We start from the raw sequence: 115,343 nt of genomic DNA, 5'->3' as shown, positions 1-115,343 counted from the left end.
ACCGCGACGACCGTTGCTATCAGGGACCCGCGCTTCATCTCAGGCCGCTCCCCCGGAGGCGACAGCCCAGACGACGAGCGCGACGGCGACCACGACGACCGCGCTCGTGACGATCCACGGCCACGCCCGCCGAGAGGTGTGCACGGACGGGGCGGAGATATCGGTGTCTTCGTCGCGCGCGGTCAAGGGAGCCACGGCGGGGGCACGACGGCGCGCATCGTGAGCCACCGACGAGATGACGGGGCCGCGGGCCGCGGCATCCCGCACATCCACCGTCGAGTCGCCGGGAACCCACTCGTCCACGGCGACCTCGAGCGGCGACGGCGGAAAGCCGACGGCATGCTGCACGTCGCGCAGCGCCTGCGCGAAGGCGAGCGCGGACGGGTAGCGGTCCTGCGGGTCGCGCGCCATCGCCACCTGGAGCACCTCGAGCACTTGGGCGGGCACGTCGGGCCGACGCATCGTCGGGAACGACGCGCGCTGAATGCGGCGGCGCAGCTGGTCGCGGGAGTTCTGCCCGGCCTCAGGGCGCTCGAACGGGCTGTGCCCGGCCAGCAGCGAGTACACGGTCGCGCCCAGTCCCCAGACCTCGCTGGCGACGGTACCCGCCGTCTGCTCGGCGATGACTTCGGGCGCGCTCCACGGCACACTCATCGCGAGCACCTCGCCGCCGCCGGTCGGCGCGAGCGAAGACGAGATGCCGAAGTCGGCCAGCACGGGAGAGCCGAAGGTCGTGATGAGGATGTTGCTGGGCTTGATGTCACGGTGCACGAGGCCGGCGCGGTGCGCGGTCTCGACGGCGCTGGCCATCTTGACGCCGATCGTCAGCACTTCGTCGAGCGGCAGGCGCTCGAGCCGGTAGCGCTGTGCGAGTGAGCCCGGGCAGAACTCCATGACGATGTAGGGGCGTCCGTCGGCCGAGATGCCGGCCTGGTAGACCGTGACGATCGAGGGATGCGCCGACAGGTGCGCGAGGATGTCCGCCTCGGCGTTGAACATCCGCAGCAGCTCGGCGTCGTGGATACCGGCGGGCAGAACCTTGACGGCGACCTGGCGGCGCGGCATGTCTTGCGCGTAGAGGAACACGTCGGCGAAGCCGCCCGAGCCGAGCGGGCGCACATAGGTGAGCCCGGGCAGCACCGGCGGCTCGGACGGCAGGCGCTTGGGCATAGCGGTCCCCTCCTGGTTGCCGGGTGTGCGAGCAGAGCGAAAGCACCGTCCGTGGTGCGCGCAGACAGCGGTCGGGCCCGGTCATCGTAGCAAATCGAACTGGACCCGCGCGCGGTGCCCGGTCGCGCGGCGTCGCAGGCAACCCGCCCTTCCCCTACGGCAAATTCATATGGAACTGTCGCGCGCACATCAAACCGCCGGCGGTTCGATGTGCATGGGACAAACTCATATGAATTCGCCGGGTGGATCGGCGGGGTGCGGGGCGAGTCAGTCGGTCGGGTCGAACGGGGCGTCGAGCGACCGTGTCAGCTCTTCGAGGAGGGCGGCGACCTGCGGCTCCACGAACTCGGCGATCGCGGTCTGGATGCGCAGCCGATGTCCCAGCAGGATCGAGCACACCTCGCGCCCGACCATGTTCGCGTACTCGTCAGCCAACCCCACCTCCTGGCGCAACGCGGCCTTGGCCTCTTCGCTCAGCGGCGGCAGCGCAGGCACCTCGGAATCGGCCTGGTCGGCCATGCCCGCGAGCGTGAACAGGAACGGAGCCCCGGGCTGCGGGTCGGGATCCAGCGGCATCCCCTCGAATTCGGGGTCCAGCCCCTCTCCCGGCCGATAGCTGCGAGCGCGGTTGCGCTCGGCCTGCTGGTCGAGCTCGGTCTGCAGCATCGGCAGATTGCGCGCTGTGTATTCGGCCACCGCGTGGTCGACGATCGTCTTGATGCGAGTGGAGAGTCCGTGCTGGACGCCGTGCGGCACGTCCGCCCCCAGCCCCGCCGCCGACAGCACCGGCGACCCGAAGCAGCGGCGGCACACCGCGACCCTCCCGCGATGCGTGGCCGGTTCCCAGCGCGGCAGCCACCGCAGCCAGGCGTCGACTGCCTGGCTGACCTGGGTTTCCAGGGAGCGCTCCACGTCTCCACCGTAACGCGCGAGGCCGCTCACGGCTCGTCGTGACCCTCCCACGGCCATCGCGGGCGTCCGCCGCGGGCGCGCATGAGCAGAATCCCGCCCCAGCCGGCGACGAGCCCGGCCCCGGCGACCACCAGGGCGAAGCCGCCGGTGACCAGCCCTCCGGCGACGGATGCCGCGAGCACGATGTCGCTGGTGTGCACGGCGCCGCCCAGCCACACGGTCACCAGGTACACGAGGAATGCGGCCAGCCCCGTGCCGACGGCGCCCCACAGTGACGGGCGCGGCCGGCGCAGCAGCATCCACAGCACCACCGCGAACGCGACCGCCGCGAGGATGGCGGCGACGGTGCCCACCAGGCCGCCGAAGTCGGGCACCGGGATGACGTCGCGGCCGGTGGCCAGGCTGACCAGGCCGAGACCGGCGACCATGAGCGCCACGAACAGCACCGTGGCGAACGCCCATGCGACGACCGGGCGGACCGGCCCGCCTTTGGCAGAGCCCGGTCCGCCCGGTGCATTCGTCATGTGATCAGCGTGCCAGCTGCGGGCCCGCCTCGAGCGTGCGCTCGTATTCACGGCGCGCCTCGACGTTGAGCGCCGTGACGCGCCTGCCGCGCGCGGCGACCCATGCACCGAACCAGATCGTCAGCTCACGGCCGATGATGAAGGCGGCGATCGCGAGCGGCGCGAACAGCTGCTGGTTGACGATATCGGCGCCCTCCGACGCGGTGACGTTCCAGAACGGCGCCTCGAACAGCTGACCGAGCAGATGCCCGCCCCAGGCCGCGACGCCCACGAGCAGACCGATGATCACCCACGCGCCCCAGCGGCCGCGGTTGATGATCGCGCCCAGCAGCCAGAACGCGATGAAGAACACGATCGTGGGCACCCACAGGGCCCACGACGAGAGCGCGTCGACCAGCCAGTCGGTCAGGCCGTCGTTCGTGATGCTGCCGTCGACCAGGCCGATGACCAGGCCCGACGCGAGGTACAGCACGGCGAAGCAGACGGCCGCGATGAGGCCGATTCCGCCGGCCGCACCGCGATTGCCGCGCGGGTGCGGCTCTTCGGGCGCCTGCACGAAGATCGGCTGCGGAGCCGCCGGTTCGGCGATGGATGCCGCGGCCGCCGCGCCGGCACCGGCTTCGGCCGGGTACGCATCGGTGGCGGGAGCCGGGCGTGACGCGTCGTACGCCTCGGTGGCGGCGGCATCGGCGTTCTCGCCGTACGTGCCGTGCACCTCGTTCAGTGCCGGCGTCGAGAAGACGGGCTCGTCGGCGTCGGCGGATGCGGCTGTGACGACGTCGGGTTCGGCAGATGCTGCGGCTCCGTCGGGTTCGGCAGCCGCGGCGTCATCGGGTTCGCCAGACGCGGCGGCTGCGGGTTCGTCGGCGGGAGGGGTGGATGCCGCGGCCGCGGACTCGTCGGTCGCATCGCGTCCGGCGGCTTCGGCTTCGGCGAGGCCCTCGTGCGCCCGGCCCACGACGTCGTCGACGGATGTCGACTCCTCGATCGGCTCGCCGACGGGCTCCTGGGGATCACTCATCAGCAGGACTCCTCACACGGGGACGGTCCCCACTCTGCGAGGGTACCGCCGGGCTCCGCGGGCGTCGCGGAGGCGTGCCGACGCGTGTCGGACGGGACGGCGGGGCCGCTCCTTCTACAGTGAGGGGATGCGCCGGATCCCCTCTGCGGCCGCGGTCGCGGCATCCCTCCTCCTGCTCACGGCGCTCACGGCGTGCGCCCCCGATCCGGCGCCCGAGACGTCCGCGGCGACATCGTCGGCGGTCGCCGAGCAGACCGCCACCCCCGGCCCGACACCCACGGCCACCGTCGCTCCTGCCGTGGCGCTGCCCACCGACTGTCGCGCCATCGTGTCGGCCGCGGTGCTCGCTCAGCTGCAGGACCAGCCGCTCAACGACAAGGCGTTCGCGCCGACCGGCGTGCAGTCCGACGGTTCGCTCATCTGCGTGTGGGGCTCGCCCAGCGCCGACACGACGAATCTGACCACGACGATCTCTCACATGAACCGCGGGCCCGCGCTCGACGCGATGAACGCCTTCCGCGACAAAGGCGCGACGTGCTACACGCCCGACGAGGGCACACGCTGCGAACGCACCTGGCAGAACAAGCAGTACCCCGTCACCGATGGACGCACGATGTTCTGGCGCGACGGGGTCATGATCGACACGCAGTACTCGAACCTCGCCCCGGAGGGGTACACCTCGAGCGTCGTCGCGCATGTCTTCGGGTGACGGGGCGCGCAGGGCGGAGTTCTGCGCCGACGGCGCCTCAGCCTGCGGCCAGCACGGTGTGCACGAGCGTACGCACACCGACCGGGATCGCCCGTTCATCGGCGCGGAAGGCCGAGGAGTGCAGGTCGACCTGGGGCTCGAGGCCGTCCCATACGCCCAGGCGAGCGAGCGCCCCGGGCGCGTGATCGAGCAGCACGGCGAAGTCTTCGGCGCCTGCCGACTGCTCGGCCTCGACGACCGCGTCCGTGCCGATGCCGGCCGTCACGGCGCTCTGCAGCAGCGCGACGGATGCGGTGTCGTTGACCACCGGCGGCACGCCGCGGATGTAGGTGAGCCGATGCTCGGCGCCGCTGGGCGCGAGCAGCTGCTCGACGAGCTCGGTGACGACGGGCTCGGCGAGCTCCCACGCGGCGCGGTCCATGACGCGCAGCGTGCCGCCGAGCGTCCCCTGCCGCGGAATGACATTGGATGCCGCGCCCGCCTGGATCGCGCCCCACACCAGCACCGCGCCTGATCGGGGATCCAGTCGCCGGTTCACGAGCAGCGGCAGCCGCGTCGCGACCGTGGCGAGGGCTCCCACGACGTCCACCGTCAAATGCGGACGCGATGTGTGCCCGCCGGGCCCGGTGACCTCGAGCTCGATCATGTCGCATGCCGAGGTGATCGGCCCCACGCGCAGACCCACCTGACCCACGGGGACCCGCGGATCACAGTGCAGGGCGAACAGACGGCCGACGCCGTCGAGCGCGCCCGAGGCCACGAGCTGGTGCGACCCGCCGGGCATCCTCTCCTCGGCGGGCTGAAACAGCAGTCGCACCCGCCCGACGAACACCGGGGCCGCGTGCAGGGCGAGCGCCGTGCCCACGAGCACCGTCGTGTGCACGTCGTGCCCGCAGGCGTGCGCGACGCCGGCCACGGTCGAGGCGAACGGCAGGCCGCTGCCCTCGGTCACCGGCAGGGCGTCGATGTCGGCGCGCAGGCCGATGACCGGGCCGGGCGCGCCGCCGTCGATCTCGGCGACCAAGCCGGTGCCGCCGGGCAGCACCTGCGCGGGGATGCCCGCGGCGGCCAGAACGTCGTGCAGCAGCGCGGTCGTCGCGTTCTCCTGCCAGGAGAGCTCGGGATGCGCGTGCAGGTGTCGCCGCAGGCGCACGAGCCGTGGCAGCTCGGCACGCAACGCGGTGTCGAGCCAGTCCGGGCCGCGCCCCGCGCCCGGGTCTGCCGTGCCCGCCGGTGCCGGCGCGGGCTCGTCGGATGCGTCATCCACTGTCGTCTCTCCCTTCGTCGTCCCAGCGTAGACGCGACAGCGCGGCCGGGATGTGCCATGCTCTTCGCCATGGGAGACGACATCTCCTCGCTCGAATTCACGCGCGAGCAGCGCACCGCGTACCGCGCCAAGGTGCAGCGGTGCCTCGACGTGTTCGAGCAGATGCTGCGCGAGCAGGTCTTCGAGCTGGAGCGACCGCTCACGGGACTCGAGATCGAGCTCAACCTCGTCGACGACGAGGGCCAGCCGAAGATGGCGAACGCCGAGGTGCTCGGGGCCATCGCAGATCCCGCTTTCCAGACCGAGCTGGGTCGCTACAACATCGAGCTCAACGTGCCGCCGCGCCCCCTGCCCGGCGACTCTGCTATCGACCTCGAAGAGCTTCTGCGCTGGTCGATGGACCGCGCCGACGAGCGGGCGCGCGAAGCAGGTGCGCGGATCGTGATGGTCGGCATCCTCCCCACCCTTCGCGCTGAGCAGCTGGAGGGCGAGTGGATGAGCGCCAATCCGCGCTACGCCGCCCTCGACGAGGCGATCTTCGCCGCGCGCCGCGAAGACCTCGAGTTGAACATCGTGGGCACCGAGTCGCTGCGCATGTACTCGCCGACGATCGCGCCCGAGTCGGCGTGCACGTCGGTGCAGCTGCACCTGCAGGTGGCGCCGTCGTCGTTCGCCGCGCACTGGAACGCCGCACAGATCCTCGCCGGCCCGCAACTCGCGCTGGGCGCGAACTCGCCGTATCTGTTCGGAAAGCAGCTGTGGGCCGAGACCCGCACCGAACTGTTCCTGCAGGCCACCGACACGCGCTCGCCCGAGCTGCGCAATCAGGGGGTGCGTCCGCCCGTCTTCTTCGGTGAGCGGTGGGTGACGAGCATCTTCGACCTGTTCGAGGAGAACGTGCGCTACTTCCCCGCGCTGCTGCCCGAGACAACCGATGAAGACCCCGAGGCCGAACTGCGCGCCGGGCGTGCTCCCCTGCTGCAAGAGCTGCGACTGCACAACGGCACCGTCTACCGGTGGAACCGCCCGGTGTACGACGTCGTCGACGGCACGCCGCACCTGCGCGTCGAGAACCGCGTGCTGCCCGCGGGCCCCACCGTCGCCGACATCATGGCCAACGCGGCGTTCTACTACGGGGTGGTGCGCATGCTCGCCGAGCAGGACCGCCCGATGTGGACGAAGATGAGCTTCGACGCCGCCCGTGCGAACTTCGCCGAAGGCGCGCGGCGCGGTGTGGAGTCGACGTTCTACTGGCCGGGCATCGGGGCGGTGCCGTGGGACGAGCTCGTGCTGCGCCGGTTGCTTCCGCTCGCGCACGAGGGACTGGAGCGGTGGGATGTCTCGGCCGCCGTCCGCGACCGGTATCTGTCGATCATCGAGGAGCGCTGCCGGGAACGCGTCAACGGGGCGTCGTGGCAGGTGGCTGCCGTGCATGCGTTCGAAGACCGGGGCCTCGACCGCGAGGCGGCCCTGGCCGAGATGCTGAAGCTCTACATGGAGGGCATGAACGCTAACGCGCCCGTGCACACGTGGGAGGTGCCCGGCCCGAAGCGGTGAGTTGCCGGGACGGATGGGTGGCCGGGCCGGGCGTGGTCGGGCGCCTGTGGTCGGGCCGACGGGTGGATGAGCGCGCGTGGTCGGGCCCACGGATGAGCGCGTGTGGTCGGGCCGACGGGCGGATGAGCGCGTGTCGGGACCATGACGACCCACCCGAAAAGCTCATTGAACTTCCTGTTCACACACACCGAGGCCGGGCCGCGGGAGGCCGGGGCCGCGGGATGCCGGGCCCCGGATGCCGGGGAGAGGGATGCCGCGACACTGCGGATGCCGCGAGAGGTGCGGACGCCGCGAGACGCGCGATGCCTCGACACGGCCATGAAGCCTCGAGCCCTGCTACTGCGGCCAGAGGTGCTGCACGAGTCGGTCGGTGTAGCCCTCGGGGTGCCACCCGTCCTCGGTGGTGACGAGCCAGAGGTCGCCGGCGACGATGTCGTCCTCGTCGAAGGTGCCGGTGCTGTGCGTGCACCGCACGCCCGCGGCCAGCGGAGCGCAGGCGAACCCCGCGCCGGTGAACGCGTCGCGCGCGATCGCGGCGGCGGCGGCATCCACCCGCGACAGCGTCGTCGTGACGGTCTGGCCATCACCTGTGCGCCAGGCACAGGTCATCAGAACGTCGGGCGAGAGGGCGTCGCGCACCGACTCCGCCGAGGTGCTCGGCGCGTCTTGCGACTGGCTGAGGACCCGGTCGCGAGCCCACGTCAGCTCCGTCCAGAGGTCGCTGGGGTACAGCTCACGGCAGTCGTCGCCCGCCGCGAGCGTGACGACCGGATCGGGCGAATGCGCCGGCTCTTCGAGCTGCGCGCTCCCCGAGCGCAGCACATCGCCCGCGAACTGCACGGCCGACGGCACGCCCGGCGCGGCCAGCCAGACGAGTCCGCCCACCACGCCGACGCAGACGATACCGACCGGCCAGGCGATCCAGCCGTTGCGTCCCCCGATCATCGTTCCCTCCCCCGCCTCCACGCTACGCGGCGGCGGGCCGAAAACGAGGAAGGCCCCCGGCGCGTGCCGGGGGCCTTCCTGTGCGTTTCGCCTCGGCGCCTGCGGCGCCGCGCTCAACGAGCGGGGTACGTCAGTTGTACGTACCCGGGGTGTAGTCGTCCGTCGAGAAGCTGTCGAAGTCGACGTAGCTCAGGTCGGCGTCGCTGTACGCACCGTCCGACGCGAAGATGCGGTTGGGGTACCGCTCGCTCTTCGCCTCTTCGGTGGCCTCCACGACGACGTTCCGGTACTTCGTCAGTCCGGTGCCGGCGGGGATCAGCTTTCCGATGATCACGTTCTCCTTCAGGCCCATGAGCGGGTCGCTCTTGCCCTCCATCGCGGCCTGCGTCAGCACGCGCGTCGTCTCCTGGAACGACGCGGCCGACAGCCACGACTCGGTCGCGAGCGACGCCTTCGTGATACCCATCAGCTCTGGGCGGCCCGACGCCGGGCGCTTGCCCTCGCCGACCGACGCACGGTTGATGTCGATGAAGCGACGCGAGTCGACCATCTCACCGGGCAGCAGCGTGGTCTCGCCGTGGTCGACGACGGTGACCTTGCGCAGCATCTGGCGGACGATGACCTCGATGTGCTTGTCGTGGATCGGCACACCCTGGGAGCGGTACACGCCCTGCACGCCGTTGACGAGGTATTTCTGCACCTCGCGGGCGCCCTGAACGCGCATGATCTCCTTGGGGTCGAGCGTGCCCACCTGCAGCGGCTGGCCGACCGACACGTGCTGGCCGTCCTCCACGAGCAGCGTGGCGCGCTTGAGGACCGGGTACACGTGCGGCTCGTCGCCGTTGTCAGGAGTCACGATGACCTTGCGGGTCTTCTCCGTCTCGTCGATCGTCACGCGACCGTCGGACTCGGCGATCGGCGACGCGCCCTTGGGTGTGCGCGCCTCGAACAGCTCGGTGACACGGGGCAGACCCTGGGTGATGTCGTCCGCCGACGCCGAACCACCGGTGTGGAAGGTGCGCATCGTCAGCTGCGTGCCGGGCTCACCGATCGACTGGGCCGCGATGATGCCGACGGCCTCGCCGATGTCGACGAGCTTGCCGGTGGCAAGCGATCGCCCATAGCACTTCGCGCAGACACCGACGGCCGAGTCACAGGTGAGCACGGAGCGCACCTTGATCGTCTCGATGCCGGACTCCACGAGGCGGTTGATCAGCACGTCGCCGACGTCGGAGCCGGCCTCGGCCAGCACCTCGCCCGCCTCGGACACGACGTCCGCGGCCAGGGTGCGGGCGAACACCGAGTTCTCGACGTTCGCGTCGCGGACGAGCGTGCCGTCCACGCCGGGCGCGGCGATCGGCAGCTCGAGGCCCTTGGTGGTCGCGCAGTCCTCTTCGCGGATGATGACGTCCTGCGAGACATCCACCAGACGACGGGTCAGGTAACCCGAGTCGGCGGTACGCAGAGCGGTGTCGGCCAGACCCTTACGGGCACCGTGCGTGGCGATGAAGTACTCGGCCACACTCAGCCCCTCGCGGTACGAGGAGATGATCGGGCGCGGGATGATCTCACCCTTCGGGTTGTTCACCAGACCACGCATACCGGCGATGTTCCGGATCTGCAGCCAGTTACCACGGGCACCCGACGACACCATGCGGTTGATGGTGTTGTCCTCCGGGAAGTTGTCGCGCATCGCCTTCTGGACCTCGTCGGTCGCCTCGGTCCAGATCTTGATGAGCTCCTGACGACGCTCGGCGTCGGTGGTCAGACCCTTCTCGTACTGGCTCTGCACCTTCGCGGCACGCTTCTCGTGCTCGCCGATGATCGCAGCCTTGGCCGGCGGGGTGAGGATGTCGCTCATGGCGACGGTCACGCCCGAACGGGTGGCCCAGTAGAAACCGGCGTCCTTGATCGCGTCGAGGGCAGCGGCCACGGTGACCTTCGGGTACTCCTCGGCCAGCTTGTTCACGATCTGGCTGAGCTTGCCCTTGTCTGCCTGCTCGCGCACGAACGGGTAGCCCTTGGGCAGCGTGTCGTTGAAGATAGCCTGCCCCAGCGAAGTGTCGACCAGGCCGTGGTTCTCGTACCCCTCGGGCGACTCCCCCTCGAGGAAGGCGAGACCCGGAATGCGGATGCGCACCTTGGCCTGCAGGTCGAGCGTGCCCTCGTCGCGAGCGAGGATGGCCTCGCCGACCGAGCCGAACACACGACCCTCGCCGCTGGCGCCTTCCTTGAGCGTGGTCAGGAAGTGCAGACCGATGATCATGTCCTGCGAGGGCAGGGTCACCGGACGGCCGTCCGACGGCTTCAGGATGTTGTTCGATGCCAGCATGAGGATGCGGGCCTCGGCCTGCGCCTCGACCGACAGCGGCAGGTGCACGGCCATCTGGTCACCGTCGAAGTCGGCGTTGAACGCCGCACACACGAGCGGGTGGAGCTGGATGGCCTTGCCCTCCACGAGCTGCGGCTCGAACGCCTGGATGCCCAGACGGTGCAGCGTGGGCGCACGGTTCAGCAGCACGGGGCGCTCGCGGATGATCTCCTCGAGCACGTCCCACACCTCGGGCCGGGTGCGCTCGACGGCGCGCTTGGCGGCCTTGATGTTCTGCGAGTGACCCAGGTCGATGAGGCGCTTGATCACGAACGGCTTGAACAGCTCGAGCGCCATCTGCTTGGGCAGACCGCACTGGTGCAGCTTCAGCGTCGGGCCGACGATGATGACCGAACGGCCCGAGTAGTCCACGCGCTTGCCGAGCAGGTTCTGGCGGAACCGGCCCTGCTTGCCCTTGAGCATGTCGGACAGCGACTTGAGCGCACGGTTACCGGTACCGGTGACCGGGCGACCGCGGCGGCCGTTGTCGAACAGCGCGTCGACGGCCTCCTGCAGCATCCGCTTCTCGTTGTTCACGATGATCTCGGGCGCGCCGAGGTCGATGAGACGGCGGAGGCGGTTGTTGCGGTTGATCACGCGACGGTACAGGTCGTTGAGGTCACTGGTCGCGAAGCGGCCACCATCCAGCTGGACCATCGGGCGCAGCTCCGGCGGGATCACCGGGACGACGTCGAGAACCATGGATGCCGGGCTCATGCCCGTGGACAGGAACGAGTTCACGACCTTGAGGCGCTTGATCGCACGGATCTTGCGCTGGCCCTTGCCCTCGGAGATCTGCAGCCGCAGGTTGTCGGCTTCGGCAGCCAGGTCGAAGGCCTGCAGGCGACGCTGGATCGACTCCGCGCCCATGTAGGCCTCGAAGTACTGACCGAAGCGGTCCTGCAGCTCGTGGAACACGTCGTCCTCGGGCTTGAGGGCGCCGACCTCGAGGGTGCGGAAGTCCTCCCAGACGCGCTCGAGGCGGGCGATCTGCTCGTCCGCGTTCTTGCGCATGGATGCCATCTCCTTCTCGGCGGCATCCTTCGTCTTCTTCTTCTGGTCGGCCTTGGCACCTTCCGCCTCGAGGGCGGCGAGGTCTTCCTCGAGCTTGGCCAGACGGGCCGCGACGCGCGCGTCACGACGGTCGGCGATGGTCTTCATCTCCAGGCGGAGGTTGCTCTCGTGCGTGGGGAGGTCGCGGTGGCGGGCCTCCTCGTCGACCGAGATGACCATGTACGCGGCGAAGTAGATGACCTTCTCGAGGTCCTTCGGCGCCATGTCGAGCAGGTACCCGAGGCGCGACGGGACGCCCTTGAAGTACCAGATGTGCGTGACCGGGGCGGCCAGCTCGATGTGGCCCATCCGCTCGCGGCGGACGGAGGACTTGGTGACCTCCACGCCGCAGCGCTCGCAGACGATGCCCTTGAAGCGGACCCGCTTGTACTTGCCGCAGGCGCACTCCCAGTCGCGGCTGGGCCCGAAGATCTGCTCACCGAACAGACCGTCCTTCTCGGGCTTGAGCGTGCGGTAGTTGATGGTCTCGGGCTTCTTGACCTCACCGTACGACCAACGACGGATGTCGTCGGCGGTGGCCAGACCGATGCGAAGCTCATCGAAAGTAGTTGCGTCGAGCACTATTTCTCCTGTGTGGGAATTCTCTAGATATCGGCCGGGCCGGATCAGATCTCGTCGATCGACGAGGTCTCGAAGCGGCTGGAGATGTTGATGCCGAGCTCTTCCGCAGCGCGGAACGCCTCGTCGTCGGTGTCGCGGAGGTTGACCGCCGTGCCGTCGGCCGAGAGCACCTCGACGTTCAGGCAGAGCGACTGCATCTCCTTCATGAGCACCTTGAACGACTCGGGCGTGCCGGGCTCGGGGATGTTCTCGCCCTTGACGATGGCCTCGTACACCTTGACGCGGCCGAGGATGTCGTCCGACTTGACCGTCAGAAGCTCCTGAAGAGCGTAGGCGGCACCGTAGGCCTCGAGGGCCCACACCTCCATCTCACCGAAGCGCTGGCCGCCGAACTGCGCCTTGCCACCCAGCGGCTGCTGAGTGATCATCGAGTACGGACCGGTCGAGCGGGCGTGGATCTTGTCGTCCACCAGGTGGTGCAGCTTCAGGATGTACATGTAGCCGACCGAGATGGGAGCCGGGAAGGGCTCGCCGCTGCGGCCGTCGTACAGCGTGGTCTTGCCGCTGGAGTCGATCAGGCGGTCGCCGTCGCGCGTGGGGAGCGTCGAGTCGAGCAGACCCGCGATCTCCTCCTCGTGCGCACCGTCGAACACCGGGGTCGCGACCTTCGTGCCGGGGGCTGCCTCACGGGCGTTCTCCGGCAGCTCCTTGGCCCATTCCGGCTCGCCGTCGACCTTCCAGCCGGTCTTGGCGATCCACCCGAGGTGGGTCTCCAGGACCTGGCCGAAGTTCATGCGACCGGGGATGCCGAGCGGGTTCAGGATGACATCGACCGGCGTGCCGTCGGCGAGGAACGGCATGTCCTCGACCGGCAGGATGCGCGAGATGACGCCCTTGTTGCCGTGGCGGCCGGCGAGCTTGTCGCCCGCGGTGATCTTGCGCTTCTGGGCGATGTAGACCACGACGCGGCGGTTCACGCCGTTGCCGAGCTCGTCGTCGCCCTCTTCGGCGTTGAACTCCTTGACCGCGATGATCGTGCCCTCTTCACCGTGGGGCACCTTCAGCGACGTGTCGCGCACTTCGCGGCTCTTCTCGTTGAAGATCGCGCGGAGCAGGCGCTCCTCGGCCGACAGCTCGGTCTCGCCCTTCGGGGTGACCTTGCCGACGAGGATGTCGCCGGGACGCACCTCGGCGCCGATGCGCACGATGCCGCGCTCATCGAGGTCCTTGAGCAGGTCGGGGCTGACGTTGGGCAGGTCGCGGGTGATCTCCTCCTTGCCGAGCTTGGTGTCACGGGCGTCCACCTCGTACTCCTCGATGTGGATCGAGGAGAGGGTGTCGTCCTTCACCAGGTTCTGGCTGAGGATGATCGCGTCCTCGTAGTTGTAGCCCTCCCACGTCATGAACGCGACGAGCAGGTTCTTGCCGAGCGCGAGCTCACCGTTCTCGGTGGCGGGGCCGTCGGCGATGACCTCGCCGACCTCGACGCGGTCCCCTGCCGAGACGACCACGCGCTGGTTGTAGCAGGTGCCCTGGTTCGAGCGGTCGAACTTGCGCAGGTAGTACTCCTGGATGCCGCCCTCGTCGAGCTGCACCGTGACCTTGTCGGCCGAGACCTCGGCGACCACACCGGCACTCTGCGCGGTGATCACGTCACCGGCGTCGATGGCGATGTAGCCCTCCATACCGGTGCCGACCACGGGCGACTCGCTGCGCAGCAGCGGCACAGCCTGCTTCTGCATGTTCGCACCCATGAGGGCACGGTTCGCGTCGTCGTGCTCGAGGAACGGGATGATCGACGTGCCGACCGACACCATCTGGCGCGGCGAGACGTCCATGTACCCGATCTCGTCGGCGTGGACCAGGTCGACCTCGCCGCCCTTCTGGCGTGCCAGGACCCGGTCTTCAGCGAAGCGACCATCGGCCTTGAGGGGCGCGTTGGCCTGCGCGACGATGAAGTCCTCTTCCTCGGTCGCGGTCAGGTAGTCGATCTGGTCGGTGACCTTGCCCTCGACGACGCGGCGGTACGGCGTCTCGATGAAGCCGAACGAGTTGATCCGCGCGAAGGTCGCAAGACGGCCGATAAGACCGATGTTCGGGCCTTCCGGCGTCTCGATCGGGCACATGCGGCCGTAGTGCGAGGGGTGCACGTCACGGACCTCGACGCCGGCGCGCTCACGCGACAGACCACCGGGGCCCAGCGCCGACAGCGTGCGCTTGTGGGTCAGGCCCGCGAGCGGGTTGTTCTGGTCCATGAACTGCGACAGCTGCGAGGTGCCGAAGAACTCCTTGATCGCGGCGACGACGGGTCGTACGTTGATCAGGGTCTGCGGGGTGATCGCCTCGATGTCCTGCGTGGTCATGCGCTCGCGAACGACGCGCTCCATGCGCGACAGGCCCGTGCGGACCTGGTTCTGGATGAGCTCGCCGACCGCGCGGATGCGACGGTTGCCGAAGTTGTCGATGTCGTCGGTGTCCATGCGGATCTCGACGTCCTTGCCGCCGCGACGGCCGGTGAAGGTCGCGTCGCCGCGGTGCAGGCGGACGAGGTACTTGATCGTCTCGACGATGTCGGTGACGCTCAGCGTCGAGTCCGACAGCGGCGCCTCGACACCCAGCTTCTGGTTGATCTTGAACCGGCCGACCTTGGCGAGGTCGTAGCGCTTCGGGTTGAAGTAGTAGTTGTCGAGCAGGCTGCGGGCGGCCTCGGCGGCCACCTGCTCACCCGGACGCAGCTTGCGGTAGATGTCGCGCAGCGCCTCCTCCTGGGTGAGGATGGTGTCCTTGCTCAGGGTGTCTTCGATCGACGTGAAGCCGGCGAACTCGCTCAGGATGTCGTCGCTGGACAGACCGAGCGCCTTCAGAAACACCGTGACCGACTGCTTGCGCTTGCGGTCGATGCGCACGCCGACCTGGTCGCGCTTGTCGACCTCGAACTCGAGCCACGCACCGCGGCTCGGGATGACGCGCGCCGAGACGATGTCCTTGTCGCTCGTCTTGTCGGGCGTCTTGTCGAAGTAGACACCGGGCGAACGGACGAGCTGCGACACGACGACGCGCTCGGTGCCGTTGATGATGAACGTGCCCTTGTCGGTCATGAGCGGGAAGTCGCCCATGAAGACCGTCTGAGTCTTGATCTCACCGGTCTGGTGGTTCATGAACTCGGCCTCGACGTACAGCGGGGCGGCGTAGGTCTTGCCGCGCTCCTTGCACTCCTCGATCGAGTACTTCTCCGGCTCGAGGTACGGGTTCGTGAAGCTCAGCTGCATCGTCTCGCTGAGGTCTTCGATGGGCGAGATCTCCTCGAAGATTTCCTCCAGACCGCTGTGCTCAGGCGTGTCGGCGCGGCCGGCGGCCTTCGACTCGGCGGAGCGCGCCTTCCACGCGTCGCTGCCGATCAGCCAGTCGAACGACTCCGTCTGCAGTGCGAGCAGATCGGGGACAGTCAGCGTGTCGGAGATCTTGGCGAACGAGAGGCGGGATGCTCCGCGGCCGTTCTTGGTGGTGGTGGTGTTGGATGCGTTGGGCGCAGCAGCCAAGGGGATAACCTCCATGAGCCCGGTGCGGGCTTCGGTTCCTTGTCGACAGGTGGCGCGCTCTCATCCCCGAACCCTGCGCGCCTCGCAACGCCGCCCATCGGATGCTCTGTCGAGTCCATCGGGAACCAGCGGGGGCACACAGGCCTACCACGCGCCCACTCCACTCGCCGCTTACGCGTCGAGCGGAGCCTCCGGGCGCGCGGATCCCGCCGACCACCATATGAAGGCAGGGAGAACCAGAGCGCAACTACCTACTATAGGCGTTGCGACGCGCCATGTCCAGCCGGATTCTTGACGAGGTTCAGATCCTGCGGTATAACCCCGACGCCGGCCCGATCAGGAGCGGACGAGGGCGATGGCCTGCGCCCGATCACGCACACTCAGCTTGGCGAAGATCGCGTTCACGTGCGTCTTCACCGTCGCCATCCCGATGAACAACGCTGCCGCGATCTCGGCGTTTCCATGACCGTCCGCCATCAGCGCGAGCACGTCCGCCTCGCGCGGCGTGAGCTGCGGAAAGCGGCGTGCGAGCGCGGCGGAGGGCGTGGCGGGGATGGATGCCGCAGCCGCCGCCGTGACGGCTCCGATGACCTTGACGCCGATGTCTGCGCCGAACGTCGATTGTCCGGCCGCCGTGGCGCGCACCGCGGCGGCGAGTTCCGCCCGGCCGGCATCCTTCGTCAGGTAGCCCTTCGCGCCGGTGCGAAGAGCCGCCGAGATCGACACATCGTCGGCGTAGGTGGTCAGCACCAGGACGGCGGCGGTCGGCACATCGGCGGCGATCCGCGCGGTCGCGGCCGCACCATCCAAGCGCGGCATCCGCAAGTCCATCAGGACGACGTCCGGCTTCTGCGATACGGCGAGGGCGACGGCTTCCTCGCCGTCGGCCGCGGCGCCGACGACGTCGACATCCGGAAGCAGGCCGAGCACCGTGACCAGTCCGTCGCGCACGATGGCCTGGTCGTCGGCGACCAGCACCCGGATCGGACCGTCACCCATCCTCGTGCTCCCCTCTCGTGCCCTCAGAAGCGGGCGGCACCTCGGCATATGCGGTCACGGTGAACATCCCGTCGTGTGCGCCGGCGTCCACGCCGCCCGGTGCGGGCAGCCCGGCGAAGCGCTCGCGCATCCCGACGATGCCATATCCGGCGCCGGCCACCGTCCCCGCGACGAGTGGGTTGCGCACCGTCAGGCGCACCTGCCCGTCGTTCCAGCGCAGTTGTGCGTCGACGGGTGTGCCCGGCGCATGCCGGCGCGCGTTGCTCAGCGCCTCTTGCAGCGCGTGCGTCAGGGCGGCCGCGGTGGCGGTCGAAACGGTCGCACCGCGCCCGGCCTCCTGCCACGACGCCTGCCCGCCGAGCGACACGTGGGTGCGCATGAGCTCGGCCAGGGCCGCCGCCAGCCGCTCTGGCGGCACGGGCGCTTCACTCGGAGTGCGCGGTTCGCGCAGCGCCCCGACCGCACGCCGCGCTTCGTCGAGGCCTGCTGCGGCGAGGTCACGGGCCGAGACGACCCGCGAGCGGGCGGCCGCGGCATCCCCCGCCTCCAACAGTGCGTCGACGGCGTCGAGCTGGATGACCAGACCGCCCAGGCTGTGGGCGAGTACGTCGTGGAGATCGCGGGCTATCGCGATCCGACCGGATTCCTCCCGCGCAGCGACCTCCTGCTCGTGCAGCAGGCGCGCCTGAGTCGCAGCCACCTGGGCCTGGCGCCGGCCGAGCCCTCCGAGACAGCAGATCACGAGCACGCCGAAGATGGTCAGCACGACCGGCAGCTCCACCGGGGCGAGCACGACGCCGACGGCCGCCACGCCGATCGCAGCCACCGTCGCGCCGACCGCGGCCAGCGGCGAGCACCTCTCATCGCCGACGAGAGCGAGCAGACACACCGCCGCAGGAATCACCGAGGTGCCCTCGGTCGGCGCCGCCGCCAGTGCGCCCGCAGCGACCGCCAGCGCGGTCAGCACGACGGCCGTACGCGGCGCGCCGGCGAAGGCGCAGACAGCCCGGGCACCCCAGGCCAGCACGGCGATGCCGGCCACGGTCGCCGCCCAGCCGGCCAGATCGTCACGGGCGATCCCGAACAGCCACCAGGCGACAAGCACCGCGCCGACGAGGTTCAGGGCCAGCGACAGCGCTCCGCCACGCGCGTTCATGACTCCATCCTCACGCATCTCGAGTGACGCAGTCGGGCTCATGCCCTGACGCGGTGCGGCTCATGCCGCCACGAGGCGCAGCCGCTCGACCCGATGGGCGATCATCGCGGTGCGCGCGGCCCGGTTCGCGGCCAGCAGCAACAGGATCACCCCGGCGGTCGTCGCCACGCGGGCACCGATCGCGGTGGCGGCGACATCCATCCCCACGCGCACCGCGATCAGCGACAGCCACAGCAGCAGGCCCCACCAGCCGGTGCGCGACTCGTGATCGGCGACCGTGCCGCGGCGCCCGACAGACACCGGCGGATCGAGCCGGCGAAATCGCGCCAGCGCGCCGATCCACGCCCCGATCGCGAGCGAGATGACCAGTTCGGCCACGAGCACGGCCAGGTCGAGCCCGTTCATCGCCGCCAGCGACGACGCGCCGAGCACCACGCCGACCACCGCGAGGATCAGACTCATCCGGTACATCGAACCGGTCGAGACCGGGCGCCACGTGGTCTGCCGGTAGCCGATCCAGCAGATGATGGCGATGCCCAGCACAATGTCGATGAAGGTCTCCAGGTCCATACTCGAAAGTCTCGGCGCCCCGCCGCCGGCGTCCCCCCACCCCGAGGTGGAGACGCGGGTGGAGATTCCGGACGACGGGTGGATGCCGCGGGCCGCGGCATCCGGCACCGACCGCCACTCTGCGGCGAGCGCCATGGCCCGCCCGCTACCCTGGGCGCGTGGGCCGGAACCGACAGCGCGACGACGATGCGCCGCAGACACGTCTGTCGGACGGCACCCTCGCCCGGGTCGTGCCGAGCCCCTACACGACGGGCTTCGAGCTCATGGTCGGCGAGACGCCGCAGTCGCACGTCGACCTTGACGACCCGACCCACCTGCACTTCGAGTACGTCGCGCGCATGGGCGCGGTCATCGATCAGCTGCGCCTGCCCGGCCAGCCTCTGACCGCCGTGCACCTCGGGGCGGGGGCGCTGACGATCCCCCGCTACATCGCCCAGACCCGCCCGGGGTCGCGCCAGCAGGTCATCGAGCTCGAGCCGGCGCTGTGGGACCTCGTGCGCGAGCACCTGCCGCTGCCGAAGAACGCCGGCATCCGCGTGCGCATCGGCGACGCCCGTGAGGGCCTGACTCGGCTGCCTCCGGCGCTGACCGGCGCCGTCGACCTCGTCGTGTCGGACGTCTACGCCGGCGCCCAGACGCCCGCGCATCTGACGACCGTGGAGTTCTACCGGGCGGCATCCACTCTGCTGAACGCCGAGGGTGTGCTGCTGGTGAACGTCGCCGACGGCGCCGGGCTCGCCTTCGCGCGCCAGCAGGTCGCGACCGTGCGCGCCGTGCTCGAGCATGTCATCGTGCTCGCCGAGGTGCAGACGCTCAAAGGGCGCCGCTTCGGCAACCTCGTGATCGCGGCGTCGGCGGCGCCGTTGCCCACGCAGTGGCTGCCGCGGCTGATGGCCGCGGGCCCGCACCCCGCGAAGGTGGCGCAGGGGCGCGAGATCGACGAGTTCGCGGGATCGCTGGGGCCGGTGCTGGATGCCGCGGCCCGCCCCTCCCCGAAACCCAGCACGACCCTGTTCGAGCGGTAGGGCGTCGGCTCGCGAAAGGTGACGACAGCGCACGACAGCGCCACGACAGCGGCGTGAAAGCGGGGTCGCCGACGCTTGTCGCATGACAAGTTCCACCGAATGGGCCGTTGAGGCCGACTCCCTCGTGAAGGTGTTCGGGACCAACCGCGCGGTCGACGGCGTCGACCTGCGGGTGAAGTCCGGCACCGTCTACGGAGTGCTCGGCCCCAACGGCGCCGGAAAGACCACCACCATCAACATGCTCGCCACTCTCTTGCGCCCGGACGCGGGCTCGGCCCGCGTCTTCGGCCACGACGTCGTGCGCGCTCCCCAGATCGTCCGCCAGCTCATCGGCGTCACCGGCCAGTTCGCGTCGGTCGACGAGATGCTCTCGGCCACCGAGAACCTCGTGATCTTCGGCCGCCTGCTCGGGCTGTCGCGCAGCGACGCCCGAGCGAAGTCGGCCGACCTGCTCGAGCGCTTCGGCCTGGCCGAAGCGGCCCGCCGCCCCCTGAAGAAGTTCTCTGGCGGCATGCGCCGGCGCCTCGACCTGGCGGCATCCCTCATCGCCCAGCCGCCGCTCATCTTCCTCGACGAGCCGACCACGGGCCTGGACCCCCGCACCCGCGGGCAGATGTGGGACACCGTGCGCGAGCTCGTCGCCACCGGATCGACGGTCGTGCTGACCACCCAGTACCTCGACGAAGCCGATCAGCTCGCCGACCGCATCGCGGTCATCGACCGCGGCAAGGTGGTCGCCGAGGGCACCGCCGACGACCTGAAGTCTTCGGTCGGCACCTCGAGCCTCGTCCTGCGGCTGGTCGACGACGCCGACACCGACGACGCCGTGCGCGCTGTCGAGCGGGTGCTGGGCGTCACCGCGACACTCTCGCCTGAGGCATCGCGGATCACCGCGCCCATGGCCGACGTCGACCGCGTCGCCGAACTGCTGATCACGCTGCGCGACGCCGGCATCCACCTCGACGAGATGAGCATGCAGAAGCCGACGCTCGACGAGGTGTTTCTCACCATCACCGGACACGACGCCGCCGACCAGGCCGCCGTCGCACAGAAAGAGGAGGTCCAGGCATGAGCATCATCACCGCCAGCCCGATCGTCCCGGCGTCCGAGCGGCGCCTTTCCAACCACACGAGTCTGGTGCAGAGCATCCAGAACACCCTCACGATGGCCTATCGCGGTCTCGTCAAGATCCGCCGCACGCCCGAGCAGCTCGTCGATGTGACGGTGCAGCCGATCATCTTCACCCTGATGTTCGCGTTCCTGTTCGGCGGTGCTATCGCCGGCGACGTGCAGAGCTATCTGCCCGCACTGATCCCGGGCGTCCTCGTGCAGACGGTCATCACGACCTCGGTCGTCACCGGCACACAGCTGCGTGAAGACATGGACAAGGGCGTGTTCGACCGGTTCCGCTCGCTGCCCATCGCGCGTATAGCACCGCTGTCGGGAGCACTGCTGGCCGACACGGTGCGCTACGCGATCGCGACGACGCTGACCTTCGTCATGGGCTTCTTCATGGGCTACCACCCCGCCGGCGGCTTCGGCAACGTCGTGCTCGCCGCGATCCTCGTCATCGTCTGCTCGTGGGCGATCAGCTGGATCTTCGCGTTCTTCGGGGTCATCGCCCGCACCGCCGGCAGCGTGCAGGGCATCTCGATGATTGTGCTCTTCCCGCTCACGTTCTTCTCGAACGCGTTCGTCGATCCCTCGACGATGCCCGGCTGGCTGCAGTGGTTCGTGCACATCAACCCGGTCTCGCACCTGGTCACGGCCGTCCGCGAGATCGCCAACAACGGTGCGATCACCGGAGATGTGTGGATGTCGCTGCTCGGCGCCGCCGTCATCGTCGCGGTCTTCGCCCCGCTCACCGTGCGCGCGTACATGCGCAAGGCCTGAGCGCAGGACCCTGAGCGGGAACCCGAGTCCCTGAGCGAATGCCCAGCCCGCGGCATCCATTCTTCAGTCGTCACGGATTACCGTTTTGCGGCGACAGAATGGTCATCTGTGACGACCGAACGATGGCCCGATTTTCAGTCGTCACGGATTACCGTTTTATCGCGCGAGAACCGTCATCTGTGACGACCGAACGTGTGGGCCGGGCCGGGTTGGCCGACCAGCGATCACCGGCCGTTCGTCTCGCTCCGCTCACGCGCCGGGCGCCACCGGGGCACGCAGCACGGCCAGCGCCCGTGCGAACAGCTCATCACGGTCGAGGGCGGATGCCGCCTCCTGCGCTGCGGCGAGGCGCTCGGGTCCGACCAGCTCGGCGGCGCGGGCCTCGTGCTCGATCCAGCTCAGGCTGTGCATGTCCTGCCGGGCGCCCAGCGCCTGGCCGAGGGCCAGCGCCTCAAGCCCGCGGTCGGTGTCTGCGGCATCCCGCATCATCCACGCCGACCAGCCCACGAGCACCGAGCCCAGCGCCGGACGGTCGGTGGCATTGCTGCGCAGTCGCATGGTGACGAGGGTACGGCTGCGCAGCCGCCTCGCCCAGTCGCGTCGCTGCGCGACGGTCATCAGCCCGTCGAACACCACCGCCGACAACGCCCCGGCCCGCGCCATGAGATGCCACGGCGAGACGCGCTCCAGCGCGGCATCCAACATCGTCAGCGCACGCTCGAAGCCGGCGGCCTCGGCTTCACGGTCGCCGTCGAGCCGGGCGATCTCGGCCACGCCGTACACACCGATCGCGGCGATCTCGGCGCCGTCCTCCGCGTGCTCGCTCGTGCCGGCCAGCTCCGTGTAGAGCGCACGGGCCGCAGCGACGTCGCCGAGGGCCGCGAGGTTCGAGGCGCGCAGCCAGACGAGCTGCCGCTGCTGCTCGACGGCGCCGAATCGGTCGTAACCCTCATCGGCGCGATCGAGCCACTCGAGCGCGAGCGCGGGCTGCCCGGTCTGGCTGGCGAGCGCCGCGACCGACGCCGCCGCCATCGCCGCGAACCACTCGGCGCCCGTCTCGTCGGCGAGCTCTTCGACGCGCAGCGCGGCCTGCAGCGCGACGTCGGGGCGCCCGTCGTTCTCGGCCAGCTGCGCGACGAGCGACTCGCCGACCAGCCTCGTTGCCGGGTTGGCATCGGTGCGCATGCTCTCGAGCGCCACCTCGATCCGGTCGGTCTGGCGGGCGGCCCACGCCGCGAAGACCCGGACGACCGCGTCGGCCAGGGCCCCGATCATCGGCTGCAGGTCGGGATGCCGGCGACGCAGCGCACGCACGCGCGCAAGCGAGCGCAGGGCGACAGGTCCAGGTGCGAACTGCCCCAGCAGCGTGCCCACGATCAGGACGATGATCAGCGCGTCCGCCGACACGCGCCCATCGGGTGTGCGGATAGCGGCGGCCACGGCATCCTCGGTGAACGACATCATCTCGGTGAGCGCGCCCTGCACCATCCAGGCCTGCGCGAGCAGTGCGAACAACGGGATCGTCGTGTCGTCGTCGCCGCGGTCGATAGCGCGGCGCAACACCGCGATGAGGTTGTCGTGCTCGGCACGCACCTTCGTGTGCGAGGCCAGCTCGAAGGCGTGACCGAGCTGCTCGATGCTGAACGTCCGCGCCCAGTCGGCCGCAGCATCCCACGCCTTCTCGACGCCGTCCGGATCGTCGGCCAGCCGCGCCAGCGCGTATTCGCGGATCGTCTCGAGCATGCGAAAACGCAGGCCCGCGGGCCGTTCCGCAGCGATGAGCAGCGACTGCGAGACGAGCCGCTCGATCACATCGTCGGCGGGCGCGCACAGCACGGCCGCGGCGGTGTCGGCGCTGAACCCGGCGGGCAGCACCGAGAGCACAGCCATCGCGCGGTGCGAATGGTCGTCGAGCAGTTCCCAGCTCCAGCCGATCACCGCTTCGAGGGTCCGGTGTCGCTCGGGGGCCGCGCGGTCGCCGGTGGTCAGCAGCGCGAACCTGTCTTGCAGGCGCTGCTCGATCTGCTCGGGCGTCATCGTGCGCACCCGCGCCGCGGCCAGCTCGATCGCCAGCGGCAGGCCGTCGAGGTGACTGCACAATCGGGTGACGACGGCGAGGGAGAGGGATGCCGCGGGCCGCACCGCCCGCGCCCGCTCGAGGAAGAGTCGCACGGCGGGGGCATCGGCGTGCTCGAGTGCGAGGGGCGCGAGCGGGTAGACGACCTCGCCCGCGATGGCCAGCGGCGTGCGGCTGGTGGTGAGCACCCGCAGCGTCGGCACCGCGGCGAGAGCGTCGGCCGTCCAGCGCGCGACACCGTCGATGACCTGCTCGCAGTTGTCGAGCACGAGCAGGGTCTGCTGCTCGGCGAGCTGCGCGAGCATGCGCGCACGCAGAGCCGGGGCCAGACGGAGGTCGGGGAGCGTGCCTCCGCCCGACGCCTCGCTGATGCCCAGAGCGCCGGCGATCGCCGGGACGACATCGCCGTCGTCGCGCACGCCGGCCAGAGGCACGACCACGACGGCGGGAGAGGGGGATGCCGCCGCCACCGCCTGGGCGAGGCGCGTCTTGCCGAGGCCGCCGGTGCCCAGGATCGTCACGACGCGCGACTGCGTGAGCAGGCGCTCGATAGCGGCGAGGTCATCGGAACGGCCCAGCAGCGCGTTGGGGGCGGCCTGCAGGCCGATGCGCAGGCGCGTCGTGGTCTTCGGCGACTCGCCGCGCAGCAGCGTCGCGTTGACGCGCGTGATCTCCTCGCCAGGATCGGCGCCCAGGTCGTCGCGCAGGCGCACGCGCAGGGACGCGAAGACGCGCAACGCCTCTGCCGCACGGCCTGCGTCGGCCAGGGCGCGCATCAGCTGGAGGTGCGCGGTCTCGTCGTACGGGTGCGCATCCGCGCGGGCCTGGAGCGCCTCGACGGCCTCGTCGAGCCGGCCGGCCGCGCGCAGCGCTTCGGCCCGCGCGGCGTCGAGGCGGGCGCGGAGGGATGCTGCGGCATCCCGCACCGCCGCCGCGACCGGGGCGGGCTCGAGATCCGCGCCCGGCTCGCCCCGCCAGAGCGCGTGCGCGGCGTCGAGGGCGGCGAGGGGGTCGCGGATGTGGGCTTGGGCGGTGTGCGGGTCTTGGTCGCGGGCGCTGGCGTCGGCGCGGGAGCGCACGGTGTTGTCGAGCAGGCTCGCTGCCTCGTCCAGGTCGGTCGACGCATCGCCGAGCGCGTAGCCGCCCGGCATGCTGCGCACCGCGTCGGCGCCGGCAGCCGCCCGCACACGCGAGACGAGGGTCTGGAGAGCTGCCCGCGGATTCTTCGGCGGATCATCGCCCCAGATGTCGTCGGCGAGCGCGTCGGCGCTGCGGGCGGTGCGCGGCGCCAGCGCGAGCGCGGCCACCAGTGCCCGCGTGTTGGCGCCGGCGAGGTCGATGCGTGCGCCCTCGGCCTCGACCGTCACTGGGCCGAGCACCGCCACCCGCAGACCGTCGGAACTCACAGAGCGAGCCTAGTCAGGCGCGGGTTCCGCGCGGGATGCGGCGCGGCTGCGGTCGACATCGCTCGCGCTGTCGTTTTTCACGCTCGCGCATGCGAATCGCAGCGGCAAACGCATATCTCTCCAGCGCCGGTCTCGGAGAGAAGTGGATGCTGTGGGCCGCGGCATCCTGCCTGTGGATAACTCCGGCGGCCCGGACCCTCGAATCGCTACGGTGGGCTTGTGTCTTCTCGTCTCGGGCTCGCCGCCGTCCTCGTGTGCGCCACCGCACTGATTGCCGGATGCGCCCCGCAGCCCGACCCGACACCCACGCAGACCGCCGCTTTTGCCAGCGAAGACGAAGCATTCGCAGCGGCCGAGGAGACCTATCGGGCCTACGTGGACGCCGGGAACAGCATCGATTTCAGTGACCCCGCCACCTTCGAGGAGGTCTACAAATGGGAAACCTCGAATGCGCTCGCGAGCGACAAGAAAGTGTTCACTTCGTACCATGCCCAGGGAGTGACGATGACTGGGGACTCGGTGATCACTCTTCTATCGCCGCAGTCGGCCACGACCGACCTCTCGGAGGTGAAGCTGAGCGCCTGTTTGGATGTGTCGGACGTTGAGTTGATTGACGGATCCGGAAATTCCCTGGTTTCAGCCGATCGGGGTGACGTACACAGCGTAACGATCCGCCTCGTCACGACGGCTGGCTCAGACACGCAACTCGCTGTCGCCGGAATCGCGAGCCGAGATGGTGACCCTGCATGCGCCTAAGCGCCTGCATCTTGCTGGCCACGCTCCTAATGACCGGTGTTGGCTCAGATGACCAACCGCCGCCGCCCGAAGGCGGCTTCGGTGTGGGCCTCGGTAATTCCTATGAAGCATCGAACAACGGCACCTCCCTCGATGTTTCGGCGTCCCAGACGACGCCGGGTGATCGGGAGTCGACGCACCGCGCGGGCGCGGGCAATACCAACACTGCGAACGGCACCGGGCAGCACGTGTCGGTCCCGGATCCTCCCGAGGTTCCCGATGCGACAGCGGTGGACTGTGAGTCACCCGTCATCCCCTGCACCCTCAACCCGACCCCCGCTCCCGAGACCGACGAGCCGGGCACCGTGCGCAGCATCCCGACCGTCACGCTCAGCGACCTGGCCTCCTTCCGCCCCGACACCCCGCAGCTTGTCAGCGAGCCCGACCAGGTCGGGATCGTCGGGCTTCCCACCAACCTGGTCGCCGCCACCGGCACCCAGACCCTCCACGGCACCCTCCTGGGCTTCCCCGTCGCGGTACGGTTCACCCCGCACCACTACACGTTCACCCCCGGCGACGGCACCCACACCACCACCCGCACCCCCGGCGAAAGCTGGCAGACCACCGGCGACCCACAGTTCACCCCCACCGCCACCAGCCACGCCTACGCACACCGCGGCCGCTACACCGCCTCGGTGACCGTCGCCTACACACCCGCCGTCAACTTCGGCGACGGGACCTGGCGACCCGTCCCCGGCTACATCACCGCGACAAGCCCCACCCAGACCATCCACATCTACCAAGCCCACACCGCCCTGGTCGCCCACACCTGCACCGAAGACCCCCACGGACAAGGATGCTGAACACACACCCCAGCCGCAGCATCCACCACTCCACCCGATCAGGGGTCCGACGCTAGCCGCGTCCCGTCGGACACGCGGCGCCCCTGAGCGCCCACACAGGCGGTGTCGGGCACACTGGAGACACCGTGCGTGAAGGGAGTCATCCGTGAGCTACATCGAGGGTTATGACCCCGACACCCTCCGCGAGATCGTGGACCCGAGCGGGTGCCGCGAGCGCCTTGAAGAGATCGGCGGGCAACGCAGTCTGCCGGCGCTGCTCGAGCGCGTGTGGCTGCTCAAGGTGCTCGACGAGCTCGACGAGGCCCTCACCGTCGCCAAGGCCGCAGTGCGCCAGGCGCGCATGGCCGGCACCCGCAAAGACCTGCTGCGCGCCCGCCTTCTGTACGGCACGATCCTGCAGTTCCGCGGCTCCTACGACGCCGCGATCGCCGAGATGACTCCGTGCGCCGAAGAGGCCGAAGGCCAGGGCTGGCCCTCGATCGCCGCGTTCGCATACCAGCACCGCGGCAAGGTCTCCTTCGATGCCGGCGACTTCGACGCGGCGCGCGCCGATTTCAAGCGCGCGTTGTTCCTCCGCCAGCAGGCGGGGGCTCCCGAGGACCAGCTCCAGTCCACTTTGTTGGCGGTGGATGCCGCGGAGCGGCGTGCGGCCGCGGCATCGATCGCCGTCTGACACGTGAGTGTCGTAGGTACGTTCTAGCGTGTGATCATGTCGGATCTTCAGCGAGTGCGCGCCTGGGCAGACGCGCTGATAAGCCTCCACCTCGACGAATCGTGGACGTTCGGCTTCGACAACGCCAAACGCCGCGCTGGGCAGTGCGACTACACGCGAAAACGCATCACGCTGTCGCGATATCTGGCCGCGCGCCACGAAGACGACGACAACCACCAGACGCTGCTGCACGAGGTCGCGCACGCGCTCGCTGGGCACGCGGCCGGGCACGGCCCGGCGTGGAAGAAGACGGCGCTCGAGCTCGGTTACGTCGGCGGCACCACGCACCGGCTCGAGACCGCCACCGAACTCGCGCCCTGGGTCGGACGATGCCCGGCCGGGCACGTCGTGTACCGGCACCGGCGTCCGGCGCACGAGATGTCGTGCGCCAGGTGCTGCCGTAGCTTCGACCGGCGCTTCCTTCTCCGCTGGACGCGCCGCGAGATCTCTGCCGCCACACGCCGCGCCGCGACGACGCCGCGCTGAGGCGGAGGAGTGGATGCCGCGGCTCAGCGCCCCCACGGTCACCGGCCCCGCACGGCCCGCGGACGGTCACCGGCCCCGCACGGTCAGCGAAGGCCCTTTGCCTCGCCCCCTCACCCAGGGGCCGGGCCCCGCGCGGTCAGAACAGCGTCCTCACGACTGATCACACCGGGGCGAAGGCCCCGTCGCGCAGAACCGGCACGGCGTCTGACGCGTCGAGCTCGGCCGCGTGCACGACGTCGTCGCGCAGTCCGCGTTCGATGAGCTCTTGGCCCGAGCCGCTGGCCGTCAGCAGGTGCCGCACCGCACCGCGCAGCGCGCGGAACGACTCGCAGGCGACGGCAGCCTCGGGCGAAATGTGGTCGATGCCGAGATCGGCGAGCGCCGCGATGATCGCGCCGGCACCCAGCTGGTCTTCGATCGCGAAACGGATCGTGTCGGCGGCGTCCTTGGCTCGCTCCCCCGCGGGCAGCACGGCCACGGTCACGCGGCCGCCGAGCCGATGCTGCTCGGCCATGATCGCGCGTGCCACCGCGCCCGCGTTGCGCAGGCTGCCGGCCAGCACGAGCGCGCCGGTCGCCGCGGCCGCCAAGGGCGCGCCGTTGACCGAGCCGCTGTGGTCGAGTGCGAACGATTCGCCGCGAGCCGCCGCATCCGTCGCCGCTGTCGTGAAACGTAGCACGTCGACTACGACGACGACATCGGCCGGTGCGAGGCGCGCCAGGCCGTCGATGCCCCACTCGAGGCGGACCTGATAAAACGACTGATCGAAGACCGGCACCTCGACAGCCTACGGTCGACGTGGGCGCCATCGTGGGAGAGACTTCCCGTATGCGGGTCTTCCTCAGGTTCACGATCGATTGCGATGTGGATGCCGCGTGGCGGGCGCTCCACTCGCCGGCGGCGCTCGCGCAGCTCGACGGGCCGTTCGTGACCATGACGTCCCTCGACGATCTGCCGACGTCGTGGACGCCCGGCGACGATGCGATCATCGGCCTCGCGGTGGGACCCGTTCCGCTGGGCACTCAGCTCATCGACGTCAGTGAGAGCGAGCGCGAGCACCGCGGCCAACGAGTCCGGATCCTGCGGGACAGCGGCATCCCCCTCACCGGTCCACTGTCGACGCTCGACGTCTGGGACCACCAGATGGCGGTGAGCCCCGCGCCCGACGACCCGACGCGCACGCTGTGGCGCGAGCGGCTCGTGATCGGCGGCCGCACCGCGCCTGCGCTGTGGCCTGCGCTCTGGACGGTGTGGCAGTGGCGCGAGGCGCGTATCCGTGCGCTCGCCCCGACCTGGGCGCACGACCCCGCACCCGCAGCCACGCCTGACGACCCGACCGGCCACGTCCTGCGCGCACGAAACGAGGAGATCTCACCGGATGAGTAGCGAATCGCCCCTTCCCGTACTCGTCTGGTGAGATCTCCTCGGCTCGGCGCCGGGCGCCGTCGCGGCGCGGCGCATCGTCGCGCAGGGCAGCTTGCCCGGCGTGTCAACCGCCTGGCCCGACGCTGGCACGCCGCGCCGCGGCATCCCGCCACTCCGCGCCCGGCGAGGGCGGGTACGACCTTGCGAAACCACGTACGACCTCGCGAAACCACGTACGACCTCGCGAAACCACGTACGACCTCGCGAAAATACGTACGACCTCGCGGGCGCAGGGCCGCTCAGGCGGCGGCGAGCGCCTCCACCGGCGAGACCCGGGTCGCCAGTCGCGTCGGCACGACGGCGGCGACGAGCGTGAGCACGGCGGTGGCGGCCACGATGAGCACCACCACCGGCACCGGGATCGCCGGCCAGACGAGGCCCGCCTTCTCGTGGTTCGGGTTCGCAGCCACCGCCCCCAGCAGCGACTGCGCCCCGGCCCAGCCGTAGGCGACCCCGAGCACGACGCCGGTCACGACGGCCGTGATCGTGACATGTGCGGCCTCCAGCAGCACGACGCGGCGCACCTGCCCGGTCGACAGCCCGAGAGCACGCAGCAGCCCGAGCTCGCGCTGGCGCTGCACCACCCCGAGCGTCAGCAGGTTGACCAGGCCGACCGCGGCGATGACGGCCGAGACGCCCACCAACGCCATCATGATGCCCGCGAACGCGTCGAGCGGCGTGGCGAGCTCGGGCGGCAGGGTGCCACCGGCGGCCTTGGTGAAGACGACCTTCGCCGACTCCATCGCGACCGCGAACATCGTCACGAGCGTCACGCCGATCACGACGCCGATCGCCATGCGGCTCGAGCGCTCGGGGTACCGCAGCGCGTTCTCCGACGCGAGGCGGGCCACGGCGGAGCGGCCGAACATCCGCCCCGTGGCCCGCAGGAGCGGCGGCATGAACAGCGCGGCCCCCACCGCGATGCCCGTGAACGAGAGCACTCCTCCGAAGAAGGCCACAGCCACCCCGAGCGGGCTGATCAGCCCGAGCGCAATGCCCCCGGCCAGCAGCCCGACGCCGATCGCCACCAGCACGACCGCGGTCACATTGCGTCCGGTGCGCTGCACGACCTCTTCGCGGCTCGACTCGTTCGACGAGCCCAGCGCCTGCAGCGGCGTCACAGTCAGCACCCGCCGCGAGCCCGCCCATGCCGCGGCCCAGGTCGTGAGCGCCACGATCACCGCGGGCGCGAGCAGCGCCGGCTGCAGCACCTCATAGCCCACGCCCTGAATACCCAGCAGCCGCGCGAGCACCGCGATGCCGGCGACCGAGCCGAGGACGCCCGCTACCAGCCCGATGCCGGCGCCGATCGCACCGACGACGAGCCCCTGCCGCGCCACGGCCGCCCGTTGCGACCTCGCCGAGGCGCCGATCAGGCGCAGCAGCGCTATCTGTCGGGTCCGGCCGGCGACGACGGTCGCGAATGTGTTCGCCGTCACGATCGCGGCGACGTACACCGCCAGCCCGACGAGCACGAAGGTGATGAAGCTCATCACGAACGCGAGCGTGCCGCTGTCGCCCAGGGCCGGGTCGGCCTTCAGCATCGCACCGATGTATCCCGTCGCCGAGATGAGCACCACGCCGAACGCGGTCGATATGGCGGAGACGAGGATGCTGGCGCCCATCCCCCGCTTGCGGAGCCAGTGCCGTGCATTCATGCCGTCACCCCGGCATCCCGCGCCACGTCCTGCTCGGCGGCCAGCATGTACGTCGAGATCTGCTCGGCGCTCTGCCGCGGCTTGTCGGCGACGATGCGCCCGTCACCGAGGAACAGCACCCGATCGGCGTGCGAGGCGGCGATCGGGTCGTGCGTGACCATGGCGATCGACTGGCCGTGCTCGGCGCTGGCCGCGCGCAGCAGCGCGAGCACCTCGCGGCTCGTGCGCGAGTCGAGGTTGCCGGTCGGCTCATCGGCGAACACCAGATCGGGCGCCGTGGCCAGCGCGCGGGCGATCGCGACGCGCTGCTGCTGCCCGCCCGACAGCTCATGGGGGCGGTGCCGCAGCCGATCGCCGAGCCCGAGCGAGGCGATCAGGCCGTCGATCCGCGACCGCTCGAGCACGGTCGGCTGCCGACCGTCGAGGTCGAACGGCAGCAGGATGTTGCCCATCACGTCCAGCGTGGGCACGAGATTGAACGCCTGGAAGACGAAGCCCACGCGGCGCCGCCGCAGCACGGTCAGTTCGAGGTCGCTGAGCCCCGTGATCTCGGTGTCGCCGATCCACACGTGGCCGGCGGTCGGGGCATCCAGCCCCGCGAAGATGTGCATCAGGGTCGACTTGCCCGAACCCGACGGCCCCATGATCGCGGTGAACTCGCCGCGGCGGATTCCGACGGTCACGCCGTCGAGGGCGCGCACCGCCCCCTCGCCCGCGCCGTAGGTCTTGGTGAGTTGCTGCACCCGGGCAGCAAGCCCCAGGTCGGTCGATGTGATCTCCATGTCATCGACGGTACGGAGCGGCATCCACCCCTCACATCGCCCGCAAGTCGCGTCCGGTGTACATCCCGAGGATGATTCGGGATGCCGCATCCGCCCTCATCACCGGGTGAGCATGCAGCGGGTGGACGAGAGAGAGGGAAGCAACCGCTTCCTCGTCGACCAGCTGCACCCTCCGGGTCGCTGCACGGGCCGGCCCGGGTTACGCACGGCCGAAGGCAACCGAGAGGGCTCCCAAGACTGATAATCTGCGATGCAGGGACAAGAGGTGAGGTCATGGAGCCACGAGCAGGTGCGGCAGCGGGAATCACGGCCGGTCAGGTGATGACCGCACCGGTGGTGACGGTCACCCCCGACACTCCGGTCACGCGCATCGCCGACACACTCACGTCGTCGCGCATCAGTGCGGTGCCCGTCGTCGACGCGTCGGGTGCGGTGCTGGGACTGGTCAGCGAACTCGACATGCTCACGCGCGGCGGACGCACGGCGCAGGACGTCATGACGACCGCCGTGATCAGCGTCACGACCGACACCGATATCGAGCAGGTGCGACGGATCCTCGTGGGTTCGGGCATCCGCCGTGTCCCGGTTCTTTCCTCCGGCCGTCTGGTCGGAATACTCAGCCGGCACGACCTGGTCGGCCGAGTGCTGGAATGGGCGTGCGGCGTCTGCGGAGAAACCGTCCGCGGCGCGCACCCGCCGCTGGTGTGCCCGAAATGCGGCGGAAGCGAGGATCGGTTCGGGCTGCAGGAGCAACCCCCCGGTCCCTGACGAGGCACGCGGTCACAAACCGCGTTGTTCGGTGAAAGGGATTCGACAATGGCCGGACGAACGCAGGATCCGCAGCGCGAGAAGAAGGCCGCCTCAAGCGGCTCCGCGCGCGCGGACAGCGCGAAGACGACGACAGGAAGGACGAAGGCACCCGCCAAGAAGACGACGGGCGCGAAGACATCCCCTGCAGAGAAGAGCACGGGGGTGGATGCCGCAACCCGCGTCGACTACTACCGTGAGATGGCGCTCATCCGCGAGTTCGAGCAGCGCGCGGGCGAGATGTACCAGCGTGCGAAGATCGGCGGCTACTGCCACCTGAACCTCGGCGAGGAGCCGACGGTCGTGGGGCTGATGACCGCGCTGCGCTCCAACGACTACCTGTTCACGAACTACCGTGACCATGGCTACGCGATCGCCCGCGGAATGGGCGCCGACCGTGTGATGGCCGAGCTCTTTGGCCGCACCGACGGCGTCTCGAAGGGCCTGGGCGGCTCGATGCACATGTACGACGCGTCCAAGCGCATGCTCGGCGGCTACGGCATCGTCGGCGGGCAGATCCCTCCGGCGACGGGCGCCGCCCTCGCGATCACACTGCAGCAGAAGCCGGGGTCCGACTCCGACGCTGTGATGTGCCAGATGGGCGACGGCACCACGAACATCGGCGCATTCCACGAGGCGCTGAACATCGCGGCGATCTGGAAGCTGCCGATCGTGTACGTGATCATCAACAACGGTCTGGGCATGGCCACGACCGTCGAGGCCGCATCGGGTGAGCCCGAGCTCTACAAGCGCGGCTGCTCGTATCGCATCCCCGGTCGCCGCGTCGACGGCAGCGACCCCGAGGTCGTCCGTCAGGCCGCCGAGGAGATGCTGAACGACGCCCGCGAGAACCGCCAGCCCGGCATCCTCGAGGTCATGTCGTACCGCCTGCGCGGCCACTCCGTGGTCGACCCGGCGCGGTACCGCACCAAGGAAGAGGTCGCCGAGCTCAAGGAGCACGACCCGCTGCCGCCGTACCGCGAGCAGCTGATCGCCGACGGCGTGCTCGACGAGAAGGCCGCCGAGAAGATCGAGGGCGACGCCGCGAAGGAGGTCGCCGACGCCATAGCGTTCGCCGACGCCAGCCCTGAGCCGGCCACCTCGACGCTGTTCGACTTCACGTATGCGACCGACGTCCCCAACGCGTCGCGGCTCATGCCGGGTGACCCGGTACTGCCGGTCGGGTGGGATAAAGAGCCGGTCGGCGCAGGAAAGGAGGCGTGACGCCCATGGCTGAGAACGCAGACAAGCAGGCGGCATCCGCCCCCGAGATCACCTACCGTCAGGCGCTGCACGACACGCTGCGCAGCGAGATGCTGCGCGACGAGAACGTCTTTCTGCTCGGCGAGGAGATCGGCAAGTTCGAGGGGTCGTACAAGATCACCGCGGGCATGCTCAAGGAGTTCGGCCCCGAGCGGGTGCGCGACACCCCCATCGCCGAAGAGGGCTTCGTGGGAGCTGCGATCGGCGCGGCCATGCTGGGCATGCGCCCGGTCGTCGAGATCATGACCCTGAACTTCTCGCTGATAGCGATCGACCAGATCGTCAACCACGCGGCGAAGATCTACGGCATGTTCGGCGGTCAGACGTCGGTGCCGATGGTGATCCGCACGCCCGGCGGCGGCGGCCAGCAGCTGGCGGCGACGCACTCGCAGAACATCGAGGCCTGGTACGCGAGCGTGCCGGGGCTCAAGGTGCTGGCGCCCTCGACGCCCGCCGACGCCAAGGCCATGCTGACCGCGGCGATCCGCGACGACGACCCGGTGCTGCTGCTCGAGAACCTGTCGCTGTACAACACCAAGGGTGTCGTGCCCGAGGGCGAACAGGTCGCCGAGTTCGGCAAGGCGAAGGTCATCGTGCCCGGCACCGACATCACTGTCGTCAGCTACTCGCGTGCGGCGGTCATCGCCGCCGACGTCGCGCAGCGCTTGAAGCCGCAGGGCATCTCGGTCGAGGTCGTCGACCTGTGCAGCCTGCGGCCGCTCGACCGCGAGACGGTGTGCCGCTCGGTCATGAAGACCGGCAAGGCCGTCGTGCTCGAAGACGACTGGCTCACCTACGGGATCGGTGCGGAGATCGCCGCGTCGATCCAGGAGGGGGCGTTCGACTACCTTGACGCTCCAGTGCGTCGCGTGGCCGCCGCGGAGATTCCGCTGCCCTACGCGAAGTCGCTGGAGAAGATCGCTCTGCCGGACGCCGACGCGCTCATCCGCGTCATCAACGAACAGCTCGATGCGACGCGGTTCGCGCGCTAGAAGGGGGACCGTGGACCATGACTGACGTGTTCATGCCGCGCCTGTCGGACACCATGACCGAGGGCGCCATCGCCCAGTGGCTCAAGTCCGAAGGCGACACCGTGAAGCGCGGTGACGTGATCGCCGAGATCGAGACCGACAAGGCCGTGATGGACCTTGAGGCCTACGAGGGCGGCGTGCTGGAGAAGATCCTGGTGCAGCCGGGCGAGAACGTCGCCATCGGCGCCCCGATCGCCGTGATCGGCGACGGGTCGGGCGCGGGTTCGTCGGACGGAGCGGGGGATGCCGCGGCCGCGCCGTCGGCAGAGCCCGAGGCCGCACCAGCCGAGGCGGCCGACGAGGAGGCCCCGACCGGCGAAGCCGCTGCGCCTGCCGAAGCCGCGGAGGCCGGGGAAGCGCCCGCCGAGACCGCCCAGGCGAAGCCGGCCGAGACGGCACAGACGCCCGCCGACGAGAGCGAAGCGCCCGCGGCATCCGGATCGAAGATCAAGGCCACGCCGCTCGTGCGCTCGCTTGCGCGGACGCACGGCATCGACCTGGCGACGGTGACCGGATCGGGCCCCAGCGGCCGGATCGTGCGCGCCGACATCGAACAGCTGATCGGCTCGGGCTCCAAGCCCGCCGCCGCACCGGCCGCGCCCACCGCGCCCGAGCCGCAGGCGGCCCCGGCCGCGGCATCCGCCGCTCCCGTCGGCACCCCGCAGCCCGATGACGAAGTCGTGCCGATGTCGCAGATCCGCAAGGTGACCGCGCGCCGGCTGACCGAGGCGGCGCTGGTTCCGGTGTTCCAGCTGACCAGCGTGGTCGACGCGTCGCGGCTGACCGAGGTGCGCCGCGACATCAACACGCGCCTGGCCGATGCGGGCGTGAAGGTGAGCGTGAACGACCTGATCGTGCGTGCGGTGGCCGTTGCTCTCGCGCTGCACCCCGAGGCGAACGCCTCGTTCGGCGGCGATGCGATCCTGCAGCACAAGCACGTGAACGTCGGTGTGGCCGTCGCCCTCGACGACGGGCTGGTCGTGCCGGTCGTGAAGGATGCCGACAAGAAGTCGGTCACGGCGATCGGTGCCGAGGTGAAGGACCTTGCCACCCGCGCCCGTGCCGGTCGACTCAAGCTCGATGAGATGAGCGGCGGCACGATCTCGGTGTCGAACCTCGGCATGTTCGGGGTCGACCAGTTCACCGCGGTCATCAACCCGCCCGAGGCCATCATCGTGGCCGTGGGCGGCACCGCTGACGAGGCGGTCGTCGTCGACGGCGAGGTGAAGATCCGCCCGCGCACACGGCTGACCATCACGGTCGACCACCGGGTGCTCGACGGAGCCGGGGCCGCTGCCTTCCTCAAGGATCTGACCGACCTGCTCACCGAGCCCCTGCGGATCCTGGTGTGAGCGAGAAGCTCGAGATGACGGGGGCGTCCGGTGCACTGCGCCGGGCGCTCCCGTTCTTCGTGGCGGCGGCGGTCTACGTGATCGCGGGTGGCGTGCTGGCCGCGGCCACCGCATACGTCACCACGCAGAAGACCGCCTGGGCGACCGCGTACATCGTGCTGGTCGGCGGCGTCGCGCAGGCTGTGCTGGGCGCCGCGCTGGGCTGGCTCGCGCAGCACGCGCGGACGGCCCTGGTCTGGCCCGCGTTCGTGCTGTTCAACGTCGGCAGCCTCGGCGTGCTCGCCGGACAGCTGACGGGTGTGCTCGCCCTCACCTTCACCGGCGGAGCGCTGCTGGTCATCGCGCTCGTGCTCATCATCATCGCGACCCGACGAGGAGCGCCCGCGCATCCGGTGCTGCTGTGGGGGTTCCGGGCTGTCGCGGTGATCCTGGCCGTCAGCATCCCGACCGGCCTCGTCCTGGCCGCCGTCGGCGCCTGAGCCCGCAGCATCCCGCCCCACGGACCCTCCCCCTGAACCCGTGAGGGTGCAGCGGGTGGACGAGGAAGCGGTTGCTTCCCTATCTCTCGTCCACCAGTTGCACTCTCACCGCCCGCGGTGGCCCGCGAGCGGGGCGCGCTGCGTCAGCGCACGGTCAGGTCCACCGAGACCGGCAGCGCGTCGGCCGACGGGCCGGCCGCGAGGCGGTACGTGCCGGGCTGTACGCGCAGCGCGCCGGCGTGCAGCCCGTCATCAACCGCTCCCGAAACCCGCGCAGCGTCGTCCCACACGGCGAGCCGCTCGACGGCGAACCGCAGCGACACGTCACGGGCCTCACCGGGCTCGAGCCGCACGCGCTCGTAGGCGACGAGCAGGCGCCGCGGGGTCGGGATGCCGAAGCCCGAGGACACCGAGTAGAGCTGCACGAGCTCCTCGGCCGCGCGCGACCCCGTGTTCCGCAGGCGCACGGTCGCGGTGACCACCTGCTCGTCGCCCCGCGGCGCGAACAGGGGATGCCGCAGCGTCGGCGCGGGCGCATCGACGGACGCGGCATCCACCGTCACCGACTCGTATTCCACGGTCGTATATCCCAGCCCGTGCCCGAACGCGAAGGCGTACGGCGCGGGCTGGTGCCGGTAGGTGGCCTGCTGGCGCAGCGTGTCGTAGTCGAACAGGTCGCCGGCCTGGGCGGGGTCGGCCGGCCACGACTGGGCCAAACGCCCCTCGGGCTCGCGGTCGCCGCTGAGCACGTCGGCGACGCCGTGGCCGAGCTCCTGCCCACCGTGGCTTGTCCACACGACGGTCTCGGCTTCGGCGACGCCGGGGCCGAGCACGTACGGAAAACTCGAGACGATCGTCAGCACGCTGCGCGGGTTGGCCTCGCGCGCCGCCCGCCACACACTCACCGCCGACGCCGGCAGATACAGGTGCGGGCGGTCTTCGGTCTCGCGGCCCGACAGGTGCGGGTCGTTGCCGACAGCGACGATCACGGCGTCGGCTGCGGCCGCGGCATCCGCCACCGCCTGCGCGCCCGAGCGCACCACGCGCACGCCGAAGCGGGTGGCGTCGGCGACCGTACGCGCCTCGGCCAGCAGCAGCCCGCCGCCGAGGGCCACCCGCACCCAACGCCCCGAGCCGATGTGCAGCAGCGACCAGCTGCCGTCGGTGTGCACGTGGGCGCGGAAGCTCTCCTGCACGACCCAGCCGCCGACGCGGTCGGCATCGGCGTGCATCGGCCAGGTGCCCCCGGTGAGCAGCTTGTCGCTCGCCTGTGAACGGAGGGTCAGGATGCCGTCGCCCCAGTCCGTGACGTCCCAGAGGGAAGCGGCATCCGCTGTGGTCCCCGAGGTGTCGACGACCGAGCCGTCGGCGTTCGCGGCGACGTAGCCGCCGTCGGGCGCCGTCAGCACGACGGTGTCGGCACCGGTCACCGTGGTCACCTGCGCGTGCGGATACCGGTCGGCGAAGCCCTGCGCGATGCCGACGGAGTACGGCGGGGTGCCCGCGTACCAGTCGGTGAGCACGGCGTCGGCCATGGGTCCCACCACCGCGACACGCGTGGGCTCGGCCAGCGGCAGCACCGCGGCGTCGTTGCGCAGCACGACGACCGAGCGGGCGACGGCCTCGCGGGCCAGGTCGCGGGCTCCGGGCGCGTCGATCGCGTCGGCACCGATCGTGCCGAAGGGGTCGTCGGCCCCGTCGAACTCGCCCGTGCGCAGCCGCAGCTCGAGCAGGCGCAGCACGGCCTGGTCGATGTCGTCGGTCGTCAGCAGCCCCTGCTCGAGCGCCTCGCGCACGTGTGTGATCGTCGGGTTCGCGTCGGCGTCGTGGTCGGTGAACGAGTCCATCCCGCCACGGATGAGCGCAGCCGCGCCGTGCGCGTGGTCGGGCTGCGCGTGCTGCAGCGACACGACGAAGGTCGGCGCCCCGGCATCCGACACGACGGCGATCGACTCGTCACTCCACGTGCGCGCCTCGCCCACCAGTTCGGGCTGGGTGTGGGCGGGGATGCCGTTGACCCGGTTGTACGCGAGCATGATCGCGCCTGCGGCCTGCGTCTCGAGCGGCTCGCGGAAGGCTGCCAGCTCTTCTTCGTGCAGGGTGCGCAGCGACATCTCGGACGACGTGGTCGACCGGTCGGTCTCGTTGTCGTAGGCGAGGAAGTGCTTGAGCGTCGGCACGGTCTTCCACACCCGCTCGTGGTCGCCGCGCATGCCGCGCGCGTAGGCCGCGCCGAAGTGCGCGGTGACGTGCGGGTCTTCGCTGTAGCCCTCTTCGTTGCGGCCCCATCCCGGGTGACGCAGCGTGTTGACCACCGGCGCCCACACGTTCAGGCTCACCAGCGGGTTCTCGGCGTGCTTGGCGCGCACCTCGGTGCCGGTCACATCGCCGATGCGACGCAGCAGTTCGGTGTTCCAGGTCGCGGCCATGCCGACCGGCTGCGGGAACACGGTGGCGCGGCCGAGCCAGGCGACGCCGTGCAGCGCCTCACAGCCGGTGTGGAACTCGGCCATGCCGAGCCGTTCGATCGCTGGCTGCCTCTGGTGCAGCATGGCGATGCGCTCGTCAGGCGAGAGCCTGCCCAACAGGTCGCGGGCACGGTCGGGCAGCGGGGCGTGGATGTCGCGGAACAGTTCGTCGGTCATCGGGCGCTCTCCTGGATCGTGATCGTCAGTTCGCCGGCGACGGGGGCCGACACGGTCTTCTCGCCGACCTGCAGCGACCAGGCGGCGCGCGCATCGTCGGTGGTGGCGGTGATGGTCTCGCCGGTGCGGCACACGCGGAAGGTGGTCGCCGGGCCTTCGTACCCGGGCACGGTGATCGTCTGATCGAACCCGTCGGGCAGCGCGAAGCAGCGCAGCGTGACGCCGTCGGCCCACTCATAGTCGGGCCGGTCGTCGACCGCACCCCACGGCAGCACCGTACCGGGGCGTACCCGCAGCGGGAGGGAGTCGTAGCCGTGCGTCTCAGTCAGCCAGCGGCATCCACTCGCCACATCGCCGTGCAGGAGCGACGCCCACTCACCCTCGGGCACGTAGTACTCGGCGTGACCGTCGGCGTCGAAGACAGGAGCCACCAGCAGCGCGTCGCCGAGCATGTACTGCGTGTCGGCGTCGAAGCCCGAGCGGTCGTCCGGGAACTCCAGCACCATCGGTCGCATCATCGGGATGCCGTCGGTGTGCGCCTCTTCGGCGACCCGGGCCAGGTACGGCATGAGGCGGAGCTTCAGGTTCGTGAACAGGCGGGTGACCTCGACGGCCTCCTCGTCGAACTCCCACGGCACACGCAGTGATGACGAGCCGTGCAGGCGCGAGTGCGAAGAAAGCAGTCCGAATGCCACCCAGCGCTTGAACAGGCCCGCATCGGGGGTGCCCTCGAAGCCGCCGATGTCGTGGCTCCAATAGCCGAAGCCGCTCATCGCCAGCGACAGGCCGCCGCGCAGGGTCTCGGCCATCGACAGGAAGGTCGAGTCGCTGTCGCCGCCCCAGTGCACGGGGAACTGCTGCGTGCCGGCGGTCGCCGACCGGGCGAAGACGACCGCGTCACCGGCGCCCCGACGACGCTCGAGCGCGCGGAACACGGTCTCGTTGTACAGCCACGGATAGTAGTTGTGCATGCGCTCGGGGTCTGAGCCGTCGTGCCAGGCCACGCCCTCGACGGGGATGCGCTCACCGAAGTCGGTCTTGAAGCTGTCGACGCCCTGCTCCATGAGCCGTTCGAGGTGCGCGACGTACCAGTCGGCCGCCTCGGGGTTGGTGAAGTCGACGATGCCCATGCCGGCCTGCCACATGTCCCACTGCCAGACGCTGCCGTCGGTGCGGCGCAGCAGGTAGCCCTTCGAGGCCGCCTCGGCGAACAGCGGCGAGCGCTGCGCGATGTAGGGGTTGATCCAGGCCGAGACCTTGAGCCCGCGTTCGTGCAGGCGGCGCAGCTGCCCGTCGGGGTCGGGGAACGCCCGCTCGTCCCAGGTGAAGTCGACCCACTGGTACTCGCGCATCCAGAAGCAGTCGAAGTGGAACACGCTCAGCGGCAGGTGGCGCTCGGCCATGCCCTCGATGAAGCCGGTGACGGTCTTCTCGTCATAGCTCGCGGTGAATGAGGTCGTAAGCCACAGGCCGAACGACCACGCCGGCACGCGCGCGGGGCGCCCGGTCAGCGCGGTGTAGCGGCGCAGCACGTCTTTGGGCTCGGGCCCGGCGATGACGTAGTAGTCGAGCTCCTCCCCCGGCACCGAGAACTGCACGCGCGAGTTGACTTCGCTGCCGACCTCGAACGAGACGCGCCCCGGGTCGTCGACGAACACGCCGTAGCCGCGGCTGGAGACGTAGAACGGCACGTTCTTGTACGACTGCTCGCTGGAGGTGCCGCCGTCTTCGTTCCAGCTGTCGACGGTCTGCCCGTTCTTCACGAAGGCACCGAACCGCTCACCGAGCCCGTAGATGCGCTCGCCGGGCTCGATGCTCAGCTGCTGATGCACCCACGTCGGGGCGATGGGGGTGCGCAGCTCACCTGTTCCGGTCATGTGGCCGATCGACCGCGGCAGCGAGCGGGTGAGCACCCGACCGCCCTCCTCGACGAAGTCGACCTGCCACGCGCCCGAGCGCGCCACCCGCACGCTGAGCGGCCCCGCCTCGAGCACGCCGTATTCGTCGTCCACGCGCAGCGTCGGGCGGTATCCGGGCTCGTCGTGCACGGTGAAGTCGGGACCGGGATGCACGCCGCCGGCGTGATGGTCGAGGTGAACCTTGACCACCCCGGGCGCGGGCGACGAGAACTGCACGGTCAGCATCGGGCGGTTCAGCGTGTCGCCCCGGTCGCGGATCTTCGCGGTGGGCGCGTACACGGTCAAGGTGCCCGCGGTCTCGTCGATGCGGATGTCATCGACCTCGACCGCGTACAGCGGTGTGAGGGTCGGCTTGGTCAGCCAGTAGCCATCGGTGAACTTCACCGGTCCTGCCTTTCGATCAGCACTCGTGCATCGTCGGGCGCGACGGCCACGACGGATTCGGTCTCTTCGCCGGTGAGCAGGTCCACCAGGCCCGGCGGCACCGGCACCTGCACGGCCTGCTCGCCGTGGTTGAGGAGGAAGAGGGCGTCGCCGCGGCGCACGGCCTCGACCCCTGTGGGCAGCGTGCTCACGCCGGGAACGGGACGCGGGAGGGATGCCGCGGCCTCGCCGAGCACGGCATCCAGGGTCACATCGTCCACGACGGCTCCCAGATACCACGCCGCCCCCGTGCCGCGAGCGTTGCGGGTGACGGCGGGCAGACCGGCCAGGGGCCCCGACGCATACGTCGCACGCACTTCGGCGCCGTCGCTGCGCAGCCGCTCGCCGAGCGTCGAGGCGGTGGCGTCGGAGTAGCCGTCGAGACGCACATCACCGATCGCGCACCACTCCTCGCCGCTCGCGCCGATCAGCTCGCGCAGCAGCGCGGGTGAGCGTCCGGTGCGCACGTGCCCGTTGTCGTCGGACACACCGCTGAACGTGCCGATCACCACCTGCGCACCGGCGTTGGCCGCGGCGGTGAGGGCTGCTGCGGCATCCGGCTCGATCACATACGCGTGCGGCACGAGCACCAGCGGGTATGCCGACACGTCGGCGCCCGGCGCCACGAGGTCGGCCGCGAGCCCGCGACGCCACAGTGCGCGGTACCAGCGGGTGATCTCGGCGACGGTGTCGTGCCGCTCGGTGGGCAGCGCGGGCTCGGATGAGGCCCACCACGACGCCCAGTCGAAGACGATGGCGACCGGCGCGTCGATCCGGGCGCCCACGACCGGGCGCAGCCGGGCCAGGTCGGCGCCCTGGCGCACGACGCCGCGGAACACCTCGGTGTCGGCACCTGCATGCGGGAGCATCGCCGAGTGGAAGCGCTCGGCGCCGGCCCGCGACTGCCGCCACTGGAAGAAGCAGATGCCGTCGGCGCCGCGCGCCACCGCCTGCAGCGAGTCGAGGCGGGCGCGCGCCGGAGACTTGGGCGGGTTGTGCGGGCGCCACGAGACGGCGCTGACCGCCTGCTCCATGAGCAGCCAGGGCCGTCCGCCGCCCAGGGACCGCATGAGGTCTTGCACGAGCGCGATGTCGGCGGGCGAGGTCGGCGATGCCGGATCGGGGTACTGGTCGTCGGCGATCACGTCGACGTCATCGGCCCACGAGCGGTAATCGGCGTGGGGGAAGAAGCCCATGAAGTTCGTCGTGATCGGCTGCGTCGCCCCCGCCGCGCGGATAGCGTCGCGCAGCTCGCGATAGCAGGCGCGCAGCTGGTCGGACGTGTAGCGGCGAAAGTCGACGGCCTGCGTCGGATTGACGACGTAGGGCATGCGACGCGGCGGGGTGATCTCGTCGAAGTCGCTGTAGTGCTGCGACCAGAACGTGGTGCCCCACGCCTCGTTGAGCGTCTCGATCGTGCCGTAGCGCGCACGCAGCCAGAGCCGGAACTCGCGCTCGGCCTCGGGGCCGTAGTCAAGCTGCCCGTACTCGTTGCCCACGTGCCACATGCGCACAGCGGGGTGTTGCGCGTACCGCGCCGCGAGGTCGCGGGTGATCGCCAGCGCGTGCTCGCGGTACACGCGCGAGGCCGGGGTGAACTGGTTGCGGGAGCCCGGCACGAGCCGCACGCCGTCGCGGTCGACGGGGAGGGTGTCGGGATGCTGCGCGCCCAGCCACGGCGGCGGGGAGGCGGTGGGAGTGGCGAGGTCGACGGAGATGCCGGCGTCGTGGAGCAGGCCGAGGATCTCGTCGAGCCAGCCGAACTCGCGCGCACCCGGCTCGGGCTCGATCACGGCCCAGCTGAACACGCCCACCGTGACGAGGTTGACGCCGGCCGCGCGCATGAGCGCGACGTCTTCGGCCCACACCTCGCGGGGCCACTGCTCGGGGTTGTAATCACCGCCGAAGCAGATGCCGAGCTCCGCGGTGAGTGCGGCGAAACGGGCGGGATCGCGCGTCGTCGATGACATGGGCTCCAGCTCTGGGTCGAGGGTGGTCGTCGGCAGTGTTCCGTAACTGTCGAAGCGTTTCAACAACCAGACCATATACTAGCTTTTGTGCCGCTGTCCACGCCGAGCCGTGATGCTCTCTTCGCCGTCCGCTACGCGCGTGCTGCACACACCTGGACCGATGCCCTTCCCGTCGGCAACGGCACCCGCGCAGCCATGTGCGGCGGGCGCCCCGGCGGCTTGCGTCTCTGGCTGAACGACATCACCGCGTGGTCGGGACCCGCCTCCGCCGACCCGCTCGCGGGCGTGCAGGATGCCGGCCCCGAAGCCCTCGCTGCCGGGCGCGACGCGATAGCGCGCGACGACCTCGCCGAAGCCGAACGTCTGCTGCAGCGGCAGCAGACCTCGTGGGTGCAGGCGTATCTGCCGCTGGCGCACCTCGACATCGAGGTCGCCGGCGCCGCTGCCCGGGAATGCCGCCGCGAGCTCGATCTGCGAACCGGCATCGCGACCCTCGCATACACGGCGGCCGGGGCATCCATCGTTCACGAGACCTGGGCCGACGTGCCCTCGGGCACCCTCGTGCACCGCATCACCGCCGATGCCGCGGTCGCCGTGACCGTGACGATCGACAGCCTGCTGCGGGCCGCGCGCGCCCCGCGCGAGGTCGGCGGCGACGTGGTCGCCGAATGGATGCTGCCGGTCGACGTCGCACCGGGACACGAGCACCCCACCGAGCCCGTGCGATACGACCCCGCGCACGGACGGACCGGCGCGGTGGCGATCCGCGCGCAGTCGGGCCCCGTCGCACTCACGCCCCACAGCACCGGCGCATCCGTGCCGGAGGCAGACGGGCGCCTCGTCGACGATCGCCTGCAGCTGCCGCCGGCGCGCACGCATCTGATCGTGATCGGCACGGCGACCTCGCCGTCTCTGCCCGGCGGGCCGGACGACGGGCGGGATGCCGCCACCCGCGCCCGCGCCGTGCTCGACGCCTTCACCCCCGCCGCCCCCGCGACTGCACACGAGCCGCACGCCGCGGCGCACGCCGCCCTCATGGACCGCTGCGCTCTCGACTTGCCCTCCCCCGCCGACGCCGCCGAGATCGACACCGACGAGCGCGTCGCGCGTGCGCTGGAGCGCCCTGATCCCGGGCTTGCGGCCCTCGTCTTCCACTACGGGCGATATCTGCTGGCGGCATCCACGCGCGACAGTCCCCTACCGCTGACGCTGCAGGGCCTGTGGAATGCCGAACTGCCCGGTCCGTGGTCGTGTGCCTACACCACGAACATCAACCTGCAGATGGCGTACTGGCCGGCCGAGACGACGGCACTGCCCGAGTGTCACGAGCCGCTGCTGCGTTTCGTCGAGCGCGTCGCGGCCACGACCGGTGCCGACGTCGCCCGACGACTGCACGGGGTGGACGGCTGGGTGCTGCACCACAACACCGACCCGTGGGGGCATGCGGCGCCGGTGGGCGCAGGCCACGGCGACGTCTCGTGGGCGTTCTGGCCGATGGGGGGCGTCTGGCTGGCGCTGCACCTCTGGGACCGATTCGCATTCGGCGGCGACCTCGACGCGCTGCGCACCCGCGCCTGGCCCGTGCTCGAGGCGACCGCGCGCTTCGCGCTGTCGTGGATCCAGACGGACGGCACCCGCGCGTGGACGAGCCCGTCGACTTCACCGGAGAACCGCTTCGTCGAGAACGGCGCGGTGTATGGCGTCGGCACGACCTCGACCATGGACGTCGCCCTGTTCCGCGAGCTGGCGTCGGTGTGCCGGGATGCCGCGGCCGCCCTCGGCCGCGACGACGTCTGGGTCGACGAGCTGACGCGCGTGGTGGCGCTGCTGCCCACCCCCGCCGTCGGCGACGCCGGGCGCCTGCAGGAGTGGAACCCGCCCCGCGCCGACGAGGACCCGCACCACCGGCACCTCTCGCACCTGGTCGGGCTGTTCCCGTTCGCGCAGATCACGCCCGAGCGCACACCCGAGCTGGCCGAAGCCGCCGCGGCGACGATCATCGCGCGCGGTCGCGAGTCCAGTGGTTGGGCCCTGGCATGGCGGGCTGCGATGTGGGCCCGGCTCGGCGACGGCGAACACTTCGCCGAACAGCTCGCCCTGTCACTGCGTCCCTCCTCCGGCCCCGCCGAGAACGGTGACAGCGGTCACCGCGGCGGCTTGTATCCGAATCTGTTCAGCGCGCACCCGCCGTTCCAGATCGACGGCAATCTGGGCGTGACCGCCGCGATCGCCGAAGCCCTCGTGCAGTCGCACGACGGGACGCTGCACATTCTGCCCGCGCTGCCGGCCGCCTGGCCCTCCGGGTCGGTGCGGGGGCTGCGCGCCCGCGGCGGGGTGACGGTCGACGTCGACTGGGCTGGCAGCCGGGCTCGTCGGGTCCGCCTCTCAGCCGCCCGACCCATCACAATGGAGGTGCGGGTTCCGGGCTGGGGCCACCGCCGTCTGACGCTTGCGCCGGGCGACCCGCTGACCATCGATTCGAGGGAGACCGCATGGTGACCATCGCGGACGTCGCGCGGGCCGCCGGCGTCTCCATTTCGACCGTGTCGTACGTGATGAGCGGCAAGCGCACCATCTCGCAAGAGACACGCGACCGCGTCGCCGAAGCTATTGCCGATCTGGAATACAGCCCGCACGCGAGCGCCCGCTCACTCGCCTCGCGGTCGACCAACGTCATCGGCCTGCAGGCGCCACTGCGCGCCGGGGTCGACGTGCACGTGGTGATGCAGATCGTGGCGGGCATCGTCACCGAGGCGCGGTCGCTGCAGTACGACATCCTGCTGTTGACCAGTGACGATGCATCGGGCCTGAGCCACGCCGCGCGCGCCTCGATGGTCGACGCGCTGCTGGTGATGGATGTCGAATCCGACGACCCCCGCATCAAGACGCTCGAGGGGCTCGACGTGCCGAGCGTGCTCATCGGGCTGCCGGCCGGTGCCGATGGTCTGGTCTGCGTGGACTTCGACTTCGAAGCCGCGGGGCGGCTGGCCGCCCACCGGCTCGCCGAGCTCGGTCACCGCCGCGTCGCGTTGTTCGGCGCACCCGCCGAGGTGCTCGAGCGTCACACCTCCTACGCCGACCGCCTCGTGCGCGGATTCCTGTCGGCGTGCGACGAGCTCGCCCTCGTCGGCAGCGTGCACGCCTGTCCGACCGGGGCCGAGTCGACCCAGGTCGTCGACGCGGTGCTCGCCGCCGAACCGAGCCTCAGCGGCATCCTGATCCACAACGAGGGCGCGCTGCCGCACATCGCCGCGCACCTGGCCTCGAGCGCGCACGAGCTCGGCGTGATCGCGCTGTGCCCGGCCGAGATCGCGCAGACCGTGTCGGGCCTCGCCGACAGTATCGCGATCCCCGCCGAGGGCATCGGCGCGGCCGCCGCCGACGCGCTGCGCGGCCTGCTCGCAGGCGAGCAACGCGAGAAGGTCGTGCTGCTGCCGCCGGTGCTGGCGTCAGCGGGGGCGTAATCGTGCCGATCGATCCGGGCGGCAAGACCGCGCAGGGGGTTACGACGTTCCTCGCGTTCGTCGCCCTCAATCTGCTGTACCTGGTCACCTGCCTGCCGGTGGTGACGATCGGTGCGGCGACCTCCGCCCTGTATGAGGTGACGATCCGCTTCGCCGACGACGAGAGCGGCCATCCGCTGAAGGACTATCTGCCCGCCTTCGGCCGCAACTTCGCGCGTGCGTCGCTGGCTTCGCTGTGCCTGCTGCTGCCGGCACTGCTGCTGGCCTACAGCGTCGTGTTCTGGTGGGCGAACCCCGGTGCGCTCAGCGGCATCGCCGCCGTCATCGCGGCCATCGCGGCGCTCTACCTGTTCATCGCATGGATGTACGCGATGGCCCTGGTCGCCTGGTTCACGACGCCGCTGAAACAGACCCTCAAGAACGCGCTGCTGCTGCCCGGTGCCGAACCTTCGCGCACCTTCGGGCTCATCCTCATCCCGGTCGCGCTGGTGTGCATCACGCTGCTGTTCCATCCGTTCGTGTTCATCCTGCTCACCGTCGGGTTCTCGGTGGGTGCCTACGCCACGGCGTTCCTGTTCCGATCGGTGTTCTCCCGCCACCTTTCGTGAGGTGGATGCCGCGGCTTGCGGCATCCCGCATCGTTACTGTCCCCCCTCCCTTCTCTCCCCTCTCCCCTGCTCCACCTCGGCGGGCCCACGCGCGGGCCGCCACCTGCGTGCACAGCGTCGGACCGCACGCACGACGAAGGGCCCGGAGCGCCTGCGCGCTCCGGGCCCCCGTGTCGGCGGTCAGCCGAGCTTCTTGGCGACGTCCACGCGGGCCGTGTTCTGGGCCTTCGCGTTGTCCATGTCGACCTTGAGCACCTTGTCGAAGCCCAGACCGTTCGCCTTGGAGATGAGCTCCTTCTGCAGCGAGTCGAACTGGGCGTCGTTCTTGGCGAACGACATCTTCCACGAGTACTGGACGATGACGGCCTTGATCTGGTTGCGCAGCGTCTGGATCTCAGAGCTGTCGGTCGGCGCCGTGTAGCTGGCACCGGGCGCAACCAGGAGCTGGTCGTTCTTCTTCAGGTAGTCCATCGTCGAGGTGGCGTCGTCCATGTGCGAGGACCAGTCCTTGCTCAGTGCAGTGGACGTGAGCTTCTGGTACGACGGCCAGAACTGATAGTTGTACGGGTAGCCCGTCTTCTCGTCGACGTCGTTGGGCAGCACGAGGCTGACGTTCAGCGTCGAGACGCCGTCGGTGTAGTCTCCACCGCCCCACTCCGCAGGGACCGTGCCCTTGCCATCGATGAAGACCTGCTTGCCGAAGTCGGTGAGCGCCGGCTTGCCGTCGCTGGCGACATCCCAGGTCAGGCCCTGCGGGCCCGCAGCGGCGCCGGTCTGGCTGCCGTTGGAGTACGTGCCCTCCTGCGAATACAGCCAGTTGATGAAGGCGGCGATGCGCTCCGGGTCCTCGGCCTTCGAGCCGATCGACAGCACCTGCTTGCCGCCGTAGGCGGACGCACCGTACGAGAACACGTCCATGTCCTTCAACGGGGCGATCTCGAAGCCGCGCCCGGCGGTCGTGTTCGCCTCGGTGTTGTAAGCCGACTGGCCGAGCCAGGGCCACCACGAGAACAGGACCTGGCCGTTCTGGTACTTCGAGAACAGCGTGTCGTAGTTCTGCGTCGTCGACTCGGGGTCGACCAGGCCCATCTTGTTGGCGTCGTAGAAGAACTTCAGCGTGCGCATGTACTGGCCGTTGGGGTCGATGATGCTCTGGTAGTCCGATCCGTCGGCCTTTGCCAGCACGAAGCCGAGCTCGTCGTACCCGTAGTACGTCGTGGGCTGCTTCGCGTTGTTCATCATGTTGCCGTCCCAGTCCTTGAACAGGGAGAGGGCGTAGACCTTCTTGCCGTTGGGCGCGGTGGGCTCAAGGTCCTGCATCTGCTTGAGCACCGGCAGCAGGTCTTCGAGGGTGTTCACCTGCGGGTAGCCGAGCTTCTTGTACAGGTCCCAGCGCAGGTACGGACCGAACGTCGGGTCGAGGCCCTCCGACGACTGCGTCGGCTTGATCGACGAGACCTGGGTGGGCAGGGCGTACACGCCGTCCTTGCCCTTGTTGACGTAGTCGACCGCCGCCTGGTATTTCGAGACGTTCTTCATCGCCGGGTAGTACTTCGAGAGGTCCTGCACGAGCCCGCCCTGGACGAGGTCATCGAGCTTCTCACCCTGATCGGTGATGATCAGGTCGCCCAGGTCGCCCGCGGCCACACGCGTGTTGTAGAGCGTGTCGCCACCGCCGGCGACGTTCGGGGCGATGATGTTCAACTTCATGTTGAACTTGTCTTTGACGATCTTCGCGAACCACCCCTTCTGCATGCCCATGTAGTTCGCGAGCCCGTCGAAGACGTCGATCGTGATCTCCTTGTCCCACTTCGCGGGGAAAGAGCTCACTGCCTTTGTGTCACCCGTGGACGACCCGCCTCCGCTGCAGGAGGAGAGGAGTCCGGCGGCGAGGAGCGCGACGGCCGCGAAGGCCACCTTCCTCTTCAGCTTCATTGCATTCCTTTCTGGTGGGACCGGCCGCAGTCAACCCTTGACGGCGCCCAGCATGATGCCCTTCACGAAGAAGCGCTGGAACAGGGGGTAGATGAAGATGATCGGCAGCACGACGATCACCGAGACCGTCATCCGGATGGACGTCGGGGTCTGCGAGGTGGCGGCCGAGATGATCGACGACAGGTCGCCCCCGGAGTTCTGTGCCGCCTGGGCGAGGCTGTTGGCCTGGTTGATGAACATGTACAGCAGGTACTGGAGCGTGTACAGGCTCTGGTCGGTGATGTAGATCAGCGTGTCCTGGAAGCTGTTCCACTGCGCGACGGCCGCGAAGATGGCGACGGTCGCCAGGATCGGCGTCATATTCGGCAGGTACACGCGGAAGAAGATCTGCACGATGTTCGCGCCGTCGACCTCGGCGGCTTCCTGGAGCGACTCGGGCATCGATTCGACGTAGGTCTTCACCAGGATGATGAAGAACGGCTGCACGATGAACGGCAGCACGTACACCCAGAAGTTGTTGGTCAGGCCCAGCGTCTTCATGATGATGAACACCGGGATCAGGCCCGCGCTGAAGTACATCGTGACGATGATGAAGCGGTACCAGAACTGTCGAGCCCACATCTTGCTCTGGGTGAACATGAAGCCCAGGAACGCCGACGCCAGCACGGTGGCGGCGGTGCCGATGACGGTACGGCCGAGGCTGACCACTGCCGCGAGCGGCAGGCCCTGCAGGTGGAACACCTCTTTGTAGTTGCCCAGGTGGAAGCCGACCGGCCACCAGCGCACATCGCCCAGCGCGGACACGTCGTTGGCGCTGACCGAGTTGATGATCAGGTAATAGAAGGGGTAGGCGCACAGGAAGACCAGCAGCAGGAAGACCCCGTAGTTGATGATCGTGAAGATCATGTCGCCGGCCCGGCGATTGCGTACCCCGGCAGAGACGGTGCTCATCGTTCGCGACTCCTCAGACGATCGATGCGCCGCGAACGCGCTTGGCGATCGCATTGACGGTGAACAGGAGGATGACCGAGATGACGCTCTTGAGCATGCCGATCGCGGTCGCCATCGACAGGCTGTTGCCGGTGATGCCGATGTTGTAGACGTACAGGTCGAGCACCTGGATGTGTTCCTTGTTGAACGCGTTCTGGAACACGAAGTACTGCTCCATGCCGTTGTTCAGCAGGTTGGCGACCGACAGCAGCAGCAGCACGAGGTAGGTCGGCATGAGCTGGGGGATCGTGATGTACCACATCGTCTGGAAGCGGCCGGCGCCGTCGATGCGCGCCGACTCGTACAGCGACTGGTCGATGCCCGAGATAGCGGCGAGGTAGATGATCGCTCCCCAGCCCAGGCCCTTCCAGATGCTCCAGAGGGTCATCGTGAGCCAGATGTGCTGGTCGGTGTCGAGGAATTTGATCGGGGTCGAGATGAGGCCCCAGTCGTTGAGCACGCTGTTGACCAGGCCCGTGCTCGAGAACAGCGAGAAGGCGATCATGTAGACGAGCACCCACGAGATGAAGTTCGGCAGGGTGGTCAACGTCTGGACGGCATTACGGAACCACGGGGTGCGCACCTCGTTGAGGAACACCGCGAAGCCCAGCGGAAGGATGGACGTCGCGATCCCGAGGAAGCTGATGGCCAGGGTGTTCAGCAGCACCTGGCCGATCTCGGCGAGCTGCGTCGGCGAGCTGACCAGCATCCGGAACCACTGCAGCCCGACGAACTCGCTGCCCGACAGACCCAGCGCCGGCTTGTAGTCGAAGAGCGCGTAGATCCAGCCGTACAGGGGGAAGTACGAGAACAGGAACACCAGGACCAGGAACGGGACGATGCACAGGAACATCCCGATCGACTTGCGCGACGGCCTGCCGCGCCGGCGGGTGGGCTTTGCGCCCGTCGGCTCGATGCCGGCCGCGGCCACCTCTTGGACCATGGCCGTCTGAACCGTCATCGGGCGATCACCCGCCCATCGCCTCGAGGGCTCACTACTCGCATCTCACTCCTTCGTGCGTTCGGGATCGTGCCGCCGGGCATCGGTCCGCAGCCGTGTCCGACAGTCTCGGGAGAGCTGACTGTCGAACCGCTTCGATTACGGCTTGGAATAAAGAAACCACGCGCCCGGCGATTCGTCAACTCTTGGCGCGTAACGCCGTCATAACGATAGAGAGCGCTCCCATAACGTGCCATCAGCTCGGCACCTCCGGCGCGTAGCGCGCCTCGGTGAACCGCACTGGGCCGCCCTCGGTGCGCAGACCGATGACGCGACCGACGAATCCCCCGGCGACCTCCGTAGACAGGTAACGTCCGTCGAGGCGTACGAGGGGGTGGATGCCGTCGGCATCGGCCACCTCGAAGACCAGGTCGTCCGGACCGCCGGTGGTGGCGGCATCCGCCCGCACCCGCAACTCGATCGCGCCGTGCGCCACCAGCGGCATGTCGGCCGCGAACTCCTGCGACACCGACCCGATCCGCGCGTGCACGACCGGCCGCCCGCCGGTCAGCCGCAGCTCGTACCAATGGCGCTCGTCCATCCGCACACGCAGGGCCGCGCCGTCGCGGGCTTCGGTGACAGCGGCGAAGCGCCAGTACGGATCGCGAGCGCGCACGCCGAGCAACGCCGGCGCACCGCCAGGCGTCTCGACGGCCCGCAGCGTCACACCGTCGCCGACGGTCGCGATGTCAGCGGGGGCGGCACCGGGAGAGATCCAGCGCGGATGCAGCGTCTCGAACCGGTCGACGAACGCCGTGGGCGCCGCGGGGATCTCGTACCGGTCCGTGACCACGACCGGCCAGTCGTCGACCCAATCGACACCCGCGAGGAATGTCTCACGCCCGTTGACGTGGAACAGCGGCGTCGCCCCGCGCGGACGCACCCCGAGGTAGACCATCGCCCAGGTGCCGTCAGCGAGCTCCACCACGTCGGAGTGGCCGGTGTTCTGCACAGGAAAGGTGGTGCTGCGCCGGGTGAGGATCGGGTTCGCGGGACAGAGTTCGAAGGGGCCGGATGCCGCGGGCCCTCGCGCCACGCTCACGCAGTGCCCGCGCTCGGTCCCGCCTTCGGCGAACAGCAGATACCACCACGCACCGCGACGGAAGACGTGGGGACCCTCGGGGTAGGCCAGGCCGGTGCCGGGCATGATCGAGCGCGGGGGCCCGATCACCACACCCTGCTCGAGGTCGACGGGCACCTGACCGATGCCGGGCACCTCGGGCGTGTTCGAGCTGTAACTGATCAGGCAGGTGCCGTCGTCATCCCACGCCAGATCGGGGTCGATGCCCGGGATGCCGGTGATGACGCGCGCCGGCTCCCACGGCCCCTCGATCTCGGGCGCCGAGGTGACGAGCTGCCCGGGTGCGCCCGACACGTTGGTCGTGATCATCCAGAAGCGCCCATCATGGTGGCGCAGTGTGGGCGCGTACACGCCGCCGCCGGCCGCGGCATCCCCCGCTGTGAAAGCCGGGTCGCCGTCGAGCGCGTGCCCGGCCTCGCGCCAGGTGACCAGATCGCCGCTGCGCCAGAGCGGCACACCCGGCGAGTACTCGAAGGATGAGTTCGCGAGGTACAGGGTGTCGCCTGCGCGACAGACGCTCGGGTCGGGAAAGAAGCCCGGGATGATCGGCGTCGTCGCCGCATCGCGCAGACCCATCGCCGTCACTCCGGGATGACGCCGGTGGTGGCCAGTCCCCGGAACCAGTGCCCGGAGTCCTTGACCGTACGGGTCTGGTCATCGAAGTCGACACGCACCACGCCGAAGCGCTTGGCGTAGCCATAGCCCCACTCGAAGTTGTCGAGCAGCGACCAGACGAAGTACCCGCGCAGGTCGACGCCGTCTTCGATCGCACGGTGCGCGGCGGTGAGGTGCCGGCGCAGGTAGTCGACCCGCTCGGCGTCGTGCACGCCGCCGTCGCCCGAGACCGCGTCCTCGAACGCGGCGCCGTTCTCGGTGATCATCAGCGGCTGCTCGGGGAACCGGTCGCGCAGCGTGTGCAGCAGTTCGAGCAGTCCGTCGGGCGCGATGTTCCAGTCCATGGCCGTGTGCGGGCCCGGCTGCGGCAAGAACTCGACGACGTCGTCGCTGCCGGGCCATGCCGTGCCGCCGTCGGCGGGCTTGTGGCCGTCGTTGCTCTGCCGCGGGGCGTCGCCGCTCCACAGCCGCACGGTGTTGGTGGAGTAGTAGTTCACGCCCAGCACGTCGATCGGCTGGTGAATCTCGGCGAGGTCGCCGTCGCGCACGAACGACCAGTCGGTGAGCGCCGCGGTGTCGGCGATGAGGTCGTCGTCGTAGACGCCGCGCAGCATGGGGCTCGTGAAGACGCGGTTGCCGACGGCGTCGATGCGGCGCACGGCCTCGGCCTCGCCGCGCGCGACGTGCAGGTTGAGCGTGACCGAGTACTCGGGCGAGCCGGTCGAGGTCGCGCGCAGCGCCTGCAGCGCACGACCGTGCGCGAGGTTGAGGTGGTGGGCGGCGGCCAGCGATGCGGCGGGCTCGCGCCGGCCCGGCGCGTGGCCGCCCTGGCCGTAGCCGAGGTAGGCCGTGCACCACGGCTCGTTGAGGGTCGTCCAGGTGTGCACGCGGTCGCCGAGCGCGGCGCCCAGCACCGACGCATACTCCGCGAAGGCATCGGCGGTCTCGCGCGCCGGCCAGCCCCCGGCATCCTCCAACGTCTGCGGCAGGTCCCAGTGGTACAGCGTCGCGACGGGGCGGATGCCGCGCGCGAGCAGGCCGTCGACCAGACGCGAGTAGAAGTCGATGCCCGCCTGGTTGACTGCGCCACGGCCGGTGGGGATGATGCGTGGCCAGGCTATCGAGAAGCGGTAGGCACCCAGACCGAGATCGGCCATCAGGTCGAGGTCGGACTCCCAGCGGTGGTAGTGATCGCACGCGACGTCACCGGTGTCGCCGTTCCAGACCTTGCCGGGCGTGCGGCTGAACGTGTCCCAGATCGAGGGGCCGCGGCCGTCCTCGTTCGCGGCACCCTCGACCTGGTACGAGGCCGTGGCCGAGCCGAAGGTGAAGCCTGTCGGAAAGCGCAGGCCGCTGTCTCGGAAATCCGCACTGCGGATCTGGGGCGAAGCGTCGGTGCTCACTGGTCTCCCGTTCGTCACGTCGATGTCCGCGTTCTTCCGGGTCCTCTGCGGCACCGTGAGTCGAAACGCTTCGACTTAGATTAGGGCCTCCCCGCCCGTCGCGCAAGCGCCCGCCCCTCCCGATCGTCGGGCGCCGGGACGCCGGGCGCCTCAACGCCGGGATGCCGCGGCACGGCGCCCGTGCAGAGACCCGTGCCCGCATCGTGTACGTTGGCGGTCGTGCCGTTGACAGATCTTCCGCTCGCAGACCTCCGCACCTACCGGCCCGACGTGGCCGAGCCCGATGACTTCGACGCGTTCTGGCGTCGCACTCTGGAGGAGGCCCGGGCCGCGGCATCCGATCCGGTCGTCGTTCCGGTCGATTCACCGGTCACCCAGTTGCTCATCGAAGACCTCACGTTCAGCGGCTTCGGCGGCGACCCGATCCGCGCGTGGATCACCCGGCCGCGCACCGACGAGCCGCTCCCGGCGGTCGTCGAGTACATCGGCTACAACGGCGGGCGCGGCGTGCCCGGCGAGCGTCTGCAGTGGGCGGCGGCCGGTTACGTGCACATCCTCATGGACACCCGTGGGCAGGGCAGCGGCTGGGGCACCGGCGGCGACACCCCCGACCCGCACGGCTCGGACGGCGCCGTTCCCGGGTTCATGACGCGGGGCATCCGGCAGCCCGACACGTACTTCTACCGCCGTGTGTTCACCGACGCGGTGCGCCTGATCGACACCGCCGCGGCGCTGCCGTTCGTCGACGCCACCCGCATCAGCGTCTCCGGCGGCAGCCAGGGCGGCGGCATCACGCTGGCCGCGGCGGCGCTGCATCCGGCCGTGAACGCCGCGATGCCCGATGTGCCGTTCCTGTGCCACTTCCGCCGCTCGGTGGAGATGACGCCCGACCACCCGTTCCTGGAGATCGAGCGCTACCTCGCGGTGCACCGCGCCGAGATCGCGCAGGTGTTCGAGACGCTCTCGTACTTCGACGGCGTGAACTTCGCGCGACGCATCGCGGCCCCGGCGCTGTTCTCGGTCGGACTCATGGACGGCATCGTGCTGCCCTCGAGCGTCTTCGCGGCCTTCAACCACTGCGGCTCGCCCGACAAGCAGATCGAGGTCTACGAGTTCAACGGCCACGAGGGCGGCCAGACCGAGCAGTGGCTGCGCCAGGCCCGCTGGCTCGCCGAGCGGGTCTGACCCGCGGCATCCCCTCCCCCGCCTCCCACCGGTGAGAGTGCAACTGGTCGCCGAAAGATAGGGAAGCAACCGCTTCTTCGTCCACCAGCTGCACTCTCACCGTTCGGGAGGAGCCGCGGGAGCGACGGGATGCCGCGGCGCGGCGCGTCAGGCCAGGCCGTGCTCGAACGCGAACACGACCAGCTGCACGCGGTCGCGCAGCGCGAGCTTGGTGAGGATCCGGCTGATGTGCGTCTTCACCGTCGCCTCGGAGAGGTACTCGCGCGCCGCGATCTCCGCATTCGAGAGCCCGCGCGCCGCGAGCGCGAAGATCTGCTTCTCGCGCTCGGTGAGGTCGTCGAACGACGGCGGCACCGGCTTGGTCGCGGCATCCATCGTCTGTGCGAACAGCTCGCGGGTGGCGGATGCCGCGATCACGGCCGAGCCCGCATGCACGGTGCGGATCGCCGCCAGGAGGAACTCGGGGTCGGCGTCCTTGAGCAGAAAGCCGCTCGCCCCCTGGCGGATCGCCCGCGCGGCCGCCTCGTCGAGGTCGAAAGTGGTGAGCATGACGATGCGCGGCGCGTCGTCGTCGCGCAGCAGCTCGGCGGTGGCGGTGAGGCCGTCCATCGTGGGCATGCGGATGTCCATGAGCACCACGTCGGGCTGCGTCGCGCGCACGACGTCGACCGCCTCGCGCCCATCGGCCGCCTCGCCGACGACCTCGAGGTCGGGCTGAGAATCGATCACCATCCGAATGCCGGCACGAAACAACGCCTGGTCGTCGGCCAGCACCACGCGGATCATCAGGCTCCTCCGATCGGGATGCCCGCACGCACCACGAATGCGCCGGCTTCGGCTCCGGCATCCAGTGTGCCACCCACCAGCAGCGCGCGCTCGCGCATTCCGATGAGCCCGTGCCCGTGCGAGCCGGTGCCGGGTGCGCCCGGCGCCGCAGGAGCGGCCAGAGCGTTGCGCACGATGACATCGACGCGGGCGGGATGCCACGCCAGGCCGACGTCGACGGGTCCGGGGGCGCCGTGGCGCAGCGCGTTGGTGAGGGCCTCCTGCAGAATGCGGTAGACCGCCAGCTGCACGGCCGCGGGCACGTCGCCGCGCGGCGCCGGATCGACCGTGACCCGGATGTCGAGCCCCGCGGCTCTGATCTGACCGAAGAGCTCGTCGAGGTCGGCGATCGTGGGCTGCGGGCCGTCTTCCTGGCTGTGGCGCAGCTGCCCGAGCAGCAGACGCACATCGGCGAGCGCAGAGCGCGCGGTGGACGAGATGGTGCCCAGGGCCGCCGACTGGGCGGCGGGGTCGGATGCCGCGGCATACCGCGCACCGTCGGCTTGGGCGATCACCACCGCGAGGGAATGCGCGACGACGTCGTGCATGTCTCGCGCGATACGGGTGCGCTCCTGCTCCGCGATCGCCTCGGCCCGGGCGCGCTGCTGCGCGACCCGGTCGACGCGCGACCGCCGGGTCGCCCGCACGAGCGCGCCGGCCGTCCAAGCCAGCAGGAATGCGAAGATCGCGGCGATCACGATCGCCACCACCGTGCTCACTCCTGCCATCGTGAGCTCGATGTTGCCCGGCGCGATGTACAGGTACAGCACGGCGACGATGGCACCGGCGATCGCCGAGCCGAACCCGAACCAGAAGACCGTGATCGTGCCGTAGGCCGCCGCGGTGTAGAGCACGGCGAACACGGCCAGCGATGCCGGGCCCGGCACGCGGCCGAACGTCATCTCGACGATGGCCCCGAGCCAGGCGATGCCCAGGGCGAGCCCCGGCGCCATTCTGCGCAACGCGAGCGCGGCGCCGAAGACCACGCCCGCGAGCAGGCCGATCGGCACGCTCCACCACTGCGCGGTGTTCACGCCGATCTCGGCCGGCGCCGTCACCAGCGCGAACAGCACCGCGATGATGACGTCGATCACTATCTGATACGACTGGAGCGAGCGGAACACACGTTCACGCTACGGGAGCGATGGGCCCGCGGCATCCATCCCCGGATGTATTCGATGTCGGTCCCGCGTCTCGCAGCTCCGCCCCGGCGTCGAGGTCTCAGCTCCCCGCCCGCACCTCGCTGCGCTCACGCGACGACCGGAGAGCTCACGCCTCCAAGCGCTGACGCAGCACGTACTGGAGGATGCCGCCGTGGCGGTAGTACTCCTCCTCGGTCGGAGTGTCGATGCGAACGATCGCCGTGAACTCGCGCGCCTCGCCACCGTCGGGCTCGACGCGCACCGTCACCTCGTGGGGAACATGCTCCTGCCCTTCAATGCCGCTGACGGAATACGTCTCGGTGCCGTCGAGCCCGAGCGACTCCGCGTTCTCCCCCTCACGGAACTGCAGCGGCAGCACGCCCATGCCGATGAGGTTCGAGCGGTGGATGCGCTCGAACGACTCGGCCAGCACCGCCTTCGCCCCCAGCAGCAGCGTGCCCTTGGCCGCCCAGTCGCGACTCGACCCCGACCCGTACTCCTTGCCGGCGAGCACTATCAGCGGGGTTCCCTCGGCCTCGTACGCCTCTGACGCTTCGTAGATGGTCGTCTGCTCGTCGCCCGGCAGCACCCGGGTGAAGCCGCCCTCGACACCGGGCACCAACTGGTTGCGCAGCCGGATGTTGGCGAACGTGCCGCGGATCATCACCTCGTGGTTGCCGCGCCGCGATCCATACGAGTTGAACTGCCGCGGCTCGACGTCGTGGTCGGTGAGGTACGTGCCCGCGGGCGAGTCGCGCTTGATGGTTCCGGCCGGCGATATGTGGTCGGTGGTGACCGAGTCGCCGAGCTTGGCCAGCACCCGTGCGCCGGTGATGTCGTGCAGCGCGTCGGGCTCGACGCCCATGCCGTCGAAGTACGGGGGCTTGCGCACGTAGGTCGACGAGTCGTCCCAGTCGAAGCGGTCCCCTTCGGGCACCGGCAGCGAGTTCCAGTTCTCGTCACCCGCGTACACGTCCGAGTACCCCTCGGTGAACATGCGCGCTTCGACGCACGAGTCGACGACCTCCTTGACCTCCTTGCCGGACGGCCAGATGTCCTTCAGATACACCGGCTGCCCGTCGCTGTCTTCGCCCAGCGGGTCGCGCGTGAGGTCGACGTGCATGGAGCCGGCGAGCGCGTAGGCGACCACGAGCGGGGGCGAGGCGAGGAAATTCATCCGCGACTGCTGGTGGATGCGGCCCTCGAAGTTGCGATTGCCGCTGAGGACGGATGCCACGGTCAGGTCGCCCTCGTCGACCACGGCGCTGACCTCATCGGGCAGCGGACCGGAGTTGCCGATGCACGTCGTGCACCCGTAGCCGACGAGATTGAAGCCCAACTCGTCGAGGTACGGGGTCAGCCCCGACCGTTCGAAGTAGTCGGTGACCACGCGCGACCCGGGGGCCAGCGAGGTCTTCACCCACGGCTTGGACTTCAGCCCCTTCTGCACCGCGTTGCGGGCCAGCAGCGCCGCGCCGATCATCACCGACGGGTTCGATGTGTTCGTGCACGAGGTGATCGCGGCGATCACGACGTCGCCGTTGTCGACCTTCGTCTCATGCCCGTTCATGGTCAGCTGCTGCGGGTTCGACGGCCACTGCACCGTCTCCTCGGCGAGGTCGCGGTCCACCACGGCGCCGGCGGGCTCGAACATGTCTTCCTCGCCGAGGAAGGGATCCGATGCCGGGAACGTGTCGTCGATGGCGTCGTCCAGCGCCGTCAGCGCCGTGACGTCGGCCGACGGGTCGGCCAGCAGATGCTCGACGGTGTGCCGCGCGAGCGCGAGCGGGATGCGGTCCTGCGGGCGCTTGGGGCCGGCGATCGACGGCTCGATGGTGCCGAGGTCGAGCTCGACGATCTGCGAATACTCCGGTTCGCGGTCGGGGTCGTGCCACAGGCCCTGCTCCTTGGCGTACGCCTCGACGAGCGCGACGCGCTCGGGACTGCGGCCGGTGAAGGTGAGGTAATCGATGGTCTCCTGATCGATCGGGAAGATCGTGATCGTCGACCCGTACTCCGGGCTCATGTTGCCGATCGTGGCGCGGTTGGCCAGCGGCACGTTCGCGACGCCCGGGCCGAAGACCTCGACGAACTTGCCGACGACCCCGGTCTTGCGCAACAGTTCGGCGACGGTGAGCACCATGTCGGTGGCGGTCACGCCCTCGCGCAGCTCGCCGGTGAGCTTGAGCCCGATGACCTCGGGCAGCAGCATCGACACCGGCTGGCCGAGCATCGCCGCCTCGGCCTCGATGCCGCCCACACCCCAGCCCACGACGCCCAGGCCGTTGACCATCGGTGTGTGCGAGTCGGTGCCCACGAGCGTGTCGGGGTAGGCCTGCGGCATCCCCTCTCCGTTGTCATCGGCGCCGAACACCACTCGCGCCAGGTACTCGAGGTTGACCTGGTGGCAGATGCCCGTGTCGGGCGGCACCACGACGAAGTCGTCGAAGGCGTGCTGCGCCCAGCGCAGCAGCTGGTAGCGCTCGCGGTTGCGCTCGAACTCGAGGTCGGCGTTGATCTTCGCCGACTGCGGGCGGCCGAAGCTGTCGGCGATGACGGAGTGGTCGATGACCAGCTCGACGGGGATCAGCGGGTTGACCTTCTGCGGGTCGCCGCCGAGGTCGTCCATCGCATCGCGCATGGCGACGAGGTCGACCACGCACGGGACCCCGGTGAAGTCCTGCAAGAGCACGCGGGCGGGCGTGAACTGGATCTCGGAGTGCCCGACGTCTTTCGCTTTCCAGTCGGCGAGCGCACGCACCTGATCTGCGGTGACGGTGACACCGTCTTCATTGCGCAGCAGGTTCTCGAGCAGGATCTTCAGGCTGTACGGCAGCCGTTCACTGTTCGGGATGCTGCGCAATCGGTAGATCTCGTACTGCTTGTCCCCGACGGTGAGCGTGTCTTTCGCTCCGAAGCTGTCTTGGCTGTTCGTCATCGATATCGCCTCCCGGCACGAGCAATCGGCGCGCGCCGTGCCCGGCGTGGCCGTGACCTACTGCCCATCATGCCGCGGTTTCGGGGCCTTCGGCCACCCCCTGCGCATTCGGGCGCCGGCGCCTCGGCCCACGTCTCCCCGCGAAACCGAGGAATCGCTCAGAGACCGGGAGGGGTGGATGCCGCGGGCACAAGCGGCCGGTACTCGTAGAAGGTCTGCAGCGCGATCGTCGTGCGCGTGCGCACGGAGGCTGCCTGGCGGATCTGGCCGATGAGCCGCTCGAGCTCGCGCGGCGAGGCGACACGCACGAAGAGCATGTAGCTCGCCTCGCCCGCTATCGAGTGGCACGCCTCGATCTCGGAGAGCGGCTCAAGCAGCTCGGGCGCGTTGTCGGGCTGGGCGGGGTCGAGCGGCGAGATCTCGATGAACGCGGCCAGCGGCTTGCCGACGGCCTCGGGGTCGACGGTCGGTCGGTACCCGGTGATCACGCCGCGCGACTCGAGGCGGCGCAGGCGCGCCTGCACGGCCGAGATCGACAGGCCGACCTGCTCTGCCAGCTGGGTGAGCGTCGCCCGCGCATCGAGCGAGAGGGCGGCGATGATGCCCGTGTCGACGGCGTCGAGGGGTTCGGGTTTCGCATCCACCATGGCCGTAATATTATCGGTGTGACGGCAGTATCGCCGTAAATATTCCAGGATGTGCCGCCCGGAACCCTGGCGCGGCCCGACCCTCAACGATCGGAGGTTCCACATGTCCACGAGTCAGATCCACGCCCAGCGCGCGCAGCAGACCATCGTCGGTGAGCCCGAGGTCGTCGAGGACGGCACCGCCGCCGGGGTCGAGACCTCCCCCGCATGGCTCGCGCTGAAGCAGGCGGCCATCGATCTGCAAGAGCTCCAGGAGCAGGACGGCTCGGTCGTCGAGCACACCGACCGCGCCGCAGACCTCGTCGACACGATCATCGCGTCGATCACCGAGCTGGCACCGCTGTTTCCCCACGATGAGGCATACCTCGCAGCATCCATCGCCGATTTCGAGCGCTGGAACAGCGAGGGCCTGGGCGTTCCCGACTTCTACGATTCGCTCGTCGCCTTCCACCCCGAGCAGCACCGCGTCGACGGACTGCGGCACCTTGTCGTCTTCCCGATGTATACGCAGAACGGGTCGCGCAATCGCTACGTCGAGGCGCTGATCGCCGAGGTGATCTGGCCCGAGTTCATCGCCGAGCTGCAGGCCGGCGACTACTCGAACAAGCTGTTCGTCTCGCTGCGGCTGGTCGACTTCACGCCCGGTTACGACACGAACTCGGCCGTGCTGTTCCCCGAGACCGTCGCGATGCGCGAAGTTCCGCAGTTCACCTGGGGCGCGATCTTCCAAGACCGCGAGGCCGCGCGCTACCGGCGCGTCGTGGCCGCGGCATCCGACATCACCAAACTCGATCTGCCCGCCGATGCGGCGCGCCTGCTCGACGACCAGAAGCTGGCCGAGGAGACGTTCGTGATGTGGGACATCATCCACGACCGCACCCACATGCGCGGCGACCTGCCGTTCGACCCGTTCATGATCAAGCAGCGGATGCCGTACTTCCTCTATTCGCTGGAGGAGATGCGCTGCGACATGACGGCGTTCCGCGAGTCGGTCGCGATCCAGCGCCGACTCGAGGCGCGCGATGACCTCACGCCGGTCGAGCGGCAGATTCTCGATCACGCGAAGCTCGTGCAGTACGCGGTGATCTTCGACCGGATCTTCCGGTTCCCGCTGACCGGCTCACGGGTGCGCAACTACGACGGTCTGGGCGGTCAGCTGCTGTTCGCCTGGCTGCACCAGCGCGATGTGCTGCACTGGACCGACACGGCGCTCGCGTTCGATTGGGAGAACGTGCCGGCCGCGGTCGTCGCGCTGGGCGATGCTATCGACGAGCTGTACTGGCGCTCGATCGACCGGCCGAAGACCGCGCACTGGCTGGCCGCGTATGAGCTCGTCCGCTCGGTGCTCGAGCCGAACCCCGCCTCGGCGTGGGCGCGGGGCCTGCCCGATGAGATCCTCGCCGGTGCGCCGAAGGGATACACCGACGCGGTGCTGGACGACGAGTTCCCGCTCTCGATGTTCTACGAGGCCCTCGCCAAGAAGATGGGCGACGTGATCGCGTCGACCGCGGGCATCACCGGGCGCGACTGAGCCGCTCCTGCCGCGGCCTGGTGACCCCGGCGGCCCGGACGCCCGGACGGCAAATTCATATGAATTTGCCTGGTGGACATCAAACTGGTGGGCAGGATGATGTGCACTCGGCGGTTTGATGTGCACTCGGAGGAAGTGAACAACAAGATGACCGATCTGACCGGGCGCACGGTGCTGATCGCGGGCGCCACGAGCCGCAGCGGCCTGGTCGCTGCGCAGACGCTGGTGGATGCCGGAGCCAACGTGATAGCGGTCGGCCACGACCCGGTGAAGCTCGAGCAGCTGGCCGCCCGACTCGCCGCCGACGCCGCGTGGATGACCGAGGCGTGCGACCTGACCGACGAGCGGGCCGTCGACGGCCTGGCCGAGCGGCTGCACGCCCAGGATGTGCGGGTCGACGGCGTGCTGCACCTCGTCGGGGGGTGGCGCGGCGGGGGTGGCCTGGCCGGCCAGAGCGACGCCGACTACCGCGTCCTCGAGCGGTCGCTGACCGCGCTGCGGTTCGTGACGCGCGCGTTCGAGGGCGATCTGCGGGCCTCGTCGGCTGCGCGCCTGGCGATGGTCTCGTCCACGGCGGTGGCACGCCCGCTGGCCGGCGGCGCGAACTACGCCGCGGTCAAGGCCGCGAGCGAAGCCTGGATGCGTGCCGTCGCGCAGGGTTTCGCAAAGGCGGCACGGGATGCCGCAGCCGATCTGGCCGCGGCATCCACCGTCTTCCGCGTCAAGACCCTCGACGGCCTCGAGCAGGCCCTGGCCGACCGGTTCGTCGCCCTCTGGGACGAGGACGCGGCCGAGGTCAACGGCACCGTGATCGAGTTGGCCGCCGCGGCGTGAGCGTCACAGACGCCCCCATTCGCGCAGCAGGGCGGCGTTGTAGCGCATGGTCGCCACCGGCCCTCGCGTCGTGCTGAGATCTTCGAGCGATATCCAGCCGTCGTAGCCGGCGCGCTCGAGCAGATCCAGAAACTCCCGCGCGTCGAGAATGCCCTCGTCCAACGGGGCCCAGAACCACTCCCAGGCGCCATCCGCACCTCGGCGCCAGCCGGTGTTCTTCAGGTGTACATGACGCAGATGCTCGCCGAGAAGGTCAAGCGCCATGCGCGTGTCTTCATACCCCTCGATCACGAGGTTTCCCGCGTCGTAGATGACACCGACGCGGCGCGGGTCGAGCCCACGCACGAGCCGCTCGCCGAGAGACGCACTCGGGCACATGGTGCCCTGATGGATCTCCAGCACCGCCGTCACACCGTATCGACCTGCGATGTCGGCGACTTCTTCGACGAAGTCCCGCCCCTCGGCGAACAGCTCGCGAAACGGGCGACCGTCACGTTCGGGCGCGCGGATCCGCACGAGCACGGCACTCGCGGCGCGCGCAAGCGAGGCTGCCCGCTCGAACGCTGCGGCATCCCCCACCCGGATGTACGGAGCGATCCCGACGACCTCCAGGCCCGCATCGTCGGCCAGCCGGCGGGCGCGGGCGCCGTCGAGGGGTCCGAGCGTGCACAGATTGTTCCGCGTGAACGAGGGCGTCTCCCCCGCGAACTGCTCCGGCTCGTCGACCACCCGCCACTCGACGCCGGTGAGACCGGCGTCGGCGATCTCTCGCGCGCCTTCGTCGGGTGTGAGCGTCGGCAGCCCCAGGGTGTAAGCGCTGAACCTCACGGGTGTGCCGCCAATTGCGTGCCACCGCACACGTGAATGACCTCGCCGGTGATGAAGGAGGAGTCGTCCGAGACGAGGAACGACACGGCACCGGCGACGTCATCGACGGTGGCCACTCGCCCCAGCGGAGACATGCGACGGAACCGGTCCACAATCTCCTCCGTCTCCGCGTCGCTGCGGCCGCCCATCGTAAAGGGCGTGGCCATGAAGCTGGGCGCCACCGCGTTCACGCGCACCCCCGACGGCCCGAGCGACATCGACAGCGATCGCGTGAGACCGACCAGCGCCGACTTCGATGCCGTGTACGCGTGCGGCCCGCCGGCGACCCAGTCTCGGGAGACGATGTTGACGATGCTGCCGCCGCCCTGCTGACGCCATACCGGCTCAAGCGCCTGCGCGAGCAGCATCGGCGCTCGCACGTTGACGTCGAACACACGATCCCACGCGGCAGGCTGGAGCTCGCGCAGAGAACTGCGCAGCTGCAGACCGGCGTTGTTGATCAGTGCGTCGATCCTTCCCTGCCACGTCTGCGCCTCCCGCATCGAATCAGCGATGGCGCTCGGCGAGGCGAGGTCTGTGCGCAGCGTGAGCACATCGGCGCCCTGCTCAGCACGCAGATCGGTCGCGACGGCTTCTGTATCGGCAGCGTCGAGAAGTACCACCGCCCAGCCATCGGCGGCGAGGCGTCCGGCGATGGCGGCGCCCACTGCTCCGGCGGCGCCGGTGACGATTCCTACCCGACGCGCGGTGCTCGCCTGCGCAATCACCGTCCCGCCCCCACCTGCGTGTCGATCGGCGCTTCGAACCGTGGCGGTGTCGGCGAGCAGAAGACCCCGCCGATGTACCGCCGGTCCCACGCGGTCGCGCGCCCGAGGACGTCAGCCGCGAACACTTCCGCATCGTCGCGCGGCACGTAGCCGATCGACGCCCCGCCATCGGTCGACAGATACCCTCGGGTGTTCGCCGACACGCCCCATACGACCTGGTATCCGACGTCCGGCGCACCCAGTGCCGCGGCGAACAGCCGGATGGCGTCCGCCGGTGACAGCCAGGTGCTCAGCATCCGTTCGTCGAGTGGCCTGGCGAACCGCGACGCGATCCGCACGCAGACGACTTCGAGCCCCCATCGGTCGTGGTACAGGCGGCCGAGCGCTTCGAGAGCGGCCTTGCTGACCCCATAGAACGTGTTCGGCCGAATCGCCACGTCATCGTCGACGACGGCTCCGTCTTCCGGCACCGGAACGAAGCCGGCCGCGTGGATGGAACTGGCCAGGATCACACGACGCACACCCGCACTGCGCGATGCCTCCAGCACTGCCTGGGTGCCGTCGATGTTCACCGCGAGGAGAGAGTCCCAGTCGTCCTCCAGCGGAATACCTGCAAGGTGGATCACCGCATCACAACCGGCGAGAGCGGCGGTCAGGCGCTCGCGATCGTCGAGAGAGCACGTCTCCCATGCGGCGCCGGCGAAGGTCGACGACGGTCGACGATCAATGCCGACGATCTCATATCCCTGCTCGATGAGCCCGGGGAGGATGTCGCCGGCGAGGCTGCCGGCCGCTCCCGTGACGGCGACGCGACGAGCTGCTGTTGACGGCACGACCATGTGACCCACCTTCTCTGCGCCGTGTGCGGCGCATCACCATCCTGATCAGCGAGGAGTCATAGCTCCAATACCGATTTGGCAGGGTGGCTATGCGCGTGACGCATACCCTGCTAGGCCGGTCGGCTCGCATCTGTCACGACGTCGACGACGCGCTGCAGGAACGGACGCAACGGCGGCGTCCACGCCAACCAAGTGCGCGTGACCAGCGGCACCCCGCTCGTGTCGAGAGCCTCCACCGGTATCCACACCCAGTCGGACAGCTGACGTCCGGCCGAAGCCTCCGTCATGAACACCGCATCCACCTCAGAGGTCATTGCTATCAGTTCACTGTGCTCACCGAATCGTCGGAAGACCCATGCGGTGTCTGCTCCGCTCGCGGCCACGGCGGCGCGCACACGCGTCTCTTCGGCGTTCACCTCACCGAACGCGTGGGCCATCACCGTGAGGCCGTCGAAATCTGCCAGCTCCAATGACGTGCGGTCGCTCAACGGCGACCCGGCAGGAACCGCCAGCCCCAGCCTCTGGTCGAGCAGCGGCACCGTCTCGAGCTCAGGCGCGTCGAAGTGCAGCAGGCCGAAGTCGAGCAGTCCGTTCTGCAGCAGGGGACGCTGGTCCTCGGTCGTGGCCTCATGGAGGGAGAGGGATGCCGCGGGCAAAGATGCATGCAGAGCCTCGATGATGCCGCGGAACCAATCGTGGGGCATGCCCTGCGGCAGCCCGATCCGCACGGGCTCGCGTGCCTCCTCGGCCAAACGCAGCACCTCGGGCATGCGCTCGAGCTGCGCGAAGACGACCTGAAGGTGACGCAGCAGGCCGTTCCCCGCGGCGGTCGGCGTCACCCCCGTCGACGTTCGCTCGAAGAGCGCGTGGCCGACATCGCGCTCAAGCTCTTTGATCTGTCGACTCAGGGACGGCTGCGTCATATGCAGCGCGGCGGCTGCGCGATTGATCGACCCGAGTTCGGCCGCGGTCGCGAAGTAGCTGAGGTGTCGAAGCTCCACGGAACCAGGGTATACGTGTGAGGCATGGCCGTATGGCCTACAAGGCATTTGACGCATGTCGGCGTGGGGGAAAGACTGACTCCGCAACGAAGCAGGAGCGACGAGGAGGTCTGCAGCCGATGCACGACACGGTGACAACCCGGTACGTGGACGCCGATGTCGTGGTGATCGGCGGTGGGTCCGCCGGTATTGCGGCCGCCGTCGGCGCCGCGCACGCCGGTGCCGACGTCGTGCTCGTCGAGCAGTATGGATTTCTCGGTGGAGCGGCCTCAAGCAGCTCCGTTCTCACCTACTGCGGATTCTTCGATCAGACGCGCACTCAAGTCGTGCGCGGCGTCGGGCAGCTGCTCATCGACAAGCTGCGTCAGAACGACGTTTACCGCACGCACACGATTCCGGAGACCGGCAACACGGTGGTGCTCCTGGACCGCGAGATGACCAAGCGCGCGTGCGACGAACTGGTGACCGACGCGGGAGTCCGGCTCTTCCTGCATACAACCGTGATCGGCGCCCAGACCGACGGCGCGCACGTGCGCGAGGTGGAGGCCGCACACCGGGGCGGAAGACTCGTGTTCCGCGCCCCGGCTTTCGTGGACTGCAGCGGTGACGGTGTCCTGCTGGCTCATTCCGACGCCGCAGTCACGGTGGCACCTCCGGCGCAACGCCAGGCCAGCACGCTGGTGATGTGCGTGGGCGGAGTCGACGAGGACGCCGACCTGAGCGCTGCCGGCATGACCGATGCCGTGGAACAGTACCGAGCGAGGACGGGAATCGAACTCGTGCGCACGAGCGGCATCGCCGCACGCCTGCCGATCAGCCGTGAGGTCATGCTTCTCCTGGCGGATGCGCACCGGGACGCTCTCGACGTGGATGAGATAACGGGGTCCGAAGTGGACGGGCGCCGTCAGTGCTGGCAGTACCTCGAGGCCTTCCGAGGCCAGTTGCGGGGGTGGTCGCGAGCGTTCCTCGCGACCACCGGCCCGCAGATCGGCATCCGCGAGACGCGCCGCCTGCGCGGACGGGACACCGTGACCGCCGCGGACGTGTCCTCGGGGCGACGCCGCCCGGAGGATGCCATCGCCCGCTGCGGGTGGCCGATGGAACGCCACGTCGTTCCCGGACTCACCCAGTACGGCGGCATCAAAGACAAGGAATGGTACGACATCCCCTACGGCGCGATCTGTTCGGTCAACCGCACCAACTTGTGGGCCGGGGGCCGCCTGACGAGTTCGGACGCACGAGCATACGCGTCGCTCCGCGTCATGGGAACGTCATTCGCGACGGGGCATGCGTGCGGCATCGCGGCCGCACTGTACTCTCATTCGGGTGTCCACGACAGCGAACGAACGCGTCGGGAACTGCAAGACCAGGGAGCACTGATCTGATGGAAAAGGTAGGAGACGCAGGAGTCGTCCACCAGCCGGCGCCGAGCGACGACGTCTATGACTTCGTCGTCGAGGACGTCTCGAAGGTGTTCGTCGGCTCGACGCGTGTACAGGCGCTCAGCGACATCGATCTGAAGCTGAAGCGCGGATCGTTCACGTGCATCGTGGGGCCATCGGGCTGCGGCAAGTCGACTCTGCTGCGCATCGTCGGCGAGCTCGAAACGGCGACGAAGGGGCGCGTGCAGATCAACGTGCCGCAGGCCAGGACACCCCGATCGGCCTTCGTCTTCCAAGAGCACGGCGTCTTTCCGTGGTTCACCGTGCTGCAGAACGTCGCATTCGGCCAGCAGATGGCTTCCGTCGGCAAGAAGGAGCGCGAGCAGAATGCCGGCCGGTGGATCGCGGAGGTCGGGCTCACGGGCTTCGAGCATGCATACCCGCACCAGCTGTCCGGCGGCATGCGCCAGCGGATCGCCATCGCGCGCGCCTTCGCGACCGGTTCCCCGGTGCTCCTCATGGATGAGCCTCTGGGCGCGCTCGACGCGCAGACCCGCATGCTCATGCAGGAGCAGCTGCTGCACCTGTGGGAGATCGAACAGAAGACCGTGGTGCTCGTCACGCACTCGATCGAAGAGGCGATCCTGCTCGGTGACCAGATCGTCGTGATGTCCGCTCGGCCCGGCCGCGTCAAGGAGATCATCGACGTCCCGTTCGGTCGGCCGCGCGACTTCGCCATCGAGGCGAGCCGGGAGTTCGGCGAGCTCAAACAGTACATCTGGGACTCGCTGCGCGACGAGGTCCAAGCATCGATGAGGTTCTCATGAGCTCCACACCGACGACAGCGACAGCGACAGCACGAACGGCACCCGGCATGCACACGGCAGACCCCGAACTCGAAGCCGCGATCAAGCGCGAGAACCGGCGCCTCGGGCGCCTGCGCAGACGCGATCTCATCCTCGCGATCGCCACACCGGTCGTGCTCCTGGCCGCGTGGGAGATCGCCGCACGCACCGGCGCTCTGGACGGTCGATTGTTCACGCCGCCGAGCGCGATCGCCGCACAAGCGTGGAAGATGATCCTCTCCGGTGAGCTCTGGGTGCACACCTTGGCCACCGTCGCACGACTGATCGTCGGCTTCGTCATCGGTGCGGTGGCAGGCGTGCTGGTGGGCCTCGTGATGGGTGTGTGGCGCCCTGTCAAGGCAGCACTCGAGCCCACCTTCACGGCGCTCTACGCGCTGCCGAAGATCGCCATCCTGCCGCTGCTGCTTCTGATCTTCGGACTCACCGAGACGCCCAAGATCCTCTCCGTGGTCATCTCGGTGTTCTTCGTCGTCCAGATCAACACCCTGTCGGGGATTCTGCAGATCGATCCACGCATCACCGAGGCCGCGCGCGCATACAAGGCGACCGGCTGGCGCCTGTTCCGGTATGTGCTGCTGCCGGGCGCGCTGCCCTCGATCATGACCGGTCTCCGAGTCTCCGCGGGAATGGCCGTCATCGTCATCACCGCGGTCGAATTCGTCGCCTCCAACACGGGCCTCGGGTACCTGATCTGGAACTCGTGGCAGCTCTTCCAGCCCTCGACCATGTTCGTCGGGCTCATCACCGTCGCACTGATCGGGGCACTCGTGACGGGGCTGGTCATCCTGCTGGAACGGCTGATGCTGCCCTGGCGACATTCCAACGGCACCAAGAGAAAGGCCAAGAAATGAGACTGTCGAAGAAGAAGGGGCTCGCGGCACTGGCACTGGCGGCTGCGGCGCTCACGGCTCTGTCCGGGTGCGCGGGCAGCGGATCGGATGGCGGCAAGGATGCCGGTGCCAGCGGAGAGCTGCAGACGGTGAACGTCGGCATCGTCCAGCTGTCGATCTTCGCCCCGATCTACGTGGCCGAGGCGAAGGGCTACTTCAAGGACGAGGGCATCAAGGTCAACCTGCAGAACGTGAAGTCGGGTCAGGATGCCATCCCGCTGGCTTCGAGCGGGAAGCTCGACGTCGTCGCGGCCGGGTTCTCGGCCGGCATGTTCAATGCCGTCAACGCCGGGCTCGACATCAAGGTCGTCGCGTCGATGGGTGTCGCCGGTGGCGCCGACGAGGAGCCCGCGTCGGCTCTCGTCGTCTCCAAGAAGGAGTATGACGCCGGCACTGTGACGACGGTCGCCGACTTGAAGGGCAAGAAGATCGGCGTGGCCGGCGGCTCCGGCGGCACGGGCGCGTATTACGTGAGTCTTGCGTTGGAGGAGGCCGGTCTCACGGCCAAGGACGTCACCTTCGTGAACTTGGGCAACCCCGACATCCCGACGGCGCTGAAGACCGGCGGTGTGGACGCCGGCTTCATGTCGGCGCCGTTCTGGAGCAACTCGGTCGACGACGGCACGGGCCAGAAGATCTGGCAGACTCCCGAGGGCGTCTCCGGCACGGGCATGATCTACGGCGGCCAGTTCATGACCTCCGACCTCGCACAGCCGTTCTTCGACGCCGTCGCGCGCGGTGCGCAGGACTTGCAGGGCGATGCGAAGAACTCCGACGAGAACATCAAGATCATCGCGGATGCGACGGGCCAGACTCCCGAAGAGGTCAAGGCGACTCCGCTGTACAACTGGCTGCCGAACCTCGCGCCGCTGCCCGACCAGCTCCTGGGCATGCAGAAGCTGTGGCTCGGCTTCGGTGCGCTCGATTACGACAAGCCGCTCGCGGCCGATGACTTCGTCACCACGAAGTTCTCCGACGCGGTGAAGACGGGCAAGTAGCGCCCGATCTCATGGGGCCCGCGGCTTCCCGGCCGCGGGCCCCTTGTCATCCTCTGGGCTGATCGACCTCATTCCCCGGGCCGATTCGCCAGCGGGGGTGTGCTCCATAGCGTGAGTGTCATGCACAAGCACTCCGTGAAACCACTCGCCCTCGCCATCCCGCTCGCCCTCGTCGGCGTGTTCACGCTCTCGGGGTGCGCAGCCCTCGACGGCTCGGGCTTCACCGGGCGCCTGGTCTTCGACGACAAGAGCGAGGCCGCCCACGAGTCGAGCGCCGACATCCCCTCGTGGGTGCCCGACGACGCATCGACGATCGTCATCGACTACATCGGGGATCACGGCGACTACCTCATGAAGTTCGCCTCGTCCAACGGCATCGCCGCCTCCAAGACGTGCGTCGCCCTGGCCGGTGACGCACCGCTGACGCCGGCGATCTCGACCGACTGGTGGCCCAAGGAGAGCCTGACCGACGGCCGCCTGCGATGCGGTGACGCCGAGCTCGCGCGCCTCGGCGACGAGTGGTACGCGTGGGTGAAGGCATAGCCGCGCGAATTAGAGTGGATGCTCGTGACCCCTTTGCATGACCCGCAGCTGCGCGGCTTCGCGAGCGACAACTATTCCGGCATCCACCCTGAGATCCTCGCCGCGATCACCGCGGCCAACGAGGGACACCAGATCGCCTACGGCGAGGACGTCTACACGGCCCGCCTGCAGGAGGTCTTCGCCGTGCACTTCGGTGACGGCGTAGAGGCGTTCCCGGTGTTCAACGGCACCGGCGCGAATGTGACCGGGTTGCAGTCGATGCTGCCCCGCTGGGGCGCCGTGGTCGCAGCATCCACCGCCCACATCAACGTCGACGAGCAGGGGGCTCCCGAGCGCGTGGGCGGCATGAAGCTGCTGACGGTGCCCACCGACGACGGCAAGCTCACGCCCGAGCTCGTCGACCTTCAGGCGTGGGGCTGGGGCGATGAGCACCGCGCGCAGCCGCTGGTCGTCTCGCTGACCCAGTCGACCGAGCTCGGCACCCTGTACACGCCCGACGAGCTGCGTGCGATCGCCGACCACGCCCACGAGCTGGGCATGCACGTGCACATGGACGGCGCGCGGCTGGCGAACGCCGCGGCATCCCTCGACCTGCCGCTGCGCGCGTTCACCCGCGATGTCGGCATCGATGTGGTCAGTGTCGGCGGCACCAAGAACGGCGCGATGGGCGCCGAGGCGATCGCGGTGCTGAACCCGTCGGCGTCGACGGGTCTGACCTACCTGCGCAAGCTCAACATGCAGCTGGCCTCGAAGATGCGATTCGTGTCGGCGCAGCTGGTCGCGCTGTGGGAAGGCGATCTGTGGCTGCGCAACGCTCGGCACTCCAATGCGATGGCGCAGCGCCTGCGCGCCGGCGTCGAGAAGGGGCTGGCCGACGGGTCGATCCGCGGGGTGGGCTTCACGCAGAAGACGCAGGCGAACGGCGTGTTCGCGACGTTGCCCGACGGCGTGGCCGACCGGCTGCGCGCGTCGTTCCGGTTCTATGACTGGGATGCCGCACGCAACGAGGTGCGCTGGATGTGCTCGTTCGACACCACCGAGGACGACATCGACGCCTTCATCGCGGCCATCGCGCGCGAGACCGGCGCCTGACGCGGCCGGCCGCCGCGGCCCCGGCAGGCTACGCAGCCCGTCCCGGCGCATCCACCGCTCCGGCCGTGCACAGCGTCGGGGAATCTCACCGGCACGCCGGAGAAGCATGCCCCGCCCCAGCGCGGCGCGTCGCCGAAAATCCCCTACCGGGTGCACACCGCGGCACGGGATGGCTTGCGGCGGGCCCCGGCGGGTTTCGCAACGCTCACCAGTTGATGACTCAGGAACATCAAGAGGTGAGGCATGGCAAAGCAACCGTGCGCTCACCAGTTGATGACTCAGGAACATCAACTGGTGAGCGAAACAGAGGGTCCTGCGGCGCTCACGTCTTGATCAGCCAGACTCATCAACTGGTGAGGCGCTAAGAAGCAGTGCGCGCGGGCACCGAGAACGGCACCCGCGCGTCATAGGAGAGTCAGGCCTGCGCGTCCTCGATGATCCGCTCGGCCTCGTCGGCCTCGTCGGCGCGCGCCTCGGGTGCATCGGCGACGACATCCTCGGCGGCGGGCTCGGCCGCGGCATCCACCTGCTCGTCTGCAGCAGCCGCCTCGACGACGGGCTCACCGGTCGCGCCGGTCGGCAGCAGCGACTCGGGGCGAATGAGCTCCTTGACCTCGGCCATGAAGCTCGTCAGCTGGTGCTGGCGCCAGCGCAGCTGACGCGTGTTGTCTTCGGCATCACGCAGCACGCCCTGCGTGTGCGAGGTGACGAGGTCCATGATCTTCTGCGCCTTCGCGCGCGCCTGCTCCAGCGTGTCGCCGGCCTTCACACGAGCATCGGCCTCGATCTTGTGCGCCTGCGCACGGGCGAGACGCTCGTAGTCATCGGCCTTCGCCGAGACGCGCTTGGAGTGCTCGAGCGCCGCCGCGACCTGCTCGTTCGCGTCCAGCGTGATGCGCTCGGCGTGGGCGACGGCCTGGTTGTGCAGCACGAGAAACTCCTGGTGCGCGTCATCCTGCCGGCGGGTCAGCGACTCCTCGAACTCGAGAGCGCGCACACGCAGCTCGCGCACGGCCTCCTCGGCCTCGGCGCGGTCGCGCGTCGTCTCGCGGGTCACCTGCGAGCGGAGAGCCGCCACGCCCTTCTCTGCCTCGGCGCGGATCGCGGCCGACTCCTGCTCTGCCTGGGCGACCTTCTCACTCGCGTGCGCGGCCTCGCGCTCGATGCGCGCCTCATGCGCGGTCACCTCGGTCTCGATGCGCAGACGCACCTGCGCCGCCTCGTGCTGGGCCTGCGCGATGATGGCGTCGGCCTCCTGCTGCGCCTGCGCGCGGCGGTTGTCGATCTCTTCGCGCGCGGCCTCCAGCAGCCGGTCGCCCTGCACCGACGCGTTCTTGATGAGCGTCGAGGCCTGCTCCTCGGCGACCCGCAGGATCTCTTCGAAGTGCTTGCGGTTGGGCGAGTCGCCCTCGCCGGTCAGCTCTTCAGTGAGCGTCTGCAGCTGCTTGCGCGCGTTCGCCAGCTCTGCCTGCGCAGCGCCCAGCTCACCCTGCAGGCGTGCCGACGCGGTCGCGAGCGCCTCGCGCTCGGCGGCGGCCTCCTGCGTCAGCTCGGCGCGCAGGTGCTCGGTACGCTCGGTCGCCTCGGCCCGGACGCGAGCGAGTTCTTCGGCATCGGCGGCGTGCGCCGCCTCGACCTCGGCACGCACCTGCGCTACCTCGTCGGCGCGCACGGCATCGGCCGTCTCCAACGCGGCGCGCAGGCGCTCAACCTCCTGCTGCGCACCCGCGCTGCGATGCTGCTGGTCGCGCAGCGTCGCGAGCTCATCTCCCGTGCCGCGCAGACGCGTCATGAGGTCGTTGATGGTCGCGTCGACCTCATCCTTGTCGTAGCCGCGGAAGGCTGTGGCGAACTCCGCGGTCGCCGCACCGGTGTCGGCCAGCAGACTGTCGAAGGAAAGGGGCGCAGTGGACGGGGCGTGGTCGGACATAGGGGGTCTCCGGCGGGGTGAATGCCGCGGCATCGCGGCGAAATCGGGCACTTGAACCCTACCCCGCCGGGCTGTGCGACAGAAAAGACTCCGGCCCGGATCAGCGCAGCGCGCCGACGCTGGCCAGCGCCATGCGCAGCAGTGTGCCGCGACCGCCCTCCATGTCGGCGGCGACGGCGTCGGACGCCGCCTCGTCCGGCGTCATCCAGGTGACCTCGAGCGCGTCCTGCCGCGGGTCGCAGGTGCCGGTGACCGGCACGACGAATGCGAGCGACACCGCGTGCTGCCGGTCGTCATGGAACGCGCTCAGGCCCGGCAGCGGGAAGTACTCGGCGACCGTGAAGGGGGTTGGCTGCAGAGGCAGCTGTGGGAACGCCATCGGCCCGAGATCGTTCTCCATGTGCCGGAACAGCGCGTCGCGGATGGTCTCTGCATACCGCACTCGCCCCGACACGATCGTGCGGGTGATCTCACCCAGTGCGGTGGCGCGCAGCAGCAGCCCGACCTCGGTGACCGCACCCATGCCGTCGGTGCGCACCGGAACCGCCTCGACATAGAGCATCGGCAGGCGGCGGCGCGCCTCGGCCAGCTCGAGCTCGGTCAGCCATCCCGGGTTGCCTGCCGCGTCGCCCCCGGCGGGCGTACCGAACGACCCCAGCGACCCGGGGACGAACGGCTCGCCGGCGCCGAGCCCGTGATCATCGGGCTCTTCGGGCTCCGGCTCGGGGTCGGGCGTGCGGACGGGGGGCATGCCTCTTGTATACCCCACGCGGTCGACATCGGCCCGGAGCCGCCCCACTCCGCTCCGCGCCCGCGCACCCGACTGGCAGACTGGGCGCATGAACGAGCTGCGCATCGACCCCGACGTCGCGCTGTGGTCGGCTCCGGCATCCGACCGCTCCGACCGACCGCTGCTGGTGCTGCTGCACGGCTACGGCGCGGACGAGAAGGACCTGTTCGCGCTCACGCCGTTCCTGCCCGACGACTTCGTGTGCGCGGCGATCCGGGCGCCGCTGGCTCCGCCCTGGCCGGCGCCGGGCTACTCCTGGTATCCGATCGAAGATGTCGTCGATGTGCAGCTCGCGGGCCGGGACCCCGCGCGGGTGACGGCCGCGGCATCCACCTTTCTGACGTGGTTGGATGCCGCAGCCGACGACGCGCAGACGATCGGCCTGCTCGGCTTCTCGCAGGGCGCCTCGGTCGCGCTGCAGGCGCTGCGGCTGCGACCCGACCGGTTCGCGTTCGCGGTGAACCTCAGCGGCTACGCGGCCCCCGGCGACCTGCCGCGGGACGCCGAGCTGGCCGCCGCACGCATCCCGGTGTTCTGGGGTCGGGGCGCGCGCGACGACGTCATCCCGCCCGAACTCGTGGAACACACCGCGCAGTGGTTGCCCGCGCACAGCGACCTGTCGGGGCGGGTGTATCCCGGTCTCACGCACAGCGTTTCGGAGGAAGAGCTGACCGACGTGCGCACCTTCCTCGACAAGCGCCTCGCATGACAGACGCGCTGATCGTCCGCGGCGGGTGGGACGGCCATCACCCGGTCGAGACCACCGACCTCTTCGTCCCCTACCTCCGCGCCCAGGGCTACACCGTGGCGATCAGCGACTCCAGCGAGGTCTATGCCGACCGTGCCCGGTTGGGCAGTGTCGACCTCATCGTGCAGAGCGTCTCGATGTCGTCGATCAGTCACGAGGCCTGTCAGGGACTGTGCGACGCCGTCGCGGCGGGCACCGGTCTCGTCGGCTGGCACGGCGGGATCGTCGACTCGTACCGCGACGAGCTCCCCTACCTGCAGCTGATCGGCGGACAGTTCGTGACGCACCCGGGCAAAGATCCGTCGCTGCGCCGCGGTGACGAGACCGACAATTATCTGCCGCACACCGTCGAGTTCACCGACGCGGGCAGGACGCACCCCGTCACTGCGGGGCTCGACGACTTCACCCTGGAGACCGAGCAGTATTGGGTGCTGCACGACTCGCTGATCGACGTGCTGGCCACCACGATGCATCCGCCGCGTCCATGGCATCCCTGGCACCGCCCCGTCGTCTCCCCGGCTGTGTGGACACGCACCTGGGGAGCCGGACGCATCGTCGTCGCCACGCCGGGCCACTCGGTCGACGTGCTCAAGCACCCCACCGTCCGCACGATCATCGAGAGAGGGATGTTGTGGGCGACCCGGGCGTCATGACCCGGTGAGCAGCAGCTGAGCCAGGCCTTCAGTCCTTCTGCCCCGCCTCGACGTAACTGAGGTCATTGACGCTCTTGACGGTCCAGTCGCCGTCGTCATAGACGAGCTTGCTGACAGCCGCGTTGTCGATGCCCGTGGCGACCTTACTGAGGTCGGCGCCCATTCCCTCGAGCGCGACGTAGATCGTTATGCCGCTGGAGACGACGAGCACGTTCTTCTCGCCCTTCTTCTGCGCCTCGGCCCCGATCTCGTCGAGCGCTGCCATCGCCCGCGTGCGGACCTCGTCACTGGTCTCGGCAGGCAGCGACGGCTCGGGGTTCGACGCTGCGATGGCGTCGAGCGCGGCATCCATGCCGATCTTGCCCATATCGCCGAACATCGCCCCCTCGTTCGGGTATCCGAGCCGCTTGGCGGCGGCGGTCCACATCTCGTCGTTCGACGCGCCCTCGAACCCACCGAAGTCGATCTCGCGAAGACGCTCGTCCCGTACCGGGGTCAGATGCTGGTCGGCACCCTTCAGCGCGAGCGTCGCGGTCGTGTACTGACGCACCATGTCGGCCGAGTACGCCGCGTCGAAGGTGACGCCGCCCTCTGCCAACCCCTCTCCGAGGTCGACGGCGATGTCTTGTCCCTCCTTCGTCAGGGGCGAATCCGCCCATCCCTGCGCGCGGCTGAGCACGTTGAGCATGGTCTCACCGTGTCGGGTGAGGTAGATAGTGACCGGCGCGCTGTCGGCGCTCGGCACGGATTCGGCGGCGGGCCCCGCGCAGGCCGCCAGACCGGCGATCAGGCCGACGGCTGCAGCGCCCACGAGGACGGTACGACGAACGGATGCTGTGTTCACGGAATCTCCTTTGATGCGGTGTGGATTGCGGTTTCGAGGCAGGGTGAAACACCGCCGGCGGGGCCACGGCCCCGCCGGCGGTCATGCGATGCGCGTCAGTACGTCAGCCCGTGCCCGAAGCGGAACAACGGATCGACGGTGTCGAACGGCACATCGGGGCGGGATGCCTCGACCGCCGCCATCGAGCGCGGCAGGTCGAACGGCAGCCGGCCGCCCGGTGGCACGACGCCGGCCAGCACGTCCAGCAGCGCGGCAGCACTCGCGCCCCAGTTGACCGTGACGGCGGCGGCGACCTCAGCGATCGGCGTGAGGATTGCGGGCCGGTCGGCGAACACGTCGATCACGGTCGGCACGCGCGAGGCGATGTCGCGCACGTGCGCGATGACGTCCTCCGAGAACTCCAATGAGCCCGAGTGGAAGAAGTTCTCGAACGTCGTCGCGCGCTCCTCGTACGGCGCCTGCAGGCGCAGCACCGCGACGTCCGCATCTTCGGCGCACGAGACGACCTCGCCGTATGCGGCGGCGGCCGCGGCATCCATCCCCTCCACGTACACGCGCAGCCCTCGCTGCAGCGGCAGCACGGCATCACGGTTGGTCAGCAGCGTGATCGACGCGCGCTGCGCGGCCTCGCCTGCCGCGCGGAACTCGGGCTTGCCGACGATGGCGTCGGCGGCGTCTTCGTCCACGAACGGGTTCTCGAAAAGGCCGAGCTCGAACTTCTCGCGCAGCAGCCGCCGTGCCGACACGTCGAGTCGTGCCTCGTCGATCTCGCCGTCGCGGACCAGGGCGATGAGCAGCTCGGGGCAGGCTTCGCCGCCGAACTGGTCGGCTCCGGCATCCAGCACCTTCTTCATCCGCTCACGCGGCGAGAGATGCTCGACACCCCACGCGCGCGCGGGGAACGGCTGGCCGAAGATCTCGGCGTCGCTGATGAGGCCCCAGTCGGTGCACACGACGCCGTCGAAGCCGAGGCGCTCGCGCAGCAGCCCGGTGACGACCGAGCGGTTGAAGCCGAACCCGACCTCTTCGTACTCGGTGCCCACCGGCATGCCGTAGTACGGCATCATCTGGCGGGTGCCGGCGGCGATGAGCGCCTCGAACGGCTGCAGGTGCCGCTCGAACTCGCCGCCCGGATACACCTGCTCGCGGCCGTGGGCGAAGTGCGGGTCCTCGCCGTCCTTCTGCGGGCCGCCGCCCGGGAAGTGCTTCGTCATCGTCGAGACGGACGCCGCGCCGAATGACGCCCCCTGGAATCCCCGCACGTACGCGGCACCCAGGCGCGAGGTCAGCTCGACGTCTTCGCCGAACGTCGACGACTGCCGCGACCAGCGCGGCTCGGTCGCCAGGTCCACCTGCGGGTGCAGGGCGGCGCGCAGGCCGACCGCGAGGTACTCCTGCCGGGCGATGTCGGCGAAGCGCTCGACCGTCGCCGCGTCGCCGATAGCGGCCAGCCCCAGCGGCTCAGGCCACTGCGAGAAGGGCCCGGCGAGCATCGCGGCGCCCGGGTTGTCGGTGAACGAGTGCCGAGGATCGGTCGACAGCGTGACGGGGATGCCGAGACGAGTGGATGCCGCGAGCCGCTGCAGTTCGTTGTGCCAATGCGCGATCTCATGGGCTGTCGTGGTCGTGCCGAACAGGTTGAAGTGCGTCATCTGCCGGTGCTCGACCAGGTCGACGGCCGAGGGCATGCCGAACACGGGGTCTGCGGCATCCATCTCGGCGACGCCGATCATGGTGTGGAAGAACAGGCCCGCCTTCTCTTCGAGCGTCATCTCGCCCAGCAGCAGCTCGACGCGCTCATCGACCGGCAGCTCCGGGTCGAGCCAGGGGCGTGCGGTGGTGGTCTCGGGCGTGGTCATTTGACTCCCTTGATGCGGTAGACGAGCACGGCGCCGGCCAGCGCGACGACCGCGCCGAACAGGTACCAGGTGGAGTAGCCGCCGATGGCGGTGCCGGCGCCCAGCGCGATGATGCCGGGCGCGATGGCGGGCGCAAGCGACTGCGGCAGGGCATTGGCGATGTTGAGCACGCCGAGGTCCTTCGCCGTGTCGTCGGGGCTGGGCAGCACCTGGGTCGCCAGAGCCAGGTCGACGGAGAAGAAGGATCCTGCTCCCAGGCCGATGATCGCCTGGGCGATGATCACGACGGGGATCGTCGGCGCGAACGCGAGGATCACCAGGCCCACGACCATGATGACGCCCGCGATGGCGACGAACGGGCGGCGCTTGCCCACCTTGTCGGAGAGGAATCCGCCCAGCGGACTGGAGATCGCCATCATGACGGTGGAGGCGAGGTTCGCGATGAGGATCGTCGTGATCGCGCCCTGCTCGGTCAGCTCGAAGCGCTCGGTGAGGTAGTAGGGCAGAAAGGTCGCGATGCCGGCATAGCCGAACATGATGAAGAACTTGGTCAGCCAGGTCCAGCCGAAGTCGGGGTGCTTGGCGGGGTTGAACACGAACGAGCCGAAGAACTGGCCGATCGTGAAGCGCTGTGCGGGCTTGCGCTCGAGTCGGCGGTCGCGCAGCACGACGACGAAGAACACGATGAACACGAGGGCGACCAGGCCCGGCGCGAAGAAGCGCATGACGTCGCTCGCGATGTAGTTGATGAGGAAGCTGCCGGCCAGAATCGCCAGAGGGGTCGTGATGCCGACGATGCCCGACACCTTGCCGCGCGATTCGACGGGGACCTGGTCGGGGAGGGTTGCGTTGGCGGCAGCCAGCACAGCATTCAGCGCTGCCTGCGCGAGGCACCAGCCGACCAGGACGACCCAGATGGATGTCGCGACCCCGATGAGGCCGAGGGCTGCCACGCCGATGATGCCGCCGCCGATGATCCAGGGTCGGCGCATGCCGAAGCAGGAGGTCGTGCGGTCGGACAGGCGGCCGGCCAGCGGGTTCGCGACGAGGGCGAAGATCGCGCCGACGCCCAGGACCAGCCCGAGCTGGGCCGTGGCCTCTTCAACCGATCCGGCGATGTGCTGGATCTTGAACGCCATCGACACCAGCACCGGCGTCAGCAGGGCCAGGAAGATGCCGAAGTTGACGGTCGCCAGACCCGGCGTGTAGCCGCGGGGCGTGCGGTGCGGGGTGGTGCCGGGCGTCTTCACTCCGGTCGTGCCCGCCGCGGCCGCCGAGGCGGCCGGAGACAGCTCTGTCATGTTCTGTGTCCTTTCCGGTCGTCTGCTCCGACGACTGGCGATAGCTTACACACAATCCGACCCCTTGGTAACTGAAAAGAGACCAATTGGTTACAAAGTACGATGGGTGCGGAGGCGATCGTGACGACAGCAGCGCAGACGAGCAGGGCCGAGCAGACCGAGCTCACCCGCGAGCGCATCGTCGCGGCAGCACGGCGGCTGTTCACCGCGCACGGCTATCGCGCGGTATCGCTGCGTGACATCGCCGCCGAGGCGGGGGTGACCCATCCCGGCCTGCTGCGCCACTTCTCGGGCAAGGACGAGCTTCTCGATGTCGTGCTGCAGGAGTTCGACTTGAGCAACGACACCAGGTCATGGGAACGTCTCGCAGCCGAGGCTGACGGTGCTCTGCCGTTCTCGGCTGCCGCGGAACGCAACGCGCTCATTCCTGGATACCTCCCGCTGTTTGCGGGGCTTGTGGGCGAGGCATCCATCAGCGCTCATCCGGCGCACGCCGCCATGCGCGGCCATGCGGAGCGCTTCGCTCCCGTCGCCCGCGAGGTGATCGGCACGGCGATCTCCGACGGTGCGGTGGCCACCGACCGCGACGCCGACGGCGAGGCGCTGCGGCTGATGGCGGCGTGGGATGCGCTCCAGGTCGTTCAGCTCTATCTGCCCGACCGGGTCGACACGGCTTCTGTGATCGCCGAGCACGAGCGGCTGCTCGCCTACCCGTGCGGGTGGCGCGACCCCTCCGAACCAGAGAGCGGCCACGTCCCCATGCCTGTGATGCCGCCGATCGGGCCGGAAGCGGGGACTGAGACCGGCTATCGCTCCGGGCGCGAGCGCCGCGCGCGCATCCTCTCGGACGCGATGGCCCTGTTCGCCCGCGAGGGCTACGCCGACACGAGCCTGCGCGAGATCGCCGCGAAGGTCGGTGTGTCGAAGTCGGCGCTTTACCACCACTTCCCGTCCAAGGACGCCCTGTTGCTCGCGGTACTCGAAGAGCGCGACCGCCGTATCGACACCGCGATCGTCGCGCTGAACACCGAGAGCGCAGCCGACTTCCTGCGGGCGCTTCCCGATGCCGCTGACGAGAACGCCCGCACACAACCGGGACTTCTCGAGGTGTACGCGGTCATCTCGTGCGAGGCGATTCCCGCCGGTCACGCCGCGCACGCCTACTTCGCGCGCCGCTACGCCCAGGCGCTCGACAGCTTCGAGACCATGTTCCGGGCCGCGGCATCCACCGGCGAACTCCCCGCACACCGTGACCCCGCCCACGAGGCCGCCTGGCTGCTGGCTCTGTGGGACGGGCTGCAGTACCACTGGCTGTACAACCGGGACGGAGTGGATGTCGCGGCCCAGCTGCGCGCTCATCTGCAGGATGTTCTGCCCGACGCTGCCGCCCCGCGCTGAGCGGCGCAGCATCCCTGTCACCGCCCGGGCGTGTCTGCTACAGTGGACGGTCCCTGCCCCCGACGTGAGGAATGAAGTGACCGAGATCTTCGCCGCGTGCTGACGCTGCGCTGATCCGTCGTTTCTCGACGTGTCGCGCCGTCACCGAACATTCCGCTGCCTCTGCAGCACGTTCGCGCGCCGACCGTCGATCTCGTTCCCCCTCCTCGTTGTGGGTTGCCCCGGGCTCGGATGTCGGCGCACCACGACATCCGAGGAGACACTCATGCCCACCCCATCCATCGTCTTGGACCGTGTCTCGTTCGCCTGGCCCGACGGCTCCGTCGCGCTGCGCGAGGTGTCCGGCGCCGTGGGCGCCGGCCGCACAGGACTCGTCGGCCGCAACGGCTCGGGCAAGTCGACGCTGCTGCGCCTTATCGCCGGCACGCTCACCCCCACGAGTGGGCACGTGACCGCGGCGTCCGACATCGCCCTGCTCCCCCAGCAGCTGACGCTGGGAACCGAGCGCCCCGTCGCCGAGCTGCTGGGCGTCGCCGACATTCTCGCCGCAGTGCGGGCCATCGAGTCCGGCGACATCGACCCGCGTCACTTCGACACGATCGGCGACGACTGGGACATCGAAGCGCGCACGATCGCAGCCCTTGCCGAAGCAGGTCTGCCCGACGACGCCCTGGGCCGCACGGTCGGGCAGCTGTCGGGCGGTGAGGCGGTCCTTGCGGCCGTGGCCGGCATCCGGCTGCGGAACACCCCGATCACACTGCTCGACGAACCGACCAACAATCTCGACCGCGGTGCGCGGGGGCGGCTGTACGACCTGGTGCGCGCGTGGCGCGGAACGCTCGTCGTGGTCAGCCACGACACCGCGCTGCTCGATCTCATGGACGACACCGCCGAGTTGTACGAGAACACGCTGAGCGTGTTCGGCGGGCCGTACTCCGCGTGGCGCGCATGGCTCGAGACGGAGCAGGATGCCGCACGGCAGGCCGAGCGGGCGGCATCGCAGTCACTCGCCCGCGAGAAGCGGCAGCGCATCGAGGCCGAGACCAAGCTCGCGCACCGCGCGGCGGTCGGGCGCAAGGCGCAGATCGAGAAGCGTGTGCCGGGGATCGTCGCGGGCGGACGAAAGCGTGCCGCCCAGGTGTCGGCCGGCAAGCTGAGCACCGAGGTCAGCGAGAAGGAGTCGGCCGCCCGCGCCGCGCTCGATCTCGCCGAGCGGCGCGTACGCGACGACGACTTGGTCGTCATCGACCTGCCTGACCCGGGGGTTCCGGCGGGGCGCAGGATCGCGACGCTGGCGGACGGCGAGCGCGCGTGGATCGTGCAGGGGCCGGAGCGGGTTGCCCTGATCGGCCCGAACGGCGTCGGAAAGACCACGCTGCTCGAGCAGCTGGTGGCCTCGGGCGTTCCGTCAACAGGCTCATATGGCGCCTCGGCCGCCAATCGAGCGGCGAACGAACGATCCAGCATGTCGACGACACACGCGCAGGCACACACCGACCGCATCGGCTACCTTCCGCAGCGCGTGGACGGCCTCGACGACACCGCCTCCGTGCTCGAGAATGTGCGGGATGCCGCGCCCGCCGTGCCGCCGGCCGACATCCGCAACCGGCTGGCGAGGTTTCTGATCCGCGGCGACGCCGTCGAGCGCCCCGTCGGGTCGCTGTCGGGCGGCGAGCGGTTCCGCGTCGCACTCGCGCGGCTGCTGCTGGCCGACCCGCCGCCGCAGTTGCTGGTGCTCGACGAGCCGACGAACAACCTCGACCTCGACACGGTCGACCAGCTCGTCGAGGCGCTCGCCGCCTATCGCGGCGCGGTGCTCGTCGTCAGCCACGACGACGGGTTCCTCGCCCGGCTCGGCATCGACACGACGCTTGAGCTCACCCCCGACGGCATGGTCGAGCGGCCGTGAGCCGACCGCGGCCGCGCACAGGCTTCGGAGGATCGCGCCAAGCTCGGAGCATTCTGGCCAAACGGTCCGAAGAACGCGCGATCTTCCGAAGCCTGTGAGGGGTGGATGCTGCGGGCCGACCGCACCCGCGAGAGGATGGGTGCATGAACGCACTCGTCCGACCCCTCAGGGGCCGCATGATCGCCGGCGTGTGCGCCGGGCTCGCCCTTCGCTTCGGCATCAGCCCGCTGGCGATGCGCATCATCGCCGTCGTACTGGTCGCCGTGTTCGGCCTGTCGCTGTGGGCCTACGTCCTGCTGTGGATCGTGATGCCGAACGAACGCTGACCCGCCGCCGACTACGCGAAGGGCGTCGCGGCGATGATCGTGACGGTCAGCTGCGCGCCATTGGGCGCGGTATAGCTCACCTCGTCGCCGACATGGCGTCCGTCGATCGCCGAGCCCAGCGGCGAACTCGGCGAATACACGTCGATATCGGCGCCGGCCTGCACGAGGTCGCGGCTGCCGAGCAGGAACGTCTCGACGGAGTCATCGACGTGGAACTTCACGGTGATGCGCATGCCCTGCTCGACGACGCCGTCGTCGGGCTTCGTGCCCACTTCGGCTCGACGGATGAGGTCTCGCAGCTCGAGCACCCGTGCCTGAGCGGCCTCGTCGCCGGCTGCAGTGAGCTGCTCAAGCTCGGCTTGCAGGGCCGCGAGCGCGGCGGGGGTCATCCAGACGGTCTGCGCCGTCCCTGTGACGTCGGTCATGATCGGCTCCCTTCCCACTGACTGTTCATAGGTGGCAAAGAAAGACCAGCTTATCCCGGATGTCTGACACCCCGGTCAGAATGGAGGAATGAGCGATGTGCTGGAACGCTTCGGCGACGCGACCCGGGAATGGTTCCGCGCCGCCTTCACCGCGCCGACCGACGCCCAGCGCGGTGCGTGGAACGCCATCGCCGGCGGCAAGCACGCGCTCGTCGTCGCACCGACAGGGTCGGGTAAGACGCTCGCCGCTTTCCTGTGGGCGATCGACCGGGTGTTCCATGATCAGGATGCCGCGGCCGAGCCCCGCCCGAAGACGCAGCGCACCCGCATCCTCTACATCTCCCCCCTGAAAGCGCTCGGCGTCGACGTCGAGCGCAACCTCCGCTCGCCCCTGGTCGGCATCGCCCAGGCCGCGCGGCGGCTCGGCGTGCCCGGTCCCGAGATCACCGTGGGTGTGCGCAGCGGTGACACCCCGGCATCCGATCGTCGAAAACTGCTCACCGCGCCGCCCGACATCCTCATCACGACGCCCGAATCGCTCTATCTCATGCTCACGAGCCAGGCGGCCGAGACTCTGCGCGGCGTCGACACCGTCATCGTCGACGAGGTGCACGCGGTGGCGGCGACCAAGCGTGGCGCACATCTGGCCGTGAGCCTCGAGCGCCTCGACGATCTGCTTGAGAAACCCGCCCAGCGCATCGGTCTGTCGGCGACGGTGCGGCCGATCGACGAGGTGGCGCGGTTCCTGGGCGGCGCCGCTCCCGTCGAGATCGTCGCGCCGCGGGCCTCGAAGACGTTCGAGCTGCACGTGGTGGTTCCCGTCGACGACATGCAGAATCCTCCTCCCGTGGTGCCGGTGGATGCCACGGCCGCCGTCGACGACGACTGGTTCAGCCCCGACGGGCCGGCCGAGAACACCGAGGTCACCGGTTCGATCTGGCCGCACGTCGAAGAGGCGATCGTCGACCGCGTGCTCGAGAACCGCTCGACCATCGTTTTCTCTAACTCGCGGCGGCTCGCCGAGCGGCTCACCGGCCGACTCAACGAGATCTATGCGGAGCGCATGGGGGCCGAGATTCCTGAGCCTGCCATCCCCGCCGCCTTGCGGGCCCCCGCAGCCGAGGCTGCCGGGGAGGCGCAGGCGGGTTCGCCCGCGGGCGTCGCCCCGGTGCTCGCGAAGGCCCACCACGGCTCGGTGTCGAAGGAGCAGCGCGCGCAGGTCGAAGACGAACTGAAATCGGGGGTGCTGCGCTGCGTCGTGGCGACCAGCAGCCTCGAACTCGGCATCGACATGGGCGCGGTCGACCTGGTCATCCAGATCGAGGCGCCGCCGTCGGCGGCTTCCGGTCTGCAGCGCATCGGACGCGCCGGGCACCAGGTCGGCGAGATCAGCCGCGCAGACCTGTTCCCCAAACACCGCAGCGACGTGCTGCACACGGCGGTGGTCACCGAGCGCATGCTCGCCGGGCAGATCGAGGCGATCACGGTGCCGGCCAACCCGCTCGACATTCTTGCGCAGCAGACCATCGCGGCCTGTGCGACCGGCCCGGTCGATGTCGAGGGCTGGTACGAGACGGTCAAGCGCAGTGCGCCCTTTCGCACGCTGCCCCGCTCGGCGTACGAGGCGACGCTCGATCTGCTGGCGGGACGCTTCCCATCCGACGAATTCGCCGAGCTGCGCCCGCGCGTGGTCTGGGATCGCGATCACGGCACGCTCACGGGCCGCCCGGGCTCGCAGCGTATCGCCGTCACGAGCGGCGGCACGATCCCCGACCGCGGATTGTTCGGCGTCTTCGTCGCCGGCGAGAAGGTCGGCGCCCGCGTCGGCGAACTCGATGAGGAGATGGTCTACGAGTCGCGGGTGAACGACGTGTTCACACTCGGCACGACGAGTTGGCGCATCGTCGAGATCACGCACGACCGGGTCAACGTCGTGCCGGCGTTCGGGCAGCCCGGCAAGGTGCCCTTCTGGCACGGTGACGGCATCGGCCGGCCGGCGGAACTGGGCGAGGCCCTCGGCGCGTTCGCCCGCGAGCTCGCCGCGGCGCCGCGGGAGAAGTCCGAGATGCGGCTCGCGGAATGCGGCCTCGACGCCAACGCGATCACGAATCTGCTGCGGTATCTCTCCGAGCAGCGCGAGTCGACCGGCACCCTCCCGACCGACAAGACCTTGACCGTCGAGCGCAGTCGCGACGAGGTCGGCGACTGGCGCGTCATCCTTCATTCGCCGTACGGCATGCAAGTGCACGCGCCCTGGGCGCTGGCGGTCAACGCCCGCATCCGCGAGCGCCTCGGCGTCGATGGATCTGCGGTCGCCAGCGACGACGGCATCATCGCGCGGATACCGGATGCCACGGCCGACCCGCCGGGCGCAGAGCTGTTCGTCTTCGAACCCGACGAGATCGACCAGATGGTCACCGACGAGGTCGGCGGCTCGGCCCTGTTCGCCTCGCGCTTTCGTGAGTGCGCAGCGCGTGCGCTGCTCATGCCGCGGCTGAACCCCGGCAAGCGCAGCCCGCTCTGGCAGCAGCGCCAACGGGCGTCGCAGTTGCTCGAGGTGGCGCGACGGTACCCGACGTTCCCGATCATCCTCGAGACGCTGCGCGAGGTGCTGCAAGACGTCTACGACCTGCCCGCGCTGCTGCGCGTGATCCGCGGGATCGGCGAGCGCCGCATCCGCCTCGTCGAGGTCACGACCAGCCAGCCGTCACCGTACGCGCGCGATCTGCTGTTCGGATATGTCGGTGCGTTCATGTACGAGGGCGACTCGCCGCTGGCCGAGCGGCGCGCGGCGGCGCTCTCGGTCGACCCGGCGCTGCTGAGTGAGCTGCTCGGCAAGGTCGAGATGCGCGAGCTGCTCGACCCCGAGATCATCGCGCAGTTCGAGCGCGAGGTGCAGCGGCTCGACCCCGAGCGGCACGCGCGCGGCGTGGAAGGCGTGGCCGACCTGCTCCGCCTACTGGGACCGTTGGATGCCGCGGAGGTCGCCGAGCGACTGGATGACGGCGACGCCACGACTCACCTCGACACCCTGATCGCGACCCACCGCGCGATCCCGGTGACGATCGGCGGCACGCCACGCGTCGCGGCGATCGAAGACGCCGGTCGTCTGCGCGATGCGCTCGGCGCGGCGCTGCCCGTCGGCATCCCGACCGCGTTCCTCGAGCCGGTCGCCGACCCGCTGGGTGACCTGGTGGCCCGCTTCGCGCGCACGCACGGGCCGTTCCGCGCCGAGTCGGTCGCCGAACGCCTGGGCGTCGGCATCGCCGTCGCACGGCTCACGCTGCAGCGGCTCGAGGCCGCGGGACGCGTCACAAGCGGGTTCTTCCTGCCCGAGACGACCGCGACCGACGAGACCGAATGGTGCGACACCGAGGTGCTGCGCCGCTTGCGGATGCGCAGCCTGGCAGCGATCCGCGGCAGCGTCGAGCCTGTCTCACCTCGGGCGTTCGCGCGGTTCCTGCCGGCGTGGCAGCACCTGACCCGCCCGCTCGAGGGCATCGACGGGGTCGCCGCCGTGATCGAGCAGCTCGCGGGCGTGCCGATCCCGGCGAGTGCGTGGGAATCACTCATCCTCCCGTCGCGGGTGAAGGACTACACCTCGGGCATGCTCGACGAGCTGACGGCGACCGGCGAGGTGATCTGGTCGGGGCACGGAACCTTGCCGGGCCGCGACGGCTGGGTCGCGCTGCATCCCGTGGGCGATGCGCCTTTGACACTTCCCGAGCCCGAAGGCGAGATCACCCCGGGGTCGCTCGAGGAGCGGCTCATCAACATCCTCGGCGCAGGCGGCGCGTACTTCACGGGGCAGCTGAAGACGCTGGCCGACGCCGATTCCGAACAGGACGTGATCGATGCCCTCTGGTCTCTGACCTGGTCGGGTCGCGTGACGAACGACACCTTCGCGCCGCTACGGGCCCTGACCTCGGGCGGATCGCAGGCGCACAAGGCTGCCCGGCGCACACCGCGAGCACGGCTGTATCGGGGCATGGCGCTGCCGCGCCCGAGCACTCCCCCACGCCCGCCGACGCTCGGCGGACGATGGTCGCTCTTGCCCGAGCCTGAAGGAGACCCGGCCGTGCGTGCGACGGCGAGCGGCAGCCTGCTGCTCGACCGCTACGGCGTCGTCACGCGCGGATCCGTGCAGGCCGAGCAGGTGCCCGGCGGATTCGCGCAGGTCTACCGCATGCTCGCCGGCTTCGAAGAGGCAGGGCACTGCCGCCGCGGGTACGTGATCGAGAAGCTGGGGGCGGCGCAATTCGCGGCATCCACCACCATCGACCGGCTGCGCGAGTTCTCGGGACTCGCCGACCCACCGCCGCGCGCGGGCATCACCCTGGCCGCCACCGATCCGGCCAATCCGTACGGGGCGGCGCTCGGATGGCCGGCGCTCGAGGGATCGGCGCACCGCCCCGGGCGCAAGGCGGGAGCGGTGGTCGTGCTCGTCGACGGTGCGCTCGTGCTGTACCTCGAGCGCGGTGGCAAGACCGCGCTGGCGTTCTCGAGTGACGACGAGACGTTGGCGGCGGGATGCCGCAGCCTCGCCGAGACCGCGAAGACACGGCGCCTCGAGACCCTGACCATCGAACAGGTCAACGGTGAGGTCGTCTACGGCACAGCCGTCGGCCGCGCACTGCGCCAGGCCGGCTTCGTCGAGTCGACCCGCGGGCTGACGCTGCGCAAGGCGCCGCGGGGCTGACCCATAGAAGACAGACCATCCGATGGGTCTGTGAATGCAACAGGCTTACCCGCGGCTCGGGCGTATTCGATCTCCCTGCTCGTCGAGCCACCGATGTACCCACCGGGTTGACCACCACGATGCGGTCGGCCAGATCGATTTTTCGGAAGTGCATCTCACCGAGCAGAGCTTTCTGCTCATCCGTGATGTCGCCGGGCACTTCGGTAGGCGCGACGACGATGACGCCCGCAAGCGTCAACTGGCGGTCCACCTCACGCATCTCTTCGATGAACCGGGCGGAGCCACAGATGCAGACGATCTCAGGTCGATCAGGCACGGCTCACTCTCCCATCCAACGTATGTGCGCCACTATGTGGCTCTATCGCCGACGATCTCGACCTTGAATCCTGCCGAGTTCTCCAGCCAGCCCGCGTAGTGATCCGGCCCACCGGCGTGCGGGTAGCGGTCCTGATAGAGAAGCGACCAGGCGTGACCCGGAGCCGCGCTCATGATCGCATCGACCGTTTCGAAGGAACCAGCAGAGAACGCGAGGTGGTTTACGCCGGGGCGCCGACGATCAGGTGTCGACGCAGAGAGGTTCGGTGAGGTCGTCAGCGTCAGGTACGCTCCGCCGGCTGACCACGATTCGCCGCCAGGCCACTCGCTGGCGAGTGCGAAGCCGACGCGCGGAAGGAGCCATCCCCACTCCGCGTGTGCTTGGTCGAAATCGGCCACCCAGACCTCAACATGATGAAAGCCGGTCATCCCGCAACTCTCGCAGATGACTCCGACCGAGCGTGAACCGTTCCGCCCAGAGCCGAGCCCTGTACGATCGGCACCGACAAGCGAGGAGGTGAGAACCACGAAAGTGACGGTAGGCGCCACCAAGCTTCGTCAACTCAAAGAGCTCACGGGCTCGGTCAGCGATCGCGCCGCCGGCGAACTCGCACTGGGTATCGCGCTCGGCATCGACCCGCGACGGGGCCTCGTCGCCCGAATTGCGACGCACGGGTACATCCCTCAGATGCACGAAGAAACCATACATGGCGCCGGACGCGCTGTAGCCTGCCTGAACGACCATGATGAGCCCGATGGAAGACATCACGGCGGAAGCCGATATGTGTGCTGACGCTTTCGAAGCATATGAGTCGAGGCGCGCCGACCAGGACGCTCCCATCCCACCTGTCATGGCCGCCCAGCTTGCCGTGTGGCGGAACGACCTGCGGCCCGATCTAAGACGATAGTCACATGAATGCCGTCGCGGTTCTCGACATCACCGCATCGTGCGCCGCACCAGCCGCGGGAGCGCCCCGTGCCTGAGGGCGATACCGTCTGGCAGACCGCGCGGCGGCTGCACGAAGCGCTCGCGGGCAAGACGCTCACGCGCTTCGAACTGCGCGTGCCGCGGCAGGCGATGCTCGACCTGACCGGACAGACCGTCCGCGAAGTCGCGCCGCGCGGCAAGCATCTGCTGCTGCGCGCCGGCGAGTTCACGCTGCACTCCCACCTGAAGATGGAGGGCGTGTGGGACGTGCACCCCGCCGGCGCCCGCTGGCGCCGCCCGGCACACACCGCACGGGCCATCCTCGCGGCAGACGGCGTCGAGGCCGTCGGCTTCGACATCGCGCAGGTGCAGGTCGTCCCCACGCGCGACGAGCACGCCCTCGTCGGGTACCTCGGCCCCGATCCGTTGCAGCCCGACTGGGAGCCGGAGACAGCCGCCAAGAATCTCGCCGCCGACCCCCGCCCGATCCACGTGGCGCTGCTCGATCAGCGCAATCTCGCGGGGCTCGGCAACGAATATGTGAACGAGGTGCTCTTCGTCCGCGGCATCCACCCTCAGACGAAAGCGAGCGAGGTCGACACCGCAGCCCTCGTCGAAACGGCGGCGAGGATGCTGCGCGCGAACCGCGACCGGCCGGTCCGAACTTTCACCGGGGATGCGCGTCGCGGCCGCGATCGCTGGGTCTATCGGCGCGAGCACCAGCCCTGCCGCCGCTGCGGCAGGCTCATCGAGCGCACCGAGCTGGGCGCCGACCCGACGCAGGAACGCATCGTCTTCTGGTGCCCGAACTGCCAGCGCTGACCCGCGACGAACACCGGACAGAGTGTGCGGGCTCCCGCGGCCTCCGGCGGATCCGTCCGTTCCCCCGCCACGCGGATTGCACCCCGCCCGCGCCCGGGATTGAATCGAACCACGGGGTGGCGTGCGTCACCGAACAGGGAGTGATATCCGTGGGAACCACGGTCTTCGAGCGGGCACGGCCCGCGGCATCCATCGTCGCCCACTCGTTGGCCGACACCGAGCTGTCGGTGTTCTGGCGCGACGATCTGCCCGCAGACCTCCTGCCCGATCGGCCCACCCTGCGCGCCGAGCACGAGGCCGACCTCGTGATCGTCGGCGGCGGCTACACCGGCCTATGGACCGCCCTCGAGGCCACCGAGCGCATGCCGGGCGCGCGCATCGTGCTGATCGAAGCGCAGCGGGTGGGCTGGGGGGCGTCGGGCCGCAATGGCGGCTTCTGCGAGTCGAGCCTCACCCACGGGCGTGAGAACGGGCTGGCGCGCTGGCCCGACGAGATGCCCGCGCTCGAACGCCTGGGGCTTGCGAACCTCGATGCGATCGAGGCGTCCGAGGCGAAATACGGCATGGACTTCCAGTTCGAGCGCACCGGGCAGCTCGCGCCCGCCGTCGAGCCGCATCAGCTGCAGTGGCTGCGCGACTGGCGCGACGAGACCGCCGAAGACGACGATGTCGTGTACCTCGATCAAGCCGCCGTGCGCGCCGAGGTCGCCTCGCCGACCTACCTCGCCGGAATCTGGGAGACGAGGGAGTGCGGGATGCTGCATCCCGCCCGCCTCGCCGCAGAGCTGGCTCGCGTCGTCGAAGAGCGCGGCGTCGAGATCTTCGAGCGCAGCCGCGTGACCCACCTGCAGACGACCGACCACGATGTGACGGTGGTCACCGACGGCGGCCGCGTGCGCGCCGAGCACGCGGTGCTGGCGACGAACGTGTTCCCGTCGCTGCTCAAGCGCAACCGGCTCATGACCGTGCCGGTGTACGACTACGTGCTCATGACCGAGCCGCTGTCGGCCGATCAGCTCGCCTCGATCGGCTGGAAGAACCGGCAGGGCATCGGCGACATGGCCAACCAGTTCCACTACTACCGGCTCACGCGCGACAATCGCATCCTCTTCGGCGGCTACGACGCCGTGTACCACTTCGGCCGCAAGGTGCGCCCCGAGTACGAGGACCGGATGAGCTCGCACGAGATGCTCGCGAGCCACTTCTTCACGACGTTCCCGCAGCTCGAGGGGTTGCGTTTCACGCACCGCTGGGCCGGCGCCATCGACTCGAGTACGCAGTTCACGGCGTTCTTCGGCACCGCGCGCAAGCGCCGTGTCGCCTACGCGGCAGGCTTCACGGGCCTGGGCGTCGGGTCGACCCGGTTCGCCGCCGACGTCATGCTCGATCTGCTCGCGGGGGTGAAGAACGAGCGCACCGAGCTCGAGATGGTGCGCAAGCGCCCCGTGCCGTTCCCGCCCGAGCCCGCCGCCGCGATCGGCATCAATGCCACGCGTTGGTCGATGGATCGCGCCGATCACAACCAGGGCAAGCGCAACCTGCTCCTGAAGACTCTGGACGCCCTCGGACTAGGGTTCGACTCATGAGCAGAATGGATGCCGGAGCCGCCCTTGTCGCGGCATCCCTCGTTCTTCCCTCCGACGCGGTGAACGCATCGCAGGTGCAGGCGGGTTCGCCGCGGACGGGGTTCATCGAGCTCGATGAGACCGATGACCGCACGATCGGGGTGTGGGAGCACACGCCGGGTGTCTCGACCGACGTCGAATCGGACGAGGTGTTCGTGGTCGTCGCAGGCTCGGGCACGCTCGAGTTCACCGAGCCCCCACTGCCGCCGGTCGAGCTGCGGCCAGGGGTAATAGTGCGGCTGACCGAGGGGATGCGCACGGTGTGGGCCGTGCGCGAGACCCTGCGCAAGGTCTACGTGGCGTAGGAAGGTACGACCTCGCGAGATAAGGTGCGACCTCGCGAGATAAGGTGCGACCTCGCGAGGCAAGGTGCGACCTCGCGAGGCAAGGTGCGACCTCGCGAGGTCGTAGCCAGATCCGCGAGGTCGTAGCTACATCCGCGAGGTCGCACCGGGTCAGCGTGCGCTGCGCCGCACGAGCAGCGCGAGGTGGAGGGCGGCCTGATTCTCGCCATCGTCGAGATCCATGCCCAGCAGCCGCTCGATGAGAGCGATGCGCTGATAGAACACCGAGCGGGAGAGATGGGATGCCGCGGCTGCCGCCGTGCGGTTCGCGGGGTGTGCGAGCACAGCGCCCAGCACGTCGAGCAGGTCACCGTCTCGATTCATGTCGTACTCGATGAGCGGTGCAAGCATGCGCTCGCCGTGCTCGAGCAGACGGCGGTCGTCGCGCAGGTTCGTCACCAACCGCACGAGTGGCCGCGCGTCGGCCCGGCGAAGGCGCGACCCGCGCACGTCGCCGCGCAGCCCACCGTGCGAGAGATCGATCGCCTCCTGCAGCGATGCGAGCGCCTCGTCGAGCCCCGTCGCCGGCGACCCGATCGAGACGACCGCGCGCTCGGCGGGCTCGTCGATCGCCGCCGACAGGAACGACGCGGCGACCGCGTCGTCGAACGCCGTGTCGTCGGGCAGCGACAGCAGCACCGTCGCGCTGGGCCAGGGCGCGCCAGGCGGGGCCGCGCCGACGAGAGCTCGTCCGTCGAGGGCGCGGGCCGCGGCATCCACTCTCTCCGTCTCCAGCGCGGCACGCGTGACGACCATGCCGTACAGAATGCGCCCCTGCACCGGCAGCCCGGCGGCTCCCAGCCGCGCCGCCGCGCCCGAGACGCTCGCGAAGCGTCCGGCCAGCAACCGGTCGAGCAGGCGGCGGCGCGCCTGGCGCTCCCACTCGTCGACAGCCCCGTCGGCGAGCCGCCCGAGCGCGAGCGCTATCGCTCCTTGTTGCAGTACGCCTTCACGGCCGGCGGGATGCTCCGGCCCCGGCAGAGCTATCAGCCGCCCCCAGCGGATCCCCCGCGCCTCGACGGGCACGACCAGCCATCCGGGAGCGTCGTGCACCGCGCGTGAGCGGCGCTCCCACTCGGCGAAGAGCTCCTCCTCCCGTGCGGGCGGCACCTGGGCCGCGACCACCTCGTGCGCGAGGTTTTCGAGTACGACCGGGGCGTCGAGGGTCGCGGCCAGCTGCTGCACGACGAAGTCGGCCGGTGAGCCGCGCAGCGTGAGCGCCGTGAAGCGGTCGCGCACCTCATCGCGAGCGCGCAGCGCGATGGACTGCCGGTCGATGATGAGCCGGTGCACGGCCTCGGTGATCGCGACGTACTTCACCTCACGGTGCAGGACGACCAGCACGAGCCCGTGGGTCCGGGCCGCCTCGACGATGACCGCGGGTGCCCAGCGGTAGTGCGTGCCCAGCTCGAGCACGAGGCCGGCCGCACCCACCTCGACGAGCTCGGCGATGAACGCGCGCAGCGCGTCGGGCTCAGCGGGCCAGCCCGACCCCGTCGACAGCAGCAGCTCGCCGCCGTTGAGCAGCCGGGCGACGCCGGCCGAGTCGGAGACGTGCACCCATCGGACGCGTGCGTCGACATCCGCGGCGCCGCTGAGCACCTCGGGCAGCCCCTCGGCCACGGCGTCGAGGCGCAGCAGCTCGCGCACCGTCGGCAGCGCGGCGTGGGGGTCGGGGTCGCGGCGCTCGGGCGCGGCAGCGGGTATCGGCATAGATTCCCCTCCTCGGATCGCGGGGATGCCCCAGCATAGCCCGGACAGTGCGTCCGATCCGAACGCGGGTTCGCGACGGACCGGCTCTTCGATCACGTCGTCCGCGCTGCGACACTGGGGAGCGACCCACCAGTGCCGCACCGGTCGATCTGTCCGGATGCCGCGGCGAGACACTCCGGAAAGGACCGCGCATGACCATCGCCCAGACCACAGCGCACACCGATTTCAGCGAACAGGCGCCCGAGGGTGTGCCCGTGGTCGGCCATTGGATCGATGGCGCCGTGGTGGCGCCTGCGGGCGGGCACACGGCGCCGGTGTTCAACCCGGCGACCGGTCAGGTCACCGCGTCGGTGGCACTCGCCGATGATGACGTGATCGCGGCGGCGCTCGCGTCAGCCGCGGCTGGTCAACGGGTGTGGGGCGGGTACTCGATCGCGAAGCGGCAGGCGGTGCTGTTCGCGTTCCGTGAGCTGCTTTCGGCTCGGCGGGGTGAGTTGGCCGCGATCATCTCGGCCGAGCACGGCAAGGTGCTCTCCGACGCGGCGGGCGAGATCGCCCGGGGGCTTGAGGTTGTCGAGCTGGCGTGCGGGTTTCCCGCGCTGGTGCAGGGCGGGTATTCCGAGAACGCGTCGACCGGGATCGACGTGTACACGCTCAAGCAGCCGTTGGGGGTCACGGCGATCATCAGCCCGTTCAACTTCCCGGCGATGGTGCCGTTGTGGTTCTTCCCGGTCGCGATCGCCGCCGGGAACAGTGTGATCCTCAAGCCCAGCGAGAAGGACCCCTCGGCCGCGTTGTGGATGGCGCGGTTGTGGCAGGAGGCCGGGCTGCCCGACGGGGTGTTCACGGTGCTGCAGGGCGACAAGCAGGCCGTGGACGGGCTGCTGGAGAGCCCGGTCGTGCAGTCGGTGTCGTTCGTGGGGTCCACCCCGATCGCCCAGAACATCTACGAGGCCGCCGCGAAGACGAGCAAGCGGGTGCAGGCGTTGGGTGGGGCGAAGAACCACATGATGGTGCTGCCCGACGCGGACCTGGACCTGGTCGCCGACCAGGCCGTGAACGCCGGGTACGGGGCGGCCGGGGAACGGTGCATGGCCGTATCGGTCGTGATCGCGGTCGGCGGGGTCGCCGACACGCTGCAGGCAAAGATCGCCGACCGGATCGGCAGGCTGCGGGTGGGGAACGGGCGGGATGTCGCAGAGCCCGACCTGGGCCCGTTGATCTCGGCCGCACACCGCGACAAGGTCGCCTCCTACGTCGACATCGCCGAGGCCGATGGGGCCGACATCGTCGTGGACGGACGCGGGTTCACCGTGGACGGGCACGAGGACGGGTTCTTCTTCGGACCCACCCTGATCGACAACATCCCCACCACCTCCCGCGCGTACACGGAGGAGATCTTCGGCCCGGTGCTCTCGATCGTGCGGGTGGACACGTTCGATGAGGGCGTGGACCTGATCAACTCGGGGGTGTTCGGCAACGGGACCGCGATCTTCACCAACGACGGCGGCGCCGCCCGCCGGTTCCAGTCCGAAATCCAGGTCGGCATGATCGGCATCAACGTGCCCATCCCCGTCCCGGTCGCGTACCACTCCTTCGGCGGGTGGAAGAACTCCCTGTTCGGCGACGCGAAAGCCTACGGCCGCCACGGGTTCGACTTCTTCACCCGCGAGAAAGCCATCACCACCCGCTGGATCGACCCCGCCACCCGCGACGACAACACCCACGGCGGCATCAACCTCGGCTTCCCCCAGAACAACTGAAACGAGCATCATGACCGGCACTCTCACCGCAGACCTCACCGCCGACGCCGCCGTGCGCGCCGACGACCGCGCACACGTCTTCCACTCGTGGAGCGCCCAGGCTCTCATCGACCCGCTGCCGGTCGCCGGCGGGCAGGGCTCGACGTTCTGGGACTACGCGGGCAACAGTTACCTCGACTTCTCAAGCCAGCTGGTGAACCTGAACCTGGGGCACCAGCATCCCGATCTCGTCCAGGCCATCCAGAAGCAGGCCGGGCGTCTCGCGACGATCCAGCCGTCGATGGCCAACGATGTGCGCGGCGAGCTCGCGCGGCGCATCAGCGACGTCGCCCCCGACGGATTCGAGAAGGTGTTCTTCACCAACGGCGGCGCCGACGCGAACGAGAACGCCGTGCGCATGGCACGCCAGTTCACCGGACGCCGCAAGGTGCTCTCGATGTACCGCAGCTACCACGGCAACACGACCACCGCTATCTCGCTGACCGGCGACCCGCGGCGCTGGGCGAACGAGCCCGGCGACGGCTCGGTCGCCCACTTCTTCGGCCCGTACACGTACCGGTCGCCGTTCCACTCCGACTCGCCCGAGCAGGAGACCGCCCGGGCGCTCGAGCACCTCGAGCAGACCATCGTGCTCGAGGGCGCGCAGACCATCGCCGCCGTCATCATCGAGACCGTCGTCGGCACCAACGGTGTGCTCGTGCCGCCGCCCGGGTACCTGCCCGGCGTGCGCGAGCTGTGCGACAAGTACGGCATCGTGTACATCGCCGACGAGGTCATGGTCGGCTTCGGCCGCATCGGCGAGTGGTTCGCGTTCCAGGCGTTCGATGTCGTGCCCGACCTCGTCACCTTCGCCAAGGGCGTCAATTCCGGGTACGTGCCCCTGGGCGGCGTCGTGATCTCGGACCGGATCGCGGAGCATTTCGACACCGTGACGTTCCCCGGCGGGCTGACCTACTCGGGCCACCCGCTCGCCTGCGCCGCCGGTGTGGCGACGTTCGAGGTGTTCGAGCGCGACGGGATCCTCGAGCGTGTGCGCGATCTCGGGCAGCGCGTGGTCGAGCCCGCGCTGCACGAGATCGCCCGCCGCCACCCGTCGGTCGGCGACGTGCGCGGGCGGGGCCTGTTCTGGGCCATCGAGCTCGTGCGCGACCGCGAGAGCCGGGAACCGCTCGTCCCGTTCAATGCGACGGGGGTGGATGCTGCGCCCGTGGCCGCCGTGATGGCCGCGGCCAAGAAGGGCGGCGTGTGGCCGTTCAGCCACTTCAACCGCGTGCATGTGGCGCCGCCGCTCGTTATCGAGGAGGAGGAGCTCGTTCGCGGCCTCGACGTCATCGACGGCGCCCTGCACGCGGCCGACGAGTACCTGTGACCCGCGGTCGAGCGAGCGAAGCCGAGAGGATGGAACCATGACCCTGCACAACATCATCGACGGGCAGGCCGTCGCGCCGTCCGGGCCGCTGCTTGACCTCGTGTCGCCGGTGACCGGCGAGGTGTACGGGCAGGCCGGGGTGTCGACGGCCGAGGATGTCGATGTGGCGTTCGCCGCGGCATCTCGTGCGTTTCCGGGCTGGCGCGATGCGACCCCTGCTCAGCGGCAGCTGGCACTGTTCCGTCTGGCCGATGCGCTGGCCGACCACGCCGACGAGTTCGCCGACCTCGAGTCGCTCGACACCGGCAAGCCCCGCGCGACGCTCGTGGCCGACGAGATCGACCAGTCCGTCGACCAGCTGCGCTTCTTCGCCGGGGCCGCGCGCGAGCTGAACGGCCGTGCCGCCGCCGAGTACGCCGAGGGGTTCACGTCGTACGTGCGGCGTGAACCGATCGGCGTCGTGGCGCAGGTGACGCCCTGGAACTACCCGCTGAACATGGCGATCTGGAAGATCGGCCCGGCCCTGGCCGCCGGCAACACCATCGTGCTCAAGCCGAGCGAGACGACGCCTTCGTCCACGGTGCGGTTGGCGGAACTCGCCGCGGAGATCCTGCCCGCGGGCGTGTTCAACGTGGTGCTGGGCGATCGCGAGACGGGAACGCTGCTGACCGTGCATCCGGTCCCCGCCCTCGTCGCGATCACCGGATCGGTGCGCGCAGGGATGGCCGTGGCATCCTCTGCCGCGACACAGCTCAAGCGCGTGCACCTCGAGCTCGGCGGCAAGGCGCCCGCGGTCGTGTTCGCCGACGCCGACCTTGCGCGCGCGGCCGCCGGCATCGCCGAGGCCGCGTACTTCAACGCCGGGCAGGACTGCACCGCCGCCACCCGCGTGATCGTGCACGAGTCGGTGCATGACGCGTTCGTGCGCGCGTTGGTTTCATACGTAAGGTCGCGCATCTCGACCGGTGCACCCGACTCGGGCGCGTTCTTCGGACCGCTGAACAACGCCGGCCAGCTCGAGCGCGTGAGCGGGTTCATCGAGCGACTGCCCGCACACGCGAGAGTCGAGGTCGGCGGCCACCGGCAGGGGTCGACGGGCTTCTTCTTCGAGCCGACGGTGGTCAGCGGCGTGCGGCAGGACGACGAGATCGTGCAGTCCGAGGTGTTCGGTCCGGTTCTGACCGTGCAGCCGTTCGCGACGGAACAGGATGCCGTGGCCCTCGCCAACGGCGTGCCCTATGCCCTGGCGGCCTCGACCTGGACGACCGACCACGCCACCGCGCTGCGTATGAGCCGGGCGCTCGACTTCGGCTGCGTGTGGATCAACGCGCACATCCCGTTCGTGTCGGACATGCCGCACGGCGGCTTCAAGCAGTCGGGCTACGGCAAAGACCTCTCGATCTACGGCTTCGAGGACTACACGCGCATCAAGCACGTGATGTCGAGCCTGGAGTAGGGGCGCTCTCGGTTGACACGTGAGCGCTCAGGAGCTCCACCCGACACGTTGTAAATCGGTATTGAACTTCTCGTTCACACACCCGCCCGGGGGAACGCACCTGTGTGAGCGGGAAGTTCAATGCGGTTTCGGGGATGTCCCGCCTCGCGCACGCCCGCACGGTGCGTTCTGTCGTCACACATGACCGTTTTGCACACGAAAACCGGTAATCCGTGACGACCGAACGAGCAGGCGGCGAAGATCTCAGTGCCCCGAGATGAGATCGGCCACCCGCGCAACGGCCGCCGTGCGCGAGCCGCCACGGGCCTCCTGCCGGTCGGCGATGCCGTACGCCGCATAGATCGCGTTCACCGCCAGCCAGCGCAGCGGCTCGAGCTCCCAGCGGCGCGCCTGGTGGCCGACCCACGGCAGCGACACGAGGTCGGTGTCGCGCCCCAGCACGAGGTCGGCCAGCGTCCGCCCGGCGAGGTTCGTCGTCGTCACGCCGGTGCCGACGTAGCCGCCGGCCCAGCCGAGCCCGGTCACCCGGTCGTAGCCGACGGTGGCCGCCCAGTCGCGCGGCACGCCGAGCACCCCCGACCACGTGTGGGCGATCGGCACATCCGCCACGGCGGGAAACGCCGTGTGCAGCAGCCGCGCCAGGCCCGCGATCGTCCGATCTTGCGTGCGGCCGTCGGTGTCGACACGTGAGCCGTAGCGGTACGGGATGCCGCGACCGCCGAACGCGATGCGACCGTCGGCGGTCCGCTGGGCATAGGTGTACACGTGGGCGAGGTCACCCAGGGTGTCGGCGTGCTCCCAGCCGACGGCATCCCACGCCGCTTTCGGCAGCGGATCGGTGACGATCAGCGACGAGTTCATCGGCAGCCAGGTGCGGTGCTCGCCGCGCAGGTTCGCGGTGAACCCCTCCGTCGCGCGAAGAATGTGCCCGGCCCGAACGACACCGTGTGTGGTCTCGACCCGCCCGGGTTCGATGGCCAGCGCCGGCGTGTTCTCGTAGATCACGGCACCGGCCCGCTCGACGGCCTCAGCGAGCCCCCGCACGAGCTTGGCCGGGTGCACGCGGGCGCAGTGCGGGTGCCACACCGACCCGAGCGGGGCGGCGACCCCCACGCGCGCCGCAGTCTCCGCGGGGCCCAGCGTGACGACATCCGCCCCCGGCCACTCCGCCTCGGTCGCGGCGAACGCCCGCAGACGCGCGAGCTGCGCGTCGTTGTAGGCGACGTTGAGCTCACCGCCCCGGGCGATGTCGGCGTCGATGCCCGCGGCATCCGCCACCCGGATCACCTCGTCGACGGCGTCGTTGAGCGCCGCCTGCTGCCGGACGCCGCCGTCGCGCCCGTAGCGCTCGCGCCCGCCGGTGACCGAATTCGTGAGCCACCCGCCGTTGCGCCCCGACGCCCCGAAGCCGGCGAATCGCGCCTCGACGAGCGCGACCCGCACCGAGGGATCGAGCAGGCGCAGGTAGTACGCCGCCCAGAGCCCGGTGAAGCCCGCGCCCACGATGCACACGTCGACGTCGAGATCGCTGCCGAGAGCGGGGCGCGGCTGCGGCAGGCCGATCTGGTTCCACCAGAACGAGACGTCCCCATTGCGCACGCTGACTCCCTTGTCTATGCGATTTCAGTCGCTGACATCGAGTTTACTGTGCGGATTCCCTCTTGAATAGAGCAGATCACCACTGATACCGTCGAGACAAGTAAGGAGACGAAGGATGCCGCAACCCCCGCGCCCGCCGCTGGACGACACGTCGAAGGCGATCATCGAGCAGCTGCAGGCCGATGGCCGTCGCTCGTATGCCGAGATCGGCCGGGCCGTGGGTCTCAGCGAGGCTGCCGTGCGCCAGCGCGTGCAACGCCTGACCGAGAGCGGCGCGATGCAGATCGTCGCCGTGACCGACCCGATGCAGCTGGGCTTCGCTCGCCAAGCGATGATCGGCATCACGGTGTCGGGTGACATCGGCGTGGTCGCCGATGCGCTGTCCGCGCTGCCGAGCGTGAGCTACGTCGTGATGACGGCGGGCTCGTTCGACCTCTTGGTGGAGGTCGTCTGCACCAGCGACGACGAGCTGATCGGCATCCTGAACAACGACATCCGCGGACTTGCCGGCGTCATCTCGACCGAGACGTTCGTCTACCTCAAACTCCACAAACAGCTCTACGACTGGGGGACACGATGACCACCACGAGCACCACGCGCGCCGAACGCACCGAGGCCGAACTGCAGGCGATGGCCCGCGACCATCTCTGGATGCATTTCGCGCGGCAGTCCGTCATGACCGATGGCCCCGGCGTGCCCATCATCACGCGCGGCGAGGGCCATCACATCTGGGACTCGCAGGGCAAGAAGTACATCGACGGGCTCTCCGGACTGTTCGTCGTCAACGCCGGGCACGGTCGGAAGAGACTGGCGGATGCCGCCGCCCGCCAGGCGGAGCAACTCGCGTTCTTCCCGATCTGGTCGTACGCGCACCCGAGCGCGATCGAGTTGGCCGACCGGCTGGCCGACTACGCGCCCGGTGACCTGAACCACGTGTTCTTCTCGACGGGCGGCGGCGAGGCGGTCGAGACCGCGTTCAAGCTGGCCAAGTACTACTGGAAGTTGCAGGGCAAGCCCACCAAGCACAAGGTCATCTCGCGGTTCATCGCCTACCACGGCACACCGCAGGGGGCCCTGGCCATCACCGGGCTGCCCGACATGAAGGCGATGTTCGAACCGGTCACACCCGGCGGCTTCCGCGTGCCGAACACGAACTATTACCGCGCGGAAGAGATGGGTTTCGCGGGCGGCACGCCCGAGCAGTTCGGGCTGTGGGCGGCCAATCGCATCGAGGAGATGATCCAGTTCGAGGGGCCCGACACGGTCGCCGCTGTCTTTCTCGAGCCCGTGCAGAACTCGGGCGGATGCTTCCCGCCGCCGGCCGGATACTTCCAGCGGGTGCGCGAGATCTGCGACAAGTACGACGTGCTGCTCGTCTCCGACGAGGTCATCTGCGCGTTCGGGCGCATCGGCGAATACTTCGCCTGCGACGCCTACGGCTACAAGCCCGACATGATCACATTCGCGAAGGCTGTCACCAGCGGGTATTCGCCGCTGGGCGGAACCATCGTGAGCGACCGGCTGTATGAACCGTTCGCGCACGGCGAGGCATCCTTCCCCCACGGGTACACCTTCGGCGGACACCCCGTCTCGACGGCCGTCGCCCTGGAGAACCTCGACATCTTCGCCGAGGAGGGCCTGCTCGAGAACGTCAAGGCGAACTCGGCGGCGTTCCGCGCGACGCTCGAGAAGCTGCTCGACCTGCCGATCGTGGGCGATGTGCGCGGCGACGGCTACTTCTTCGGCATCGAGCTCGTGAAGGACAAGGCGACGAAAGAGACCTTCGACGACGACGAGGCCGAGCGGCTGCTGCGCGGGTTCCTCTCGAAGGCGCTGTTCGACGCGGGCCTGTACTGCCGCGCCGACGACCGCGGCGACCCCGTGATCCAGCTCGCACCGCCGCTGACGATCGGACAGAGCGAATTCGACGAGATCGAGCAGATCCTGCGGAGCGTGCTGACGGAGGCCTGGACGCGGCTCTGAGGTCGGCGGCCGGCGACGCCGGGTGTGCCGGGCTTGACCGCGCCTGGCGTTCTGTGCGTTGAGCGGGCGCCGCTGGGGCGAGTCGAAATGCACCAGGATGCCGCGGCCCGCCGTGGTCGGCCCCACGAAAACACCTGATCTCGCGAGATCAGGCAGATTCGGCGGCGAAACGTCCTGTTCTCGCCAGAACACCTGATTTCGCGGGAGCGAAATGCGACGGGCCCCGACCGCACGCCACGATCCGCGGGGCGGGATGCCGCGGGTCGCGGGCCGCGTGCCGCGTCAGGCGCGAACGGACGGGCCGGATGCCGCGGGCCGCGCGGGCGGAAGGCGCGGACCGAATGCCGCGTCAGGCGCGAACGGACGGGCCGGATGCCGCGGCCCGCCGGCCTGCTCAGGGAATGAGCACGATCTTGCCCCGTGTGTGCCGGTCGGCGAGCAGCCGGTACGCGTCGCTTACCTCGTCCAGCGAAAACGTCGCGTGGATCGGGATCTCGAGCGAGCCGTCTGCCACCGCCTCGGCGAGCTCGGCGAGCATCGCCGCGTCCGCCGTCGCATGGTGGAGCACGATCTGAGCACCCAACGCCCCGGCCCCGAAGTCGGCGACCGTCGCAATGCGCGAAGGATCCACGCCGAGCTCGACACCGAGCTGCGGGTAGGGTGCGCCGAAGGCATCGAGCAGCACCGTCACCGGGGCGCCGGCAGCCTCGCGGATGCGTGCGGCCAGATCGTCGCCGTGATAGTCGACCGGGAGCACGCCGCGCGACTGCAACCACGCGTGGTTGTCGGGGCTCGCGAGCCCGACCACGGTCGCGCCCGCACGGCGCGCCCACTGCGCGGCGACCGAGCCGACACCGCCTGCCGCGCCCGCGACGACCACGACGTCGCCGGGGACGACGGCCGCGGCATCCACCAGGGCATGCCCGGCGGTCGGAGCGACATACAGCGTTCCGGCGACGTCCCACGGCACGGCCTGCGGCTTCGGCGTGAGCTGCTCGGCCGGCACGGCGACCTGCTCGGCATGGCTCGCGCGCTCGTCGGTGTAGCCGATCACCTCATCGCCCGGCGCGAACGCCGTCACGCCCTCGCCGACCGAGCGCACGACGCCGGCGAAGTCGCTGCCCTCGCCCTCAGGGAAGTGCGCCGGCCACCGCTCCCGCATCGCCCCAGTGCGGATGCCCACCTCGCCCGGATTGATACCCGCCGCGCGTACCGCGACGACGACCTGGCCGGGCCCCGCCTGCGGATCGGCGACGTCGACCACCTTCAGAACGTCTTCGGAACCGTACTCGTCGAACCGCACCGCGCGCATCGCGCATCCTCTCCCGCCGCGGCGGCCCGCGGCATCCGTCCCATCCTGGCACCGGCCGCCGACACCGCCGGCTCCCCCTCGCCGTCCCCTGACAGTGAGAGTGCAGCGGGTGGACGAGAGCGTGGGTGGTTCCCTACCTCTCGGCGACCAGCTGCACTCTCAGCGAGTGGAGGGGGCGGGATGCCGCGATGCGGCGCACACAGAGTGGTCGCTATTGTGCAGTTCGGGGGCGCGAAAGCGCGCAGGAACGACAGTTCTGCGGGCGGCCACATCCCGATCCGGAGCAGAGTGGACGTGATCCCACACGACGCCGCCCCGAGCGTGACATCGCGTCCACCCACGCGTCACGGGGCGGCCGCGAACACCACCTCGCCCGCCACGACAGTGACGGCCGTGCGCACGGAGGCGAGCGCCTCGGTGGGCAGCGCGAACGGGTCGGCCGTCGCGACCGCGACATCCGCTCGCTCCCCCACTTGCAACCGGCCCGAGCGCCCGAGCACCAGCGACGTCGAGCCCGCCGTGTACGCGCCCAATGCCTCGGCCAGCGTCAGCGCCTGGTGCTCGGCATCCAGCGTCGCCGGAGCGCCTGCCGGCAACGACGGCATCCCGGGCGGCGCGGGCGCCCACCGGTTCACCGCAACGTGGATCGCCAGCCACGGGTCGGGCGGCGAGACGGGCCAGTCCGAGCCCATCGCAAGATCGGCTCCCCCGTCGGCGATAGTGCGGAACGGGTAGCCGTGCCCCATTCGGGTATCGCCGACGACGGTCGCCAGGAACGGATCGGGCGACGCCCACAGCCCCTGGATGTTCGCCGTCACACCCAGGGGCCCGAACCGCGCGGCGTCGGTGGCATCGACCATCGACAGGTGCGCTATGTGGTGCCGCGGTCCCGGCCCGTTCTTCACGCGGGCGGTCTCGATGGCATCCAGCGCGACGCGCACGCCGCGGTCGCCCATGATGTGCAGGTGCAGGGCGAAGCCCGCGGCATCCAACGCCACGACGAACGCGCGAATGGCCTCTTCGTCGAAGTGCAGCTCGCCCGCGAACCCATCGGCGTGGGTGCAGTACGGCTCGAGCAGCGCCGCGGTCTCGCCGTGCGGCACGCCGTCGATCATCGCCTTCGCGGTCGCTGTCGCGAAGCCGGCAGCCGCGTTCTGCGCGCGCAACGCGGCGAAGCGCGACACCAGTGCCGGCACATCGGCGGCCGAAAGGCCCGGCGCGATCCACAGCGCACCCGAGGTGTCGCTGCGCAGCTCGCCCGACGCTATCGCGCGCAGGTAGGCGCCGGTGCAGTCGGCCTTGCCGTTGAACTCACCGAGGATCGCCTCATGCCAGCCGGTGATCCCGAGGGTCCAGAGGTGATCCTGCGCGTTCAGCAGCCCGGCATGGATCTCGTCGTCGGTCGCCGGCGGAATGACGCGACCGACGAGTTCGGCGGCGGTCTCGTTCAGGTAGCCGATCGCCTCACCGTCGTCGTCCCGGTAGATGTGCCCGTTGTGCGGGGCGATGGTGTCGCGGTCGATCCCGGCGATCTCCAACGCCCGCGAGTTCACCCACAGGGTGTGATGGCCGGCGTCGCTGAGCGCGACCGGCCGGTCGGGCACTATCTCGTCGAGCTGCCAGCGGGTCGGCGCGGGGAACAGCTCGTGGCTCCAGCCGCCCCCGGTGACCCACTCGGCCGCCGTGCGCTCGGCTCCCGCACGGATCAGTGCGAGAGTCTCGTCCACGCTTGTCGCCGTCGTCAGGTCGATGCTCAGCCGCTCGACGCCTGCGAACGCCGCGTGCACGTGCGCATCGACGAATCCCGGATGGATGAGCCCGCCGGCCGCGTCGACCACCCGGGTCGATGGCCCCTGCAGCGCGACGACGTCGGTGTCGGAACCCACCGCCACGATCCGCCCCTCCGCCATGGCCACCGCGGTGTGCGCGGTGCGCACCCGCCCGTCGAACACGTGGCCGTTCACGATCACGAGGTCTGCGGTCATCAGCGCCTCTCCTTCACTGTGGGGGTGACGCTGGTCACCACGGCGAGCGGCTTGGTCCGCCCGAGACGACGGCGGGTCGGCACCCAGCCCGGTCGCGGGATCGACGCCAGCAGATCGCGCGTGTACTGCGCCTGCGGATCTTCGAGCACGGCGGCGGCCGGCCCCGTTTCTTCGATGCGCCCGCTGCGCATCACCACGACGTGGTCGCACAGCCGGCGCACGACGTTCAGGTCGTGCGAGATCATGAGCAGCGCGACGCCGGTCTCTCGCCGGATGCGGTCGAGGAGCTTCAGGATCTCGACCTGGGTCGTGACATCCAGCGCCGACACGGCCTCGTCGAGTACGAGGATCTCAGGGTCGGCGGCGAGCGCCCGCGCTATCGCGACGCGCTGCCGCTGCCCGCCCGACAACGCCCGCGGGCGCGCATCGGCCAGCGACCGGTCGAGCGTCACCGCGGCGAGCAGCTCGTCGACGCGCGCGGTGACGTCGGCGGTCGACGCGCGCGACCGGTGCACGCGCACCGCCTCGGCCAAGCACGCCCGCACGGTCTGCCGCGGATCGAGCGATTGGTACGGGTCCTGGAACACCATCTGCACGACCCTCGCGCGCCGCCGCCGTTCGCGCTTGCCGCGAGCCGGGGCATCCCACGACTCGCCCTTCACCGTCACCGAACCGCCGTCCGCGCTCTCAAGACCGCAGACGATGCGCGCCGTCGTCGACTTGCCCGACCCCGATTCGCCGACGATCCCGAGCGCGCCGCCGGCGTCGAGCGTGAACCCGACGCCGTCGACGGCGACGAACGCCTCGCGGCCGACACCGGAAGCACCACGCACCTGAAAGGTCTTGTGCAGGTCGCTCACCTGAAGAAGGGGGATGGATGCCGCATCCGCCGCCACCACGGTCAGCGCATCAAGGCCCGACGAGGCCGACAGCAGCGCCCGCGTGTACTCGTCGGTCGCATCCCGAGCGATCGTCGCGGCCGGATGCGTCTCGATCGTGCGGCCGTCCTTCATCACGGCGATCCGGTCGCAGACGGCCTGGGCCAGGGCCAGGTCGTGGGTGATGAACAGCATTGCCAGCTCGCGCTCGCGGCGCAGGTCGGCGAGAACGGCCATCACCTCTTCCTGCGTGGTGACATCCAGCGCGGTGGTGATCTCGTCAGCCAGCAGGATGTGCGGGTCCATCGCGAGCGTCGCAGCGATCATCACGCGCTGCAGCAGACCGCCCGACAGGTCTCCGGGATGCTGGCGCAGCCGGCGATACGGGTCGGTGATGCCGACCTCATCGAGCAGCTCCGCGGCGCGCCGCTCCGCGGCATCCTGCTTCACTCCCGCCACGTGCACGAGTGCCTCGGTCATGAAGTCGCCGACCGTGCGCAGGCGGTTCAGGTGCGCACGCGGAGTCTGGAACACCATGCCGATGCGCCGCGCGCGCACATCGTGCAGAGCCCTGGGCGACATCTGATCGACGTCGATGCCGTCGATGCGAATAGTTCCGCCGACCTCCATGTAGTCGGGAATGAGCCCGACGACCGCCCGCGTCGAGAGGGTCTTGCCCGACCCGGACTCGCCGACCAGACCCACCGCTTCGCCATCGGCGACGGTCAGCGTGCAGTCGTGCACGAGGGTGCGGATCTCGCCGCCGACGGCGGCGTCCACGCGCACGGCATCGAGTTCGAGAACAGGGACGCTCATCGGTCTTTCCCTTCGGCCCAGACGGTCATGCGGGCACCGACGACGTTCACGGCCAACACGGTGATCACGATGAGCGCCGCCGGGAACAGCGATTGCTCCGGCGACCCGGAGATGATCGACGGCTGGCCGGCGGAGATCATCACGCCCCAGTCGGCAGTGGGCGGCTGCTGCCCCAGGCCCAGGTAGGAGATCGCCGCCAGATCGAGCATCGAATACCCGAATCCAACGGTTGCCTGTGCGAGGAGCGTCGGCAGCAGCGCGGGGATGAGGTGACGCCAGAAGATCGCGAACCCGCCGAGACCCTGGATGCGCAGCGCGGCGATGTACGGCTTGCCGAGCTCGGTCATCGCCGCCGCCCGCATGAGTCGCGCGAGGATCGGCATGTAGGCGATCGACAGCGCCACGATGGGGGCGACCACGCCCTTGCCGAACATCGCGACCGCCAGCACCGCCATGACCAGACCCGGAATGGCGAAGACGACGTCGATGACCCGTGCCAGCAACCCGTCGACCCAGCCACGGAACCACGCCGCGAGGATCGATACCACCAGTCCCAGCGCGCTCGAGATCAGCACGATGAAGACCGGGGCGAACAGGCTGACCCGTCCGCCCGCGAGGATGCGGGAGAGGATGTCGCGACCCAGGTCGTCGGTGCCGAACGGGTGGCTGAGCGTGGGGTGCCCGCCCGCGGGTCCGACGAACAGCTGGTTCGGGTCGTACGGGGCGAGGATCGGTCCGACGACCGCGATGACGACCAGGATCGCCAGCACGACGAGCGCGACGACGACAAGCGGGTCACGGCGCGACGCCCGGCGCGCGGCTTGCGACACCCTGCCGCCGGAGAGCTGCGCGACGCTCATGCATTCCTCCCGGACGTGAGGCTGTCGGGGTCGATCAGCGCATTGACGGTGTCGGCGATGGCGTTGAGGATCACGAAGATCGCGACCAGCAGCAGCGAGATGATCTGCACGACGGGCAGGTCCTTTCGAGCGGCGGCTTCAGTCAGCAACGACCCGAGGCCGTTGATGCCGAACGCCTGCTCGGCGATCGCCGATGTGGCGAACAGCCCCGCGATCGTGGCGCCCGATACCGCGAGGATCTGCGGCGATGCGTTCAGGAACACGTGCGAGCGGAAGATGCGGGAGCGAGGGATGCCGCGGACCCGCGCCGTGTCGACATGCTCTGAGCTGAGCTCGCCGACGAGGGAGGCCCGTGTGATGCGGCTGATGTAGGCGATGTAGACCACGGCCAGCGAGATCGCCGGCAGCGTCAAGTGGTGTATCTGGTCGAGAAGACCCGTGCCGCCCCCGTACACCGGGAACCAGCCGAGCATCTTCGCGAAGATCCAGATGAGCAGGATCGCCATGACGAACGTCGGCAGCGCCATGCCGATCGAGGTCGACAGCAGCACGGCCCGGTCGGCCTTGGGGCCGCGGGTGGCGGCGAGGATCCCCGAACCGATGCCGAAGACCGCGATGAGGATGACGGCGAAGATCACGAGCGTGAGCGTGACGCCGATCCGGGGCCCGATGAGTTCGCCGACCGGCGTCTTGTACACGAACGACTCTCCGAGATTGCCGGTGAGCACGCCGCCGAGCCAGTCGATGTACCGCAGCCAGATCGGGTCGTCGAGACGGAACTGCTCGCGGATGGCCGCGATCATCTCCGGCGTCGGCCGCTTGCCTCCGGCCAGCGTGGCCACCGGATCGCCCGGCGTCAGCAGCAGCGCCGAGAAGATGACGATGCTCGACAGAAAGAGGGTCAGCAGCAGCCCGCCGAGCTTTGCGAGCAGACTGACCAGCGCTCGTCCTCTCATTGATCCCTCTCCCTGCCGCGCATCTCAGATCACTTCCCGCCGAGCTTGGCCGCCCACGGCGTCGAGTACGACGCCACGGATGTGACCGCCCCGGTCAGCCGGTTGTTCAGGAACGTGGTGTGGTAGGCACCGGCAAGCGTCACCTGCAGCATGTCAGGGGCGAAGATCTCCTGCGCCTTCACATAGGACTCGGCCGCCGCCTGCGGGTCGGTCGCCGTTCGTGCCGACTGAATGAGCTGGGTCACCTCGGGCTTGTCATAGCCCGTCCAGTTGAAGATGCCGCCCTGCTCGGGGGGCAGCACGAACAGCTGCGGGTAGGTGAGCACCCCGGGCGTCTCGGTGTAGCCGACCGTCGAAATGAGGTCGAGGTCGCCGCGGGCATCCTTGTCGACGAAGATCGCCGAGAAGTCGGCCGCCTGCAGCTCCTCGATCTTCACTGTCAGGCCGATCTGCTGCGCGGCCGACTGGACGATCGCCGCCGTCTGCGACAGTTCCTTGCTGCCCGCCGGGATGCCGAGGTTGATCGGCTGCGAGGTGTCTTCGCCCGATTCCTCGACGAGCTTCTTGGCGGCCTCGAGGTCGACCTTCGGCTCGGGCAGCGCGTCGTACGCCTTCTGGTACGTGTCGGCGGCCGGCGATCCCGACCACGAGAACGGCGCCACGAAGGTGCTCTGCACGTACCCCAGCCCGTGCAGCACGGTCTGGATGTACTGCTGACGGTCGATGGCCAGGTTCAGTGCCTGACGGATCTTGATGTTCGCCCCGAGGCCCGTGTCACGGACCGGACCGAACGAGAACGACGACGTGGACGGGCCGAGGTAGAGCTTGCCGTCCTTCGCCGATTCGAACGTGGCCCGGCTCGACGGCGCCACGTTGTACGCCCCGTCCACGTCGCCGGACAGCAGCGCGTTGGTCATCGTCGCACCGTCGGAGATGAACTGATAGGTGAGCGTCTTGACCTTCGGTGCGCCGTCCCAGTAGTCCTCGTTCGCCGTCGTGACGATGTCTTGGCCCGGCGTCCACTTGTCGAGCTTGTACGGACCCGCGCACATCACACCGCCCGCGGCGGTGCCCAGCGCCTTGCCCGCCTTCTCGCTGAACGCCTTCTCGAGCACGGCACCTGAGCCGCCGGTCATGGCGTCACGGAACGTGGAGTCGGGTGCGGTGAAGCTGACGGTCACCTGGTTGTCGCCGGTGATGCTGATCGACTTCACGAAGACGAACGCGCCGTAGAAGGCGTCGGTGACGTCCTTCCAGTGTCGCGTCAGGCTGTAGACGACGTCCTCGGGCGTGACCGGGTTGCCGTCCCAGAACTTCACGCCGTCGCGCAGGTCGATCTGGAACGTGACCGGGTTCACCCAGTCGGCCTTCTCGGCGATGCCCGGCGCCGCGGTGAAGTCGCCGTTGAGTGTGAGCAGGCTCGTGCACAGGTTCGGCGATACGAAGTTGTAGTCCTGGCCCGGGATGAGCGAGAGCGGCTCGCCCTCGACGAGGCCCCAGGTGACGCTGTCGACGTCTTTCGTCGCCGCCGGCAGCGCGGTCACGAGCGCGTCGGTGTCGACCGGTTTCGCCGTGTCGCCGTCGGTGCCGCCGTCGGACGTGCAGCCGCTGAGTACGAGCGCGAGGGCGCCTGCCGCGGCCACTGCCGCGGTCATGGTGCTAACTCTCATTTCGGGTCCTTTCGATTCGCCGTTGAATGTCGATGGAGGGTCAGGGGTGGTCGTAGACGGTCTGGCCGCCCACACGGGTGTGCCGCACACCGATACCGTGCAGCTCGCGGGGGTCGACGGCGAACGGGTCGGCGTCGAGCACGGCGAGATCGGCTGCGTTGCCGGTGGTGAGCGATCCGGAGAGGGATGCCCGCCCGCACGCGCGTGCAGAGCCCGCGGTGTACGCCGACAGGGCTGTGGCAAGGTCGAGCGCCTGCTCGGGGTTCATGCGTGCGTCGGGCGCCGCCCCGGGCTCGGCCCGATTGACGCCGACGTGGATCGCTGCGAGCGGGTCGGCCGATGACACCGGCCAGTCCGATCCTGCGCACAGCGCCGCACCGGCGTCGCGCAGCTCGCGGAAGGGATAGTGCCGGGCGACGAGCTCGCGCGCGACGAACGGGAACGTGAGCTGCTCGAGCTGCTCGTCGAGCCCGCCCCAGAGCATCTGCAGATTGGCCGTCGCGCCCAGCTCGGCGAACCGCCGCACGTCCGCGCTCCGCACCATCTGCAGGTGCGCGAGCTGATGGCGGGCCGCGCGAGGCCCGTTCGCGGCGCGGGCGGCCGCGATGGCGTCGAGCGCCACGGTGACGGCGCGGTCACCGAGCGCGTGGAAGTGCACGTGAAAGCCTGCGGCGTCGAGCGCCGTCACGGCATCGGCCAGCGCGTCAGGTGCGACGAAGGTGAGGCCACGGTTGTCGGTGGCGTGCCCACAGCGGTCGAGGTAGGGCGCGGAGAGGGCGGCCGTGAAGTCTTCGGCGACGCCGTCGACCATGATCTTGACGGTGTCGGCCTGCAGAATGTCGGGGCGCCCGACGTCCGCGGCGCGCTCCCGGCGCCGCACGAGGTCGTCGAGCTGGTCGAGGCCGCGGTCGCGCTGCCACCAGAGCGCGGCGGTGACGCGCATGCGCAGGGTTCCGGCATCCACCCCGTCCAGGTACGCGTCGAGCACGTCGTCGATGCCGGCGGTGTTTCCGACCCACGCGTCCTGCCAGCCGACGATGCCGAGTGCGAAGAATTCCTGCTGCGCGCGGTCGAGGGCGCGCAGCGCGGTGGCCCGGTCGATGCTCGGCAGCACCGGGTCGAGCAGGCTCGCGGCACCCTCGTGCAGGGTGCCCGCGGGCGTGCCGTCGCTCTCGCGCTCGATGCGCCCGTCGGCGGGGTCGGGCGTGGTCGCGTCGACGCCGGCCAGGCGCAGGGCGAGCGAGTTCGCCCAGGTGCCGTGGTGGTCGCGGTTGCTCAGGGCGACCGGCCGGTCGGGCACCACCGCGTCGAGCAGCTGACGCGTCGGCGTGCCGCCGGCGAAGTGCGACATCGTCCATCCCCCGCCGCGGATCCACTCCTCGCCGGGGTGCGCGGCGGCGTAGGCCGCGACGCGTGCGACGGCGTCGTCGGCGTCGGTTGCCGCGGTCAGGTCGCACTGCAGCAGTTCGAGGCCGCCCACCACGGGGTGCGCGTGGGCGTCATGGAAGCCGGGCAGCACGAGCCCGCCGCGCAGGTCCACGATCTCGGCGGCACCCGCGTCGCGCAGCTCGTCGTCAGGTGCGACCGCGGCGATGCGGCCGTCGCGCACGCCGATCCCGACCGGGCGCGAGGTCTCCCACCCCGCGGTGAAGGCGGACCCGCCGATGAAGATGGTGTCGAAGGCGGCCATGGTCACTTCACCAGGAAGACCCGGACGCACACATGGCCGTCCTCGTCGCGGGCGAGCCCCACGAACTGGTGCTCGGCGAGCCAGCGATGGGCGGCGGCATCCGTCTGGAAGACCGGTGCCGTGCGGAAGTAGTACTCCGTCTCGGGCACGTTCTCGCCCGCCTCGACGCGGCCGACCACCTCTTGCGACGCGCGGTAGTAGCCGCGGTTGAGCACGTCGATGTAGGCGCCGTCGTCGGCCTGCACGACGTAGCGCGCCTCCAGCTGCGCGGTGCGGCTGCGCTCGACGGCCCAGTCGCCGCCGCCGGCGACGATCCTTCCGTTCAGCAGTGGACCCTCGACGGTGCCGCCGGTGACCGGAGTGAACGTGAGCTCTTCGTCGGTGCTGCGGCCGATGCGCAGGAACGGACCGATGTCGGCACGGATCTCGAACGCGAATTCGAGCTGCGGGTCGGGCAGGGTCATTCTTCCTCCAGAATGCTCAGGCGGATGCGCAGCCCGTCGGGCCCGCCCACGGTGAGGTGCTCGGTGTTGGGCGTGGTCTCGGTCGCGCCCCACGGATCTTCGCCCGTGCCGGGCAGCGGGATGAACTCGGGCGCATCGCTGGCCGAAACGTGCACGCGCAGAGCGTGACCGGCCCTCAGTCGGTAGCCGAGCTGCCCCAGGTCGATCTCCACAGCGGTCTCGGCTGTGGCATCCACCACATGCACCTGCCCGCGCGCGATGCGCAGTGCGGTGCCGTCGGGGGCAAGGTCGAGGAGGCGCACGAAGACGTCCATGACCGGCCCGTCGCTGTGCACGGTGGCGGTGGCCCGCACAGGCCCGACGAGGTCGACGTCATGCTCGACCGGCGCGGAGGTGAACGCGAGCACGTCGTCGCGCTCTGCCAGCGGCGCCTCGTCGGGCCGGAACAGCAGGAACGCGAACGCGTTCTCGACGCTCGAGGGCACGGGGTCGTCGGGGTCGTGCGTCCAGGTGACGTCGGCCGCGGCATCCATCCCCTCCGCCGCCCCGCCTGTCGTCAGCGCGCCGTCGGGCGTCGCCGCGTACTGGACCTCGCGCACGCCCGCCGGCGGCCAGCTCTCGCTCGTGCGCATGCCCTCGGTGCCGGCGAGGTTCCAGGCCACGCGCGGGATGTCGCGGGCGCTGCCGTTGCCGCGCACGAACACCTCGAAGAATGCGAGCGTCGGGTCGAGCATGCGCGGCAGCTCGGAGCGGATCTGCTCTACCGGGCGATCTTCGACCAGCTGTTCGGGGCCGTCGAGCAGGGAGAACGCCTCGTGGTCCATCGGCTCGATGCGCAGGAAGTGGTTCTGGTCCCACGCGGGACGCTTCTGGATCTCGGCGACGTCGGCCCAGGAGAGGGGCGCGCAGTTGTCCCACCAGCCGATCGTGTGCAGCACCGGCACGGCGGGGCCGTCGAACGGGCTTCCCTGACGGAAGCGCCGCAGCCGCACCACGTGCGGGTACCACTGGTCGTACGAGATCGAGCGCGCGCCGACCGTGGCCAGGAACTCCTCGACCTGTGCGGCGTAGGGGCGCCGGGTCCAGTCCATCTCCCAGAAGTACGCGTCCGCGGAGTGGAAGTACGTGAGCGCGTACAGGTACGTGATGCCCATCTCGACCGTGTCGCCGCGAGCCGGTTCGC

General features: G+C 69.6%; 91 protein-coding genes (2 of these 91 only partly in view). 41 read left to right on the top strand and 50 right to left on the bottom strand.

Annotated elements, in window-relative coordinates:
- The 5 genes from PU630_RS02340 to PU630_RS02320 all read right to left on the bottom strand — a co-directional run.
- Positions 1 to 38: the beginning of an Ig-like domain-containing protein gene (locus PU630_RS02340; protein ID WP_275278754.1), read on the bottom strand. It extends 6,208 nt beyond the left edge of the window; only the first 38 of its 6,246 coding nucleotides appear in the window; the start codon lies at positions 36 to 38; its stop codon lies off the left edge, out of view.
- 1 nt (position 39) lies between these two features.
- Positions 40 to 1,170 carry a serine/threonine-protein kinase gene (locus PU630_RS02335; protein ID WP_275278753.1) on the bottom strand — a complete coding sequence of 377 codons (1,131 nt, stop codon included), beginning with the start codon at positions 1,168 to 1,170 and terminating at the stop codon, positions 40 to 42.
- Between the two features lie 267 nt (positions 1,171 to 1,437).
- Complete coding sequence (locus tag PU630_RS02330; RefSeq protein WP_275278752.1) at positions 1,438 to 2,082, bottom strand: spermidine/putrescine ABC transporter substrate-binding protein; 645 nt, start codon at positions 2,080 to 2,082, stop codon at positions 1,438 to 1,440.
- Positions 2,083 to 2,108: 26 nt separating this feature from the next.
- Positions 2,109 to 2,606, bottom strand: a complete 498-nt coding sequence (locus PU630_RS02325) for a DUF6121 family protein (protein ID WP_275278751.1) — start codon at positions 2,604 to 2,606, stop codon at positions 2,109 to 2,111.
- 4 nt (positions 2,607 to 2,610) lie between these two features.
- Complete coding sequence (locus PU630_RS02320; protein WP_275278750.1) at positions 2,611 to 3,627, bottom strand: ABC transporter; 1,017 nt, start codon at positions 3,625 to 3,627, stop codon at positions 2,611 to 2,613.
- A 127-nt stretch (positions 3,628 to 3,754) separates the two neighbouring features.
- Between PU630_RS02320 and PU630_RS02315 the strand changes: the two genes are divergently transcribed.
- The gene (locus PU630_RS02315; RefSeq protein WP_275278749.1) at positions 3,755 to 4,336 is read left to right on the top strand and encodes a hypothetical protein; all 582 of its coding nucleotides are present in this window, start codon (positions 3,755 to 3,757) and stop codon (positions 4,334 to 4,336) included.
- A 37-nt stretch (positions 4,337 to 4,373) separates the two neighbouring features.
- Here PU630_RS02315 and PU630_RS02310 read toward each other — a convergent pair whose 3' ends face one another.
- Positions 4,374 to 5,603, bottom strand: coding sequence for an amidohydrolase (locus tag PU630_RS02310; protein ID WP_275278748.1), 1,230 nt, complete (start codon positions 5,601 to 5,603; stop codon positions 4,374 to 4,376).
- Positions 5,604 to 5,672: 69 nt separating this feature from the next.
- Here PU630_RS02310 and PU630_RS02305 point away from each other — a divergent pair, with 69 nt between their 5' ends.
- The gene (locus tag PU630_RS02305; protein WP_275278747.1) at positions 5,673 to 7,160 is read left to right on the top strand and encodes a glutamate-cysteine ligase family protein; all 1,488 of its coding nucleotides are present in this window, start codon (positions 5,673 to 5,675) and stop codon (positions 7,158 to 7,160) included.
- Positions 7,161 to 7,496: 336 nt separating this feature from the next.
- Here PU630_RS02305 and PU630_RS02300 read toward each other — a convergent pair whose 3' ends face one another.
- The 6 genes from PU630_RS02300 to PU630_RS02275 all read right to left on the bottom strand — a co-directional run bounded on the left by PU630_RS02300 (position 7,497) and on the right by PU630_RS02275 (position 18,510).
- Positions 7,497 to 8,105, bottom strand: a complete 609-nt coding sequence (locus PU630_RS02300) for a hypothetical protein (protein WP_275278746.1) — start codon at positions 8,103 to 8,105, stop codon at positions 7,497 to 7,499.
- 130 nt (positions 8,106 to 8,235) lie between these two features.
- On the bottom strand, positions 8,236 to 12,111 hold the full coding sequence (gene rpoC, locus PU630_RS02295; protein ID WP_275278745.1) for a DNA-directed RNA polymerase subunit beta': 3,876 nt from the start codon (positions 12,109 to 12,111) through the stop codon (positions 8,236 to 8,238).
- A 44-nt stretch (positions 12,112 to 12,155) separates the two neighbouring features.
- Positions 12,156 to 15,650 (bottom strand): DNA-directed RNA polymerase subunit beta, encoded by a 3,495-nt coding sequence (gene rpoB / locus PU630_RS02290; RefSeq protein WP_275278744.1) that lies wholly within the window; start codon positions 15,648 to 15,650, stop codon positions 12,156 to 12,158.
- A gap of 336 nt (positions 15,651 to 15,986) precedes the next feature.
- A complete protein-coding gene (locus PU630_RS02285) occupies positions 15,987 to 16,649 on the bottom strand; it encodes a response regulator transcription factor (RefSeq protein WP_275278743.1) in 663 nt (220 codons plus the stop codon).
- Positions 16,642 to 17,805 carry a sensor histidine kinase gene (locus PU630_RS02280; protein ID WP_275278742.1) on the bottom strand — a complete coding sequence of 388 codons (1,164 nt, stop codon included), beginning with the start codon at positions 17,803 to 17,805 and terminating at the stop codon, positions 16,642 to 16,644. Before PU630_RS02280 ends, PU630_RS02285 begins: the two co-directional genes overlap by 8 nt.
- Before the next feature lie 60 nt (positions 17,806 to 17,865).
- A complete protein-coding gene (locus tag PU630_RS02275; RefSeq protein ID WP_275278741.1) occupies positions 17,866 to 18,510 on the bottom strand; it encodes a hypothetical protein in 645 nt (214 codons plus the stop codon).
- A gap of 23 nt (positions 18,511 to 18,533) precedes the next feature.
- Between PU630_RS02275 and PU630_RS02270 the strand changes: the two genes are divergently transcribed.
- The 3 genes from PU630_RS02270 to PU630_RS02260 all read left to right on the top strand — a co-directional run bounded on the left by PU630_RS02270 (position 18,534) and on the right by PU630_RS02260 (position 21,293).
- On the top strand, positions 18,534 to 19,400 hold the full coding sequence (locus tag PU630_RS02270; protein ID WP_275278740.1) for a spermidine synthase: 867 nt from the start codon (positions 18,534 to 18,536) through the stop codon (positions 19,398 to 19,400).
- A gap of 82 nt (positions 19,401 to 19,482) precedes the next feature.
- The gene (locus PU630_RS02265) at positions 19,483 to 20,472 is read left to right on the top strand and encodes an ATP-binding cassette domain-containing protein (protein WP_275278739.1); all 990 of its coding nucleotides are present in this window, start codon (positions 19,483 to 19,485) and stop codon (positions 20,470 to 20,472) included.
- Positions 20,469 to 21,293 carry an ABC transporter permease gene (locus tag PU630_RS02260; protein ID WP_275278738.1) on the top strand — a complete coding sequence of 275 codons (825 nt, stop codon included), beginning with the start codon at positions 20,469 to 20,471 and terminating at the stop codon, positions 21,291 to 21,293. Before PU630_RS02265 ends, PU630_RS02260 begins: the two co-directional genes overlap by 4 nt.
- A 249-nt stretch (positions 21,294 to 21,542) precedes the next feature.
- Here the strand turns inward: PU630_RS02260 and PU630_RS02255 are convergent, their stop codons facing one another.
- Complete coding sequence (locus tag PU630_RS02255; RefSeq protein WP_275278737.1) at positions 21,543 to 24,776, bottom strand: ATP-binding protein; 3,234 nt, start codon at positions 24,774 to 24,776, stop codon at positions 21,543 to 21,545.
- A gap of 219 nt (positions 24,777 to 24,995) precedes the next feature.
- Here PU630_RS02255 and PU630_RS02250 point away from each other — a divergent pair, with 219 nt between their 5' ends.
- The 4 genes from PU630_RS02250 (at position 24,996) to PU630_RS02235 (ending at position 27,572) form a co-directional block, all read left to right on the top strand.
- Positions 24,996 to 25,532, top strand: a complete 537-nt coding sequence (locus tag PU630_RS02250; RefSeq protein ID WP_275278736.1) for a hypothetical protein — start codon at positions 24,996 to 24,998, stop codon at positions 25,530 to 25,532.
- Positions 25,523 to 26,374: a hypothetical protein gene (locus tag PU630_RS02245; protein ID WP_275278735.1), complete on the top strand. Its 852-nt coding sequence runs from the start codon at positions 25,523 to 25,525 to the stop codon at positions 26,372 to 26,374. The genes PU630_RS02250 and PU630_RS02245 overlap by 10 nt, the downstream gene beginning before the upstream one ends.
- A 145-nt stretch (positions 26,375 to 26,519) precedes the next feature.
- Complete coding sequence (locus PU630_RS02240; protein WP_275278734.1) at positions 26,520 to 27,047, top strand: hypothetical protein; 528 nt, start codon at positions 26,520 to 26,522, stop codon at positions 27,045 to 27,047.
- Between the two features lie 36 nt (positions 27,048 to 27,083).
- The gene (locus tag PU630_RS02235; RefSeq protein ID WP_275278733.1) at positions 27,084 to 27,572 is read left to right on the top strand and encodes a SprT-like domain-containing protein; all 489 of its coding nucleotides are present in this window, start codon (positions 27,084 to 27,086) and stop codon (positions 27,570 to 27,572) included.
- A gap of 160 nt (positions 27,573 to 27,732) precedes the next feature.
- On the opposite strand, the gene PU630_RS02230 is transcribed toward PU630_RS02235, so the two are convergent.
- Positions 27,733 to 28,350 carry a 2-phosphosulfolactate phosphatase gene (locus PU630_RS02230; RefSeq protein WP_275278732.1) on the bottom strand — a complete coding sequence of 206 codons (618 nt, stop codon included), beginning with the start codon at positions 28,348 to 28,350 and terminating at the stop codon, positions 27,733 to 27,735.
- 50 nt (positions 28,351 to 28,400) lie between these two features.
- Between PU630_RS02230 and PU630_RS02225 the strand changes: the two genes are divergently transcribed.
- The gene (locus PU630_RS02225) at positions 28,401 to 28,958 is read left to right on the top strand and encodes a hypothetical protein (protein ID WP_275278731.1); all 558 of its coding nucleotides are present in this window, start codon (positions 28,401 to 28,403) and stop codon (positions 28,956 to 28,958) included.
- Between the two features lie 278 nt (positions 28,959 to 29,236).
- On the opposite strand, the gene PU630_RS02220 is transcribed toward PU630_RS02225, so the two are convergent.
- Both PU630_RS02220 and PU630_RS02215 read right to left on the bottom strand, forming a co-directional pair.
- Complete coding sequence (locus PU630_RS02220) at positions 29,237 to 30,655, bottom strand: ABC transporter permease (protein WP_275278730.1); 1,419 nt, start codon at positions 30,653 to 30,655, stop codon at positions 29,237 to 29,239.
- On the bottom strand, positions 30,652 to 31,437 hold the full coding sequence (locus tag PU630_RS02215) for an ABC transporter ATP-binding protein (RefSeq protein WP_275278729.1): 786 nt from the start codon (positions 31,435 to 31,437) through the stop codon (positions 30,652 to 30,654). The genes PU630_RS02220 and PU630_RS02215 overlap by 4 nt, the downstream gene beginning before the upstream one ends.
- 273 nt (positions 31,438 to 31,710) lie before the next feature.
- On the opposite strand from PU630_RS02215, the gene PU630_RS02210 reads away from it, so the two are divergent.
- The 5 genes from PU630_RS02210 to PU630_RS02190 are packed head-to-tail and all read left to right on the top strand — an operon-like array spanning position 31,711 to position 36,369.
- Positions 31,711 to 32,205, top strand: a complete 495-nt coding sequence (locus PU630_RS02210; protein WP_275278728.1) for a CBS domain-containing protein — start codon at positions 31,711 to 31,713, stop codon at positions 32,203 to 32,205.
- 48 nt (positions 32,206 to 32,253) lie between these two features.
- Entirely contained in the window at positions 32,254 to 33,468 is a 1,215-nt protein-coding gene (locus PU630_RS02205) for a thiamine pyrophosphate-dependent enzyme (protein ID WP_275278727.1), read from the top strand.
- 5 nt (positions 33,469 to 33,473) lie between these two features.
- A complete protein-coding gene (locus PU630_RS02200; RefSeq protein WP_275278726.1) occupies positions 33,474 to 34,499 on the top strand; it encodes an alpha-ketoacid dehydrogenase subunit beta in 1,026 nt (341 codons plus the stop codon).
- A 17-nt stretch (positions 34,500 to 34,516) separates the two neighbouring features.
- Positions 34,517 to 35,890 carry a dihydrolipoamide acetyltransferase family protein gene (locus PU630_RS02195; protein ID WP_275278725.1) on the top strand — a complete coding sequence of 458 codons (1,374 nt, stop codon included), beginning with the start codon at positions 34,517 to 34,519 and terminating at the stop codon, positions 35,888 to 35,890.
- Positions 35,887 to 36,369, top strand: coding sequence for a hypothetical protein (locus tag PU630_RS02190; protein ID WP_275278724.1), 483 nt, complete (start codon positions 35,887 to 35,889; stop codon positions 36,367 to 36,369). The genes PU630_RS02195 and PU630_RS02190 overlap by 4 nt, the downstream gene beginning before the upstream one ends.
- 143 nt (positions 36,370 to 36,512) lie before the next feature.
- On the opposite strand, the gene PU630_RS02185 is transcribed toward PU630_RS02190, so the two are convergent.
- The 3 genes from PU630_RS02185 to PU630_RS02175 are packed head-to-tail and all read right to left on the bottom strand — an operon-like array spanning position 36,513 to position 43,326.
- Positions 36,513 to 39,014: a glycoside hydrolase family 3 protein gene (locus PU630_RS02185; protein ID WP_275278723.1), complete on the bottom strand. Its 2,502-nt coding sequence runs from the start codon at positions 39,012 to 39,014 to the stop codon at positions 36,513 to 36,515.
- Positions 39,011 to 41,317 carry an alpha-xylosidase gene (gene yicI / locus PU630_RS02180; protein ID WP_275278722.1) on the bottom strand — a complete coding sequence of 769 codons (2,307 nt, stop codon included), beginning with the start codon at positions 41,315 to 41,317 and terminating at the stop codon, positions 39,011 to 39,013. Before yicI ends, PU630_RS02185 begins: the two co-directional genes overlap by 4 nt.
- On the bottom strand, positions 41,314 to 43,326 hold the full coding sequence (locus tag PU630_RS02175; protein WP_275278721.1) for a beta-galactosidase: 2,013 nt from the start codon (positions 43,324 to 43,326) through the stop codon (positions 41,314 to 41,316). Before PU630_RS02175 ends, yicI begins: the two co-directional genes overlap by 4 nt.
- An 87-nt stretch (positions 43,327 to 43,413) precedes the next feature.
- Between PU630_RS02175 and PU630_RS02170 the strand changes: the two genes are divergently transcribed.
- Genes PU630_RS02170 through PU630_RS02160 form a run of 3 tightly spaced genes read left to right on the top strand, consistent with a single transcriptional unit; the run spans position 43,414 to position 47,398 of the window.
- Complete coding sequence (locus PU630_RS02170) at positions 43,414 to 45,825, top strand: glycosyl hydrolase family 95 catalytic domain-containing protein (RefSeq protein WP_275278720.1); 2,412 nt, start codon at positions 43,414 to 43,416, stop codon at positions 45,823 to 45,825.
- Positions 45,819 to 46,790 (top strand): LacI family DNA-binding transcriptional regulator, encoded by a 972-nt coding sequence (locus tag PU630_RS02165; protein WP_275278719.1) that lies wholly within the window; start codon positions 45,819 to 45,821, stop codon positions 46,788 to 46,790. The genes PU630_RS02170 and PU630_RS02165 overlap by 7 nt, the downstream gene beginning before the upstream one ends.
- A gap of 2 nt (positions 46,791 to 46,792) precedes the next feature.
- Entirely contained in the window at positions 46,793 to 47,398 is a 606-nt protein-coding gene (locus tag PU630_RS02160; protein ID WP_275278718.1) for a YesL family protein, read from the top strand.
- A 180-nt stretch (positions 47,399 to 47,578) separates the two neighbouring features.
- Here PU630_RS02160 and PU630_RS02155 read toward each other — a convergent pair whose 3' ends face one another.
- From PU630_RS02155 to PU630_RS02135, 5 genes are all read right to left on the bottom strand, one after another.
- The gene (locus PU630_RS02155) at positions 47,579 to 49,228 is read right to left on the bottom strand and encodes a type 2 periplasmic-binding domain-containing protein (protein WP_275278717.1); all 1,650 of its coding nucleotides are present in this window, start codon (positions 49,226 to 49,228) and stop codon (positions 47,579 to 47,581) included.
- Positions 49,229 to 49,363: 135 nt separating this feature from the next.
- The gene (locus tag PU630_RS02150) at positions 49,364 to 50,284 is read right to left on the bottom strand and encodes a carbohydrate ABC transporter permease (RefSeq protein ID WP_275278716.1); all 921 of its coding nucleotides are present in this window, start codon (positions 50,282 to 50,284) and stop codon (positions 49,364 to 49,366) included.
- A gap of 13 nt (positions 50,285 to 50,297) precedes the next feature.
- Positions 50,298 to 51,284 (bottom strand): ABC transporter permease, encoded by a 987-nt coding sequence (locus PU630_RS02145; protein ID WP_275278715.1) that lies wholly within the window; start codon positions 51,282 to 51,284, stop codon positions 50,298 to 50,300.
- A 235-nt stretch (positions 51,285 to 51,519) separates the two neighbouring features.
- On the bottom strand, positions 51,520 to 52,980 hold the full coding sequence (locus tag PU630_RS02140) for a glycoside hydrolase family 43 protein (protein WP_275278714.1): 1,461 nt from the start codon (positions 52,978 to 52,980) through the stop codon (positions 51,520 to 51,522).
- 5 nt (positions 52,981 to 52,985) lie between these two features.
- Positions 52,986 to 54,422 carry a GH1 family beta-glucosidase gene (locus tag PU630_RS02135; RefSeq protein WP_275278713.1) on the bottom strand — a complete coding sequence of 479 codons (1,437 nt, stop codon included), beginning with the start codon at positions 54,420 to 54,422 and terminating at the stop codon, positions 52,986 to 52,988.
- 219 nt (positions 54,423 to 54,641) lie between these two features.
- On the opposite strand from PU630_RS02135, the gene PU630_RS02130 reads away from it, so the two are divergent.
- Complete coding sequence (locus tag PU630_RS02130) at positions 54,642 to 55,607, top strand: acetylxylan esterase (RefSeq protein ID WP_275278712.1); 966 nt, start codon at positions 54,642 to 54,644, stop codon at positions 55,605 to 55,607.
- 147 nt (positions 55,608 to 55,754) lie between these two features.
- Here PU630_RS02130 and PU630_RS02125 read toward each other — a convergent pair whose 3' ends face one another.
- The 4 genes from PU630_RS02125 to PU630_RS02110 all read right to left on the bottom strand — a co-directional run bounded on the left by PU630_RS02125 (position 55,755) and on the right by PU630_RS02110 (position 61,159).
- Positions 55,755 to 56,393: a response regulator gene (locus tag PU630_RS02125; RefSeq protein ID WP_275278711.1), complete on the bottom strand. Its 639-nt coding sequence runs from the start codon at positions 56,391 to 56,393 to the stop codon at positions 55,755 to 55,757.
- Positions 56,393 to 57,556, bottom strand: coding sequence for a histidine kinase (locus PU630_RS02120; RefSeq protein ID WP_275278710.1), 1,164 nt, complete (start codon positions 57,554 to 57,556; stop codon positions 56,393 to 56,395). Before PU630_RS02120 ends, PU630_RS02125 begins: the two co-directional genes overlap by 1 nt.
- 145 nt (positions 57,557 to 57,701) lie before the next feature.
- Positions 57,702 to 60,512: an aconitate hydratase gene (gene acnA / locus PU630_RS02115; RefSeq protein ID WP_275278709.1), complete on the bottom strand. Its 2,811-nt coding sequence runs from the start codon at positions 60,510 to 60,512 to the stop codon at positions 57,702 to 57,704.
- Positions 60,513 to 60,670: 158 nt separating this feature from the next.
- The gene (locus tag PU630_RS02110) at positions 60,671 to 61,159 is read right to left on the bottom strand and encodes an Lrp/AsnC family transcriptional regulator (RefSeq protein WP_275278708.1); all 489 of its coding nucleotides are present in this window, start codon (positions 61,157 to 61,159) and stop codon (positions 60,671 to 60,673) included.
- A 103-nt stretch (positions 61,160 to 61,262) separates the two neighbouring features.
- On the opposite strand from PU630_RS02110, the gene PU630_RS02105 reads away from it, so the two are divergent.
- A complete protein-coding gene (locus tag PU630_RS02105) occupies positions 61,263 to 62,690 on the top strand; it encodes a DUF6421 family protein (protein WP_275278707.1) in 1,428 nt (475 codons plus the stop codon).
- Between the two features lie 147 nt (positions 62,691 to 62,837).
- A complete protein-coding gene (locus PU630_RS02100; protein WP_275278706.1) occupies positions 62,838 to 63,524 on the top strand; it encodes an SDR family oxidoreductase in 687 nt (228 codons plus the stop codon).
- Between the two features lie 3 nt (positions 63,525 to 63,527).
- On the opposite strand, the gene PU630_RS02095 is transcribed toward PU630_RS02100, so the two are convergent.
- From PU630_RS02095 to PU630_RS02080, 4 genes are all read right to left on the bottom strand, one after another.
- Complete coding sequence (locus tag PU630_RS02095) at positions 63,528 to 64,352, bottom strand: sugar phosphate isomerase/epimerase family protein (protein ID WP_275278705.1); 825 nt, start codon at positions 64,350 to 64,352, stop codon at positions 63,528 to 63,530.
- The gene (locus tag PU630_RS02090; protein ID WP_275278704.1) at positions 64,349 to 65,119 is read right to left on the bottom strand and encodes an SDR family NAD(P)-dependent oxidoreductase; all 771 of its coding nucleotides are present in this window, start codon (positions 65,117 to 65,119) and stop codon (positions 64,349 to 64,351) included. Before PU630_RS02090 ends, PU630_RS02095 begins: the two co-directional genes overlap by 4 nt.
- Positions 65,116 to 65,958 (bottom strand): NAD-dependent epimerase/dehydratase family protein, encoded by an 843-nt coding sequence (locus tag PU630_RS02085; RefSeq protein ID WP_275278703.1) that lies wholly within the window; start codon positions 65,956 to 65,958, stop codon positions 65,116 to 65,118. Before PU630_RS02085 ends, PU630_RS02090 begins: the two co-directional genes overlap by 4 nt.
- A gap of 110 nt (positions 65,959 to 66,068) precedes the next feature.
- Positions 66,069 to 66,959: a LysR family transcriptional regulator gene (locus PU630_RS02080; protein WP_275278702.1), complete on the bottom strand. Its 891-nt coding sequence runs from the start codon at positions 66,957 to 66,959 to the stop codon at positions 66,069 to 66,071.
- Positions 66,960 to 67,078: 119 nt separating this feature from the next.
- Here PU630_RS02080 and PU630_RS02075 point away from each other — a divergent pair, with 119 nt between their 5' ends.
- The 6 genes from PU630_RS02075 (at position 67,079) to PU630_RS02050 (ending at position 72,730) form a co-directional block, all read left to right on the top strand.
- Positions 67,079 to 68,344 carry an FAD-dependent oxidoreductase gene (locus tag PU630_RS02075; protein ID WP_275278701.1) on the top strand — a complete coding sequence of 422 codons (1,266 nt, stop codon included), beginning with the start codon at positions 67,079 to 67,081 and terminating at the stop codon, positions 68,342 to 68,344.
- Positions 68,344 to 69,168 carry an ABC transporter ATP-binding protein gene (locus tag PU630_RS02070; RefSeq protein ID WP_275278700.1) on the top strand — a complete coding sequence of 275 codons (825 nt, stop codon included), beginning with the start codon at positions 68,344 to 68,346 and terminating at the stop codon, positions 69,166 to 69,168. The genes PU630_RS02075 and PU630_RS02070 overlap by 1 nt, the downstream gene beginning before the upstream one ends.
- 47 nt (positions 69,169 to 69,215) lie before the next feature.
- Positions 69,216 to 70,058, top strand: coding sequence for an ABC transporter permease (locus tag PU630_RS02065; protein ID WP_275278699.1), 843 nt, complete (start codon positions 69,216 to 69,218; stop codon positions 70,056 to 70,058).
- Complete coding sequence (locus PU630_RS02060; RefSeq protein WP_275278698.1) at positions 70,055 to 71,095, top strand: ABC transporter substrate-binding protein; 1,041 nt, start codon at positions 70,055 to 70,057, stop codon at positions 71,093 to 71,095. The genes PU630_RS02065 and PU630_RS02060 overlap by 4 nt, the downstream gene beginning before the upstream one ends.
- A gap of 120 nt (positions 71,096 to 71,215) precedes the next feature.
- Entirely contained in the window at positions 71,216 to 71,638 is a 423-nt protein-coding gene (locus PU630_RS02055; protein WP_275278697.1) for a hypothetical protein, read from the top strand.
- A 24-nt stretch (positions 71,639 to 71,662) separates the two neighbouring features.
- Positions 71,663 to 72,730 (top strand): threonine aldolase family protein, encoded by a 1,068-nt coding sequence (locus PU630_RS02050; protein WP_275278696.1) that lies wholly within the window; start codon positions 71,663 to 71,665, stop codon positions 72,728 to 72,730.
- 415 nt (positions 72,731 to 73,145) lie between these two features.
- On the opposite strand, the gene PU630_RS02045 is transcribed toward PU630_RS02050, so the two are convergent.
- Complete coding sequence (locus PU630_RS02045) at positions 73,146 to 74,660, bottom strand: coiled-coil domain-containing protein (RefSeq protein ID WP_275278695.1); 1,515 nt, start codon at positions 74,658 to 74,660, stop codon at positions 73,146 to 73,148.
- A gap of 100 nt (positions 74,661 to 74,760) precedes the next feature.
- Positions 74,761 to 75,411, bottom strand: coding sequence for an NUDIX hydrolase family protein (locus PU630_RS02040; RefSeq protein ID WP_275278694.1), 651 nt, complete (start codon positions 75,409 to 75,411; stop codon positions 74,761 to 74,763).
- An 88-nt stretch (positions 75,412 to 75,499) separates the two neighbouring features.
- Here PU630_RS02040 and PU630_RS02035 point away from each other — a divergent pair, with 88 nt between their 5' ends.
- Both PU630_RS02035 and PU630_RS02030 read left to right on the top strand, forming a co-directional pair.
- Complete coding sequence (locus tag PU630_RS02035) at positions 75,500 to 76,159, top strand: alpha/beta hydrolase (protein WP_275278693.1); 660 nt, start codon at positions 75,500 to 75,502, stop codon at positions 76,157 to 76,159.
- Positions 76,156 to 76,851 carry a ThuA domain-containing protein gene (locus PU630_RS02030; RefSeq protein WP_275278692.1) on the top strand — a complete coding sequence of 232 codons (696 nt, stop codon included), beginning with the start codon at positions 76,156 to 76,158 and terminating at the stop codon, positions 76,849 to 76,851. Before PU630_RS02035 ends, PU630_RS02030 begins: the two co-directional genes overlap by 4 nt.
- Before the next feature lie 28 nt (positions 76,852 to 76,879).
- Here the strand turns inward: PU630_RS02030 and PU630_RS02025 are convergent, their stop codons facing one another.
- The 3 genes from PU630_RS02025 to PU630_RS02015 form a co-directional block, all read right to left on the bottom strand.
- The gene (locus PU630_RS02025; protein ID WP_275278691.1) at positions 76,880 to 77,695 is read right to left on the bottom strand and encodes a histidine phosphatase family protein; all 816 of its coding nucleotides are present in this window, start codon (positions 77,693 to 77,695) and stop codon (positions 76,880 to 76,882) included.
- Between the two features lie 95 nt (positions 77,696 to 77,790).
- Positions 77,791 to 79,554, bottom strand: a complete 1,764-nt coding sequence (locus PU630_RS02020; RefSeq protein ID WP_275278690.1) for a glycoside hydrolase family 3 protein — start codon at positions 79,552 to 79,554, stop codon at positions 77,791 to 77,793.
- Entirely contained in the window at positions 79,551 to 80,855 is a 1,305-nt protein-coding gene (locus PU630_RS02015) for an MFS transporter (protein WP_275278689.1), read from the bottom strand. Before PU630_RS02015 ends, PU630_RS02020 begins: the two co-directional genes overlap by 4 nt.
- Before the next feature lie 120 nt (positions 80,856 to 80,975).
- Here PU630_RS02015 and PU630_RS02010 point away from each other — a divergent pair, with 120 nt between their 5' ends.
- The 3 genes from PU630_RS02010 to PU630_RS02000 all read left to right on the top strand — a co-directional run bounded on the left by PU630_RS02010 (position 80,976) and on the right by PU630_RS02000 (position 84,488).
- Positions 80,976 to 82,253, top strand: a complete 1,278-nt coding sequence (locus PU630_RS02010; RefSeq protein WP_275278688.1) for a TetR/AcrR family transcriptional regulator — start codon at positions 80,976 to 80,978, stop codon at positions 82,251 to 82,253.
- A gap of 265 nt (positions 82,254 to 82,518) precedes the next feature.
- Complete coding sequence (locus PU630_RS02005; protein WP_275278687.1) at positions 82,519 to 84,162, top strand: ABC-F family ATP-binding cassette domain-containing protein; 1,644 nt, start codon at positions 82,519 to 82,521, stop codon at positions 84,160 to 84,162.
- 143 nt (positions 84,163 to 84,305) lie between these two features.
- The gene (locus PU630_RS02000; RefSeq protein ID WP_275278686.1) at positions 84,306 to 84,488 is read left to right on the top strand and encodes a PspC domain-containing protein; all 183 of its coding nucleotides are present in this window, start codon (positions 84,306 to 84,308) and stop codon (positions 84,486 to 84,488) included.
- Between the two features lie 11 nt (positions 84,489 to 84,499).
- Here PU630_RS02000 and PU630_RS01995 read toward each other — a convergent pair whose 3' ends face one another.
- Entirely contained in the window at positions 84,500 to 84,913 is a 414-nt protein-coding gene (locus PU630_RS01995; protein WP_275278685.1) for a GreA/GreB family elongation factor, read from the bottom strand.
- Between the two features lie 88 nt (positions 84,914 to 85,001).
- On the opposite strand from PU630_RS01995, the gene PU630_RS01990 reads away from it, so the two are divergent.
- Complete coding sequence (locus PU630_RS01990; protein ID WP_275278684.1) at positions 85,002 to 89,612, top strand: ATP-dependent helicase; 4,611 nt, start codon at positions 85,002 to 85,004, stop codon at positions 89,610 to 89,612.
- Between the two features lie 348 nt (positions 89,613 to 89,960).
- Here the strand turns inward: PU630_RS01990 and PU630_RS01980 are convergent, their stop codons facing one another.
- Entirely contained in the window at positions 89,961 to 90,356 is a 396-nt protein-coding gene (locus PU630_RS01980) for a VOC family protein (RefSeq protein ID WP_275278683.1), read from the bottom strand.
- Between the two features lie 547 nt (positions 90,357 to 90,903).
- Here PU630_RS01980 and PU630_RS01975 point away from each other — a divergent pair.
- The 3 genes from PU630_RS01975 to PU630_RS01965 all read left to right on the top strand — a co-directional run bounded on the left by PU630_RS01975 (position 90,904) and on the right by PU630_RS01965 (position 93,607).
- Entirely contained in the window at positions 90,904 to 91,677 is a 774-nt protein-coding gene (locus tag PU630_RS01975) for a DNA-formamidopyrimidine glycosylase family protein (protein WP_275278682.1), read from the top strand.
- A 149-nt stretch (positions 91,678 to 91,826) separates the two neighbouring features.
- Positions 91,827 to 93,263, top strand: coding sequence for an NAD(P)/FAD-dependent oxidoreductase (locus PU630_RS01970; RefSeq protein ID WP_275278681.1), 1,437 nt, complete (start codon positions 91,827 to 91,829; stop codon positions 93,261 to 93,263).
- Positions 93,260 to 93,607, top strand: coding sequence for a cupin domain-containing protein (locus PU630_RS01965; RefSeq protein WP_275278680.1), 348 nt, complete (start codon positions 93,260 to 93,262; stop codon positions 93,605 to 93,607). The genes PU630_RS01970 and PU630_RS01965 overlap by 4 nt, the downstream gene beginning before the upstream one ends.
- A gap of 150 nt (positions 93,608 to 93,757) precedes the next feature.
- On the opposite strand, the gene PU630_RS01960 is transcribed toward PU630_RS01965, so the two are convergent.
- Positions 93,758 to 95,359 (bottom strand): PucR family transcriptional regulator, encoded by a 1,602-nt coding sequence (locus tag PU630_RS01960; protein WP_275278679.1) that lies wholly within the window; start codon positions 95,357 to 95,359, stop codon positions 93,758 to 93,760.
- A 191-nt stretch (positions 95,360 to 95,550) separates the two neighbouring features.
- Here PU630_RS01960 and PU630_RS01955 point away from each other — a divergent pair, with 191 nt between their 5' ends.
- The 3 genes from PU630_RS01955 to PU630_RS01945 are packed head-to-tail and all read left to right on the top strand — an operon-like array spanning position 95,551 to position 99,947.
- On the top strand, positions 95,551 to 97,122 hold the full coding sequence (locus tag PU630_RS01955) for a CoA-acylating methylmalonate-semialdehyde dehydrogenase (RefSeq protein ID WP_275278678.1): 1,572 nt from the start codon (positions 95,551 to 95,553) through the stop codon (positions 97,120 to 97,122).
- Positions 97,123 to 97,132: 10 nt separating this feature from the next.
- Entirely contained in the window at positions 97,133 to 98,491 is a 1,359-nt protein-coding gene (locus PU630_RS01950) for an aspartate aminotransferase family protein (protein ID WP_275278677.1), read from the top strand.
- A gap of 37 nt (positions 98,492 to 98,528) precedes the next feature.
- Positions 98,529 to 99,947 (top strand): gamma-aminobutyraldehyde dehydrogenase, encoded by a 1,419-nt coding sequence (locus PU630_RS01945; RefSeq protein ID WP_275278676.1) that lies wholly within the window; start codon positions 98,529 to 98,531, stop codon positions 99,945 to 99,947.
- Between the two features lie 243 nt (positions 99,948 to 100,190).
- Here the strand turns inward: PU630_RS01945 and PU630_RS01940 are convergent, their stop codons facing one another.
- Positions 100,191 to 101,546 (bottom strand): NAD(P)/FAD-dependent oxidoreductase, encoded by a 1,356-nt coding sequence (locus PU630_RS01940; RefSeq protein ID WP_275278675.1) that lies wholly within the window; start codon positions 101,544 to 101,546, stop codon positions 100,191 to 100,193.
- A gap of 115 nt (positions 101,547 to 101,661) precedes the next feature.
- On the opposite strand from PU630_RS01940, the gene PU630_RS01935 reads away from it, so the two are divergent.
- The gene (locus PU630_RS01935) at positions 101,662 to 102,126 is read left to right on the top strand and encodes an Lrp/AsnC family transcriptional regulator (RefSeq protein WP_275278674.1); all 465 of its coding nucleotides are present in this window, start codon (positions 101,662 to 101,664) and stop codon (positions 102,124 to 102,126) included.
- Positions 102,123 to 103,529 carry an aspartate aminotransferase family protein gene (locus PU630_RS01930; RefSeq protein WP_275278673.1) on the top strand — a complete coding sequence of 469 codons (1,407 nt, stop codon included), beginning with the start codon at positions 102,123 to 102,125 and terminating at the stop codon, positions 103,527 to 103,529. Before PU630_RS01935 ends, PU630_RS01930 begins: the two co-directional genes overlap by 4 nt.
- Positions 103,530 to 103,923: 394 nt before the next feature.
- Here the strand turns inward: PU630_RS01930 and PU630_RS01925 are convergent, their stop codons facing one another.
- The 9 genes from PU630_RS01925 to PU630_RS01885 all read right to left on the bottom strand — a co-directional run.
- Positions 103,924 to 104,841 (bottom strand): NADP-dependent oxidoreductase, encoded by a 918-nt coding sequence (locus PU630_RS01925; RefSeq protein WP_275278672.1) that lies wholly within the window; start codon positions 104,839 to 104,841, stop codon positions 103,924 to 103,926.
- Between the two features lie 344 nt (positions 104,842 to 105,185).
- Positions 105,186 to 106,826: an amidohydrolase gene (locus PU630_RS01920; RefSeq protein WP_275278671.1), complete on the bottom strand. Its 1,641-nt coding sequence runs from the start codon at positions 106,824 to 106,826 to the stop codon at positions 105,186 to 105,188.
- Positions 106,826 to 108,520: a nickel ABC transporter ATP-binding protein NikE gene (gene nikE / locus PU630_RS01915; protein ID WP_275278670.1), complete on the bottom strand. Its 1,695-nt coding sequence runs from the start codon at positions 108,518 to 108,520 to the stop codon at positions 106,826 to 106,828. The genes PU630_RS01920 and nikE overlap by 1 nt, the downstream gene beginning before the upstream one ends.
- Complete coding sequence (locus tag PU630_RS01910; protein WP_275278669.1) at positions 108,517 to 109,380, bottom strand: ABC transporter permease; 864 nt, start codon at positions 109,378 to 109,380, stop codon at positions 108,517 to 108,519. The genes nikE and PU630_RS01910 overlap by 4 nt, the downstream gene beginning before the upstream one ends.
- Entirely contained in the window at positions 109,377 to 110,336 is a 960-nt protein-coding gene (locus PU630_RS01905; RefSeq protein ID WP_275278668.1) for an ABC transporter permease, read from the bottom strand. The genes PU630_RS01910 and PU630_RS01905 overlap by 4 nt, the downstream gene beginning before the upstream one ends.
- Positions 110,337 to 110,365: 29 nt before the next feature.
- Entirely contained in the window at positions 110,366 to 111,991 is a 1,626-nt protein-coding gene (locus PU630_RS01900) for an ABC transporter substrate-binding protein (protein ID WP_275278667.1), read from the bottom strand.
- A 55-nt stretch (positions 111,992 to 112,046) separates the two neighbouring features.
- Positions 112,047 to 113,696 (bottom strand): amidohydrolase, encoded by a 1,650-nt coding sequence (locus PU630_RS01895; protein WP_275278666.1) that lies wholly within the window; start codon positions 113,694 to 113,696, stop codon positions 112,047 to 112,049.
- A 2-nt stretch (positions 113,697 to 113,698) separates the two neighbouring features.
- On the bottom strand, positions 113,699 to 114,160 hold the full coding sequence (locus PU630_RS01890) for a DUF3237 domain-containing protein (RefSeq protein ID WP_275278665.1): 462 nt from the start codon (positions 114,158 to 114,160) through the stop codon (positions 113,699 to 113,701).
- Positions 114,157 to 115,343 carry the 3' portion of a CocE/NonD family hydrolase gene (locus tag PU630_RS01885; protein ID WP_428981972.1) on the bottom strand. 463 nt of this gene lie beyond the right edge of the window, so the window shows 1,187 of its 1,650 coding nt (coding positions 464-1,650); the start codon falls outside the window, past its right edge — the gene reads right to left on this strand; its stop codon occupies positions 114,157 to 114,159. The genes PU630_RS01890 and PU630_RS01885 overlap by 4 nt, the downstream gene beginning before the upstream one ends.

The organism is Microbacterium horticulturae (assembly GCF_029094505.1).
GTDB classification, from domain to species: domain Bacteria; phylum Actinomycetota; class Actinomycetes; order Actinomycetales; family Microbacteriaceae; genus Microbacterium; species Microbacterium horticulturae.
Note: the sequence above shows the minus strand (reverse complement) of the source record. Positions and strands in the feature narration are given on the sequence as shown.

Excerpts from the sequence above, each read along its gene's own strand:
- PU630_RS02335 (WP_275278753.1), bottom strand. The coding sequence starts at position 1,170 with ATGCCCAAGCGCCTGCCGTCCGAGCCGCCGGTGCTGCCCGGGCTCACC.
- PU630_RS02325 (WP_275278751.1), bottom strand. The coding sequence starts at position 2,606 with ATGACGAATGCACCGGGCGGACCGGGCTCTGCCAAAGGCGGGCCGGTC.
- PU630_RS02320 (WP_275278750.1), bottom strand. The coding sequence starts at position 3,627 with ATGAGTGATCCCCAGGAGCCCGTCGGCGAGCCGATCGAGGAGTCGACA.
- PU630_RS02315 (WP_275278749.1), top strand. The coding sequence starts at position 3,755 with ATGCGCCGGATCCCCTCTGCGGCCGCGGTCGCGGCATCCCTCCTCCTG.
- PU630_RS02305 (WP_275278747.1), top strand. The coding sequence starts at position 5,673 with ATGGGAGACGACATCTCCTCGCTCGAATTCACGCGCGAGCAGCGCACC.
- PU630_RS02300 (WP_275278746.1), bottom strand. The coding sequence starts at position 8,105 with ATGATCGGGGGACGCAACGGCTGGATCGCCTGGCCGGTCGGTATCGTC.
- PU630_RS02285 (WP_275278743.1), bottom strand. The coding sequence starts at position 16,649 with ATGGGTGACGGTCCGATCCGGGTGCTGGTCGCCGACGACCAGGCCATC.
- PU630_RS02280 (WP_275278742.1), bottom strand. The coding sequence starts at position 17,805 with ATGAACGCGCGTGGCGGAGCGCTGTCGCTGGCCCTGAACCTCGTCGGC.
- PU630_RS02275 (WP_275278741.1), bottom strand. The coding sequence starts at position 18,510 with ATGGCGCTCGCCGCAGAGTGGCGGTCGGTGCCGGATGCCGCGGCCCGC.
- PU630_RS02265 (WP_275278739.1), top strand. The coding sequence starts at position 19,483 with ATGACAAGTTCCACCGAATGGGCCGTTGAGGCCGACTCCCTCGTGAAG.
- PU630_RS02260 (WP_275278738.1), top strand. The coding sequence starts at position 20,469 with ATGAGCATCATCACCGCCAGCCCGATCGTCCCGGCGTCCGAGCGGCGC.
- PU630_RS02245 (WP_275278735.1), top strand. The coding sequence starts at position 25,523 with ATGCGCCTAAGCGCCTGCATCTTGCTGGCCACGCTCCTAATGACCGGT.
- PU630_RS02235 (WP_275278733.1), top strand. The coding sequence starts at position 27,084 with ATGTCGGATCTTCAGCGAGTGCGCGCCTGGGCAGACGCGCTGATAAGC.
- PU630_RS02225 (WP_275278731.1), top strand. The coding sequence starts at position 28,401 with ATGCGGGTCTTCCTCAGGTTCACGATCGATTGCGATGTGGATGCCGCG.
- PU630_RS02220 (WP_275278730.1), bottom strand. The coding sequence starts at position 30,655 with ATGAATGCACGGCACTGGCTCCGCAAGCGGGGGATGGGCGCCAGCATC.
- PU630_RS02215 (WP_275278729.1), bottom strand. The coding sequence starts at position 31,437 with ATGGAGATCACATCGACCGACCTGGGGCTTGCTGCCCGGGTGCAGCAA.
- PU630_RS02210 (WP_275278728.1), top strand. The coding sequence starts at position 31,711 with ATGGAGCCACGAGCAGGTGCGGCAGCGGGAATCACGGCCGGTCAGGTG.
- PU630_RS02205 (WP_275278727.1), top strand. The coding sequence starts at position 32,254 with ATGGCCGGACGAACGCAGGATCCGCAGCGCGAGAAGAAGGCCGCCTCA.
- PU630_RS02200 (WP_275278726.1), top strand. The coding sequence starts at position 33,474 with ATGGCTGAGAACGCAGACAAGCAGGCGGCATCCGCCCCCGAGATCACC.
- PU630_RS02195 (WP_275278725.1), top strand. The coding sequence starts at position 34,517 with ATGACTGACGTGTTCATGCCGCGCCTGTCGGACACCATGACCGAGGGC.
- PU630_RS02185 (WP_275278723.1), bottom strand. The coding sequence starts at position 39,014 with ATGACCGACGAACTGTTCCGCGACATCCACGCCCCGCTGCCCGACCGT.
- PU630_RS02175 (WP_275278721.1), bottom strand. The coding sequence starts at position 43,326 with ATGTCATCGACGACGCGCGATCCCGCCCGTTTCGCCGCACTCACCGCG.
- PU630_RS02165 (WP_275278719.1), top strand. The coding sequence starts at position 45,819 with ATGGTGACCATCGCGGACGTCGCGCGGGCCGCCGGCGTCTCCATTTCG.
- PU630_RS02150 (WP_275278716.1), bottom strand. The coding sequence starts at position 50,284 with ATGAGCACCGTCTCTGCCGGGGTACGCAATCGCCGGGCCGGCGACATG.
- PU630_RS02145 (WP_275278715.1), bottom strand. The coding sequence starts at position 51,284 with ATGACGGTTCAGACGGCCATGGTCCAAGAGGTGGCCGCGGCCGGCATC.
- PU630_RS02140 (WP_275278714.1), bottom strand. The coding sequence starts at position 52,980 with ATGGGTCTGCGCGATGCGGCGACGACGCCGATCATCCCGGGCTTCTTT.
- PU630_RS02125 (WP_275278711.1), bottom strand. The coding sequence starts at position 56,393 with ATGATCCGCGTGGTGCTGGCCGACGACCAGGCGTTGTTTCGTGCCGGC.
- acnA (WP_275278709.1), bottom strand. The coding sequence starts at position 60,512 with ATGACGAACAGCCAAGACAGCTTCGGAGCGAAAGACACGCTCACCGTC.
- PU630_RS02110 (WP_275278708.1), bottom strand. The coding sequence starts at position 61,159 with ATGGTGGATGCGAAACCCGAACCCCTCGACGCCGTCGACACGGGCATC.
- PU630_RS02105 (WP_275278707.1), top strand. The coding sequence starts at position 61,263 with ATGTCCACGAGTCAGATCCACGCCCAGCGCGCGCAGCAGACCATCGTC.
- PU630_RS02100 (WP_275278706.1), top strand. The coding sequence starts at position 62,838 with ATGACCGATCTGACCGGGCGCACGGTGCTGATCGCGGGCGCCACGAGC.
- PU630_RS02085 (WP_275278703.1), bottom strand. The coding sequence starts at position 65,958 with ATGGTCGTGCCGTCAACAGCAGCTCGTCGCGTCGCCGTCACGGGAGCG.
- PU630_RS02075 (WP_275278701.1), top strand. The coding sequence starts at position 67,079 with ATGCACGACACGGTGACAACCCGGTACGTGGACGCCGATGTCGTGGTG.
- PU630_RS02070 (WP_275278700.1), top strand. The coding sequence starts at position 68,344 with ATGGAAAAGGTAGGAGACGCAGGAGTCGTCCACCAGCCGGCGCCGAGC.
- PU630_RS02065 (WP_275278699.1), top strand. The coding sequence starts at position 69,216 with ATGCACACGGCAGACCCCGAACTCGAAGCCGCGATCAAGCGCGAGAAC.
- PU630_RS02060 (WP_275278698.1), top strand. The coding sequence starts at position 70,055 with ATGAGACTGTCGAAGAAGAAGGGGCTCGCGGCACTGGCACTGGCGGCT.
- PU630_RS02055 (WP_275278697.1), top strand. The coding sequence starts at position 71,216 with ATGCACAAGCACTCCGTGAAACCACTCGCCCTCGCCATCCCGCTCGCC.
- PU630_RS02045 (WP_275278695.1), bottom strand. The coding sequence starts at position 74,660 with ATGTCCGACCACGCCCCGTCCACTGCGCCCCTTTCCTTCGACAGTCTG.
- PU630_RS02040 (WP_275278694.1), bottom strand. The coding sequence starts at position 75,411 with ATGCCCCCCGTCCGCACGCCCGACCCCGAGCCGGAGCCCGAAGAGCCC.
- PU630_RS02035 (WP_275278693.1), top strand. The coding sequence starts at position 75,500 with ATGAACGAGCTGCGCATCGACCCCGACGTCGCGCTGTGGTCGGCTCCG.
- PU630_RS02030 (WP_275278692.1), top strand. The coding sequence starts at position 76,156 with ATGACAGACGCGCTGATCGTCCGCGGCGGGTGGGACGGCCATCACCCG.
- PU630_RS02020 (WP_275278690.1), bottom strand. The coding sequence starts at position 79,554 with ATGACCACGCCCGAGACCACCACCGCACGCCCCTGGCTCGACCCGGAG.
- PU630_RS02015 (WP_275278689.1), bottom strand. The coding sequence starts at position 80,855 with ATGACAGAGCTGTCTCCGGCCGCCTCGGCGGCCGCGGCGGGCACGACC.
- PU630_RS02005 (WP_275278687.1), top strand. The coding sequence starts at position 82,519 with ATGCCCACCCCATCCATCGTCTTGGACCGTGTCTCGTTCGCCTGGCCC.
- PU630_RS02000 (WP_275278686.1), top strand. The coding sequence starts at position 84,306 with ATGAACGCACTCGTCCGACCCCTCAGGGGCCGCATGATCGCCGGCGTG.
- PU630_RS01995 (WP_275278685.1), bottom strand. The coding sequence starts at position 84,913 with ATGACCGACGTCACAGGGACGGCGCAGACCGTCTGGATGACCCCCGCC.
- PU630_RS01990 (WP_275278684.1), top strand. The coding sequence starts at position 85,002 with ATGAGCGATGTGCTGGAACGCTTCGGCGACGCGACCCGGGAATGGTTC.
- PU630_RS01980 (WP_275278683.1), bottom strand. The coding sequence starts at position 90,356 with ATGACCGGCTTTCATCATGTTGAGGTCTGGGTGGCCGATTTCGACCAA.
- PU630_RS01965 (WP_275278680.1), top strand. The coding sequence starts at position 93,260 with ATGAGCAGAATGGATGCCGGAGCCGCCCTTGTCGCGGCATCCCTCGTT.
- PU630_RS01960 (WP_275278679.1), bottom strand. The coding sequence starts at position 95,359 with ATGCCGATACCCGCTGCCGCGCCCGAGCGCCGCGACCCCGACCCCCAC.
- PU630_RS01955 (WP_275278678.1), top strand. The coding sequence starts at position 95,551 with ATGACCATCGCCCAGACCACAGCGCACACCGATTTCAGCGAACAGGCG.
- PU630_RS01950 (WP_275278677.1), top strand. The coding sequence starts at position 97,133 with ATGACCGGCACTCTCACCGCAGACCTCACCGCCGACGCCGCCGTGCGC.
- PU630_RS01945 (WP_275278676.1), top strand. The coding sequence starts at position 98,529 with ATGACCCTGCACAACATCATCGACGGGCAGGCCGTCGCGCCGTCCGGG.
- PU630_RS01935 (WP_275278674.1), top strand. The coding sequence starts at position 101,662 with ATGCCGCAACCCCCGCGCCCGCCGCTGGACGACACGTCGAAGGCGATC.
- PU630_RS01930 (WP_275278673.1), top strand. The coding sequence starts at position 102,123 with ATGACCACCACGAGCACCACGCGCGCCGAACGCACCGAGGCCGAACTG.
- PU630_RS01925 (WP_275278672.1), bottom strand. The coding sequence starts at position 104,841 with ATGCGCGCGGTGCGGTTCGACGAGTACGGTTCCGAAGACGTTCTGAAG.
- PU630_RS01920 (WP_275278671.1), bottom strand. The coding sequence starts at position 106,826 with ATGACCGCAGACCTCGTGATCGTGAACGGCCACGTGTTCGACGGGCGG.
- nikE (WP_275278670.1), bottom strand. The coding sequence starts at position 108,520 with ATGAGCGTCCCTGTTCTCGAACTCGATGCCGTGCGCGTGGACGCCGCC.
- PU630_RS01910 (WP_275278669.1), bottom strand. The coding sequence starts at position 109,380 with ATGAGCGTCGCGCAGCTCTCCGGCGGCAGGGTGTCGCAAGCCGCGCGC.
- PU630_RS01905 (WP_275278668.1), bottom strand. The coding sequence starts at position 110,336 with ATGAGAGGACGAGCGCTGGTCAGTCTGCTCGCAAAGCTCGGCGGGCTG.
- PU630_RS01900 (WP_275278667.1), bottom strand. The coding sequence starts at position 111,991 with ATGACCGCGGCAGTGGCCGCGGCAGGCGCCCTCGCGCTCGTACTCAGC.
- PU630_RS01895 (WP_275278666.1), bottom strand. The coding sequence starts at position 113,696 with ATGGCCGCCTTCGACACCATCTTCATCGGCGGGTCCGCCTTCACCGCG.
- PU630_RS01890 (WP_275278665.1), bottom strand. The coding sequence starts at position 114,160 with ATGACCCTGCCCGACCCGCAGCTCGAATTCGCGTTCGAGATCCGTGCC.